Below are 103038 nucleotides of genomic sequence, written 5' to 3'. Positions count from 1 at the left end.
TATCTGCTCCGGGCTCCACCACCAGGCGAGTGTCAGCTCGACAAACTGGATGACATCGGCAGATAGCCGAGATTTGGCCGCACTGGCCCGTCGGTGGGTGGCGTGCTGATGCGCATTGTCTGGCTGGTAGCCCTGCGGCCCGGCGTTACGACGCAGCTCCCGGTAGAGGGTGGAGCGATGAACGCCAATGGCGCGTGCGGTGGCAAGGATGGACATCCCCTGTGCGCGAAGCACCGATAACTGGTATCGTTGCCCCTCGGTCAACTGCTGATAGCTCATGGTGATACTGCTTTTACTTTGGCGAGCAGAAGGGTACCACCAATCAGCAGTTGGTCACCTCTCGCCATTCATCCATGAGTGTCGCACTTATTATCTGAATTCCCGAAAGAGGGGCAAGACGATGATGGGCCCTTTTGCCAACCTTGTTTTGATGATGAGCATAAATTGATTCGTTTACAGGGGGGGGATAACGACTTGTGGAGTTGCAGAAAGTGCAAAAATAACTTCAAAGGACCAACTTATGTAGCTCCCAAGAGTAAAGTGAGAACTCGCTCTACTTGGGTGTTTGGAAAGTAATATTTAATGAAATGTGTGTGTGGTAATGTCAGTTAATACTATATTTTTTGACTTTAAATTTTGGCAGGGTATTAATATATGGCGAAAAACTGGAACTAGATTAATAAAAATGAAGTGAGGGGGTATAGAGGCCTGACACTTGAATACCATCTCCATACACTTAATATAAGACGCTCCATTTTGGCGGCTTTTATCCATCTGTAATCTAAGGCTTTCTTTTCCTACCAAGGCAGGTAAGCTGCGGGGCAAATAGCGTCAAGCAGGAGAAGGGACGATGACAGAGCAACATTTCGCCGGGACGATCGGCATTCTGGGGGCGGGTTGGCTCGGGCTGCCGCTGGCGCGGGTCCTGCTGGCGGCAGGCAAGCCGGTAGCGGTGACGGTCAGCAGCGCCGAGAAGGCGGCCCATCTGCGGGGGGAGGGGATCAACGCCCATCCGCTGACGATTTCTGCCCATATGTCGGATGCATGGCCCATCCCCAGCGAGAGTCTGGTGATCTGTGTGCCGCCCAGCAAGACCGATGACTACCCGCAGGCGGTGGCAAAGGCCTGCGCGTTGGCCAAAGCGAATGGCACCCGGCGGGTGCTGTTTGTCAGCGCCACCTCGGTATGGGGCGCGGGGCAGCAGGAGGGTGAACAACCCCAACCGCGCCATGCCCGTGGCGAGCGGATGCTGGCGGCGGAGCAGGCGGTGCTGGCGGCCGGTTTCGAGACGGTGATGATAGTGCGCCCCTCCGGCCTTTATGGTCCGGATCGCCATCCCGGCCGTTTCCTGGCGGGCAAGACGCTCGATGGCGGCGCCCAGTCGGTCAATCTGGTTCATCTGGACGATGTGGTGGCGGCTTGTATGTTGCTGCTGGAGCGGGGCAAGGACGGGGATGTGTTCAACCTGAGCGCGCCTGTGCATCCGCGCCGCGAGCAGTTTTACCCCTTTGCTGCGCGCCAGCAGGGGCTGCCTGTGCCGGTCTTTATCGAGCCTGCCGGTGAATTTCAGCCCATCGATGGTCAGCTGATTTGCCAGCAGATGGGATTCAACTATCGCTGGCCCGATCCGGCCCACTGGTTTGCCGAGCTCGCCGCCTCGGGTAATTGAGGTTTGCCAAGGGGGTGATCGCCCCCTATCATGCCGCCATCCATGAGAGAGAGGCGGTAATGATGGTAGATACAAAACGTCACCCCGATGGGGAGTTGTTGCTGAGAACCCTGGCAATGCCAGCCGATACCAACCCCAATGGCGACATCTTTGGTGGCTGGATCATGTCCCAGATGGATATAGGTGGGGGCATTATGGCCAAGGAGCTGGCAAAAGGACGTATTTGTACCGTATCCGTCGAAGGCATGACCTTTCACAGTCCGGTCAAGGTGGGCGATGTGGTCTGCTGCTACGGCCGCTGCATGAAGATCGGCCGCAGCTCCATGAAGCTCAAGCTGGAGGTGTGGGTCAAGCCGGTACTGCGGGAAAATGATGCCCAGCGTTACTGTGTGACCGAGGGGATCTTCACCTATGTCGCCATCGACGAGCAGGGCAAATCCCGCCCGGTTCCGGTGAGTGCCTGATTAAATCAGCCGGGCATTGATGATGGATATTTCCTGCTCAAGCCCGGTTTTTTGCCGTATCATGCGTTCCAGCATCTCTTCCGAGCCCACATATTGCAGGGTGTCAAACAGGCAGAGATCGCATTGAGGGTCCCGTCTTATCTGATAGACGGTGGCCAGCTCCACTTGATGACAATTTCCTTGTTGATCATAAAACGTCACGTTGTACCGAAGTTCTTTCGCCATGAGACAAGGTCCTTCTGGTTGGGTGGAACAGGGACTATCAGCTTAGTCGGCGTGGATGACGTTTGTGATGGTCGCAACAAAAAGCAAAGGCGGGCGGTTGTTAGCCAATGAAAAATAGTTATCGCATTCTTGGCACCTCCCTGCTGACCCTGGGGTTGGTAGGCTGTTTTGAGGTGCCGGATCAGAACCATCTGGTCACAGCTCAAGGGATTGTGCCGGGACTCGACTGCCAGCGTCCGCCGCTGGTAGCGTTGGCGACCACGGCGCTGCCCCGTGAATTCGGGGTGACGGTGTGGAATCTCTACAAGGGCCAGCGTAAGAACTGGCGTGAAGGGATGGACAGTTATGCCAAGGGGCAGGATCTGGTGCTGCTGCAAGAGTCGGCCACTCGTCCCGATATGCTCGACTGGCTGCGCGCCGGTGATTTCCAGTGGCAACAGCTGCAAGCCTTCACCCAGGGCGGCGTGTCGTTCGGGGTGATGACGGTGGCCAAGACTCCGCAGGCGTTCGTCTGTGGCGTGCGCTCCCCCGAGCCTTTGCTGCGCATTCCCAAATCCGGGCTGGTGAGCCTCTATCCGCTGCAGGGCGATCCTGACGGCGTCATGGTGATCAATATCCATGCGGTCAATTTCGAGCTGGGGATGGCGACCTTCCGCGAGCAGCTCAACGATTTGACTGCGCTGGTGCGCCGCCATCAGGGGCCGGTGATCCTGGCCGGTGATTTCAACACCTGGAGTGACAAGCGCCAGTTCTGGTTAAGCAAATTGGTGGACGAGCTGGGGCTGCAAGAGGCCGTGCCGGTGCCTGATTTGCGCCGCACTGCCTTCGGTCGCCCGCTGGATCACCTCTACTACCGCAATCTGGATTTGGTCGAGGTGAGCTCACCGGCCACCGACAGTTCGGATCACAACCCCATCATTGCGCGCTTTGCCGCCCAGTCTGTGACTCCCTGATCCCAGTCTGTGACTCCCTGATCGGGAATGATGTGTGCGTGTTGCCCATAAAAAAATCCGGCGCCTGATGGCGCCGGATTTTTTATACGATCTGACGGTCAACCCGCTCGGGATGACCCACAGGCATTACTGGTAGAGACCCAGATTCGCTTTGGCGTAGGCTTCGAAATCGGTGCAGCCACCGATGTGCTGCTCGTCCAGGAAGATCTGCGGCACGGTATTGACCGGCTTGCCGGCGCTCTTGGCCAGATCTTCTTTGGTGATCCCTTCGGCATGGATATCCACGTAGCGGAATTTGAAGTCATCGCGCTGTTCGGTCAGCTGCTCGGCGATCTGTACGGCACGGACACAGTAGGGGCAACCCGGGCGACCAAAAATCACTGCAAACATATTTTCTCTCCGTTTTTAAGCCGTTTTTGTATGGCCGTTGATATGAGGCAGGCAACAGCATAGCCCTGCCTCGTGGCGACTTGAAGCCGAAATTATCGATACCGTGATTCGAGCGGGCCTATTGGCTCAGCTCTCATCGGCGATCTGGATCGGCTGCTGCTGATAGATGCTCTCCAGCACCCCCTTCTCGAAGACAGTCCAGGGCCACGGCGCCTTGCTGGCACGGTAGCGCTCATGGGTGGCCGGATCTTGGGACAGGCCACGCTGGAACATTACGAACGCCTTGCGCTGGCCGCCTGCCGTGTCTATAAAGCCCACCAGATTGGAGGTGCCGGTGATGGTGCCGGTCTTGGCGTGCACCTTGTTCTTCATCATGGGGGCTGTGACGCTGCGGCGCCACGCCAGAGTGCCATCCACCTGGGAGCTTGGCAGCAGCTTGATCAGGCCAAGTTCGGCATCATTTTTCTGGATGAAGTTGAGCACCGACATCATCTGACGGGCGCTGATGAGATTGTGAGCGGAGAGACCGGAGCCGTCTGCCAGAGTGGCGTTGCCCAGATCGATGCCGTTCTTGGTCAGGATGGCGCGCACTGCCATGGTGCCACTGCGATAGCTGCCCGGCTTGTTGTAGTAGTGACGGCCCACGGTTTTGAGGAAGGTGTCGGCGTAGAGGTTGTCCGATTTCTTCAGCATCTTGGCGAGCATCACCGGCAGGGAGACCGAGTAGTGGGTGCCGAGGGTTTCAGCCCCCTCAGGGGCCTTGTGGGTGACCCGCAGCAGGCCGTCATGCTTGATACCGGCACGGTTCATCGCCCAGCGGATGTTGTCCCAACCCCAGGCTTCCACATCGTGAATGGCGAAACGCAGTCCCTGCGGCTCCTTGTTCGGAGTAATGCAGCCCTTGAGCTCGTAGAAGTTGCCCTTGGCCATGTCCACTTCCAGCGCGCAGAACTGGCGCGCCATATCGCCATAGCTCATCACTTCCACGTTGTCGGCACCGATGCCGATGGGGACGCCGGTAGCCACATTGCCCACCGCCGGTTTGCCAATCTGGGTGGCAGTGATGGTGCCGTAGGCGCAGTTCTTGTCGATGATGACCGAGGAGACAGGAGCGGCGAAGCAGAGGGTCTGATCCCCCCACGACCAGCCGTTGCCGCGCTCGTAGCCGTTGTAGGCGCCGGTGTTGACGTAGACATTGCCATTGATGCTGGTGACGCCGAGCTGTTTGAACAGGGCCAGCAGATCCATCCGGGAGAGGGTGGGGTCGCCGACGAAGTTGATCCAGATATCGCCGTTGATGGTGTCACCCTGTTTGGCACCGGGTTGGGCCTGAATGTCAGTGGCGAAGCGGAAGTCGGCACCCAGCTCGAGGCGGGCCGCCAGCGCGGTGAGCACCTTCATGGTGGAGGCGGGGACGATCATCTGATCGGCGTGGCGGGCGAACTCGACGCCGTTATTGCCCTGCACCATGATGGCGTACTGGCCACCCTGAGGGGGCGTCAGCGGGGCGGCATGAGCCGCCAGAGAAGAAAAGAGAGCACAAAAACCAATCAACAGCCGCTGCATAACATCCTCTAACGTGACGAAGGGCCCGGCAGTGGTGCCGACCCTGATAATTCAACCCGCCGATGCGGGATCGACGGGATAACGCAATTCATGCCATGTATGCCGGTCGCCATCATGTCATCGAGTTGGCGGTGCGATAGCGACCCTCATAATCAAAAATTTTCTCTTTTATCTGCCAGAAGCGACCCGATTTGCGGGCGATGACAAAATCCGGATGACGGAACTGGCTTTGCGCGGCCAGCACGCTCGCCAGGGTGGCAAATTCGGGCTCCAGCCCCGGGGCTGGCCAATGATGACGCACAAAGTGCTGTTGAAACAAGCGCCGTGCGCCCGGGGAGTGAAATCCGAAGTATTCACTGAGGGTCAGCCCATCCTCATCGTGGTAGGTCACCTCCAGCCGCTCACCCTGTTTGCCGCGCCCTGCTGTGAGGGTCAAACCGGCGCAGCGGATCACCATGCAATCCTTGAGATTGAGCGCCTCTTTGAGCTTGTCGTCAGGGTCGACCAACAGCTGATCGCAGCTCTGGCAGCGGCGGGCGGCGATGTCGTTCTCCGCACCGCAGCCGGGGCAGATCTTGGCGCGAAAGCGGAAATCACACTCCTCGCGGTTACCCTCATCATCTTCAAACAGCCCCTGACAGCGGCGGCCGTAGTGCTCGATCACCTTGCCATCCTCGTCGGTCTTGCCCCAGAAGGTGTTGGCAAAACCGCAGGCGGGGCAGGGCACCTGTACCGGCTCGGTACCGGCGTGGGGGCGGGGCTCCCCCACTTCGGGGGCAAACAGGTTGAAGTTGTTGCCCGCATAGTCGAGCACCAGACAATCCTCCTTGCCCGGCGAGAGGCGCAGGCCCCGCCCGACGATCTGCTGATAGAGCGAGACCGACTCGGTGGGGCGCAGCATCACGATAAGATCGACATGGGGGGCATCGAAGCCGGTGGTGAGCACCGCCACGTTGACCAGAAACTTGAGCTCCCGCGCCTTGAAGGCGTTGATGAGGGCATCGCGCTCCGGCCCCGGTGTCTCGCCGGTGATAAGGGCCGCCAGCTGGCCCCTGGCGCCAAGCAGACCGTGAATTTCGCGGGCGTGTTCGACGGTGGCGGCGAAGATCATCACCCCCTGCCGGTCGGCGGCATACTCCAGCACCTGACTCAGGATATGGGGGGTGACCCGCTGCTGGCGCTTGAGCTCGCCGTTGAGATCCGCCTCGCTAAAGAGGCCGTTCTCCCGCGCCACCAACTTGCTGAAGTCGTAGTGGACGATGGGGGCATCCACCATGCGCGGTGGGGTCAGGTAGCCGTTTTTGACCATAAAGCGCAGGGGCAGCTCGAACACGCAGTCGCCGAACAGCCGCTCGCCGTGGCTTTTGACCATGCCGTGGTAGTGGCGCCGGTAGATCCAGCCCAGCCCGAGCCGATAGGGGGTGGCGGTGAGGCCGAGGATCTTGAGGGCCGGATTGGCAGCCTTGAGATGGTCGATCACCTGATGGTACTGGCTGTCATCATCGAGCGAGACCCGATGGCACTCGTCGATGATGAGCAGCGAGAAGGCGCTGTCGAAGGCATCCAGATTGCGGGCGACCGACTGCACCGAGCCGAACACCACCTGGGCGCTCGCCTCCTTGCGATCCAGACCGGCGGCGAAGATGTCGGCCTTGAGCCCCCACGCCTCGTACTTGGCGTGGTTCTGCTCCACCAGCTCCTTGACGTGGGCCAGCACCAGTACCCGACCACGCGCCTTGCGGGCCAGCTCGGCGATCACCAGGCTCTTGCCAGCCCCGGTGGGCAGCACTACCACGGCGGGATCCGGGTGTTTGCGAAAGTGGCTGATCACGGCGTTGACGGCGTCGGTCTGATAGGGTCTGAGAACGAACATGGGGGCGTGGCATTTTGGCATGGTACGGCGCAGGGTGGCGCCATTATAGGGTGCTTGCCGCCACAAAAACAGCGGGCCGGCATGATGCCGGCCCGCAGGGTGCTTGGTTGCTGATCAATGGAACGGGAAGATGTAGTTCATCCAGCTTGCCATGCGCAGCAGCACTTTGCGCATCACAGATACATGGTGGAAGTACTGGGTGTAGACCGCAGCCTGCCCGCTGGCACCGGCAATCATCTGATACTTGGCCCACTCGGGGTCGGTAATGGAGATGACTACCGGCAGGCGACCCGGACGCACCGCCGTGGTCTGATCCAGCAGACCGGCGTTGGCCTGCACGTTACCGGCTGCAATGGCCGGAACCACGGCGGTCACCTTGCCTTTGAAGATTTTGCCGGGTACGCCATCGATCACCACTTCGGCCTCATCGCCCACCGCCAGTCGCTGCATGCTGTTCTGCCAGAACCAGCCGACGTAGGCGGTGTCATCCTTGTGGATGAAGGTCATCACCGGACGATACATGAAGGGGGTGGCGATCATGCCGGGGCGCAGGGCCAATTGCACCACATGGCCATCGCTCGGGGCATAGACCACGGTTTGTGACTGCTGGTACTTGGCTTCCATCAGCTGGGCCTGCAGATCGTTCAGGGTGGCTTTCTGCTGGTCAATCTGGGCCACAATGTCGTCCACGTTGGCCTGGGTGACGTCGAGGTCACGTTGCTTGCCCACGCCACGGCGCATCAGGTCGCTGGCGCGATCTCTGTCCAGCCTGGCGGAGCGCAGTCTCGCCTCGATCGATTTGAGGTGTTCGCGGTTTGACTCGAGTCGTGCGGTGAGGCTATCCACTTTCAGGCGAAACGGCTCGTCATCGAGGCGAAACAGCACATCCCCTTTTTTCACCGGCTGGTTGGCCTGCACCGGAACCTCAACGACCCGGCCCTTGACCAGCGGCACTATGGGGGTGGAGACGTAGTAGTTACGCGCCATCTCGGAGTAGGGGTGGTTGTAGTTCATCAGCATGATCAGGGTGCCGATGAGCAGCACGCCGCCCAGTGCTGCGGTGGGGACGGTCCACTTGTTGAGCGGGATGCGGAAAATTTTGAATATGGCGACACACAGCGCCGTGTAGGTCAGGATCAGTAGCAGGTCCATGGTTTATCCCTGTTGCTCACTCTCTTCGATAGTGTTGATACGGCTCTTCAGATCCGCCAACTCCTGCTTGAGGGCCGCCAGCTCCTCTTCATCTTTTTGCAGGCGCTGGCTAAAGCCCCAGCCGCGATCGGGGCGATAGATGGTTGCCCAGATCCAGAGGAAGGGCCACAGCACATGCAGGGTAAACAGGCTGACCCAACCTGCCACGTGAATGGCATCCTGATGAGGGTGATTCCGATGTTTGGCAATCTCGTAAGGAATATCGTGGATAACGATGACTCCATAAAAAATGACCAGCCCGACAAAGACGAGCAGACCAAGTGCAAAATAATCAAGGGCCATTTATAACCTCCACTGGCATGACGCACAGCTTAATCATTGGTTCCAACAAGCACTAAAGCAATTAAGAATCACACATTTATCGTCAGTTCGCCCGGAATCTTAAAGCTATTCGCTGTATTGAAGCTGAAGCCGTTCAATAGTTGCATTATTAGTCTTTTTGTCATTAAAAAAGGCGCCATCAGGCGCCTTTTTTGTGCTGCTTTCGCTGCATTTTTTGCTGTTTTTACCCTTCGCTGGTACTGCTGACCAGCGGCTGGCGGAACTTCATCAGGAAGGCCACGGTAATGGCAGCCGTTGCAGTCAAGCCGATGATGGTGGAGGTCCCCATCTCCAGCCCGAACCCGATGGGGGCGTTGGCCAGATAGGTAATCACGACAGCAGTCATGAACATGGCGGGAATGGTGCAGATCCAGTGCAGCTTGCCCTCTTTAATGAGGTAGGCGGCAGCGGCCCACAGCATGATGACGGCGGTGGTCTGGTTGGCCCAGCCGAAGTAGCGCCAGATCACCCCGAACTCAGCCTTGGAGATGATGAAACCAAGGATAAACATGGGGATGGCGATCAGCAGACGCTTGGCCAGCGGTTTCTGGGTCATCTTCAGGAAGTCCGCCACGATCAGGCGAGCACTGCGAAACGCGGTGTCACCGGAGGTGATGGGCAGGATCACCACGCCGAGGATGGCCAGAATGCCGCCGACTGTGCCGAGCAGGCTGGTGGAGACTTCGTGTACCACGGCTGCCGGGCCGCCGTTGGCCATGGTGGCGTTGAGCGCTTCGGTGCTGTCGTAGAAGGAGAGACCCAGGGTGCACCAGATAAGGGCGATGATCCCTTCACCGATCATTGCACCGTAGAAGATGAAGCGGCCGGATTTTTCGTTCTGCATGCAGCGCGCCATCAGCGGTGACTGGGTGGCGTGGAAGCCCGATACCGCGCCACAGGCGATGGTGATGAAGAGCAGCGGCCACAGCGGCAGTTCGGTCGGGTGCCGGTTGGAGAAGTCCATCCCGGTGTTGTAGAAGCCTTTGCCGGAGGCGATCAGGCCAACGATGAGGCCGACCGACATGAAGACCAGCAGGGCCCCGAAGATGGGGTAGAAGCGGCCGATGATCTTGTCGATGGGGACTATGGTCGCGAGGATGTAGTAGGCAAAAATTGCCACGATCCAGTAGACCAGATCGGTGGAGGTGAGGTTGGCGAGCAGCCCTGCCGGGCTCAGCACGAATACCACGCCCACCAGCATCAGCAGTACCACAGCAAACAGGTTCATGAAGTGCTTGGCGGCGGTGCCCAGATGCTCACCGACCACGGTTGGCACCGAGGCCCCCTTGGCGCGTACCGACAGCATGCCGGAGAAGTAGTCATGTACCGCACCGGCGAAGATGCAGCCAAAGACGATCCAGAGCATGGCGACCGGGCCATAGAGGGCACCCAGAATGGGGCCGAAGATGGGGCCAACGCCTGCGATGTTGAGCAGTTGAACCAGATAGACTTTCTTGTCCGACATCGGGACATAGTCCACCCCGTCAGCCATGGTGATGGCGGGGGTTTTTAGCTCGGGTTTCGGGCTGAATATCCGTTCGATGAATTTGCCGTATATGAAGTAGCCGGCCACAAGTAAGCCGACACAGAGGAAGAACCAGATCATTGCTACGCTCCTGCATTGTTATTTTTTAGTGTGCAGAGCGAGTCTAAAACGGTTGCGCCTGACTGGCAGGTGAAACTCCCCGAACGGCGCTTTGGCGCGCCGAGCGGTCGGCGGCTGTGATCAGGCGCACACTCCGCGGCTCAGTCCAGCCCCAGCTGATCTTTAAGCTCCTTGAGATAGCGACGACTGACCGGCACCCGGGCGCCGCTCGGGGTGACAATCTCTGCCAGCTGGTTATCCAGCAGCCGGATCTCGAAGATGGCGTTGGGGGAGACCAGATACTGGCGGTGACAGCGCAGCAGCGGGCTCTTTTCTTCCAGGGATTTGAGGGTGAGCTGGGTGTGGAACAGCTCGCCCTGACAGGCCACATGGACCCCGCCCAGATCGGAGAAGGCATACTCCACCTGCGCGATGGGCAGCAGCCTGACCCGATTGTGCAGATAGCCCGGAATATGTTCGATAGTCGGGGCCAGCCGCTCGATGGGCTGCGGGGAGATATCCTGCTTGAGGCGAGCGAGGGTCTTGGCGAGCCGGGCGGGCTCCACCGGTTTTAGCAGGTAGTCGAAGGCGTTCTCTTCAAATGCCTGGATGGCATATTCGTCAAAAGCGGTGACAAAGACGATGCGGGGCAGGGGGTCGAGCATGGCGACCAGCTCCATGCCGCTCAGCTTGGGCATCTGGATATCGAGGAACACCACATCAGGCTTGAGGCGCTGAATAAGCGGCAGCGCCTCGATGGCGTTGGCCGCTTCCCCCACGATCTCGATGGCAGGATCGCAGGCCAGCTGCTGCCTCAGCTCTTCGCGGGCATAGTGTTCGTCATCGACAATCAGGGTGCGGATCATGGTTGCTCCTTGGGGATGGTGAACGAGACCCGGGTCCATTGTTCAGGCTCGCAGGCAATAGTCACGCCATAGCGCTCGCCAAAGGCGCTTTTCAGTCGCCGATCGACAATGGTCATGCCCAAACCGTCGCCAGCGGGGTGTGCTTGCCAGGTGCCTGCATTATCTTCCACGTGGATAGTGACGCTGGTGGGATGCTCATCGGTCCAGAGGCGAATACGCCCCTGCTCCAGCAGAGTCGAGATGCCGTGCTTGATGGCATTCTCGATCAACGGTTGCAGGGTGAAGCTGGGCAGTCGCAGTGTGGCCAGATGGGGCGGGATCTCGTTTATCACCGTCAGCCGATCGCCAAAGCGGGCCAGCTCGATCTCCAGATAGGATTGGCAGTGCTCCTGCTCCTCCTGCAGGGTCGCAAGGCCGCTCTGTCGCTTGAGGTTCTTGCGAAAGAACAGCGAAAGATGCAGCAGAAGGTCTCGCGCCTTGTCCGGATCACGCCGGGTGATGGCACTGATGGTGTTGAGGGTGTTGAACAGAAAGTGGGGGTTGATCTGGGCCTGGATAAGTTTCAACTCGGACTGCACCAGCAGCCGCTGATGTTGCTCCAGCCGGCCGGCCAGCAACTGTTGTGACAGCAGGTTGGCAATCCCTTCCCCCAGGGTGTGGTTGATCTTGAGAAACAGCCGCTTCTTCGGCTCGTAGAGTTTGATGGTGCCGATCACTCCTTTGTCCCCCTGCAGCGGGATCACCAGCACCGAGCCCAGCTGGCATGCGGAGGAGAGGCTGCAGCGATAGGGCTGGCTGTTGCCATCGGCAAACAGCACCTTGTTCTGGGCGATGGCCTGCATGGTGATGGCTGACGCAATGGGGGTACCCGGCAGATGGTGATCTTCGCCGGTGCCGATAAAGGCGAGGATCTGCTCGGTGTCCGTGATGGCGACAGCCCCCACGCCGGTCTCTTCCTGAATGATGCGGGCAATCTTGTTGCTCGCCTCCGGGGTAAAGCCCTGACTCATGATCCCCACTGTGCGGTTGGCGATATTGAGCGCCTTGGCGGAGAAAACCCGGGAGAACTTCTCATACATCCGCTGCTGGTCGCGGATCATGCTGATGAAGAGCGCCGCGCCGCAGGAGTTGGCCAGAATCATCGGGGTGGCGATGGTGCGTACCAGCAGCAGGGATTTGTCGAACGGGGTCGCCACCAGCAGGATGATCACCATCTGCATGATCTCGGCGTAGAGGGTGGTAAAGAAGGCGATGCGTGGTTCAAACAGGGCATCCGTTCGCCCCGAGCGCATCAGTCGCCAGTGCGCTATGCCCCCGAGCAGCCCTTCACAGGTGGTGGAGATGGCGCAGGCGAGATCGGTAAATCCCCCCAGCGTATAGCGGTGCAGGCCGCCGGTCAGCCCCACCAGAAAGCCCACCAGCGGCCCCCCCAATAATCCCCCCAAGACGGCGCCGACCGCCCGGGTGTTGGCGATGGCATCGTCGATATCGAGGCCCACATAGGTGCCGAGGATACAAAAGCTGGAAAAGATGATGTATATCAGTATCTTGTGAGGTAGTCTCACGGAATAGTTGGCAAGCGGGCGCAGCAGCGGGCTTTTCGAGAAGAGATAGGCGATCACCAGGCTGACGCTCATCTGTTGCAGCAAGGAGAGGACCAACTGCATAAAAAACGCTCCTCATAAGCCAGCTGAAAAAATAGCCAGCCCGTGAATAAGTGTGATCAGGATCTTGTTCTGTTGGCCCAACTGGGCGCAACGGGACGCCAGTTTGCCAGAACAAGTGGATAAAACCATATTAAATCAGCATGTTAAATTGATATTTGTGTAAGCGGCAGCGGGTTGATATTGATGGATGGAGCATGAATGTATCCGCTGGATACGCCACACGGAGGTGGCATGCTCCGCCCAGCCCCTTGGCTGGGCGTTTTTTATACATGATCAGATGGCAACTTGTTGGTGGGGATTCGTGCAATTATTCCGGTTTGTCCAATGAGTTATCCCCAGCTTCTGGGGATAACTCAGAATGCAAAGTAGTAACAGAAGCGGCGGGTCAGATTGAAGAACTGCCGCTGTCCCTCATCCAGTTCCTCCTGTTTGATAAAGGCACTGATGGTGCGTTCATCTTCCCGCAGATCGATCATGGCGACCGCTTCCGGCCGCTGGGCCTTGATATAGGGCAGGATCTTCGGCTTGAGGGGCATGGTGGGTTCGGTAGAGAGCACCAGCGCAATGCTCTCGTCGGAGAGTTTCACCAGGGAGCCCGGTGGGTAGACCCCCAGCACCTTGACTAGCAACTTGACCAGATTCTGGTCGAACTTCTTCTGGGATAACTTGTAGAGCTGGCTGATGGCCTGACTCGGTGCCGCCGGCGTGCCACTGTTGCGGGGATGAAGCAGCTCGTCGTAGAAGTCGACCAGTCCGATCAGCCGCGCCAGCGGCGGGATCTCCCCCCCCTTGATCCCCAGCGGATAACCGCTGCCGTCGAGCCGTTCGTGGTGCAGATGGGCTACCTGACGAATTTTGGGCTCAAAGGCATTGAGTTGGTTCAGCATGTCAAATCCGTACTGGGGATGCATCTTGAGGAAGTTCTGCTCGGCCTTGTTTAGCTCACCACGCTTTTGGGTGATCTGGCTGGGAATTTTCAGTTCACCTATGTCGTGGATAAGTCCCGCAAGTCCCGTCTCCTCAATCTCGATGGGGTTCATGCCGAGTTCGCGGGCCATCAGCATGGCGATAAAGGCGACGTTGAGGCTGTGCTGCAGCAGGATATCGGTGTGGGGGCTGCGAATAAGGTGGAGCCCGAGAGGCCCTTCATGCTGACTGAGGGTGAAGGCGGCATTGCGGACGATCTGGGCGGTATTGGCCAGCCCTTCATCCGGTTTGAGGTTCAGCGCCCCGAGTGCATCGCGCAGCTCGCTCATGGATTGGCCAAAGGCTTTGTCAGCGGCGCGCATGGAGCGGCGAAAGGCCTTTTCGTCAAAGGGGGGCGGGCCCGAGGCAATCAGCTCTTCCAACTCATCAAGGTCAGGCCCGGCATCCGGGATATCGCCGCGCAGCAGCGGCTCGATGGGCAGATCGCTCTTGTCGGGGTCGACCATCAGCAGGGTGAGATCAAGATGACGGAGAATGTCGAGTTGCTGCTGGTCCTTGATCTTGAAGGTATTGAACATAAACGGGTGGTTAGTCCATCCCGTGGGGAGATGGATATAGTGGCCTACTCTCAATTGCTCTATCGAGGCTTGGATCAGTGCCATCGGTTAACCTGCATTTCGTGAATGCCTACTCAACAAGCTAGCAAAATCCGATGGATAGACAACTAAAAATCCATTTCGGGGCAGCGGAGCACCCCGTGCTGTGATGGGGCGCACGAGCGCCGTGCTTCTCCTCTTAATTCGCGCTTAAGTTTTACTTCCTACGCTGGCCCCGTCGTTTTTGTTGGCTTGGCCGGCCTGCTGCACTGCAGGCCGGTATGTAGGAGTTGTTTATGCGTGTAACTCTCGGTGTACTGCAGACCAATCTGTTGCTGGTACTCTTTTTCGCCCTGGTACTGAATTGGCCAATCTTTTTGCATTTCTATACGGTGCTCAGCGCCCTGACCCATGTCAAAGCCGGATTTGCCATCTCGATCCCGCTGGTGCTGATCGCGGCGCTCAATGCCGTGTTTATTCCCTTCACGTTCCGGTTTGTGCTCAAGCCCTTTTTTACCGTGCTCATTCTGACTGGCTCCATCGTCAGCTACGCCATGCTCAAATACGGCGTCATCTTTGATGCAGGCATGATCCAGAACATAGTGGAGACCAACAGTGGTGAGGCGGGGGCCTATTTGAATGGCTCAGTTGCACTCTGGTTTCTGCTGACCGGGCTGCTGCCTGTTCTGGTGCTCTGGTCGCTGCGGATCCGCTATCCGGCTCGCTGGTATCAGGGGTTGGCGTGGCGGGCTGGTGCACTGGCTATCTCTCTGCTGTTTATAGGGGGCGTCGCGTCACTTTACTATCAGGATTACGCCTCGGTCGGGCGCAACAACAAGTCGCTGGCCAAAGAGATTGTGCCCGCCAACTATGTGCACGGCCTCTACAAATATGGGCGGGATGTGCTGTTTGCCACGCCGATCCCTTACCAGCAGTTGGGGACCGATGCCAGGGTGGTGGCCCGGGGAAGCAAGCCGACTTTGATGTTCCTGGTGGTGGGGGAGACGGCGCGCAGCCAGAACTACTCCCTTAACGGGTATGGCAAGGCGACCAACAGCTTTACGGCAAAAGAGCAGGGAGTGGTGTCGTTCAGGGATGTGCGCTCCTGCGGTACAGCAACCGCCGTTTCGGTGCCCTGCATGTTCTCCAACCTCACGCGCCGTGGCTACGATGACCAGCTTGCCAGCTCCCGTGACGGCCTGCTCGATGTGCTGCAACATGCCGGGATCTCGGTGTTGTGGAAAGAGAACGATGGCGGCTGCAAAGGGGTGTGCCGCAATGTGCCGACCATCGAGATCCTTCCCAAATCCTATCCTGCGCTCTGTCAGGGGGAGTCTTGCTATGATGAGGTGTTGCTGGAGGGGCTGGATCAGCAGATTGCAGGCATGAAGGGCAACAAGTTGGTGGCTTTTCACCTGATGGGCAGCCATGGTCCGACCTATTTTCGTCGTTACCCTGCCAGCGAGCGCGTCTTTATGCCGGACTGCCCGCGTAGCGACATTGAAAACTGCAGCAACGAAGAGCTGGTCAACACCTATGACAACACCATCCGCTACACCGACAAGGTGGTGGGGCTACTGATCGACAAGCTCAAGTCGCTGGAGAGCCAGTACGATGTGGGGCTGGTCTATCTCTCCGATCATGGCGAATCCCTTGGGGCCATGGGGCTCTATCTGCACGGCACGCCCTACAAGTTTGCGCCGGATGATCAGACCCGGGTGCCGCTGCTGACTTGGTTCTCGCCTCAGTTACAGGCCGATCGCCAGCTGGATATGGGTTGCCTGGCGGCGGAGGCGAGCAGCCAGCGCTTCTCCCACGATAACCTGTTCCACTCCATACTGGGGATCATGGATGTGCAGACCCGTGTGTACGACAACAAGCTGGATCTGTTCAAGCCATGTCGGGCGGGCTAAACCGCCAGCAAGCACACAATAGAAAACGGCAGCCACTGGCTGCCGTTTTGTTATCTCGCAAGATCAGTGTCTTACTTCTGCTCCATGATGATCTGCAGCAGATCCCCTTCCAGCAGGGCGCGCTTGACCAGCGCAAAGCCGCCATAGGTCGGCTGGTTCTGGAAGCGGGCTTTCACGATGGGCAGGCCACGGTGGAAGCTCGGCAGGGATTGATGCTCGACACAGCGACGGATGGCCGGGAAGAGGATCTCTTCGGCGGCGGTGATTTCGCCGGCGATCAGTACCTTCTGCGGGTTGAACAGGTTGACCGTGATGGCCACCGCTCGTCCCAGATGCTCACCCACGTTCTCGATGACGCTGCGGGCCAGTTCATCGCCTGCCAGCGCCGCCTTGCACACCTCCTGAATGGTGATGTGCTTCTCTTGCAGCGCGCTCTGGTGGCCGCGGCTGATGAGCTCCTTCACCTTGTCGATGATCGCTTCGTTGGAGGCGATGGTCTCGAGGCAGCCGAAGTTGCCACAGTGGCAGCGCTTGCCGAGCGGCTCGACCTGAATATGGCCGATCTCGCCGACGTTGCGGTTCTGACCGAGGAACACCTGACCCTTGGTGATGATCCCGGAGCCCGTCCCTTGGTGAACACTCACCAGAATGGAGTCCATGCAGTCGCGGGACTCGCCGAAGAAGTGTTCGGCCAGTGCCAGAGAGCGAGTGTCGTTGCCCACGTAGCAGGGGAGGTTGAAGTGGTTCTCAAGCAGCTTCGCCAACCCCAGATTACGGATCTGGTACTTGGGGGTGTAGATGACCATGCCGGATTCCGGGTTGACCAGACCCGGCATGGTCAGCGCGATGCTGATGAGGTTGCGACAGCGTTCGCGGTTGGCATCGATAAAGGCGCCAATCTCCCGCAGCAGCATGTCGACCACGGGTTGCTGGTCGATCTCGGTCACCTGAATGACGTGCTGGTCGAGCTCCTTGCCATCGAGGTCATAGAGACTCAGTTGCAGGTAGCCGCGGCCCAGCTTGGCAGAGACAAACTGAAAGCGATGTTTGATGGTGGTCAGGGAGATGGCACGCCGCCCGCCGGTTGAGGCTTGCGGAGAGGTCTCCTTGATCAGGCCATGCTCGATCAGTTGCCGGGTTATTTTGGTCACGCTGGCCGGGGCCAGCTGACTCAACTCGGCAATCTTGACCCGGGAGATGGGGCCTTGCAGGTCGATGAGCCGATACACGGCTGCACTGTTGACCTGCTTGATAAGATCTACGTTTGCTATTTGTCCGCCAGTCATGATGTCACTGTTGTGTGTAGTGTCCGTTAACCACGGTCCCACGGACCGTGAAGTCCTGATCGAAGACAGTGAGGTTGGCTACTTTACCGACCTGGATACTACCGAGACGTGAGTCCCATCCAATGGCGCGAGCGGGGTAGAGGCTGGCCATTCTCAGTGCTTCATCGAGCGGTAATCCGACCTGCTTGACCAGATTTTCCACCCCCTCAATCATGGTGAGGGAGGAACCGCCGAGTGTACCATTCTCGTCGACACACTGACCATCGCGTAAAAAGACGGTGGTGCCACAAAAATCAAATTTCTCAAAGCCTTCCGGCGCTCCGGCTGCCGCGGTGGCATCGGTGACCAGCACCAGTCGCTCCCCCAGCGCCTTGTGAGCCAGACGCACGTTGGCCCAGTGCACATGGTGGCCATCGACGATGATGCCCGCGTAGACATCTTTGCGATCGTAGATGGCGCCCACGACGCCCGGCTCGCGACCGTTGAGGGTCGGAGTCATGGCGTTGTAGAGGTGGGTCGCAAAGCGAATACCGTTATCGAACCCGGCCATCGCCTGATCGTAACTGGCGGCAGTGTGACCGGCCGAGACCAGAATGCCCGCTTCCACCAGACGGCGGATATGGGCCGGCTCGTTGCGCTCCGGAGCCAGGGTGATTTTGGTGATGGCATCCGCGTTGGCGCAGAAGAAGTCGATCATCTCGTCCGCTGGCTGGCGAATTTGCGCGGCAGGGTGGATCCCCTTGCGCTTGAGGTTGGTGTAAGGCCCTTCCAGATGGACGCCCAGCACCTCGTTGGGGTGTGCAGCCATGTAGTCGCGGGTCACCGCAACGGCCTGCTTCATATCCGCATCCGGACTGGTGATCAGGGTCGGCAGGAAGCTGGTGGTACCGGATTTGAGGTTGGCCGCCTGCATGGTTGCCAGGGTCTCGACCGTGATCTCGGTGTTGAACATCACCCCGCCACAGCCGTTGAGCTGCACATCGATAAAACCGGCGGTCAGATTGGCGCCTTTGAGGTCAATCTGCTCGATGCCCGCAGGCAGTTCGGCCAGGTGAGAGATGGCGACAATCTTGTCGCCCTCGATAAGCACCCCGTAGCCGGTCAGCACGCAGCTGCCGGTGTAGAGGGTGCAGTTGGTCAATGCGTACATGGCGACTCCTTACAGACGGCCGATGTTGGCGGCTTCCAGCTGCTGGAAGTAGCGAACGGTCTTGACCTTGAGCTCCATGGTGGAGGGCTCGTCGCACACCATCATTCCCTTCGGATGCAGTTGCAGGGTGGAGATGGTCCACATGTGGTTGACGCTGCCTTCTACGGCGGCCTGCAGGGCCAGTGCCTTGCCGTGACCGGTGACCAGGATCATGATCTCTTCCGCATCCATCAGGGTGCCGACACCCACGGTCAGGGCCAGTTTGGGCACCTGCTCCATGTCGCCACCGAAGAAGCGGGAGTTGGCGATACGGGTGTCTTCGGTCAGGGTCTTGACCCGGGTGCGGGAGGAGAGGGAAGAGGCCGGCTCGTTGAATGCGATGTGGCCGTCGTTACCCACGCCACCCATGAACAGGTGGATCTTGCCGTAGGACTTGATTTTGTCTTCGTAGCGCTTGCACTCGGCCACCAGATCCTCGGCATTGCCGTTGAGGATGTTGATGTTTTCGGGACGAATGTCGATGTGGCTGAAGAAGTTGTTGTGCATGAAGCAGTGGTAGCTCTCCGGGTGATCTTCCGACAGGCCGACGTACTCGTCCATGTTGAAGGTGACCACATTCTGGAAGCTCACTTCACCGGCTTTGTGCAACTCGATCAGGCGCTTGTAGGTATTGAGCGGAGTGCCACCGGTGGGCAGGCCCAGTACGAAAGGGCGATCGCTGGTCGGCTTGAACGCGTTGATGCGGTCAACGATGTAACGAGCAGACCACAGGCCTACTTGGCTGGCAGATTTCAACGGGATCAGGCGCATATGGGATACCTCTGTGTCGGGTTGCGACCGGTTTGGCGGTGGCAATTGGCTAAGACGGATTCAAGTTGTTTTATAGCGTAAATAAAGATTGCGAACTAAGCCACATCTATCCACCACCTTTATCTTGTTTGGGTGATAACGATCACGATTATCGGTTTATTAATTTGCGCAGCGAAATAAAAGCCCTAGACTGCCAATCAAGCCTTGATGGCTTATGCGTCAAACGTGATAAGCACTTAATTTCTAGAAAAACATTAACTAAGGAGAGGAACCGTGAACATTCTCGGTTATTTGCAAAAGATCGGCCGTGCCCTGATGGTGCCGGTAGCGGTATTGCCTGCCGCCGCGATCCTGATGGGGGTTGGCTACTGGATTGACCCGAATGGTTGGGGTGGTGACAGTGCGCTGGCTGCCTTCCTGATTAAAGCGGGCGCAGCCATTATCGATAACATGTCCGTACTGTTCGCAGTCGGTGTCGCTTACGGTATGTCCAAGGATAAAGACGGTTCTGCTGCTCTGGCTGGTCTGGTCGGCTTCCTGGTCGTTACCACCCTGCTGAGCCCGGGCGCTGTGGCCCAGATCAAGAGCATCCCGGTGGAGCAGGTTCCTGCCGCGTTTGCCAAGATCAGCAACCAGTTCGTGGGTATCCTGTGTGGTGTTATCGCCGCTGAGCTGTACAACCGCTTCAGCAGCGTCGAGCTGCACAAGGCACTCTCCTTCTTCTCCGGTCGTCGTCTGGTACCGATCGTAACCTCCGTGGTGATGATCGTCGTATCCTTCATCCTGATGGCCGTATGGCCGGCAATCTACGGTGGTCTGGTCTCCTTCGGTGAGTCCATCGTGAGCCTGGGCTCTACCGGTGCCGGTATCTACGCCTTCTTCAACCGTCTGCTGATCCCGATCGGTCTGCACCACGCCCTGAACTCCGTGTTCTGGTTCAACGTGGCCGGTATCAACGACATCCCGAACTTCCTGGGTGGTCAGGCTACCATCGATGCCGCTCTGGCCGCTGGCAAGAGCCTGGAGCAGGTGAAAGGCGTGGTCGGTATGTACCAGGCTGGCTTCTTCCCCATCATGATGTTCGGTCTGCCGGGTGCTGCGCTGGCCATCTACCACTCCGCCAAGAAAGAGAACAAAGAGAAAGTTGCCTCCATCATGATCGCAGCTGCCTTTGCCTCCTTCTTCACCGGTGTCACCGAGCCGCTCGAGTTCTCCTTCATGTTCGTGGCGCCGGTACTGTATGTCATCCACGCCGTACTGACCGGTATCTCCGTGTTCATCGCTGCCTCCATGCAGTGGATGGCCGGTTTCGGTTTCAGTGCCGGTCTGGTGGATATGGTGCTCTCCAGCCGTAACCCGCTGGCGACCAACTGGTACATGCTGATCCCTCAGGGTCTGGTCTTCTTCGGCCTCTACTACACCGTGTTCCGCGTAGTGATTGCCAAGCTGAACCTGAAAACCCCGGGTCGTGAAGATGACGAAGATAGTGCTCCGGCTGCCGCTCAATCTACCAACCGTACCGAGCTGGCCAAGCAATACCTGGAAGTGCTGGGTGGTCAAGAGAACCTGGTCTCCATCGATGCCTGCATCACCCGTCTGCGTCTGACTCTGAAAGACCGCAGCATCGTCGATGAGCGCAAGCTGAAAGCCCTGGGTGCGGCCGGTGTGGTCAAACTCGGTGAGCAGAACCTGCAGGTGATTCTGGGCCCATTGGCCGAAATCATCGCCGGTGAGATGAAAGCCCTGCGTTAATCGAGCGACTCGCTCACCTCAAGTCTAAGTCCATTGTTGACATAACTAAGGGCCCCGCTCAGGGGCCCCATATAAAAAAGCCAAGAAAATCCAACCTTTACTTCAAATGAGAGCAGCAGTTATGAACTTGAAACATTCTCTGTTAGCCATTGCCATGTCTACCGTTTTCGTCAGCCAGGTCCAGGCAGCCGATGCCGCCAAGCAGGCCGTGGTCGACTCCCTCGCCAACAACCTGGTGGTCAAGTATGAAGTGGTCACCAACGACGGTGCCGGTGCCGGCCTCGATTGCCAGGCGCTCGGTTCCGAGTGGGCGAGCTGTGGCGTTGCCAAGTTGCACCTGACCAATACCGGTGCGGACGTCACCTCCAAAGACTGGAGCATCTACGTCTCCTCCATCCGTCGTATCCAGCGTGTGGATAACGACCAGTTCACCATCACTCACCTGACCGGCGATCTCTATCGTTTGACGCCAACCGAGAAGTTCCAGGGCTTTGCCAAGGATGCCACGGTCGAAGTGCCGCTGGTGGTGGAATACTGGGTACTGTTCGAATCTGACATCATGCCGAACTGGTATGTCGCCAGCGAAGGTGCCGAGCCGAAAGTACTGGCCAGCATGAGCAACATCAATGATGCCAGCACCTACGAGAAGCCGATGCCGGCTGATGGCTGGAAGCGTACCAAGGATGACAAGAACATCCTGATGAACAGCGAGACCCGCTTCGCGGCCAACCAGACCAGCACCCTGCTGCCGGCTGGCAAGATTGACAACCAGATCCTGCCGACCCCGATGAAGCAGGTGGTCAAAGCTGGTCCGCAGGTTGACTTCTCTACCATCAAACTCAATGCCCTGGACTTGCCGAGCGATCGCGCCGAGGCCCTGAAGGCTCAACTGACCAAGCTGGGTGTTACCCTCTCCGACACCGGCTACCCGGTGACCATCAAGCTCGGCAGCAAGCTCAAGCAGGCTGAAGGCTATGACATGACCATCGGTCAGAAGGGCACAGTGATCCAGGGTCGCGACATCGACGGGGCATTCTGGGGTGCACAATCCCTGATCTCCCTGCTGGGTGTTGATGACAAGCTGGTGAGCCCGATGACCGTCGAGGATGCGCCGCGCTTTGAATACCGTGGCATGCAGACCGACGTGGCCCGTCACTTCCGCAGTCTGGATACCATGAAGAAGCTGGTTGACCAGATGTCTGCCATGAAGCTCAACGTGCTGCACCTTGGTCTGACCAACGATGAAGGCTGGCGTCTGGAGATCCCGGGTCTGCCGGAGCTGACTCAGGTCGGTAGCCAGCGTTGCCACGACGAGTCCGAAACCAAGTGCCTGATGCCGCAACTGGGTTCCGGCCCGACCAGCGACAACCAGGGTTCCGGTTTCTACAGCAAGTCTGACTACGTGGATCTGGTGCGTTATGCCAAGGCCCGCGGTGTGACCGTGATCCCCGAGATCAACATGCCGGCCCACGCCCGTGCTGCCGTGGTCTCCATGGAAGCGCGCTACAAGCGTCTGATGGCGGAAGGCAAAGAAGCGGAAGCCAACCAGTTCCGTCTGACTGATCCGGCTGACACCTCCAACGTCACCTCGGTCCAGTTCTACGACAAGATGTCCTTCATCAACCCTTGCCAGCCGGGTGCTGCCACCTTCGTGGCCAAGGTAATGGATGAAGTTGCCCAGATGCACCAGGCCGCCGGTCAGCCGCTGACCGCATGGCACTACGGTGGTGATGAGGCGAAGAACATCATGCAGGGCGGTGGCTATCAGGATCCGGCCGTCACCAAGAAAGAAGAGCTGGTCGCCTGGAAAGGCAACGTCGACTCCAGCAAGCAGGACAAGCCGTTTGGCAAGTCTCCGATGTGCCAGAAGATGATCGACGAAGGCAAGATCAAGGAAGTGGGTGAGCTGCCGGTTTACTTCGCCAAAGAAGTGGGCCAGATGGTCAAAGACCGCGGTTTCTCTACCCTGCAGGCATGGGAAGATGGTCTGAAGTACGCCAGCGGTGCCAAGGACTTCGCCACCGACAACACCCGTGTCAACTTCTGGGAAACCCTCTACTGGGGTGGCTTCAACGAAGCGATGAAGTGGGCGCACAAGGGTTACCAAGTGGTGCTGTCCAACCCGGATTACCTCTACTTCGACTTCCCGAACGAGGTCCACCCGGCCGAGCGTGGCTACTACTGGGCTACCCGTTTCAACGACACTCGCAAGGTGTTCGCCTTCGCCCCGGAAAACCTGCCGCAGAACGCCGAGACTTCGGTTGACCGCGACGGCAACGCCTTCGTGGCCAAGGGTGACCAGGATCCGGTCAAGTTCAAGGGGATCTCCGGTCAGCAGTGGAGTGAAACCGTGCGTACTGATGCTCAGTACGAGTACATGGTCTACCCGCGTATCTTCTCCGTGGCCGAGCGTGCCTGGCACAAAGGTGGCTTCGAGCTGAACTATGTGAAGGGTCGTGAGTTCTCCGGCGAGACCAAGTTCGTCAACAAGGCCACCCTCAACAAAGAGTGGAACCAGTTTGCCAACGTACTGGGTCAGCGCGTGCTGCCGAAACTGGATCAGGCCGGTGTTGAATACCGCCTCTCCGTACCGGGTGCCAAGGTAGTGAACGGTGTGCTGGAAGCGAACGTGGATCTGCCGGGTCTGCCCATCCAGTACAGCTTGGACGGTACCAACTGGAGTGCCTATGACGCCGCGGCCAAGCCGAGCGTGAATGGCAAGGTCTACCTGCGTACCACCAGCTTCGATGGCAAGCGCACCAGCCGCGTCACCGAACTGAACTGATAGCAGTCAACCGTTAACATGAGGTGGGTCGCAAGACCCGCCTTTCCCAAGGGCGATGGCGCATCGGGTTTGGGAAAGGTTGACTGTGCGTGTGAGCCTTTGTTGTGTGTAATTGTCTGTTTTGTGTTTTTCATCACTTTCAGCCCCGCCTAGTGCGGGGCTTTTTTATGTATTTGGGGTGCAATGTGCCAAGCCACGCCGTTTTTAGCGGTGCAATGGCCGGGAAATGGCCCGGAAGTGCCAAATTCAGGTTGAGACAGCGCCCGTAATAAGGGATCATACCCGGCTTGACGGCGGGGGGATGAGGGTGCCAGCCGGCACAACTTCCGCCAGTGACGCTTTTTTGAGGTGAGCCATGAGTCAGGCGAACAGCCCAACTAACTTTATTCGTCAGATCATTGATGAAGATCTGGCCAGCGGTAAGCACAGCAGCGTGCATACCCGTTTTCCGCCCGAGCCGAACGGTTATCTCCATATCGGCCACGCCAAATCCATCTGCCTGAACTTCGGCATCGCCCGCGACTATCAGGGCCAGTGCAACCTGCGTTTCGATGACACCAACCCGGTGAAGGAAGATATCGAGTACGTAGAGTCCATCAAGCAGGACGTACAGTGGCTCGGCTTCCAGTGGAATGGCGAGATCTGCTACTCCTCCGACTATTTCGACAAGCTGCACGGCTACGCCATCGAGCTGATTGAAAAGGGTCTGGCCTATGTGGACGAGCTGACGCCCGAGCAGATGCGCGAGTACCGTGGCACCCTGACTGAAGCTGGCAAGAACAGCCCGTTCCGCGATCGCAGTGTGGAAGAGAACCTGGCGCTGTTTGCCAAGATGAAGAACGGCGAGTTCGCCGAAGGCACCGCCTGCCTGCGCGCCAAGATCGACATGGCATCTCCCTTCATGGTGATGCGTGATCCGGTTATCTACCGTATCAAGTTTGCCCACCATCACCAGACCGGTGACAAGTGGTGCATCTACCCGATGTATGACTTCACTCACTGCATCTCGGACGCGCTGGAAGGGATCACCCACTCCATCTGCACTCTGGAGTTCCAGGACAACCGTCGTCTGTACGACTGGGTGCTGGACAACATCACCATCGACTGCCACCCCCGTCAGTACGAGTTCTCTCGTCTGAACCTCGAATACACCGTCATGTCCAAGCGCAAGCTGAACCTGCTGGTGACCGAGAAGCACGTCGATGGTTGGGACGACCCGCGCATGCTGACCGTTTCCGGTCTGCGTCGTCGTGGTTACACCCCGGCCTCCATCCGCGAGTTCTGCAAGCGCATCGGCGTCACCAAGCAGGACAATATCGTCGAGATGAGCATGCTGGAAGCCTGCATCCGTGAAGACCTCAACGAGAATGCGCCGCGCGCCATGGCCGTGCTGCATCCGGTGAAAGTGGTTATCGAGAACCTGGCTGCCGACGAAGTGCTGACGGCCCCGGCCCACCCGAGCAATGCCGAGATGGGTACCCGCGAGCTGAACTTCACCCGTGAAATCTTCATCGACGAAGCGGACTTCAAAGAAGAGGCTAACAAGCAGTTCAAGCGTCTGGTGCTGGGCAAGGAAGTGCGTCTGCGCAATGCCTATGTGATCAAGGCCGAGCGCATCGAGAAAGATGCCGATGGCAAAGTCACCTGCATCTACTGCTCCTACGACCCCGAGACCTTGGGCAAGGATCCGGCCGATGGCCGCAAGGTGAAAGGGGTGATCCACTGGGTCAGCGCCACTCACTCCCTGCCAGCGGAAGTGCGTCTCTACGATCGTCTGTTCAAGGTGCCGAACCCGGGCGCCGAGGATGACTTCGAAGCCGCGCTGAATCCGGAATCCCTGGTGATTATCGAGGGGGCCCGTGTCGAGGCTTCCCTGAAGGACGCCAAGCCGGAGCAGGCTTACCAGTTCGAGCGTGAAGGTTACTTCTGCGCCGACAACAAGCTCTCCAGCCCGGAGCATCTGGTGTTCAACCGCACCGTTGCCCTGCGCGACTCCTGGGGCAAGGTAGAAGGCTAAGCCGATGGGGCAGGGGAGACCCTGCCCTGTGTGCTGCCAGCGGCCTGCGCCGGACAATAAAAAAGCCAGCTGATGCTGGCTTTTTTATTGTCCGTTATCTGCAAGTCGCGGGCGACTTATTCGTCGTGCTTGCACTCACCGGTAGCACAGTGACCGTAGAGGTAGAGGCTGTGGTTGGTGAGACGGATATTGAATTTCTTGGCGATCTCGCGCTGACGCTGTTCGATCACTTCGTCGGAGAACTCGATCACCTTGCCGCAGTCAAGGCAAACCAGGTGGTCGTGGTGCTCCTGAGTGGCCAGCTCGAATACCGACTTGCCACCTTCGAAGTGGTGACGGGTAACGATACCGGCATCATCAAACTGGTTGAGAACGCGATAGACGGTAGCGAGACCAATCTCTTCACCCAGGTCGATCAGTCGTTTATAGAGATCTTCGGCGCTGGTGTGCTGGCAATCCGGCTGTTGCAGGATTTCCAGGATTTTGACCCGGGGCAAGGTGATCTTGAGCCCGGCCTTTTTTAACGCTTGGTTGTTGTCTGCCATATTCTACTTATTCGCATTCTCGAAGGTGGGGTTATTCTGATGGACTGCCGCAGGAATGGCAACCTTGAACTCGCTTGGCCTGTCATTATAGGTCGTAGCCTCCCTAAAAATAAACCCAGCAATTCAAGGGGTTTAGCCATAAAGGGCCGGTTGGATTGAAATAATCAATCGTGTCGTCCGACTTGCTGGCATGGCAGATGTTGATAAGATGTAACTTTCATATTCTGGTCGGATGAGATCCATGGATTGGCTTTTTGACAATGCGGCCTGGGTGCGCCGCGCACTCAACGCCTGGCCCCCTTTCTGGGGCGCCGGTATCAAGATAGAGACCCTGAGCGATGACTTTCGCTACTGCCGGGTTACCCTGAAATCCCGCTGGTGGAACAAGAACGCCAACCGCACCCAGTTTGGCGGCAGCATGTTTGCCATGACGGACCCCATCTATCCGCTGATGCTGATGGGCTACTTCAAGAATCGCTACTACGTCTGGGACAAGGCGGGCAGTATCAACTACATCAAGCCGGGCAAGGGCAAGCTGGTGGCCGAGTTTAACCTGACCGAGGGCAAGCTGGCCGAAATCGTGGCGGCGACCGAAGGTGGCAACAAGCACTTCCCCGAATTCGAGGTGACGGTGCAGGACAAGAGCGGCGAACTGGTGGCGCAGGTCAAGCGCACCCTCTATGTGCGAGCCAAACCGGAGCACAGAGGTGAATAACAGGGGAGAATAAAGGCAAGCATCGCCACTTGCAGATACAACAAGGGCCCCGTCGGGGCCCTTGTTGTCAGAGGTATGAGAGGAGGCGGATTACTCCAGCTCGCCCAGGCACATCTCTTCGTGCAGCTGCTTGCACCAGCCCTTGACGCGCTCGGCGGTCAGCTCCGGCTGGCGATCTTCATCGATACCCAGACCGACAAAGTGCTTGTCATCGACCAGCGCCTTGGAGGCTTCGAACTCGTAGCCGGCAGTCGGCCAGTGACCGATGATGATGGCGCCTTTGGCTTCGACGATGTCACGCAGGGTACCCATGGCGTCGAGGAAGTACTCGGAATAGTCTTCCTGATCACCGCAACCGAAGATGGCGACCAGCTTGTTGGTGAAGTCGATTTCGCCCAGATCGGGGAAGAAGTCGTCCCAGTCGGCCTGGGCTTCGCCGTAGTACCAAGTCGGGATGCCGAACATCAGCAGATCAAAGCTCTCGATGTCGGCCTTGCTGCTCTTGGCGATGTCACGGACTTCAATCAGGTTTTTGCCCAGCTCTTTCTGGATCATCTTGGCGACAGCTTCGGTGTTACCGGTATCGCTGCCAAAAAACAGACCTACACTTGCCATAGTGTTTAGTTACCCGTATTTGGTGTTAATGCTCAACGCTCAGACTGCAATGTCCACCGCAAAGGCGGACTCAATCTGTTGTTTCAGGATAGATTGGATCAGCTCGGCTCGGCTGATGTTCTGTTGTAACGCAAGTTGGTTCAGGCGCTCCAGCAACTCGGCCTCCACCTTTAACTCTACCCGCTTCAGCCCATTTTCCCGATCGCGCTTAAGCTGGTTACGCTTGTTGATCTTGAGCTGGGTCTCGCGGGGGAGTGGATTGGTCTTTGGCCTGCCGGGGCGCTTCTCATTTGCGAACAGATCCAGTGTTGTTCGATCAGTTTGCTGTTTGGCCATACATCACAGATGAAAATAAGTTAGCCGAGTCCTGAGCCTTCCCAGCCCAGTTCGATCAGCCCCTTGGCGACAAAACCCGCACAACCCAGAAACAGTACCAACCAGACGATAAAACGACCGAAACGGGGCACGTTGCCGCGCTTGAGCACGTCCTGAATGGCCAGGCCAATCAATATGAAAATGGCCACAAAGAATAACTTGAGGCCCAAACTTTCGATCAGGTCGATATGTTCACTTAGCATGGATTGCGCACACTCCTTATGACGGGCGCACTATATCACAAAGGATTTGAAACTGTTAACCGCCTGTCGACAGGAAATCCACAACCAATTTGTTGAACAGAGCCGGTTTTTCCGCGTGCAACCAGTGGCCGGTACCCGCGATGACACGCACCTTTGCCGCCGGGAATTGGGCCAGTGCCGTCTCGCTGTATTGGGGCTGCATGTAATCGGAATCCCCCCCCTTGATAAAGAGCACTGGCCCCTCGAAGCGATGCTCATCCGCTGGCCAGCCCATGATGTTGGCGTAGTTCTCCTCAAGAGCAGGCACATTGAAGCGCCAACCCCAGCCATGCTCGCCTCTGGCGAAGGATTTGAGCAGAAACTGGCGCACTCCGGCGATCTCGATATGTTCGGCCAGAATGCGCTCTGCATCGCTGCGGCTCTGGGGCTGTGCCGCCAGAGTGGCGTTGAGTCCGGCGAACACATTCTGGTGGCGGGAGTGGGGATAGGCGACCGGCGCCATGTCGGCGACGACCAGACGGCTTACCCGCGCTGGCGCCAGCTTGGTGACCTGCATCCCTACCTTGCCCCCCATCGAGTGGCCTACTATCGCCGCCTGATCAAGCTCAAGGTGATCCATCAGCGCGAGAATGTCGGCCGCTTGCGCCGGATAGCTCATCTCGCTGCTATGAAAGGAGGCGCCGTGGTTGCGCAGATCGACGCTGATGACCCGGTACTGTTCGCAGAGGGCACGGGCCAGCAGGCCGAGGTTATCGAGGCTGCCAAACAGGCCGTGGATCAGAATGACCGCCGGGCCCTGACCCTGCTCCTTGAAGTTCAATATGCTGTTTTGTTGCAAAATGACACCTTGTCGGTCGTGGGTGCGTATCGCTGTTTTATTTAACGCACTGGAAAGAAAAGGATTTCGTCCAATGGATTGGGATTTTATGTGGTTTTTTTTCTAAAAAATCCCGTCTGGATCGGCTATCAGTGCGGCTGATCACACACTTGGCACGCTATTATGCCGTATTCTCGATGAGATTCATGTACATCTGCCAGCCCCTTGCTTGGGCTGTCGGGTTTGCCTATGTATAATCGCCGCATCCGAATTTCGACGAGTCCAGCGCATCCATATGAAAACCATCGAGCTTGATGACGATCTCTACTTCTATATCGCCAGCCAGACCCGGCACATTGGTGAAAGTGCCTCCGATATCCTGCGCCGTCTGCTGGAACAGCCTGCTCACCAAGGTATGCCGGTTGCCGAGCCCGTTGCCGTCGCGCAGCCCAGTACGGTAGCCACCCAACAAGGGCTGCAAGCCCTGCTCGATTCCGGTGAGCTGCAAAAAGAAGAGAAGTCCATCAACCGCTTTATGCTGGTGCTGAGTACCCTCTACCGGGATAACCCGGAAGGCTTTACCCAGGCCACCGAAATCAAGGGGCGCAAGCGCGTCTATTTCTCGCAGGATCCCGAGGCTCTGCGTGCCAGTGGCAGCACCACCAAGCCCAAGCCGGTACCGGAGACCCCGTTCTGGGTGATCACCAACACCAACACCAGCCGCAAGCAGAACATGGTGGCCCAGCTGATGGCCAGCATGGGCTATGGCGAAGAGGTGATCGCGCAGGTGTGTGGCGCAATTTAACGATTCTTCAAGACTCAGGCCTTGCCCGGCAAGGCCGCCATTACGCAAGGAAAACGCCATGGCTCAGCATTCCCACGCCGGTCAGCCGGCCCGTTTAAGCGACCTGACCAATATTCCCCGTCTGGTCAGCGCCTACTACCTTAACAAGCCGGACATGAGCCGCCCCGAGCAGCGGGTGGCCTTCGGTACCTCCGGCCACCGCGGCAGCGCCCTGCACAGTGCCTTTTCCGAATCCCATATTCTGGCGGTGACCCAGGCCCTGGTGGAGTATCGCCAGCAGGCCGGCATCACTGGCCCGCTGTTTGTCGGCATGGATACCCACGCCCTGTCCGAATCCGCTTTTGCCAGCGCCGTCGAAGTGCTGGCGGCCAACGGCGTTGAAACTCGCATTCAAGCCGGTATGGGCTTTACCCCGACCCCGGTCATCTCCCACGCCATCCTGCGCTACAACGCCAGCAAGCCTGCCGCGCTGGCAGACGGTGTGGTGATCACCCCGTCCCACAACCCGCCGGAAGATGGTGGCTTCAAATACAACCCGCCCCACGGTGGGCCTGCTGAAGGGGAGATCACCAAGTGGGTGGAGGACCGTGCCAACGCCATTCTGGAAGCGGGTCTGGCCGGCGTAAAGCGGATGCCGTTCGCCGAAGCGCTCAAGAGCCCGTTCGTGGTCGAGCACGACTATGTCACCCCTTATGTGGATGATCTGAAGAACGTGCTGGACATGGACGCCATCAAGAACGCGGGCATCAAGATCGGTGTCGATCCGCTGGGCGGCTCCGGCGTTGCCTACTGGGACGTTATCGCCAAGACCTACGGCCTGAACATCGAGGTGGTGAACTACAAGGTCGACCCGACCTTCTCCTTCATGACCCTGGATAAAGACGGCAAGATCCGGATGGACTGCTCCAGCCCGTTCGCCATGGCGAGCCTGATTGCCCTCAAAGACAAGTTCGACATCGCCCTTGGCAACGACCCTGACTACGACCGTCACGGTATCGTTACCAAGTCCGGCCTGATGAACCCGAACCACTACCTGGCAGTGGCAATCCAGTATCTGTTTACCCACCGCACCGGCTGGTCTGCCGATGCAGCCGTTGGCAAGACGCTGGTATCTTCTTCCATGATTGACCGGGTTGCCGGTGAGATTGGCCGCACCCTGAAAGAGGTGCCGGTCGGCTTCAAGTGGTTCGTGGATGGCCTCTACAGCGGTGAGTTCGGCTTTGGTGGCGAGGAGAGCGCGGGCGCCTCTTTCCTGCGCAAAGACGGCACCGTCTGGACCACCGACAAGGATGGTTTCATTCTGGCGCTGCTGGCGGCGGAAATTCTGGCGGTGACCGGCAAGGATCCGCAGGCCCACTACGACGCACTGGAAGCCAAGTTTGGCCGCTCCAGCTATCGCCGTATCGACGCCCCGGCCAACAGTGCCCAGAAAGCGGTGCTCTCCAAGCTGGATCCGGCGCTGGTAGAAGCCTCCACCCTGGCCGGTGAGCCCATCATCGCCAAGCTGACCAAGGCGCCGGGCAATGATGCCGCCATCGGCGGTCTCAAGGTAGTGACCGAGAACGGCTGGTTCGCGGCGCGCCCCTCCGGCACCGAGTCCATCTACAAGATCTACATGGAGAGCTTCAAGGGCGACGCGCACCTCGACCTCATCCAGCAGGAAGCCCAGCAGATCGTCTCTGCTGCGCTGGCCAAGGCTGGTGTTTAAGCCGCGCATCACGTCAGCGCCCGGGTCCCCGGGCTAAAGACAAGGTGAAGAGAGGAGCCAAATCGGCTCCTCTGTTTTTCTGTGGTGGCTACGAATTGTGCGAGGGGCTGCTGGTCTGTGGCTTAAAGCATGGCCTGTATCTGGGCCAACACTGCCTGTACCTTGGCGGCAGGTGGATGGGTGCGACCCAGTACGCGCATTCCCCACACCATGGTCATCAACAAAGCCGCGAGGGTGTCGATATCGCGCTCGGCGGCCAACTCTCCAGCTGCTTGTGCCTGGCGCAAGTTATTGGCCACCCGCTGTTCCACTTCGGCCAAGTGAACGCTGGCTTCATGCTGAATCGTTGGATTTTGGCGCCCCACTTCCAGCAGGGTATTGACCAGCAGGCAGCCACGATGTGCCTCGCTGGCTATGGCATCCCGAGCTACAGCATCGAGCAGGGCTCGCACACCGGCTAGGGGAGAATCTGCCGAGGCCAACAACAGTTCGATCTGCGCCAGACTCTGTGCTGAATAGCGCTGCAACACTTCGATAAACAATCCCTCTTTAGAGCTGAAGGCGCCGTACAGGCTGCTGGGCTTCAACCCCATTCTGTCAACGAGTGTGGCGATGCCAGTGTTGCTGAAGCCAGTTTCCCAGAAGCTGTTGAGGGCAACCTCCAGAACTTGTTCTCTGTCAAATGATGCCGGTCTTGCCATTTCGATTCCTGCTTGCGTTGTCTTTCTGTAGTGATCACTAAAAAATGTCTTGACCAGTGTTGGTGGCTTGCTTGATATTGTAGTGACCACTACAGAAAGGATGATAATGATGCCCACACTTGAGCAAAAAATCAAAGAGTACGATGCGATAAAGCGAACTAAAGTCCCTGGTGATGTACTGGCGGTGATGGAGGGGGCTACAGAAGCGCTACGGGCGAGCGGACTGGGACAAGGGGCATTTGTCACTGGCGATCAGTTTCCTGACTTTGCGTTGCCCGATCAGCACGGGGTGGTGCGCCCGCTCTCCCACTATCTGGCTGAGGGGCCTGTGGTGCTCAACATCTATCGAGGTGGTTGGTGTCCTTATTGCAATCTCGAGATGCAGGCACTCAATATCGCTTTGCCCGAGTTTGTGAAACGGGGAGTCACCCTCCTCGGTTTGACTCCCGAGATGCCAACAACCGCGCAGGACACTCTCACCGCCAACGAGCTGGCGATCACTGTGCTCAGCGATGAAGGCAACCGGGTGTCGGCTTTGCTGGGGTTGGTATTCGAGCTGCCCGAGGTGCTGCGCCCAATTTATGAGCGTTTTGGTATCGATATTCCGGCCAGCAACGGGGATGACAGTTTTACTTTGCCAGTCCCGGCGACGTATATCCTTGGCCAGGATCGGGTGGTGCGCTACCACTTCGTCAATGTGGACTACACCCAACGCGCAGAGCCGACCCAGCTGATCGCTGAGCTGGACAGACTGGCCGCGGCCGGGATGCTTTAAACCGACACTGTGCCAGTAGGCGCCGTGTGGAGTGCAGACGAGGCGGGCCTGGACAGGCCTGCCTCGCGTTTATAAGCAAATGATTCAGTAACCGCCTTTGGCCTCTTTCACCGCCAGCCCCAGCTGCCACACCGCCATGGCGTAGTGGGTGCTGTGGTTGTAACGGGTGATGGTGTAGAAGTTGGGTAGGCCGTACCAGTATTGGTAGCCGGTGCCGACATCGAGGCGCAGCAGGCTCGACTCGCTGTGGTTGCCGAGGGTGCTGGTGGGGGTCAGCCCTGCGCGGTGCAGGGTGGCGACCGGGTAGCGGGTCTGAAAGCCATGCTCATAGCCGGGCAGTTGGCCCTGACCGCGCACCGCCACCGGTTGGCCTTTCTCCCAGCCGTGGGCCTTGAAGTAGTTGGCGACGCTGCCGATGGAATCAACCGGATCCCACAGGTTGGTGTGGCCGTTGCCGTCAAAGTCCACCGCATAGCGCTGGAAGCTGGAGGGCATAAACTGGCCGTAGCCCATGGCGCCCGCATAGGAGCCCTTGGGTTCGGTGGGATCCATCCCCTCGTCGCGGGTCATCACCAGGAAGGCTTCCAATTCGCTCGTGAAGAACTCGGCGCGGCGCGGGTAATCAAACGCCAGGGTGGCCAGTGCATCCAGAATGCGGGTCTTGCCCATCACCCGGCCCCAGCGGGTCTCGACCCCGATAATGCCGACGATGATCTCCGGCGGCACCCCGTAAATCTGCTCCGCCCGGTTCAGCTCGCTTGCGTATTCACGCCAGAAGTTGACGCCGTTCTGTACGTTATCCGGGGTGATGAACTTGACGCGATAGCGGTTCCAGGCACCGGTCGGGCCGGTGGGCTTCGCGGTGGTCGGCGCCTGGGCATCCATCAGGCGGATGATCCAGTCGTAACGCTCTGCCTGTGCCAGCACCTGATGCAGCTGGGCGTTGTCAAAACCGTGCTTCTCGACCATTTTCTGGACAAATCTGTCCACGTTGGGGCGATTGGCGAAGTCCCCCTTGCTAACCCCTTGTGTATAAACGGGTTTGCTCGATGGCGCCTGATTGATAAAGGCGCTCTTGGGCTGGGGGACGACCACGGGTTTTGGTGCTGGGGCGCTGCTGCAGCCACCGAGCAGGGGGAATAACGACAGAGTGAGAAGAGAGGCAAGGCGACGCATAGGGTTCTCAAAGAGACTGATAAAAGTGCCGTCATGGTAAAACATTGTCATCCCCGTGCAAGCGTTCAGTGTGCCTTGCTTGCCGCCAATTCATCGTGCGATGGATTAGCCCTTCTGTGAGGGCTGTGCTGTTTAGGGCTGGGGGGGACGCAGGGTGTGGTAACCGCTCCAGAGCCGGGTCAGGGTGGTGATGGCGCAGAGCATTGCAAAGCCGTAGGCGAGCGGGGCGAAGGCGGTGGGCCACAGGCACATCAGCACAAAGAGGGCGATGGTTTCGCTCCCCTCGGTGAGGCCGCCCAGATAGTAGAGGGATTTGTGGTGGTAGACCGGATTGTCGATCCCCCGCTTGCCCGCCATGATGGCAAATGCCAGAAAGCTCGAGCCGGTGCCCATAAAGGCAAACAGCAGGGTGGCGGCGGGCAGCGCATTGGCAGGGGCGGCGAGGGCAAAGCCCAGCACCACGGCAGCGTAGAAGATAAAATCCAGCGTGATGTCGAGAAAGCCGCCGCAATCGGTGATGCCGGTTTCCCGCGCCACGGCGCCATCGAGCCCGTCCAGCAGCCGGTTGAGCAGGATGGCCGCGAGTGCCCATGAATAGCAGCCAAAGGCCAGCAGCGGTAGCGCCAGCATGCCGATGGCAAAGCCGGTGAGGCTCACTTGATTGGCACTGACCCCGGCGCGGCAGAGCGGTTTGGCAAGCTGAGTGAGAGGGCTGCGGATCACGGGGATCAGATGGCGATCAAACAAGGTGAACACTCCTCGGTTAACAGTGGCATTCGGTGAGGTTGAGTATGGTGCCCGGCGCGTCTTCCGCATCGTGGGTCACCAGAATAGCGGGGATGGCCAGCGCCTTGAGCTGCGCGAACACCAGCTCGCGAAAGGCAGCCCGCAGCGGCTTGTCGAGGCGGGAGAAGGGCTCGTCCAGCAGCAGGGCGTCGGGTTCCGCCAACAGCGCCCGCAGCAGACTGACCCGCGCCCGCTGACCCCCTGACAGCAACTGCGGCAGCTTGTCAGCCTGATCCGCCAGCGCGACTTGTGCCAATGCGGTCAGTGCCTTTTCCCGTCGTGCGTGTTTTCCCTTGATGGTCGCTGGCATGCCGAACATCAGGTTCTCCGCCACCGTCAGATGGTCGAACAGCAGGTCATCCTGAAACAGCATGCCGATGCGCCGCGCCTGCGGCGGTAGGGCGTTGAGTAGCCGCTCGCCGAGCCTTATCTCCCCCTCCAGCCGGATCGGGCCGCTATCTGTCTGCGCGCTCGGTAGTACTCCAGCCAGCCCCGCCAGCAGGGAGCTTTTACCGCAGCCGCTGGGGCCCATCAGGGTCAACACCTCGCCGGGGGCCACCTGCAGGGCAGGGAGCGAAAGCAGCAGATTTTCATCAAGGTAAAGTCGAAGAGGCGTGGTGCTCAGCATATGGTTGTTTCCATTATGAGAGTTCATCGTCAGCCGCCCCCCTTGAGCGCCGGATTGATCCGCGCTGGCAGCCAGAGTGCCAGCAGGTAGATAACGAGCGGCAGCAGCAGTTGCAGCAGGCCGTAGAGCCCCGCCAGCCGCCGGTTGAGGCCGCTGCCGATGGCCACCGCTTCGGTGGTGATGGTGACCACTCTGCCAGCGCCAAACAGCAGGGTCGGCAGGTATTGGGCCAAACTCACCGCCGCCCCGACGCCGAAGGCAAACAGCAGCGGGCGCGCCAGCAGCGGCGCTTTCACCTGCCACCAGGCTCGCCATGGCGTAGCCCCCAGCAGCAGAGCGCTTTGGGTGATCCGAGGATCGAACTGGCGATAGGGACCGTGCAGGCAGAGATAGACATAGGGAAAGACAAACAGCAGCTGGCTCCAGAGCACCCAGCCCCAGCCAATGCTGCTTATCGAGTCATGTGCAAGCCAGTCCAGCCCGAGCCGGATACCAAACAGCAGGCTCGCCTGTGGCAGCAACAGCGGCAGGCAGATAAGCCAGAGCGGCCAGGGGCGGCGGCCGGCTTGTGCCTCCAGACTGCACACCGCCATTCCCAGTGCCAGCAAGCCGCTCGCCAGCGCCAGCAGCGCGCTGGTTGTCAGCAGCGGCAGCAGGGTTGGCAGCAGATCCAGCCAGTAGTGACCGCTCCATTGGCTGGGCCAGAGGGCGGGAAAGGGCCATCGGCGCGCCAGTGACCAGAGTAGCAGGGCCGCCAGCACCACCAGATTGAGGGTGATCAGGGTCAATGCAAAGCCTGCTGCGAGCCGGTTGGCAAAGGAGTGGGGCGCCGCCCGTTTGCCATTGAGCCAGCAGCCTTTGCCCACCTCTTTATGAAGCCACTCCAGTAATCTGAGCAGGGCGATGAGCAGCGTCGTGATGGCGAGCAGCAGCAGGGCGCCGCTGGCGGTGGCGCCGCGCCAGAGCAGGTCCGGGTCCTGATACCAGAGCCACAACCGCACCGCCAGCGGGGCGGGGGCATCGGGCCCGAGCAGCTGGGCGAGATCCACCACCGCCACTCCATAGGCTGCCACCGCATAGATGGGCAGGCGCAGGGCAGGCCAGAGGGCGGGCAGCAGCAGGCGCCACCAGATCTGGGGGGCACTGAAACCGAGGCTTGCTCCCAGCCACTGCTGGCGTGCCAGCTGGATGGGTTGCTGTGCGGCCATCGCCATCAGCAGCAAAAAGGGGGTCTCCTTGAAAACGAGCAGTGCAATCAGCCCAAGCCCCAGAGGGTCGCGAATGGTCTGCCAGTCGGGGGGCAGTTCAAATCCGGTGAGGGTCGGCGAGAGCAGGCGCAGCAGCCAGCCGGAGGGGGCGAGCAGAAAGGCAAAACCGATGGCAAAGGCGACGTGGGGCATGGCCAGCATGGGCGAGAGCAGGCGGCGGAGCAGGCCGAAAGCGCGACTGTCGCTGTGGGCCAGCAGCAGGGCGGTCATCAGCAGGCTGCCGAGGGTCGAGGCGGTGCCAATCCACAGACTCAGCGCTGCTGAGTGCCATAGGCCAGGCTGGGCCAGCAGCAAGGCAAGATGAGAGGCGGTCATCCCCTCCGCCAGCAGTTGCCACAGTCCCGCCAGCAATGGGATGACGAAGATCGCCAGATAAATGACCGCCATCCCCACATTCATACTGGGGTGGCGTGTCAACCGGCGCCACGGTCGGGAGCGGGAAAGCGGGTGACCAGTGGCACTCATCAGTGGCCGTAACGCTCGGCCCAGGCCGCTTCCAGCTTGAGCTGCCAGCTGGGGTGAGGCTCGGCCACCGCTTTGAAGCGCAGTGCCGGTTGCCCCTTGGCGGAGTCAGGCAGGGCATCGGCCCGCAGCACGCTGGGATCACCCCAGAAGGCCGGATTGGCTTTTCGTGCCTGCGCCGCCGGGCTCAGCAGGAAGTTGGCCACCACCTTGGCACCCGCACGGGCACTGGCGTTGAAGGGGATGGCGAGAAAATGGCTGTTGGTGAGCGCCCCTTTCTCCATGGCGACCGCTTCCACACTGGGGGGCAGGGCGCCAATCTGGGCAGCGCTCTGCGCCTCCTGCGGATTGAAGCTGATAGCCATGGCCAGTTCGTCATCATCAAGCAGCTGGCGGGTTTCGGCGGCGCTGGTGGGGAACAGTTTGCCCTTGCGCCAGAGTGCCGGATGCAGCTCATCGAGCCAGGCCCAGAGCGGGGCGGTGAGTTGGGTAAACTCGCTCTCGGTCGCTTCCCGATAGAGGGGGGCCGGGTCTGGCGTCAACTCCAGCAGGATCTGCTTGAGAAAACTGGAGCCATGGAACTGGGGCGGCTTGGGATAGGTGAAGCGACCGGGATGGGCCTTGACCCACGCCAGCAGGGCTGTTGCCGAGGTGGGCGCTCTGGCGACCTCCTCGGTGTCGACCATCAGATTGAGCTGGCCAATGCCCCAGGGGGCTTCAAGCCCTTCCACCGGCAGGGTGAAGTCCTCACTCACCGGCAGAGTGCTATCTACATGCGCCATGTTGGGCAGCTCGGCGGTAAAGGGAGCGCCGAGCAGCCCCTGCTCCTTGAGCGCCTTGAAGTTCTCGCCGTTGACCCAGAGCAGGTCGATGGGGCCGCCAGCTTGCTTGCCCGCCTGCTTGTTGGCCAGCAACTGGCTGACGCTCTGGGCGATGTCATCCACCTTTACCTGTACCAGCTTGACCTGATAGTCGCGCGCCAGCTCCTGCCCGGCCCACACCAGATAGGCGTTGATCTCCGGGCTGCCGCCCCAGGCGTTGAAGTAGACGGTCTGCCCCTTCGCCTCCTCAAGGGTCTGTTGCCAGTTGTCATCAGAGCTGGCTAACAGCGGGCCGCTGGCCAGCAGTGGCAGGGCGCACAGCAGGGCATTTAGCCGCTGTTTGAGCTGTGAGTTGAGTTGTGAGAATGGCTTGAGCATAAACGTTTCCCTGATTGTCAGGCGCCACGGCGCCAGCGGTGATAACGGGCCAGCAACGCCAGCACCCGGGTGGGCTGGTGGGCCCGTTTCCATTCACCCGCCACGTATTTGTTCCCCTCCATCAGGGTGGGGTAGGCGTGAATGGTGCCGAGGATCTTGCCTAGGCCGAGGCGGTGACGCATGGCGAGCACGAACTCGGCAATCCGCTCACCGGCGTGAGTGCCCACTATGGTGGCGCCAAGGATAGTATCCTTGCCCGGCACGGTCAGCACCTCGACAAAACCGTGGCGCTCCCCATCGGCAATGGCTCTGTCCAGCTCGGCCAGCTCGAAGCGGGTCGCCTCGAAGGGAATTCCCTGCGCCTCGGCCTCCTTGCGATTGAGGCCAACCCGGGCAATCTCCGGCGTGGTGTAGGTGGCCGCCGGAATGACCCGATAGTCGGCCCGAAAGCGCTTGAACTGACCAAACAGGGCATTGACCGCCGCATACCAGGCCTGATGGGCGGCAAAGTGGGTGAACTGGTAAGGGCCCGCTACGTCTCCCACCGCCAGTATGCTGGGGAAGTTGGTGGCAAGAAAACCATCGACCGCTATGGTGCCGAGGGGGGCAAGCTCGACCCCCAACGCTTCGAGTCCGAAGCCGCTCACATTGGCGACCCGTCCCAGTGCCAGCAGCAGTTGATCCCCTTCCACCACCTGTGTCTCATCGCCCCGGCGCAGTTGCAGCCGGATGGGGAGATCCCCCTCGGCGGCGGGCAGATAGTCGGCTCGTTCGGCGCGCCAGCCGGTGAGTAGCTGCACGCCATCGCGGCTCATCTGCCCAGCTAGGGCGTCGGCTACCTCTCTATCTTCGCGGGGCAGCAGTTGCTCCGAGAGTTCCACCAAGGTCACGGGAATGCCGAGCAGGGCGAAGCTCTGGGCCAGCTCGCAGCCGATAGGACCACCGCCCAGCACCAGCAGGCGACGCGGCGGGGTGCGCAGCTGCCAGAGGCTATCCGAGGTGAGGTAAGGCACCTGTTCCAGCCCCGGCAGCTTGGGCACCAGCGGCCGGGCGCCGGTGGCGATAACGATATGGCGGCTGGCAAGGCGCTGGCCGTTCACTTCTACCTCCCAGGGGGAGACCAGCCGCGCCTCCCCTTCGATGCACTCCACTCCAAGCCCTTGATAGCGTTCGATGGAGTCGTGTGGCTCGACCTCCTTGATCACCTCAGCCACCCGCTCCATCACGGCGGCAAAATCGGCGCGGGAGTGGCTTGGGCTAAAGCCCAGCTCGTCGGCTTTACGCTGCTCTGCGGCAAAGCGGGCGCTTCGGATCAATGCCTTGGAGGGGACGCAGCCGCTGTTGAGGCAATCGCCCCCCATCTTGTGCTTCTCGATGAGCGCCACCTTGGCTTTCACCGCTGCGGCGATATAGCTGGTAACCAGCCCACCTGCACCGGCACCTATCACCAGCAGGTTGTAGTCGTAGCGAGCGGGTTTGCGGTAGGGGGTGAGCAGGCGCCGCTGGGCAAGGTGTGCGGTCAATTTCTTGACCAGCCATGGCATCAGCCCCAGCAGGGTCAGCGCGACCATCAGGCCGGGGGAGAGGATATTGCCGGTGCTGGTTAACTGGCCAAGCTCGCTGCCCGCCAGTACATAGACGAAGGTGCCAGGCAGCATGCCAAGCTGGCTGACCCAGTAGTAGGTGCTGACTCTGATGGGGGTGAGCCCCATCAGCAGATTGACCAGAAAGAAGGGGAAGATGGGGATGAGGCGCAGGCTGAGCAGATAGAAGGCCCCCTCCTTCGCCATGCCGGACTGAAAGGTGGCCAGCTTGTCGCCAAAGCGGGCGGTGACCCAGTCGCGCAGAAGAAAACGGGCGCTGAGAAAGGCCAGGGTTGCGCCTATGGTGCTGGCGAAGGAGACCAGCAGCAGCCCCCAGGCGACGCCGAACACAGCGCTGCCACCCAGGGTGAGCAAGCTGGCGCCGGGCAGGGAGAGGGCTGTGCTCAGCACATAGATAAGCACGAACAGCAGGCTGGCCGAGACAAAGTGGCTGTCGACCCATTGCGCCACTGCCGCCTGCTGGGCCTGCAAGGCGTCCAGAGTGAGGTAACGGCCGAGATCGAGGGCAAAAAAGGCGCCGATAAGGCCCCCCATCACCAGTGCAAGCAGCAGGCGGGTCCGGTTCATCAGGCGTCCTTGCTGTCGGGCTTGGCGGGGCGTTCCGGCTGCACCGGCAGCTGGCAGAAGCCCTGCGGCGCGATATCGAGGGCGGCGTTGAACTTGGCCGACATGTTCTGGAAGGCGATAAGGCCGGTCAGTTCCACCATGGCATCGTCATCGAACCAGGGCTTGAGGCGGGCTGCCTGTTCATCGCTCACCCCATCGAGGCCAGTCATCGCTTCGGTGTAGTCGAGCACTGCTTTCTCCCGCTCGTCGAACAAGGGGCTTTCGCGCCACTTGGCTAGCGCCTCCACCTTCTCGCTTGAACCTGCTCTCTTTACCAGGGTCATGGCGTTGATGTCGACGCAAAAACGACACCAGTTGAGCTGGGAGACCCGCACCGTCACCAGCGAGCGCAGCACGGGATCGATGGGGGAGCGCTTGCGGTTGATGACCCCGTAGAGGGTGGCGACGGCGGCAAAGAGGCGCGGCGAACGGCCCCAGCACTTGCCCGGAATAAGCACCTGACCATAGTTGCGCTTTTGCAGCCAGAAAAAGGGGCGGATAAACCAGGCATATTCCCGGTCGGGTTTGACCTCAACGCGCATCAGTTACCTTCTTGTTGTTTCACACTTACGGTTTCAAATTGGGTTTGTAGGCTTGGCCCAACCGCTCGTTCAGGCGGGTCAGGAAATCCTCGATCCGCGCCCGGTTGGTGCCCAGATCGCTTTGTCCCTGACGGGAGGCTGATCGCATATCGATGCGAGTCTCTTTGGGGCCGGCAAACACCCGCAGCGCCACATCATCCTGAAAGCCGAACCAGCCGGTGGTGACCACTGCATCCAGGCCATCCGGGCTGGGTCGTACCTGCCAGCCCAGCTCCTGCATCAGCTCCTCAGCCTCGATGACCACCTCTTCGGGGGCGGTATGGGTAAAGAGAGGACCGGGATTTCTTTCAAATGCTTTCAGCGGGGCGTTATTAATTGGCAGCTCCTGCGCTGTTCTGAGCTCTGCCGCCCAGCGTAGCTGGGGGGGATTGTAGGGATCTGTGCTCACATCGTTGATCAGCGGCATGCGCAGCGCCTGTGCCACAAATGTCAGCGGCAGCAGCAGTGGCAAGACGCCAAGGCCGCTGGCGAAGCGGTTGCGGCTCCAGGGCAGGCGCACCAGCAAGATCAGGGAGACAAGGGCTCCGACGAGACAGATCGCAAAACCGATCCACCAGGGCCAGAGATGAAAGCGGCTGCCGAGGGCGCCAGCGAGCGGGAGTAACCAGGCCAGCAGGGGCCACAAGCAAGAGCGGGGCATAGCACGGGATCCATCGTCGAATGTGGACAATGCCGAGAAGGATAAACTTAATTACCTGATAACGTTAGTAAATTGATGAGAGTTTGGCGTGGTTTTGGTCAGTTTTGCGAGGGAGATGCAGAGGTCGGTGAAGCCCGCCTGAGGTGAGCTTCACCGAGAAGATGGTCAGTTGCGATGACTTAGTTGCGATAGAGCACTTTGATCAGATGAAAGCCGAACTTGGTGCGCACCGGCCCCAGCACCTTGAGCAGTTCACCCTTGAAGACGGCATCGTCAAATGCTTTCACCATATCTCCCTTGGAAAATTCTCCCAAATCGCCAAAACGCTTGCCTGAGGGACAGGTAGAGAAGCGCTTGGCCATCTGGCCGAAGTCGGCTCCCTTCTCGATCTTCTCCTTGATCTCCAGACACTGTTTTTCGGTCTTGACCAGAATGTGCTGGGCACAGGCTTTTTTCATCGGGGCGCTCCAGGGAGTGATGGCGAAGGTTGTTAACGCCAAGGGTGGTAGCAAATCGGGGCGCAAGAGTACCCCAATTTGCCACCGGCGTCAGCCATCACAGCCCGCCATTTACCGGCGCTCGTCAGCCCTGTTATTGGCGAGCGCGGGTGGCCAGCATGGCGCGGAGGCGCGCTTGCCAGATGATCTCCAGCCCGAGCAGGGCGTAGAGGCTCCAGATGGCCAGCGGATTGAGCCATTCACCCCCCAGTTGCAGGGTCATCAGGGCGCAACCTGCCAGCAGCAAGGTGATGCCCGGCAGCCGCAAGTGGACGGGCAGGGGGGCCAGCAGCGCCATCGCCAGCAAAATGCCGAGGCCAAACGGCAGGTTCAGGGCGGTAAAGGCCAGCGCCTGCTGGCCACTCATGCCGGTCAGCAGGGCCAGCAGGGCGCTGCAACAGGCGAGGAAGGTGATGAACTCGAGACGATCGGCAATATAGTCAGCCATCTGTTCGCTACGTGCATGCATGATGTGTCTCCTTCAGTTGATGGTTCAAGTGTGAGGGAGGGACGTTCGCAAAGGCAGCGGGATAATTCGATTGTGCTGAACGAGCAATTCTTAATCATCCGCTACGGCGGGCTTTGGCGTGTGCCGGGCCTGTTAAACGGTGAGGGTGGGGCTATGCCGACAAACTCTGTCGTGGTGGGTTTCTGGTTGCAAAGAGAGGAGGAGAGGTGACAAATGGTGCCTGATGGTGGGGTGAGCCTTATTCAGGGCAGATCAATTCGCTTCCATCGGGAAAGCGGGCGGCGTCATTGCCAGCAAAATGTGTGATTTGTGGTCAACCTCTTAAAAGATATGGTGAATTTGCCAATGGCGCCGCGCTGTCGCTGGCCGATGCCTATGTTAGGATAAGGTTCGCCATTTTTCTGGCGCGCATTTTTGTGTCACGGCCATGCACGGCATGGCGTGCTGCGCCGCATTCGGGTTTGGCCCGAAAGGGCGCTGGTTTCCTTCACCACAGATTCAGGAATATTGACCTTTGACAGGATGCATTTCATCCCTGCTGGCAGGGCGTTCACTGTCTGGCTCTGCCTTTCGCCGCGGCCTGCGGGTACTGGGGGTGGGCCTGTTGCTGTCGCTGCTGGCTTCGCCCGCGTTTGCCGCCAAGCTCACCTATCAGGTCAAGGGGTTGAAAGGGGAGAACAAGGATAACGTCGAAGCCTACCTCAATGCCCTGCCAGTCTATCAGGAGCGGCAATACCGCCCGGCCCGCGCCAAAATCACCGAGAGCGTGCAAAAGGCGCTGCAGGTTTATGGCTACTACCAGCCGAAAATCACCCTGAGTCGCGATAAGAAAACCCCGTCCAAAGTGGTGATTGAGGTGGACAAGGGGGAGCCGGTCATCGTCTCCCGCCTCGATATTCTGCTGGAGGGGGATGCGGGTAGCGACGAGCTTTACAGCGCCCTGCTGGACAAGTTGCCCCTCAAAGAGGGGGAGCCCCTCAACCACGCCAAGTATGAATCCATCAAGGCGGATCTGGGCAGCCTCGGGCTGGCCCGCGGTTACTTTGATGCCAAGCTGAGCAAGAGTCAGGTCAAGGTGTTCCCGGACAAGGGGACGGCGGAGATCTTTATTCTGTTCGAATCGGGCCATCGCTACCGTTTTGGCGAGATCCGCTACGATGCCACCCCCGAAGCGCTTCACCTTATTCGCCCGCTTATCAACATCAAGAGCGGCGACCCCTATCTCGCCATCCGTCTGGCCGAGATGTCGCAGGATGTCTCCTCCACCAAGCTGTTCCGTCAGGTCGATATCAAGCCGGTATTGAGCGAGGCGAGCAACTATCGGGTGCCCATTGCGGTGACGCTGGATAACCGGGTCGATCACGAAATCGAGACCGGTATCGGTTACGCCACCGACGTAGGCCCGCGGATGAGTGCCACCTGGGAGAAGCCCTGGGTCAACCGCTACGGCCACCGCCTGTTTGCCACCGCCAAGGTGTCGGCGCCGGAGGCCGAGCTCAGCTTCGACTACCAGATCCCGGTGGGTAATCCGCTGCGGGACTACTACTCCATCCAGACCGGCTACCAGTACAAGGACAACAACGATACCCGCTCCGATCTCACTACCATCGGTGTGCACCGCTGGACGCGACGGCCGGAGAGCTGGGATCGGGACGTCTTTATCCGGCTGGAGAACGAGATCTATACCCAGGGCGCCGACGAGGGGAACAGCTTGCTGCTGATCCCCGGGGTCTCCTGGTCCCGACTGCGGGTGCGCGGCACCCTGGTGCCCGACTGGGGGGATCGCCAGCAGCTGACGCTGGAGTTCTCCGATCCCAGATGGGGCTCCGACATCAGCTTTATGCGGGTGTGGGGACGCAGCAAGTGGCTGCGAACTCTTGGCGATAACCACAGATTCCTGATGCGGGCCGAGCAGGGGGCCATCATAGGTGACAGCTTCTCGTTGGTGCCGCCGTCTTTGCGCTTCTTTACCGGTGGCGATCAGACGGTGCGCGGCTTTGGTTACGAGAGCATCTCCCCCACCGGACCGGATGGCAAGCTGACCGGTGGCCGCTACACCAGCGTGGCCAGTCTGGAATACAACTACCGCTTCAGCGAGAAGTGGCTGGGGGCCATGTTTGTGGATGGCGGCACCTCCACCACCGATTACAGTGAGCCCTGGAAAATAGGTACCGGCGTCGGTGTGCGCTGGGTCACCCCCATCGGTCAGGTCAGGTTGGATCTGGCGGTCGGGGTATCGGAAGAGGACAAGCCCTTGCGGCTGCATTTCGCATTGGGGCCTGAATTATGATGTTGTCTAAACGCTTTTTTCTTTGGCCGCTGCGGCTGTATCTTGCGCGGGGGTCTGCATTGTGATCTGGCTAAAACGCATTTTTCTCTGGCTGATGGGGCTGGTGTTCCTGCTGCTCATCGGCGTCAGCCTGCTGGGCTTTACCCATCAGGGCAACAAGTGGTTGTGGCAACAGGCCAAGGGGGCGCTTCCTTCTCTTAAGGGGGAGCTGGTGGCGGGTCAGCTTGGCTATGGCTGGACCCTGGAAGGGGTGGGCTGGCAGGATGAGCTGGTGGATGTCACGGTGGATCGCGCCGTGCTCGACTGGGATCTCGGCAAGTTGCTGCAGGGCAAACTCTGGATCAAATCGCTTGAAGTGACTCATCCGGTGGTGAAGGTGGCCGACTCGGAGCCTGCACCGGAAGAGCCTTCCGAACCCTTTGTCTGGCGCCCGCTGCCACTCAAAATTCAGGTCGACAGCCTCAAGGTGGCCGATCTCGATCTGGCAGTGCCCGGCGTGGCCGTGACCCTGGGGTCCCTCGATATCGGCGCCACCCTCAACCGCAAGGGGCTGATTGTACGCGGCCCGGTGCTCGATAACCTGACGGTGACGCTGGATGACGCGGCACCCGCCAGCACAGCCAAATCTGCCAAACAGCCGGCCGCTAACGAGAAGCAAGCCGGAACTGCGGTGGCGCGCAACGACAAGGCCAGCGCTGAGACAGCCAAACAGGGTAAAGGGACGCCTGCTGCGAACACGGCAAAGGCAGCCCCCATTCTCCTGCCCGCCATTTACCTTCCTTTCCCCATCCAGCTGGAAGGGGTCAGCGCGACTCGCGTGAAATATAAGCAGGGTGAGCTGATTGAAGGGCTCGACAAGCTGCTGCTGTCGGCCACTGCTGCCGATGATCGCATCGAGGTGCGCGAGCTCTCGCTGCGCCACGCCATGGCCGATCTGGCGCTCAAGGGCCATATCCAGCTAAGTGATGACTACCCGCTGGCGGTGACGCTGGATGCCAAGGCCCGCAAGGGGCTGCTGGATGGCGAGCTGCAGGGTGAGCAGGCCACGCTGGCGCTGAACGGTTCGGTCGGCAAGCTGGGGCTGGTGTTGTCGGCCAAGGGGCCGGTCGCCGCCAATCTCAAGGGTTCTCTGGCAACCCTCGACCCGGATCTCCCTTTTGATTTGGCCCTCGACTGGAAGATCCTCGGCTGGCCGTTGCACAAGCCTGCCAAAGATGAGCCGAGCTATCGGCTGGACAAGGGGAACCTGACTGCCAAGGGCAAGCTCTCCGGCTACCAGTTTGCCCTCAATACCTCCGGCAAGGGAACCGATGTCCCCCCCTTCAAGCTTGCGCTGGACGGCAAGGGGGACCTGGAGCGGCTCAGCAAGATCGCTTTGCAGCTCAACGCTCTCAAGGGGGAGCTGAAGCTCGATGGCAAGCTCGCCTGGAACAAGGGGATCGAGTGGCAGGGGACTACACTGTTCAAGGGGATCAATCCGGCCGAGCTGCTGCCCGAGCTGAAAGGGACGCTGGCCGGTGAGCTGGAGAGCCGTTTCGTGATGAACGAAGCGGGTCATTGGGAGCTGAAACTGCCCAAGCTCAAGGTGGATGGCAAGCTCAACCAGTACCCGCTGGCCCTCAAGGGGGAGCTTAGCGGCAACGACAAGATGGAGTGGCTGATCCCGGCGCTCTCGCTGCAAAGTGGCCCCAACCAGTTGCAGGCCAAGGGCAGTATCAGCAGCGCCCAGTGGAAGCTCGATGCCAACCTGCAGGCTCCCCAGCTGGGGGGCATCTATCCCGGCCTGAAAGGGGATATCAAGGGGCAGGTGAAGGTCAGTGGCAATCAGCAGACGCCAAAAATCGATGCGGATCTGGCCTCCGACCGGCTCTACTATGCCGGCACCGACCTGAAGGGCATTAGCCTCAAGGGTAATGCGGTGATCGGTGCCAAACCGGCCGGTGAGCTCGCGTTGTTGGTGGCGCAGCTGAAACAGGGCGAAACCAAGCTCAGCCAGCTGGCCCTGAACCTCAGCGGCGATATCAGTCAGCATCTGTTGACCCTGACCATGAAGGGTGACCCTGTTGCCGCCAACCTCAAACTGGGTGGCGGCGTGCGCGGGGATCACTGGCGCGGGGCGCTCTCCGAGTTGCAGCTGAAAACCCCGCTGCGCCGTTGGGACTTGAGCTCCCCCTGGGCACTGGATCTCGATCTGCCGCGTCAGCGGCTGGCGATGGGGGATCTCTGCCTCGGCTCCCAGGGGGCCAGCCTCTGCGTCAAGGGGAGTCAGGTCTCCGCTGCGCAGGGGACTCTGGAGTTTGCCCTGAGCGAGTTTGATCTCAAGCGGCTGCGCCCCTGGTTGCCGGACAACTTCCGCTGGCAGGCGATGCTCTCCGCCGATGGGCGTGCCAGCTGGCGTGGCAATCAGCCGACCCTGCATGCGGTGGTGCGCACCACGCCGGGCTCTTTTGTGGCCGATGGCCTCAAGACCGACTATCAGCAGCTGGCTTTGGCCCTGGATTTCGAGCGGCAGCAGGCGGCCATTCGCCTCGATTTTGCCTCCAAGCAGATCGGCAATATCGATACCGATTTGCTGATCAGGGAGCCCGCCGGTCGCGGTCTGCTCGGCGGTCAGCTCAAATTTGACGACCTCAAGCTCAATACCTTCGCGCCGCTCATCCCGGAGGTGCGCTCCCTGCAAGGGGTCATCTCCGCCGATGCCCGTTTCGACGGCACCCTGGCGGCGCCCCTGCTGTTTGGCCAGCTCAACCTGCGTGACGGTGAAGTGCAGACTCACTCCGACATGGTGACCCTGACCAAGCTGGTGACCCGCCTCAAGATCGAGGGCAACCGCGCCGAGCTCGATGGCTCCATGCTGGTGGGCAAGGGGCCGCTGGCGTTGGGCGGCTGGCTCAGCTGGGCCAAGATGCCGGTCAGCGGCAGCCTCACCATTCAGGGCAAGGATCTGGAGGCGCAATATCCGGGCATGGGCCGGGTCAGAGTCTCGCCCGATATCGCGGTGTCGCTGGGGGAGGAGACCCGGATTACCGGTCAGGTGGATATTCCCTGGGCACGTATTCTGGTCAAGAGCCTGCCGGATTCGGCGGTGGCGGTCTCCGACGATGTGACTGTGGTATATGACGATCTGCCCCCTGCTCCCAAGCAGGCTAGCCTGCCGCTGGCGATGAAGGTGGCGATCCGCCTTGGCAACGATGTGAAGCTCGATGCCATGGGGCTGAAGACCGATGTCTCCGGTGGCCTCAATATCCGTCAGGATCCCGAGAAACCGCTGGCTGGCAATGGCCAGCTGGTGCTGACCAACGGCCGCTTCAAGGCCTATGGTCAGAACCTCATCATCAAGGAGGGGCGGATCCTCTTCTCCGGTCCGCTGGATCGGCCCTTCCTTAACATTGAAGCCAACCGGGATCCCGATACCATCGAGGGTCAGGTGACGGTCGGGGTGCGGGTGACCGGCCCTGCCAGCAAGCCGGAGATCACCGTCTACTCCGAGCCGCAGATGGCGCAGTCAGAGCAGCTCTCCTATCTGCTGCGCGGCAAAGGGCTGCAAACCAACGGAGAAGATGGCGGTTTCAACGGCCTGCTGGTGGCTGGCGCGGTCAATCAGGCCAACGGTGTGGTGTCGAGTATCGGCGAGTCGCTCGGGATGAGCGATGTCTCCCTTGATACCGCGGGCAGTGGCGACAACACCCAGGTGACTCTGTCTGCCTATCTGCTGCCGGGCTTGCAGTTCCAGTACGGGGTCGGGGTTTTCAGCCCCATCGCCGAATTCAAGCTGCGCTACGAGGTATTGCCACGGCTCTATCTGCAGGCGATGAGCGGGGTGGCTCAGGCGGTTGATATCTTCTATCGCTTTACTCTGTAACGCTTCATCCCGTAACAGGGCTGATATGAACGTAAACGGGAGGCACAGGCCTTAATGCAAGTCAGTTAAGAGAATTTGAGTCCCAACCCGCGGGGTATAAGGGCTAACGAGTGAGGGAGGCATGATGCCGCCCTCTTTTTATTGCATGCCAGTCAGGGCAAGGGTTGGAGCCAAATTGACTCTTTAATCATGGAGCTACTTTTGATATTCAATATCTCGAATATTTAGTCATAAAAGTGCTTAAATAACTGGCATTAAGGCGCAGGCCTCCCGTTTTTTTATTGCGCGATCGGCTGCAGGTAAATGGCGATAAGGGACTGGAATGCAGAGTGAGAATGGATTGCGGCGGGCTATAAATGCGAAAACCCGGCGCTAGGCCGGGTTTTCTGAATGATGGTGGAGGGAGAAGGATTCGAACCTTCGAAGGCAGAGCCGTCAGATTTACAGTCTGATCCCTTTGGCCGCTCGGGAACCCCTCCACGGGATATTGCTTTCAAATTGTCGCACTTGAAATGGTGGAGGGAGAAGGATTCGAACCTTCGAAGGCAGAGCCGTCAGATTTACAGTCTGATCCCTTTGGCCACTCGGGAACCCCTCCACAAGTGCGAGGCGCATACTAACAGATCTTCCGGTTTTGTGAACCCCCAAGCAGGATTTTTCCATTAAAAGAATTGGATTTGTGGCCGATAACCAGTGAAATCGCCATTTTCGAGAGTTATCTCATGTTGCCCAGTTCAATCCGTAATCACCTGCTCGTTGATGAGGGCCAGTTGGGGCAGCGCCTCAACCGTGACCTGCAGCATGGCGATCGGGCAGATTTCCGGTTGCATCTGGCCCTGCTGACCGACGCGGTGGAGGAGCAGCCCTGGTTTGATGCCAAACCGGCGGCCACTCCCCAGAGCCGTGACTGGCGTCTGCACTTTGAGCTGAGACCGGTAGAGGTGCTGGTGGCTGAAGGGGCTGGGAGTGACTGCAGTGCCATCAATGAGCGGTTGCAGCAAGGGGGAAGCATGGTGGATGTGCGGCTCTGGCTGGTGCTGCAAACACCGCCGCTGGCGGTCAAACAGCCGCTGCTGGATGAGGCTGTCTACGACAACCTGTCACCGCTGGCGCGGGAGCGGTTGCAAGGAAAGCTGGCCGATATGCCACGCCAGGAGGACCCGCTGGTATTGCTGCCGATCCTCGATCGTTTGCAAGAGGGGGTGGATACCCGGTTGCACTGGCTCAGTTGATGGCGCCTGTTCACTGGTGTAACGCGATGTTTGTCGGCAAATCACAGGCAACAAAAAGGCGGGTGACCCCGCCTTTATGCTCTTTGGAATTTTTAGCCTTGCGGCATGCAATCAAGCGTCAGCTTCATCCGGTTGTGGCTGCTCTTTGAGCGCTGCATTGGCACGACGGGCAATCGGCTTTTCGGTGTGACGGTTGAGTTGGCGCTCCAGTTTTTGCCCCAGTTCGTTGATGGCGGCGTAGAGATCCTCATGCTCTGCCTGGGCAAACAGTTTGCCGTTGGGGATGCCAGCACTGGCTTCGACAGTGAACATCAGACGCTCTTTGGAAACAATCACATGGGGTGTGATGAGAGGCACCTGAAGACGCTCGAGCTTTTCAAAACGGGATTCGATGCGCTCGCGGATAGCCGGGGTGATGTCGATGATTTTGCTGGTAATTTCGATTTTCATATTGGCCCCCTTCGGGTCGTCTTGCTTGTGTCTTCACCTTCAGATTACTCATTGGTAAAGATTGAAATGTGATCTGAGTCACATAACCTTCCCTTGGCTATTCAGCAACTTATAAATTGTGATCTTTTCCGGTTTCGTGCCAAAAACAGCTTGAGCTCCATGAAACTGGCAGGCAGTATGACGGGAATAGGATCGTTTCTGTCCCTTCTTGGCAGCACTTCGTGTCGACCTCATGTCCGGTTTCCACTGCTTGATATCGCATGTTTGTACTCTTCCCTCGCAACCTCTGATCTCATGAGCGGATGCAGGGGGAGTTGCTATGCCTGATTGGACATCAAACGTGGTTGGTTGTTGTGTTGGAGTGGTAAATGAAGCAGCAGGCCACGCAAGTCATGTGGTTTTTCGATCGGCAACATGATCAGTGGAGTCTCTCTGATCAGGGGGCCTACCAGCAGTGGCAAGGGGAGGGCAATCATCCCTGGGCTGCTCGCCTGTTACCGGAAGATGAGGCAGGCTTTGCCGACTTTCTCGTCCGGCTTCATGAATCACATCTGCCTGAACAGTTCATCGGTCATCTGAAAGATGATCAGGGGCAGCTCAACCATGTGCTCTGGAGCGGCCAGTTTGTGCCTACCCAGCAGATCTGCTGTGGCTGGCTGGCCCCTCTTGATACCGCCAACAGTGCGGTCTCCTCTCTCAACCTCTCTTTGCCATTGCTGCAAACCACCCTGCTCACCCAGTTGGCGCAGGCGCTCTCTGCCCGCACCGGACTCGATTTCTTCAATACCCTGGTCAGCCAGCTGGCCCATATCCTCAAGGTGGATGCGGTCTGGGTGGGGGAGTTGTGCGGTGCCGACCGGGTCAAAGTGCTGGCCGCCGACGGGCTGGCGCAGAAGGACTATCCGCTGGCGGGCTCCCCCTGTCAGGAGCTCTACAAGCAAGGGGCCAGCTGTTTCGAGGTGATCGACGAGTCGCAGGAGTATCAACCCTGGCTGGCGGCCGGGCAGACTTATTATGGTCAGCCGCTGTTTGATGCCAGAGGCCAACTTCTGGGCCATCTGGCGCTGCTCTATTCGGCCCCGGCAGATACCAGCAACCTCACCTCGGTGCTCAATACCTTTTCGGTACGGATGGTGGCCGAGCTGGAGCGATTGCAATCAGATGCCCAGATGCGGCTCTCTGCCGTTGCATTCGAGACCCACGAAGGGATCATCATCACGGATCCGGGGTTCAAGATCCTGCGGGTCAACAACGCCTTCAGCCAGATTACCGGCTTTGACAGCCAATCGGTGCTGGGCCTGCATCTGGAAGAGGATCTCTGGCCAAATCTGGGTGGGCTCGGTTACGAGCTCAATACCCTCAGCCGCTGGCAGGGGGAGACCCAGCGTCGCCATGTCGATGGTCACACCTATCCCCAGTGGGAGATAGTGACGCCGGTGCAGGACGAGAAGGGGGTGATCAGCCACTTTGTCATCTGCTTCGAGGATATCTCCGAGCGCAAGGCGGCCGAGCGACGCATTCAGGATCTCGCCTATTACGACGAGCTGACCGGATTACCCAATCGCCGTCAGTTGCATGAGACCCTGGTGCAGACCTTCAACGAGGCGACCCGCGATGGCTTGATTGGCGCGCTGCTCTTTATCGATCTCGATCACTTCAAGACCATCAACGACTCCCTCGGCCACGCCACCGGTGACTGGCTGCTCAAGGAGGTCGCCGCCCGTCTCAAACGGTTGGTGAGACAGGGGGATTGTCTGGCCCGCCTCGGCGGTGACGAGTTTGTGTTGCTGCTGCCATCGCTCTCGGCGAGCCCGCCCCAGGCGGAGATGCAGGCCGATATCATTGCCGAACGGCTTATCACCGAGATTGCCGCTCCTTATACCTATGTGGGGCAGGTGCTGCACATCGGCGCCAGTGTCGGCATTACCCTGTTTCCGGATCGGGAGCAGGGGGTCGATGATCTGCTCAAGCAGGCAGATACCGCTATGTATCAGGCCAAGTCCGCTGGCCGCAAGACCCGTCGCTTCTTCGATGCCTCGATGCAGCAGCAGGCGGATCGCCGTCTGCTTATTCACAACGAATTGCGTAACGCCCTCAGCCAGCAAGAGCTGACCCTCTACTATCAGCCCCAGCATATGGTCGATGGCGGCGATATTATCGGTGTCGAGGCGCTCATTCGCTGGCAGCCGGCCCGTCGCTCGCTGGTCTCGCCGGCAGAATTTATCCCCATCGCCGAGGAGACCGATCTGATTGTCGATATCGGCAACTGGGTGCTGCACGAGGCGTGCGCCCAGTATGTGCTGTGGGAGGAGAACGGCATCCACATTCCGCAGATCTCGGTCAACGTCAGTGCCAAGCAGTTCCATGCCACCGATTTTGTCGAGCGGATCCACGATGTGTTGGCGCAAACCGGCATGGATCCGGCCTGCCTCAATCTGGAGATCACCGAGTCCGTGGTGCTGGGCCATGCCGAGGACACCATCAGCAAGATGACCGAGCTCAAGGAGCTCGGCATCAGCTTTGCCATCGACGATTTTGGCGCCGGTTACTCCTCCCTGAGCTACCTCAAGCGGCTACCTGCCGATGAGCTCAAGATCGACCGCTCCTTCATTCAGGACATCCCGAAAGATGGCGACAACATGGCCATCGTCGAGGCGGTGATCGCCATGGCCCGCCATATGGGCTTTAACGTCACGGCGGAAGGAGTGGAGTCCCGTCAGCAACTGGAGTTTCTCAAGGCGCAGGGGTGCAGTTTCTATCAGGGCTATCTCGCCTCCAAGCCGCTGCCGGTGCCCTATCTGGAGAAATATGTACAGCGGCTGACCAGACCGGAGCAACTGCGCGAAATACAGCTGAGTGAGGCAGAAAAATAGTCCCTACTCCCCGCTGTAGCGCTGCCCGGCAACGGGTAGAATGAGAGGCAGTAGACCCACCGCCACCGGGCGGTGTATTGCCCTCAATGGAGATGTTCAGTGAAAGCTGTATGGGGAATTGTTTTGTCGGCGCTGTTTGTGCCGACCCTGATGGCGCAGACTGCCGACCAGACGCTCTACCGTCAGGCGTATGACGCCGTACGGGCCAATGATCAGGCCCGTTTCCAGCAAATTCGTGCCCGTTTGACCCATTACCCCCTGCTCCCTTACCTCGATTACTATCAGCTCGCCTTTCGTCCGGGGGCGGCGGATTACAACGATGTGACCCGCTTTATCCGCCAGCATGGGGATACTCCCCAGTCCAACCGGCTGGAGCGCAGCTATCTGACCTATCTGGCCCAGAGCCAGCAATGGTCGCAGTTCCTGCGCTTCTATCCGGCCAAGCCGAGCTCCACCGATCTGCTCTGCATGCACTATCAGGCGCTCTATTACACCGGCAAGCCGAAAGAGGCGTTGCAGGGGGCGGGCAAGATCTGGATGAGTGGTCAATCGCGCCCCGATGCCTGCTCACCGCTGTTCCAGCTGTGGCAGGCATCCGGTCAGCGTACCCAGGAGAAGATCTGGCAGCGGATGACGCTGGCGTTCGAGGCGGAAAATCCCAATCTGATCCGCCACCTTGGCGCGACCCTGGGTAGCGGCTTGCAGAGCTATGGCGATCAGATGGTGACCCTGTTCGAGCAGCCAGCCAAGGCGATGAACCCGGCCTATTTCAGCAGCAATCCCTATTCCCGCAAGCTGCTCTCCCTCGGCTTGACCCGCTATGCCAATCAGGAGCCTGAGTCGGTGCTGCGCCAGCTTGCGCTGTTTCGCAGCCGTTTCGGCCTGACCCAGGCCGAGGTGAAACCGGTAGAGCGTGCCATTGCCCGCCGCCTGCTGCTGGATCGCTCAATAGCCCAGCGCAGTTGGGTCGACAGCACGGTGAAAAAGCTGGCGGACCCCGACATCACCGAGCTGCGGGCGCGACTGGCCATCTGGGAGCAGGATTGGCGTGGCCTCTCCGGCTGGGTGAAGATGATGCCGATGGCCCGTCAGAAAGAGGATCGCTGGCGCTACTGGATGGCGCGCTCCCTTGAAGTGCAGGGGCAGCAAAAACCGGCGCGGGATCTCTATCTGGAGACCGCCAACCTGCGCGGTTTCTACGGCTTTATGGCCGCCCAGCGCACCGGGGTGCCTTATCGCATCAAGAACCAGAGCGTCAAGCATGTACCGGACTGGCGCACGGCCAGTCAGCGCTGGCCCTTCCTGTTGCGGGTGCGCGAGCTGCTGTCGATGAACGAGATTGCGGCGGCCCGCTCGGAGTGGATCCACAACATGGATCGCAATCCGGTGGCCCAGCGCATCGAGTTTGGTCATATCGCCCTCAATCAGGGCTGGCACGAGCTGGCCATTCTCGCCAGCATTCGCGCCGAGGCGTGGGATGCCCTGGACCTGCGCTTCCCGCTGCCGCTCAAGCGCACCTTCTCCCAGATGGCGCAAGAGCGCACCATGAACACCAGTTTGCTCTATGCCATCTCCCGTCAGGAGAGTGCTCTCTATCCGCTGGCCCAGTCGCCGGTGGGGGCGCGCGGTCTGATGCAACTGATGCCTGCTACTGCCAAAGAGACTGCCGGCAAGCTGGGGGTGCCCTATCGCAACGAGCAGCAACTGTTTGATCCGACGATGAATATTCGTCTGGGAAGCGCCTATCTCAAACGCTTGCTGGATGTCTATGATGGCAACCGGATCCTGGCGGCGGCCGCCTACAACGCCGGGCCGGGACGGGTAAAACGCTGGCGAGAGCAGAGTGACAACAAGCCGATGGACGTGTGGGTCGAGAGCATCCCCTACAAGGAGACCCGCAACTACGTGCAAAACGTGTTGTCGTTCGATCTCATCTATCAGCACAAGCTGCAGCAGCCGCTGCGCTTCATGTCAGAGCGGGAGCTCAATCACGCCTATTGAGTCGGGGGCCGCCAGCCGGCCCCTGTTTTCAAATTTCCCTGCTGCCGGGTATCATCGGGTAAGGTTTTGTTACCAAAGGAAACATGCCTGGTGACCTGGCTCCGGGAATTGCATCAGGCCGCAGGGTATACTCGGGCGTCGGCACCGACAGGTTCCCCCACAATAAAGGAATGGATAGTGGCAACGATTAAAGACGTTTCTCAGCTGGCAAATGTGTCTATCTCCACCGTGTCGCGGGTTATCAACAACACGGCACAGGTAGCACCGGAAAAGCGTGAGGCCGTACTGGCGGCCATGAAGGAACTGAATTTTCGACCCAACAGTTTTGCCCAGGCACTGGTCAGCAAGCGTTCCAACTGCATTGGCGTGCTGGTTGGCGACCTCTGCGGCGGCCCCTTCTTTGCCCAGATGATGCGTGGCATCGAAACCATGGTCGATCAGGCCAACAAGTTCACCATCGTCATGTCTGGCAACCACGATATCGCGCGCGAGCGTCACGCCATTCAGGCGCTGCTGCAGCGCCAGTGCGATGCGCTGATCCTCCACAGCAAGGCGCTCCCGGACGAGGAGCTGAGCGAGCTGGCGGCAGGCTCTACCCCCATCGTGTTCATCAACCGTCAGGTGCCGGGCGCTGAAGATCGCTGCGTCTGGCTCGATAACCAGGCGGGGATCACCACCGCGTGCCAGCACTTGCTGGATGCCGGTCATCGCAACATCGCCTTTATCACCTCCGATGATGAAGAGTTTGTCGATGGTCAGCAGCGGATGGCCGGTTACACCCAAACTCTGGCGAGAGCCGGGATCGCCTTTGATCCTACTCTCGTTAGCCGCGCCTATGCCGACGAAAATGGCGGCTATGTGGCGATGAGTGAACTGCTGGCCCGTGGTGTCGAGTTCACTGCCGTGCTCGGTTTCAACGACGGCATGGTGGCCGGCGCCATCTCTTGCCTGCTGGAGCGGGGTTACAAGATCCCGCAGCAGGTGTCGGTGGTGGGGTTTGACGATATCCCTTACGCCCGCTACATCTATCCCAAGCTCACCACGGTGCGCTACCCCATCGAGGAGATGGGCAGCCGCGCAGCCGAGCTGGCGCTGCGTCTGCTCGATCACAAGCCGGTGGACGGCCTGGCGCTCAAGTTTGAAGCCCAGCTGGTGGAGCGTGAGTCAGTCGCCTGACGTGCGTCAGACAGCGAACAACAAGGTGGCCCCATCGGGGCCACACTCTTTTCTGCGTTATCTCTCTAATCCGCTATTTATCCCGCCAGGGCGATCCGCTGCTGGCGGCGTGCCTCCACCCCTTCTGCCACCATATCGAGCAGCTGCCTTGTCTGTTCCCAGCCGATGCAGCTATCGGTGATCGACTGGCCGTAGCGCAGCGGTTTGCTGCCAATCTCCTGACGCCCTTCGCAGATAGAACTTTCCACCATGATGGCGGCGATGGCATGGTTACCAGCACCCAGCTGGTCGGCAATATCTCGGGCAACCAGCAGCTGGCGGGCGTGCTGTTTCTGGCTGTTGCCGTGGCTGCAATCGATCATCAGCCGGGGTGACAGATGATGCTGGCGCAGCAGCTCGCCAGCCTCTGCCACATGACAGCTCTGATAGTTGGGCAGGCGGCCACTGCGCAGGATCAGGTGGCAGTCGGGGTTGCCATGGCTGCGCACCAGTGCCAGCTGGCCATCACCTGAAGGTTGGGTATAGAGGTGGGCCGCCCGGCTGGCGAGGATTGCCTCGACTGCGATCCGGATATTGCCGTCGGTGCCGTTTTTAAAACCGATGGGGCAGGGGAGGGCGGAGGCCAGTTGGCGGTGGAGCTGGGATTCGGTGGTGCGGGCACCGATGGCGCCCCAGCTGATGAGATCCCCCAGATAGAGCATGCTGGTGAGATCGAGAAATTCGGTGGCACAGGCGAGCCCTTCCTGTCCAAGGGCCAACAGTAACTCGCGGGCCTGGGTTAGTCCCTTTTCCAGTTGATCGCTGCCATCGAGGTCGGGATCGAAGATAAATCCTTTCCAGCCGAGCGTCGTGCGCGGCTTTTCGAAATAGGTGCGCATCACCAGTTGCAGCTGCTCCCCGTATTGGCCCTGCAGTTCAGCGAGCTGGCCACCATAGTCGCGGGCGGCTGCCGGATCGTGAATGGAGCAGGGGCCGATCACCAGCAGCAGGCGATCATCCTCTCCCTGCAGAATATGGCGGGCTTGCTGGCGGCTGCGTGCGATTTGGCGAGTAAGCCGTGCCGGACAGGGTCTGGCCTTTAACATCTCGTCAGGGGTGGGCAATGTGGCAAGGGGTGAAGCATTCAGAAGTGAGGTGAACATGAGCGATCCTGATGACAAATGGAAATCTGCATGCTCTTTGCTGTCCAGTGGGGATCTTCCCCTTATTCTCTTGGTTAACAGAGCGCGGGCATGGGCCCGCGCTCTGTTATATCGGCCTTGGCTACCTTAGAAGCGGGCTGAGCCGCTGACGTAGTAGCTGCGACCCGGTTCGACGTTCTGGAAGACGGTGTCTTTCTCTTGCAGGCGCACGTCGGTCAGGTTGTTGATCCCCAGTCGCAGGTCAAAGTTCTCGGTGACCTTGAAGCCGGTGCCGAGATCGAAGGTCTGATAGCTGGGCAGCTTGTGCAGTACGACAACCTTGTTGACGGTCTGCTCGGCAAACTGTGTGCCGGTGTAGGTGGTGCCGACAAAGGCATTGACCCGCTCGGTGGCCTGCCAGGTGATCTTGGCGTTGGCCTTGTGCTCCGGCCGCTCGGGCAGAGCCTGGCCCTGATCGCCTTCAGCCTTGAGGTAGGTGTAGTTGGCGCCGAGGTTGATATCGTCGGTCAGATCGAGCTTGCCGGTCAGTTCCAGCCCCTTGGTAGTGGCTTTCTCCAGGTTGTACCAGGTGCGGTCAGTGGAGTTCGGCAACTGCTTGAAGGTGAGCATGTCGTCGATGTCGGAGTAGAACAGGGTGGCGCTGGTCTCCCAGATCCCTTCTCCTGCGATGACCCCCAGCTCGTAGTTGGTGCTGGTTTCCGGCTTGACCTTGTCGCTGCCATAGATGCGGCAGCTGCCGCCGCAGCTCTCGATGCTGTAGCCGTTGGAGTACTGGTGCGGTGCCGGTGCCTTGAAGGCCTGGCTGACCCCGCCTTTCACGGTCACCACATCGTTCATCTCATAGACCAGATAGCCGCGCGGGGTGAAGTGGCTGCCGTAGATCTCGTGATGATCGTAACGGCCGCCCAGCGTGAAGGTCAGGCTGTCGGTCAGGCCGATCTCGTCCTGAGCGAACAGTGCCTCCTGAGAGTGGCTCTCTTTGCCGCCGATATCCTTGTAGCTCACCGCATCCACCAGCTCCCGATCCAGATATTCACCACCCAGGGTCAGGTAGTGGTTGGCCAGCGCCAGGTTGGTGTAGCCCTTGAGGGTCAAGGTGTTCTCTTCCAGCTCCCGTTGCTGCGGGGCAGAGTAGCTGGTGTTGAAGTCGTCGATCTGGGAGGTCTCGTAGTTGGCCATGACGGTGGTGTCACCCCAGCTCCAGTTCCCCTTGTGGGTCAGACCAAACAGGTTGCGATCGTTTTGCTGCTGGCGGCTGTGCACCTTGTTGCCGGTTTTGCGGAAGATATCGAGAGGCCGCTCATCCTGGTTGTAGAGGTAATCCAGCTCGAAGCGCTGCTGCTCATCCACCAGCCAGCTCAGGGTGGAGGCGAAGTTGCGGGTCTGTTTGGCTTCGATAAGGGGGATGCCGTCAGCAGCTTCGGTGGGGGTCCAGGCTTGACGGTCATACACCTCGCCGTTCATCCGGATCAGCAGGTTGTCGGTCAGCGGGCCGGTAAAGCCCAGGTTGGTTCTGTGCTGATCGCCGCCATCCTTGCCTTCGATGGCCTTGAAGTCGGCATCGGCCGCCCCTTGCCAGGTTTTGCCCGGCTGTTTGGTGATGATGTTGATGACACCCCCGATGGCATCGGAGCCGTAAAGTGCCGACATGGGGCCACGGATCACTTCGACCCGCTGGATCATGCCAAGGGGCACCGGAGTATTGTCGAAGTTGCCGCCGCGCCACAGGGCATTGGAGGAGGAGAGGCGTTTGCCATCCACCAGTACCAGGGTGTACTTGCCGGACATGCCGCGAATGCCGATATCGCTGCGGCCATTGGTGTCAGCTTCAGCCTGAATGCCCACTTCGTGGCGCAGCAGGTCGGCAAGGTCATTGACGGGCGCGGCGGCGATCTGTTCGGCCGTGATGACAGAGATAGAGGCCGGTGCCGAGCGGGTATTGTGCGCCGTGGTGGTGACGGTGATCACCTCATCGGCTTGAGGGGCGTTGCTGGCGGCGATCGCTTGCTGGGTCAGCAGAGTGGCGATGGTAGTGGCCAGCAGGCTGGGAGCAATAAAACGGGAGGTTGAGGATTTCATTATTTACATCTTCCATAATATTCAAATGATAAGCGTTATCATTATCAAGTTGAATTTGCTCCGATCGCAACTCTTTTTTATCGGCGAAGCTCAGTTTCGTTCGTCACCCTCTTTTGACTAAAAAGAAGTTAATGAAATTGATTCTCATTTGTATTGATCGTTTTTTCGCTCCTTGTTAGGATGCCGTTCACCCTGATATCTGGTGAGTCAAATGACTCACATTAAGTCGTATCAGGCAGTGATTCATTCCAAGGAGTAGCACCGTCATGTGTGACCATGCACTGGAAGGAGAGTGGCCCGCCACAGCGGTCGGGCTGGATAAAGTGTGCTGTTTTGCCAGCGGTGACAGGGTACTGGTCGCCTCCGGTATCCACGACAGTTTTACCGGCATCCCGCCGGAGAAGCTGCTCGCCCATCTGCGTCAGTTGCGCCAGCAGGGGATGGTCAATCCCATCGCCATCGGCGCCATCCCTTTTGATACCCAATCCCCCTGGCATCTGGTGATCCCGGCGCAATCGCAGTGGGTCGCAAGGGATGCTCTGTTGCCAGCCCGCTGTTGTCAGCTTCGTGGCGAGGTGAGTGAAGTGACCGGCTCTGCCCACTATCAGGGGGCTGTGCGGGCGGCACTGCAGCAGTTCAGTGAGGGGCAACTCGAGAAAGTGGTGTTGTCGCGCGCCATTGATGTGCAGAGCGCAGAGCAGACCTCCCCCGCACACGCCTATGGCTCTCTGCTGGCCCAGAATCCGGGGGCCTATGTGTTCCAGATCCCGCTGCCGGAGGGGGAGACCCTGCTTGGTGCGAGCCCCGAGCTGCTGGTATCGCGCAGCGAGATGGCGGTGGTGAGCAATCCGCTGGCGGGCTCCCGTCCGCGCCGCGCTTTTCCTGATCAACAGGCGGCCAGTGCCGAACTGCTGGGGGCGCAAAAAGATCGCTATGAACATGCGCTGGTGGCCGATGCGGTCGCCGCCGCCCTCGCTCCCTTCTGCCGTGAGCTGGATGTTCCCCCGGAGCCGCAGGTGATCGCCACTCCTACCATGTGGCACCTCTCGACCCGTATCGCCGGGCGGCTCCATGAACCCTCTCCCGTGCTGGCACTGGCGTTGGCGCTGCACCCGACACCGGCGGTATGCGGCACGCCGCTCTCGGCTGCGCGTCAGGCCATCTCCCGGCTTGAGGGGTACGATCGCCGCTTCTACTGCGGCGCCGTCGGCTGGATGGATGCCGACGGCAATGGCGAGTGGGTGGTTACCATCCGCTGTGGCGTGCTGGCCGGCAGGCAACTGCGGCTCTATGCCGGCGCCGGGGTGGTGGTGGGCTCTTCGCCGGAAGCGGAGTGGCAGGAGACCGCCGCCAAGCTCGGCACCATGCTGCGGGCGTTTGGCCTCGAAAGCCGGGAGCCGGAGGTGACAACATGAAGCCCCTGGTGCCCTTTACCCCCTGGCCCGCCGAGCTGGCAGCCCACTACCGGGCACGAGGATGGTGGCGCGGACAACCGCTCGCGGCCCTGCTCGATGACTCCGCCGAACGTTATCCCGAGCGCACGGCCCTGATTTGCGGCGAGCGAACCCTTAGTTATGGCCAGTTAAAGCGTGAGGTCGATGCGCTGGCGGCGCGGCTGGCCGCGCGCGGGCTGGGCCATGGTGATACCGCGCTGGTGCAGTTGCCCAACTGCGCCGAGTTCTATATCTGCTGGTTTGCCCTGATCCGCTGCGGCGTAGTGGCGGTGCATGCCCTCTACAGCCATCAGCGGCGCGAGCTGGTGGCCTTTGCCCGCCAGATTGAGCCCACCTTGCTGGTACTCAGCCCCTCCCATCCCGGCTTTGCCGGTGAAGCGGGGAGCTTGGCGGCCCTTGATGAGCTGATATCTCCCTCCTGCCAGACACTGCTGTTCGAGCAGGCAGAAGGCTCCGATCTTCAGTCAGGATTTGCATGGTGTCAGCCTGACCCGATAGCCCGTGCTGATGGTTCGCCGCTGACGGCTATCGCGCCAACTCCTACCCCGGCCGATCAAGTCGCTTTTTTCCAGCTCTCCGGCGGCAGCACCGGCACCCCCAAACTGATCCCCCGCACCCACGATGACTATGGCTACAGCGTGCGCCAGAGCGTAGAGGTGTGCGGCTGGGATGAGCGGGTGATCTATCTCTGCGCTCTGCCAGCGCCCCACAACTTTCCCCTGAGCTCCCCCGGGGCACTCGGGGTGTTTTATGCCGGTGGCTGCGTGGTGCTGGCAAAGGATCCCTCTGCAGCAACCTGTCTGCCGCTGGTGCAGCGCCATCAGGTCAACTGGGCAGCACTGGTGCCACCGGCTCTGGCGCTCTGGCTGGAGGCGGCCAGCCACTATCCGCAGACCTCTCTGGAGTGTGTGCAGGTGGGCGGTGCGCGCCTCAGCCCGGCTCATGCCGATGCGGTAGCGAGCCTCCTTGGCTGCCGCCTGCAGCAGGTGTTCGGCATGGCCGAGGGGCTGGTCAATTACACCCGCATCGAGGATGACCAGTGGCACATCGTCAATACCCAGGGCCGTCCGATGAGCCCGGGCGACGAGGTGGAGGTGCGGGATAGCGACGGGCGCCCCTTGCCGGATGGCGAGTGTGGAGAACTCTGGACGCGTGGCCCTTACACCTTTCGCGGCTACTTCAAGGCCGATGCCCACAATCAGCGCGCCTTCGACCGGGACGGTTTCTACTGCACCGGCGATCTGGTCTGCCGCTTGCCCAGCGGCCATCTGATGGTGGTGGGGCGTAACAAGGATCAGATCAACCGGGGCGGGGAGAAGATCGACGCCCTCGAGATTGAAGAGTTGCTGATTACCCATCCAGATGTGCGGCAGGCGGCGCTGGTTGCCATGCCCGATCCCATGCTCGGGGAGCGCAGCTGCGCCTTTCTGATGTGCCGCGAGCCCCTCAATCTGCCCCGTTTGCGCCGTTTCCTGCGCGAGCAGGGGGTGGCCGATTACAAACTGCCCGATCGCCTGGTGCTGGTGGAGCAACTGCCCCACACCCCGGTCGGCAAGATAGACAAACAGAGGCTGCGCGAGCAGCTCGCCAAGGAGTGTGCATGACCATTCAATCCCTCGCTGCCTACCCGCTGCCTACCGCCGAGGAGCTGCCAACCGGGCGGGTGAACTGGCCCTTCGAACCGAGCCGCGCCGCCTTGCTGGTCCACGATATGCAGCACTATTTCGTCGATTTCTACGGGCCAGACAATCCGCTGATCAATCAGGTCATCGACCATATCGCCACCCTGATCCGTCAGGCGCGAGCCCTCGGCATGCCGGTGGTCTATACCGCCCAGCCTGCCGAGCAGAGCCAGGCAGATCGGGCGCTGCTCAACGACATGTGGGGGCCCGGGTTGACCCGAACTCCGGAGCGTCAACCGATTGTTTCGGCGCTGGCGCCAGAGCCGCAGGATACGGTGCTGACCAAGTGGCGCTACAGCGCTTTTTGCCGCTCTCCACTGGCAGAGCTGATGGCCCAATGGGGGCGGGATCAGCTGGTGATCTGCGGCATCTACGGCCATATCGGGGTGATGCAGACGGCGGTCGATGCCTTTATGCGCGATATTCGCCCCTTCCTGGTGGCTGATGCCATCGCCGACTTCTCCCGCGAGGATCATCTGTTGGCGCTCTCCTACGTCAGCCGCAATGCCGGTCGGGTGATTACCGTGGCCGAGGTGATGGCGGCCAGCAAACGCCCTCTGACTCGCGAATCGCTATGGGTTCAGGTGCTGGCACGGCTGCCCGCCGAGATGCAGCAGGAGCAGCCCACCGAGGATGACAACTTGCTCGACTACGGTCTCGACTCGCTGGCTGTGATGGGGCTGGTGGAGGAGTGGCGCCAGCAGGGGCTGGTGGTGGAGCTGGCCGAGCTGGCCCGCACGCCGACTCTGGCTCACTGGTGGGGGCTCCTCTCCCGTCAGATTCACGTCAGTCAGCCCAATGTCAGCCAGCTCAATGTCAGTCAGGACAAGGCTTATCAGGTCAACGAAGAGCACGTCACCGAACCGGAGTGCACCCCATGAGCGAGTGGCAAGGCAGAACCGTCTGGGTAACCGGCGCGGCGCAGGGAATTGGCCATGCGGTGGCGCGCACCTTTGCCGAGGCGGGGGCCAGCGTGGTGGCGTTCGATCTGCAATTGGCCGGGGCCTTGCCCGGCAACGTGAAGGGCGTGGTGCTCGACGTGAGTGACAGCGAGGCCGTGACCCGCTGCTGCGAACAGCTGCTGGACGAGGGGCTGGGACCCGATGTGCTGGTCAATGTTGCCGGCGTACTGGCGACCGGCAGGCTCGATGAGGTGGATGACGCCCTCTTGCAGCGCACCTTCGCCATCAATACCTTCGCCCCCTTCTACCTGATGCGGGCCCTGACTCCCTGGTTTCAGGGGCGGCGCAGGGGCGCCATCGTCAATGTCTCCTCCAATGCCGGTCGGGTGCCGCGAGTGGGGATGGGCATCTATGGCGCCTCCAAGGCGGCACTGACCAGCCTGACCCGAACTGCTGGGTTGGAGCTTGCCCCCTATGGGGTGCGCTGCAATCTGGTGTCGCCGGGCTCGACCCGAACCCCGATGTTATGCGGCATGTGGCAGGAGGGGGAACAGCGCGAAGGGGAGCTTCGCACCATTGCGGGCCTGCCCGGGCAGTTCAAGCTGGGGATCCCCCTTGGCAAGCTCGGGACACCCGACGAGGTGGCTGCCTGCGTGCTGTTTCTCGCCTCCGATGCCGCCAGCCATATTACCCTGCAGGATCTGGTGGTCGATGGCGGTGCCACATTGGGGGGCTAGCCAGCGCACTGCCGATCTGGCAGGCGTGACACCTTCTTCATGGAGGAGGCCTTGCCTCCTCGCTTATCAGCCATGCGGGCAGGGGCAAGTCGCTGCCCGCTCGATGTTTGCGCAAGGATATTCCCATGGAACAGACAATGGCGATGCGCGCCACCCATCAGCGTGGTGAGCACCCGCGCTGGCCGCTTACCACAGCTCAGGCGGGCATCTGGTTTGCCCAGCAAAAATATTCGCAGAGTCCCGCCTGCAATACCGGCGAGTACTGGCTGCTGGAGGGGGCGCTGGCTCCCCATCACTTCACCCGTGCGGTGCGCCAGACCATCGACGAGATCCCCGGTCTGCACTGCGCTTTTGTTGCCACTGCCGATGGCCCGCAGATGGTGGCCAACCCCGCCTGCTGGCAGCTGAGCGAGCGGGATCTGCGCAGCGAAGCCGACCCGCTCGCAGCCGCGCAGGCCGAGATGCGTGCGCAGTTGGCCGTCCCCTTCAATCTGGCCGGGGGGCCGCTGTTTGCCACCAGCCTCTATCGCCTTGGCGAGGGGCGGTGGGCCTGGTTTATTGCCGTGCACCATATCGCCATCGACGGCTTTGGCCTGAGCCTGCTCTGCCAGAGGGTGGTGAGCTGGTATGAGGCGCTTTGCGCCGGTGAGCTGCCAGCCCCCTGCCGCCATGCATCCCAGCAGGAGTTGCTGGCTGAAGAGGCGGCCTATCAGGATTCGCTGCGCGCCGCGCGGGATCGCGATTTCTTCGTGCAGCAGCTGGCCGGGGTGGAGAACCCGGCGTCGCTCTCCCGCCGTCCGGCGCAAGGGCCGGGCCCCACCTATCGTCTTGAGCAGCGGCTTTCTGGCCGCCAGTGGCAGGCATTGGTAGAGCGGGCGAGTCGCTCGGCCTGTCACCCCTACAGCCTGCTGCTGGCGGCGGTGGCCAGCTATGTGCAGCGGATGAGCGGCGCTGGCGAGGTAGTGCTGGGTATTCCGCTGATGGGACGGCTGGGCTCAGTGGCGGCCGATACCCCCTGCATGAAGGTCAATGTGGTGCCCCTGCGCATAGAGCTGAGCGGCACCAGCCGGGTAGGGGAGTTGCTGGCACAGGTCGAGCGGCAATTTGCCGCCCTGCGCCGTCATCAGGGCTGCCGTCAGGAGTGGTTGCAACAGCGCCAACCAGGCCAGCCGCTGTTTGGCCCTCAGGTCAATTTGATGCCCTTTGCCCGCACCCTCTGCTTTGGTGAAGGACAAAACCAGGTTCGTGGCGAGGTGCAGGTGCTGGCGGCGGGGCCGGTGGAGGAGTGCGCCTTCTATTTTGCCGAGGAGGCGGGTGCTATGACCCTGACCCTCGAAGCACATCAGGGGCGCTTCAGCCATCAGGAGAGCGAACGTCATCTGGCCCGGCTGGTGGCCTATCTGGCGGCCTGGAGTGAGGCGGATGACGAGGCCCTGGCGGTGCGCTTGCCGCTGTTGCTGCCCTGCGAGCAGGCTGAGCTTGCGCACTGGAACCAGACCGACCATCCGTTGCCGACCACCACCCTGAGCTCACTGCTGGCCGAGGGGCTGGCGGCGGCAGATCAGAGCGCTATCGCGCTGGAGTGTGGCGCCGAGCGCTGGCGTGTTGCCGAGCTGCGCCAGCGCACCCGTCAGTTGGCCAGCTATCTGGCGGGGAGGGGAGTGGGCCCCGGTTGCCGGGTGGCGGTGGTGATCCCGCGCTCTCCCGAGCTTATTCTTGCCCAACAGGCCATCATGGCGGTGGGTGCCGTCTATGTACCCGTTGATCCGGACTATCCGGCGGAGCGGATCGGCTACATTCTCGCCAGCAGCGATCCTGCGCTGGTGCTGACCAGTCGTACCTTGCGGATGCCGCTCGACGTGGCGGCACCACTTGTCTGCCTCGATGCTCCCGGTGTGGCAGAGCAGCTGGCGACGATAGACGTGGCGGGGATAGCACCTTGTGATCTGCCAGCCCCCAAACCGGAAGATGCGGCCTACATCATCTACACTTCCGGCTCGACCGGTCGGCCCAAAGGGGTGGTGGTGAGCCATGGCGCCATCGTCAACCGGCTGCTCTGGATGCAGCACATGTATCCCATCGGCCCGGCGGATCGGGTGCTGCAAAAGACCCCGGCCGGTTTCGATGTCTCCATCTGGGAGTTTTTCTGGCCCTTTATGACCGGGGCGCGGCTGGTGCTCGCCAAACCGGGCGGCCACAAGGATCCCGCCTACCTTGCCGAACTGATTGAGCAGGCCGGGATCACCACCTTGCACTTTGTTCCCTCCATGCTGCAGATCTTTGTCACTCAGGCCGAGCCTGCGCGTTGCCGCGCCCTGCGGCAGGTATTTTGCTCCGGCGAGGCGCTGCCCGCGGATCTGGTGCAGCGCTGGTATGGGACATTCTCAGCCCCCCTGCACAACCTCTATGGCCCGACCGAGGCGGCGGTGGATGTCACCTGGTATCCCTGCCGGGCAGACGAAGTGGTGACCAGCGTGCCCATCGGCTATCCGGTCTGGAATACCAGCATCCACATTCTCGACCCCTGGTTGCAGCCGGTGCCGCCCGGTGTGGCAGGTGAGCTCTGGATCGGCGGCGTACAGGTGGCGGAGGGCTACTTTGGCCAGCCCGAGCTCACCGCCGAGCGCTTTATTGCCAACCCCTTCGGCGTGGGACGGCTCTATCGCAGCGGCGATCTGGCTGCCTGGCGCGAGGATGGCGCCATCGAGTATCTGGGGCGCCTCGATTTTCAGGTGAAGATCCGCGGCCAGCGCATCGAACTGGAGGAGATCGAGCAGGTGCTGCTGCGCCATCCCCGGGTGGCGCAGGCGGTGGTGCTGGCCCCCGAATTTGCCCCCGGCGATCGCCGTCTGGTGGCCTATGTGGTGGCCGCAGATAGCAGAGATCTGACGCTGGCCGAGCTTACACCTGCCCTTGGCGCTGTCTTGCCTGACTACATGGTGCCGGGGCTCCTGGTAAACCTGGCTGAGCTGCCGCTTACCCCCAATGGCAAGCTGGATCGCAAGGGGCTGCCGCTGCCCGATATGGCGTCGGCGGTGGGTCAGTCGCTGCCGAAAACCCTGCTGGAGGAGCGGCTCTGTCGCCTCTTCGCCGAGATACTGGGGCTGGCGCGGGTCGGCGCCGACGATAACTTCTTTGCCCTCGGCGGCCACTCCCTGCTGGCGGCGCAGCTGGTGGTGCGTATTGATGAATCAATAGGACAGGGTCTCACTCTGGCGAGCCTGTTCGAAGCACCGAGCCCTGCCCAGCTGGCGCGCCGTCTTGGCGGCGAGCGGGAGGCCATGCCCATGCTGTTGCCCTTGCGGGCGCCCGGTGCGCAGTCTGGCACATCGTGCCCCACCCTCTTTTGTGTCCACCCCGCAGGGGGGCTCGGCTGGTGTTATGCGCCACTGGTGCCCCATCTGCCGACCGACATGGCCGTCTATGCCCTGCAGGCGCGGGCGCTCTGTCAGCCGGATGCGCCACTGCCCGCCAGTTTCGACGAGCTGGCGCTCGATTATGTGACCGAGCTACGTCGTCAACAGAGCGAGGGGCCCTACTGGCTGCTCGGCTGGTCGCTCGGGGGCATGCTGGTGCACCGGATGGCCGCCATGCTGCAAGAGCAGGGACAAGAGGTGGCCATGGTGCTGCTGCTCGATGCCTACCCCTGTCAGCAGTGGCAGACCCAGCCGTTGCCCGACGAGCAGCGGATGCTCGATGCGCTGCTGCGGATGGGGGGGATTGCGGTTGCGGACGAGGCGCTGGATTCCCTCACCCGTGACGCGGTGGTGGCCCGACTGGGGGCAGAGGGGAGTGCGTTGGCCATGCTCGACGAGCAGGTGGTGAGCGCCATGATTGAGCTGGTGGGCCACAACAACCGGCTCATCCGTGAGCCGGTCGACTACTGCTACCACGGGGAGGTGATCTTTATCGAAGCATCAGCTTCCCGCCAGCCCTGGCTGGATGGACGTGGCTGGGAGCCGCTGACAAAAGGGGAAATCCGCTATGAGCGCTTCTCCTGCCTGCATCAGGAGATGGTGCATCCCGACTGGCTGGCGCAGGTCGGCGCCCTTATTGGTGAGCGGGTCGATAGGGTCGGGCAACAACCGCACATGCGGCTGGAGGGGGGCGCATGACCCCGGTTGCCGCCATCCGGGAAGCCTTGCTGGCGGGCAAGCTGGTGGGGCTGGGGGAGCCGCACTGGCACCCGGATTTTATCCGGCGCCAGCACGCCTGGCTGTGTGACCCGGCGCTCTGGGGAGTCATGACCGACTTGGTGCTGGAGTGCGGCAACCGCCGCCATCAAGGCTTGCTCGATGCCTGGTTGGCGGGGGAGGAGAGCTGGCAGGGTGAGCCGCTGACGCTGGCACGGCTCTATCCGGTCTGGCTCGACTCTTGTGCCTTTCCCGCCTGGATGGCCCCCGAGTTTCCGGCCTTCTTTGCCGCCCTGCGCCAGAGCAATCTGGCGCGCCCCGAACATGTGCGGCTGCGGGTGCATCTCTGCGAGCCCTTATTCGAGTGGCAGGAGATGAGCCCGGAGCGGTGGCAGCAACACAACAGGGGGCGGGATCTGGCGCTGGCCGACCATCTTCTTGCACTTCCCCCGCGCGGTGTGGTGGTGCTGGCGGGGGCGCGCCATCTGCTCAAAGCCGCAGGAGATCCCCACTTTGCGCAGCCGACGCTGGGCCAGTTGCTGGAGGCCGCAAGGCCGGGTTGGCTGCAGGTGCTTCACCCCTGGCCAATGGCTGATGAGAAGGGAGATGAGGAAGAGGAGTGGGTGTGCGAGTTGGCCGATATCACAACTGCTGACCTCTATCCCCACTGGCCGGCGCATCCGCCGCTGGAGACTCTTATCGACAGGTTGGTGAGCGTGACTGACCGGGGACGGGAGATGCGAATTTGCCCGACTTTGCTGGCCGAGCCCTGGCGCAGCCACTTGCTAAGTCGCGCTCACTTGCTGCCAGCTGGCATGGCCAGCCAGCTGCATCAGTGGCTGGCGTAACTGCTGGTTGGAGTAACCCCTGACAAGAAGTAACAGAAGGGGGAGCAAGGCTCCCCTTTTCAATATTTGGCATCCTGTCTTCAGCGCTGCAAAGTTGCACCATTTACGGCATACCTTGCCACTCATCGCCGAAAATTCAGCTCCTTCGCTACTTTAAAGAAGTTTCTACTGGTCTTACCTGAGTAAATCTCTTTGCTTTTTATTTAACAAGGTATTTACATCTAGGTGTCACCAGCATCGGTGACGCTCACAACGGCAAGGAGCCAGTTATGACCCATGTCGACATCCCTTTCCTTCGTTACCTCGATGCGGAAGGGTGCCCGGTCGCCACCTTACCGACCTGGCTGGACAAGGCGATACTGCACACTTTCTACCGCAATATGGTGATGGTGCGCAGCTATGACAAAAAAGCGATTGCGCTGCAACGAACCGGCAAACTCGGTACTTTTCCCTCCCATCTCGGCGCAGAAGCCGTGGGGATTGGCATTGGTCTGGCCATGCAGCCGCAGGATGTCTACGTCCCCTACTATCGGGACATGCCCACCCTCTATGTGCGGGGCGTACCGATGGAGAAAAACCTGCAATATTGGGGCGGGGACGAGCGGGGCAGTTATTTTCTCAAACCCGATGGGAATCCCTCTGAAGATCTCCCCATCTGCGTCCCCATCGCCACCCAGATCACCCACGCCTGCGGTATTGCCTCGGCTTTCAAACTGCGTAATCAACCGCGGGTTGCCGTAGTCACTATCGGCGACGGCGGCACCTCCAAGGGGGATTTTCTGGAGGGGCTCAACTGCGCCGGGGTCTGGCACCTGCCGATGGTCATCATCGTCAACAACAACCAGTGGGCTATCTCGGTGCCGCGCAAGCTGCAATCGAGCGCTCCTACGCTGGCCCAAAAGGGGATTGGCGCCGGGGTGCGCAGCCTGCAGGTGGATGGCAACGATGTGGTGGCGGTCTACGATGCCGCCCGCAGTGCCGTCGAACGGGCCCGCAGCGGCAAGGGGCCGACTTTGATCGAGGCGGTCAGTTATCGCCTCGGCGATCACACCACGGCCGACGATGCCACTCGCTATCGCGACGGGGCCGAGGTCGAGGCCGCCTGGGCGAAAGAGCCTGTCAAGCGGCTGCGCCAGTTTATGCATAGCCAGGGCTGGTGGGATGAAGAGCAGGAGCAGAGCCTGCTGGCGGAAGCCACCCGGGAGGTAGAGCAGGCGGTCGCCCGCTATGAGGCGATGGAGCCCCAGCCGCCGGAGGCGATGTTCGATTATCACTATGCCAGCCTGCCCGCCGAACTCTTGCCCCAGCGCGAGCGAGTGATTGCCAAGGGGATGAAGCAGGAGGTTGGCCATGAGTGAGATCAGTTTGCTGGAAGCGGTCAACATGGCCCTTCACTACGAGATGGAGCACGACCCGGATGTGGTGGTGCTCGGCGAGGACGTGGGGGTCAACGGCGGGGTGTTTCGCGCCACCGTGGGCTTGCGCGACAAGTTCGGTTTCAAGCGGGTGATCGACACGCCGTTGGCCGAGGGATTGATCGCCGGGGTGGCGGTCGGCATGGCGACCCAGGGGCTCAAGCCGGTGGCTGAGTTCCAGTTTCAGGGCTTCATCTTCCCCGGGATGGAGCAGATCATCTGTCAGGCGGCTCGGATGCGAAACCGTACCCGTGGCCGCCTCTCCTGTCCCCTCGTCTATCGCTCCCCGTATGGCGCGGGCATTCATTCGCCTGAACATCACAGCGAGAGCGTCGAGGCGCTGTTTGCCCATATCCCTGGGCTAAGGGTAGTGATCCCCTCCAGCCCGAGACGCGCCTATGGCCTGCTGCTCTCGGCCATCCGCGATCCGGATCCCGTGATGTTTTTCGAACCGGACCGCATCTATCGCTCGATGAAATCCGAGGTGGTGGATGACGGTGTCGGCCTGCCGCTGGATGTCTGCTTCACCCTGCGCCCGGGCCGGGATATCACGGTAGTGGCCTGGGGGGCCTGCATCCAGGAGGTGATGCGGGCGGCGAACCTGCTGGCCGAGCAGGATATCCAGTGCGAGGTGCTGGATCTGGCCACCATCAAGCCGCTGGATATGGAGACCATCCTCACCTCGGTACGCAAGACCGGCCGCTTGCTTGTGGTGCATGAGGCGTGTGGCAGCTTCGGGGTCGGGGCCGAAATCGTTGCGCGGGTGACCGAGCAGGCACTTCCCAGCCTCAAGGCGCCACCCAAACGGTTGACCGGGGTGGATGCCGCCGTCCCCTACTATCGCAACGAGGCGTATTACCTCATCACCGAGCAGGATATCGCCGATGCCGCTCACCAGCTGATGGAGAACCAGTGGCTATGAAATTTTTCAAATTACCGGATCTGGGTGAAGGGTTGGCCGAAGCCGAGATCGTCGAGTGGAAGGTGAGTGCCGGTGATACCGTCGCGGTCGATCAGGTGCTCTTGTCGGTGGAAACGGCCAAGGCGCTGGTGGATGTGCCCTCTCCGGTGGCCGGGGTGATTGCCCGTCTCTGCGGCGCCGAGGGGGATATCCTCCATATCGGTGCGCCGCTGGTGGAGTTCGAGGGGGGGGAGGATGATGGCACTGTGGTGGGCAAGGTGAGCGCCCATCAGCAACATATCGAGGATCACTTCGTGGTGGGGGCCATTGCCCCGGGTGGCGCGCTGGTGCAAGCCATGCCTGCCGTGCGCCTGCTGGCACAAAAACTGGGTCTGGATATAGACCGGATCAAGGGAAGTGGCAGCGGCGGCATGGTGACCGAGCTGGATGTGCAGCAGGCATTCGAGGCCCAGCAGAGCAGTGGCAACGAATTCCTCAAAGGGTCGCGCAGGGCCATGGCCAAGGCGATGGAGCTCTCTCATCAGACTGTGGTGCCGGTCAGCATCACCGACGAGGTGGATTTGCGTCATTGGCGCCCTGATGAAGATGTGACGGTGCGCCTTATCAAGGCCATTGGCGTGGCGTGCCGCGCCGAGCCCTCCATGAACGCCTGGTTTGATGGCGACACCCTGTCACGGCGGCTGTTCAAAGAGGTCAATGTGGCCATCGCGGTGGATTCAAAGCATGGCCTCTATGTGCCGGTGATGGAGAACGTGGCCGAGCGGGAGGGGGCAGATATCCGGCAGGGGCTGGATCGGATGATCGCCGATGTGAAGGCGCGCGCCGTGCCGCGCGAGATGTTGCAGGGGGCGACCATTACGCTCACCAACTTCGGTGCCATCGCAGGCCGTTATGCCAGCCCCATCGTCACGCCGCCGCAGGTGGCCATCATAGGGGCAGGCAAACTGTTCGAAAAAGTGGTGTTCATCCATGGGGAAGCGCGTCCCGTCAGGGCATTGCCGCTGTCGATGACATTTGACCATAGAGCCTGTACTGGCGGGGAGGCGGCTCGTTTTCTCAGAGCGCTGGTCGAAGCGTTGGAAGCGGCCACCTTATAACGGTTTGTGCCCTGCCGTTGGCAGGGCACAAATTTGTTTGCGTAATCTACAAAGCCACGTATAATCCAAACCAGCTTGAAAGGGCGATAGTTATGTCAATGAATACGATGTTTCACATCTTGTCCTGTTGTTCATAAGTTAATCCCGTTTTTTGAGCTTTACCCGCTGAAAAGCATAAGTAATTATTTTGAATACAGGTTTAAAAGATATGTCTAACATGATCACCGGTACCGTTAAGTTTTTCAACGAAACCAAAGGTTTTGGCTTCATCCAGCAAGAAAACGGCCCGGACGTTTTCGTTCACTTCAGCGCCATTCAAGGTAACGGTTTCCGTACCCTGGCTGAAGGTCAGCGCGTACAGTTCTCTGTGACCCAAGGTCAGAAAGGCCCGCAGGCTGAGAACGTAACCGCTCTGTAATTCTTACAGAATTTAAGAAAGCCGTGGTACCTCTGGTGCCACGGCTTTTTGTTTATCTGGCTTCTGCTACTGACTCCCATGTGCTGAATCATGCTGCTATCGCTCCTGCTTGCTGCCACCTTGACTCCGACGTCCGATGCGCCTGTACCGGTTCAATCCGCGATGGAAGCGCAGGTGATCTGCCAGCAATTTGTCCAGGTCCGGATGGGCACCGCACAGCAACCCGATGAGGTGAATGCGCGACTGGTGCCTGAAAGGGAGGGGGAGTGGCTGGTGGATGGCAAAGTAAAAGGACCCGAAGGTCCTTTGCTGTTTGCCTGTCATCTTCACCAAGGGGAGCGCTGGGAGCTACTCAACTTTTCACTCTGGGCACCACAGCCGGTCAAAGCGGTTTGAGTGCGACCAGCAGATGTTGCAGGTGTTCAACCATGGTCATGCCAAACGGGGTGAGATAGCCACCATCTTCTGCGCTGATGAGCCCCTGTTGATGCAGACGGGCTGCCGCCTGGCACAACTCTTCAGACATATCGCTGCGTAATTTAATCCCCAGGCTCATGTTGGCCGGATCAAAGCATGCCAGTATTTTCAAATCGTTCACGAATTCGTTAGAAACCTGGTCGATCCCAATCATGGATTTACTCCTTACGCTAAAGATGTATGCAAACTAGCATCCCCGGATCCACTTTAGTGGGCGCTGGCTCAAATTATTGATCTTTGGCTGGATGCTGCGTTTCAAATGCTGTTTTTTTCGGCGTAATCAGATGGTTGGCTGACAGCTTCGCCAAGGGCCGAGCCGGACCAAACGTGGTAGGATAGGGCACTTCTTTATATCGGACGGTCTATTGGTGGCTGTTCGCCCTGTTCAAGGTATCGCTCATGGTCAAGATCACTCTGGTATCCCTGCTGCATTCACTTTGTACCCGCTTTCCGGTTTACCCCGCAGCTTCGTTGACGTCCTTGCTGGATGCCCATCAGGGCGAGGTGTGGTTACCTGCACGTAAGGGTGCCGACATTGCACTGTTACGCAAGCATGCTAAGGGGGCTCATGAGCTGGCGTCACTCGATGCAGGCTGGTGCGATTTTGCCGCCAGCGATAGCGGTGATACACCCGAGCTGGATGCACTGGCCAACTACGACAGCGAGATGATGGATAACCTGCTGATGTACTGGCACAGCGCCGCCAAGATCAACAGCCCGATCACCGATAACCTGTTCGAGCTGCGTCGCGAAGTGGTGGATGAAGCCCACGGGGTGAAACTTGCTGCCGCCTGGGAGCAACAGCAACAGCAGCGTTTTGAGCAGCTGATGGCGATGGCGGCCAATGGCCAGGATCTGCTCTGCTTTGTCGAAGTGGAGTCCGCCTACTGGCTGCGGCAAAAGCTGAGCGAGCAGCCTGATGTGGAGCTGATCACCCCTGTGTTGTAAAAGGGGCAATATGATAGCTGGCGGTCTCGTTATCGAGGAGGCTGCTCTATCCTTATTTGCGTCATTGTCCTCCCCATCCGGTGCCAAGGGGCTGCAAGCTGGACAAGCTGACGACAAGATGTGAACATGGCGCCCTTTATCGAGAGAGAGACTTGGCCAATGAGCTATGAACTGAGCGACACCGAGCGCAATGCCGCGCTGCAACTGAACGCTGATTACCGTTACGATCACTTCATCAGCAAGCTGGTCGAGCATGAAGAGCTGTTCGTCCTGACTGACGAGCATGGCGTCATGATGCTGACCACCGACGATGAAGATTGCATCCCGGTATGGCCGCACCCGGAGTACGCCAAGGCGTGGGCCGAAGGCGAGTGGGCCGATTGCAAGCCACAGTCCATCACCCTGAAGGTATGGCTGGAGCGCTGGGTTGACGGTATGGAGCAGGACGAGCTGTGTGTTGCCGTGTTCCCGACCCCGGATCAGGAAGGCATCGTACTGGAGCCGGCTGACGTGGCTGACGCCATTGCCGAGAAGCAGGCCAAACGCGGCTGATCACCGAGCTATTCGCAACACCGGTTGCCAACAAAGACCCCGCTATCTGGCGGGGTCTTTTGTTTTAAGGACTTTTGCCGATGGGCTGATGCAATCAGGGCTGGCGATAAGTGGTGTCGATGATAGGCTCGGCCGGGAAAGTCTTGCCACTCTTGATGGCTGCCCTGGTCTCGGATTTTAGCTCTTCATCAATCCATAGCAGACCGCCATAGCTGTAACCGCTGTTGTCGCCCCCAAGGGGCCAGTAGAGCTGCTCACTCTTGGGGGTGGCAGGTACTTTTGGCAGTTTGATCCAGCGCCATGCCCCTTCCCGGGTGTAGGGCACCTGATAGGCGGGGACGAAGCTCGCCAGCTCATAGAGTCGCTGCTGGATCTGCCGTGACAGGGCCGCCTTTTTGGCAAAGTCGAACTCCTTGTCATACTGCTCCACCAAGGCCGTGATGGCGTCATCATCGATGTTCATGATGTTGTTGGTCTGGGGTTTGTTGGCGTTGACCTTGTGGAAGAACTCCCAATAGGCGGGATAGCGGCTGCCCGCCCAGGCCATCCAGGCGCTCTGGTGCTTTTTCTCCAGCATCGATTTGAAACCGGCCGAGGCATCCATCAGGTTGAGCTCCAGATTAAGTCCCGCCTTCTTGGCTTCTTCCCGTAGCAAGGTGAGCCGCTGGGCGTGCTCTGCGGTGGTGTAGGTGATGGCGAGGGTCAGTGACTGTCCCTTGTCGTTTTGCAAAATCCCCTGCGGCCCCACTTTGTTAAAGCCTGCCTTGGCAAAGTATTCCCGTGCCAGTTTGGGATCGAACGGACGGGCCTTGATCTCGCTGTTGGTAAACTCACCCTGACCTGAGCCATAACTGTTGAGTCGCTGGTAATCCCCCCGCAGCAGGGTGGTGAGCATCTTGTCGAGGTTGAGGGCATGCTGGATCCCGAGCCGCACATCTAGATTATTCAGCAGCGGATCGGCGGTGTTGAGATAGAGCCCCATTGGCGATTGCGGGGTCTGGTTGTAGAACCATGTACGCGCGATATACCCCTTCTCGAACTCTGCGGTTTTGGTCTTGTCGTGCCACCAGTTGGGCATCACCAGCGGGAAGGTGTCGAGATCGCCGCGCAGGAAGTGCTGCCAGGCGATGTTCAGATCCCTGAGCACCTTGATCTCGATCCGCGCAGGATTGAAGCGATGCTGGAAGTAGCGCTCGTCATCCCCCCACCAGTGTTCAATCCGTTTGAAGGTGACCGATTTGCCCTTTTTCACCTGATCGATCTGATAGGGGCCGGTGACTGGCAACACCTTCCAGTTGTACTCCTTGACCCAGTTGGCGGTGAGCTTGATGGCGTGGCTCGGCTCCGGGCTGATGGGCAGTGACTCGAGCAGATCCTGGCGGCTCTTTTCGGTGCCGCTGGTGATGGCCAGGGTGTGATCATCAAACTTGGTGATATCGGCTATCTGGGTGCTGTAGTAGTTGTTGTACCAGGGGTCGTTGATCTCTTTGCTGCGCATCATCTTGAGGGTAAAGAGCCAGTCATCGGCGGTGACCGGCTGGCCGTCTGACCAGCGCGCCTTGGGATTGATGCGAAAATAGAGGGTCTTGTTGTCGGCGCCGAAGGCCCACTCGTTTGCCAGCATCGGCATGGGGTTGCCGGTAACGGGATGAGTGCTCAGCAGTGGCAGGTTGGTTTCCCGCACGTAACCGGCAAAGCCGCCGTTGGAGTCGGGGCCATATTTGCGCAGGGTCAGGGGGAAGCTGGTCATAAAGGTGCGAAAGTTGCCGCCGCGTTTGGCGGCCGGATCGGCATAGAGAGGATCCTGGTTGTTGCTCTCCCACTTCAAGTCAGCGGGCAGCGTGGCACTCCAGCCAAACGGGCTCCAGCACAGGGTCAGGGTGATGGCGGTGGCGCGAATGATAGGGGGGAGGTGGCGCCCCCCGGCGGTGATGGTCGATGGCATGTCCTTGCTCTCCTGAAAGTCTGCTTCCTGCAGATCATGTTCTGATGATGTCAGTCCCGATGGGGACTGGCTCATCATGAAAATTTTATCCTGTCAGGTCAATGAAATAGCGTGAATTAGCGGGCGGCCTAGGCCGCAACGCAGTGCAGGGTGATCCCCTTGGCCGCGATGGCTGCACGCATGGGGGCGGGCAGGGCATCATCGGTAACCAGCACGTTGATCTGGCCCGGCGCGCCAAGCTGGCTCGGGTGGATGGCGCCAAATTTGCTGCTGTCGGTGATCACCACATTGGTCATCCCCTTGGCCAGCACGCTGTTGACCACGTCCGCCCGCATCATATCGCGGCCGGTGAAACCCATCTCGGGATGAAAGCCATCCACCCCGATGAAGGCCTTGGAGAAGTGCACCTGCTCGATGCAGAGGCGCGTGAGCGGCCCCACCACGCTCTCGCTCTGATGTTGGAACAGCCCGCCGAGCAGCACTACCTGAGCCGAGGTGTCTTTGAGCAGATGGGCGATATAGCTGCTGATGGTGATGATGATGACCCGTTTGTGCAGGGCCAGATGGCGCGCCAGCATGGCGTTGGCGCTGCCCCCCTCGATAAAGACTGTTTCGCCATCCTCTACCAGCTGGGCTGCACGCTCGGCGAGGCGCTCCTTGAGTAGGTAATTGATGTTCATCCGTGCATCCGGGTCATCGGTCTCCAGCGCCATAGCCGAGCCGTGTACCCGTCTGAGCAGTCCCTGTTTCTCCAGCGCGGTGAGGTCGTTGCGCACCGTCACCTCAGACACGCCTGTGTGTCTGGAGAGTTCACTCACGCTCATCTTGCGAGTCTGATGGACCAGAGTGAGGATCAGTTGGTGGCGTGGATTCATGGTGCGCTCACATGCAAGGTGGTGGATAGCGGCAAGCCACCCGTGGGGTGGCTTGCCAATCATATGACGTCACTGGCGCCATGGGTGCGCCCCGTCAGAGACTGTGCTCGGTGCGGGCGATGATATCATCTTGCGCATCCGGGGATAAGGCGGTGAAAAAGGCCGAATAGCCCGCCACCCGTACTACCAGATCCCGGTATTGATCCGGATTGGCCTTGGCTGCCAGTAGGGTTTCCCGCGAGACGATGTTGTACTGCACATGCCACCCCTTGTGCACCTCGAAGAAGGTGCGCAGCAGGCTCATCAGCTTGGCCTTGTCCCGCTCGTTCTCAAGGCTCGCCGGACTCAGCTTCTGGTTGAGCAGCACCCCGCCGAGAATGGCCGCCGTGGGCAGCTTGCCGATGGAGTTGAATACCGCCGTCGGGCCGAGACGATCCGAACCCGACGAGGGGCTGGCCCCTTCCGCCAGCGGCGTGCGGGCACGGCGACCATCCGGGGTGGCCATGGTGGCGGCACCGAATGGCACGTTGGCGGAGATGGAGGAGGTGCCGGCATAGTAGGTGCCGCCGATGGGGCCACGGCCGAAGCGGGTGTTGTGCAGCTCCTTGAGCTCGTCGATGTAGCTCTGGTAGGCCTGCACCAGTAGGAGGTCAACCTCGTCCAGATCGTTGCCATATTTGGGGGCGGCGTTGGTGAGGCGCTGGCGCAACTGCTCCCCCGCCAGTCCGGCAAAATCTTGCTCGAGTGCTTCGGCCAGCTCTTGCTGATCCACAATCCCTTGCTCGAACACCAGTTTCTTCAGGGCTGCCAGGCTGTTACCGAGGTTGGCGATCCCCACCTGCAGACCGGAGACCCAGTCATAGACGGCGCCGCCCTCCTTGATGGTTTTGCCGCGCTCGATGCAGTCATCCACCAAGGTGCTGCAGAGAATGTCATGGGCTTGAGCCTCCAGCACGCTGTCGACCACGCAGTCGATCTCGATGGATTTGCGGGTGAAGTAGCGCACCTGCTCATCCCAGCGGGCCATCACCTCGTCAAAGTTGCCAAAGCTCCCGTCTCGCAGCGACTGGGGCTGGGGCAGGAATACCTTGCCAGTGGTGGCATCGCGGCCGCCATCAAGGGAGGCCAGCAGGATGCGGGCGAAGTTGATAAAGCTCATGCCGGTGCAGCGATAGCCCCATTTGCCTGGCACGGCGGTCTCGATGCAGCCGATGGCGGCGTAGTGGTGGGCATCCTCCACGCTTACCCCGAGCTTGATGAACTCGGGGATCACCACCTCGTCGTTGTTGAAGGCGGGCATGCCGAAGCCGCAGCGGATCACCTGAATGCAGGCGTCGAGGAAATCCTCGCTCATCCCGGCGTGGTAGCGCACCGAGAGGTTGGGCTGGGTGGATCTCAGCTGGCCGCAGGACTCCAGAATCGCGTAGGAGAAGCCGTTGACAGCATCATGGGCACTGCCATCCCGCCAGTTCTGGCCACCGATAGTGACGTTCTGGTAGAGCGGGCTGCCGGCGGAGGCCTTGGAGTGGGTGCCGGAGCGGATCTTGTTTACTTCCAGCAACTTGAGCCAGCACCCTTGCAGTAGTTCGATGGCGCGCGTCCGTGGCAGGGATTCAGACAATTCCACCTCGCGGCGATACCAGGGGTAGAGGTACTGATCCATCCGGCCAAACGACACCGAGTGACCGTTGGATTCGATCTGCAGGATGAGCTGGATAAAGTAGCAGAGCTGCAGCGCCTGCCAGAAGGTCTCGGGGGGCTGGTGGGCGATGTGGGCACAGTTGAGTTCTATGGTCTCAAGTTCGCTTTGGCGCTCCGGGCGCGGCTCTTGCTTGGCCATGTCGCTGGCAAGGGTGGCGTAGCGCGAGATGTGAGCGCTGACCGCATCCAGAGTGATGGCGACGGCGTGCAGGAACTGCTCGCGCTGCAGATCGGCCCAATCCGCCAAATCCAGCCGACTGCGGCGCTCGGCCACCTTGGCCTTGAAGCCATCGAGACCCAGCGTGAGCAGCTCCTCATAGTTGACCGCGAGGTGGGCATCCCCCGAGGTCATGTTGCCCTCGGCCTTGATGATGCCGCTCTCCAGCAGCGCTTTCTGCTCATCGGTAAAGAGGCCGAAGCAGCGATCCTGCACCGTCTGGCCGCGCCAGAAGGGGGTGAGGGCGTGGATGATCTCCTTGTCGGTTTCGCTGACTGCAAAACCGGCGCCGGGTCTGTCCGCCAGCTCGTCGATCTCCTTCTCGATCCAGCTCACCGTGTATTCGGGAAACAGCGGCGCCGCCCGTACCTGACTGGCCTGATTGCCGACGATCAGCTCGTCGTGCTTGATCCAGATGGTGCGCTCCTTGAGGTGATGGGCCAACGCCAGCGCGCGGCGCACCGGCAGCGGCCGGGCGAGGTGAGCCTGATAAGCTTCGGTGTAGTGGCGGGCACGCTCGGTGCAGACCGGCGGCTGAACGATGTGGATCAGGCTCTCTTTGTGGGCGCGGATCCGCGGGCTGAGGGTATTGAGGTCGAGCTGGGTCATGATCTTATCCTCTGGTCACAGGGGTCAGTCCCTGACGTTGGGCGTATGCGTGGGCAAAGCTGAGTAAATCGGGGTCGTCGAGCGGTGTCTCTGGCGCCTGATAGGGCAGAGCCAGCAGGGCATATTTGCCCATCCCCAAGGTGTGGTAGGGGAGGAAATGGATCTCCTGCACGGTGCCGAGGCTGGCAGCGGTGTCGGTGATGGCTTCGATCGATGCGTGGTCGGCATTGAAGCCGGGAATGAGTGGCACCCGGATCTGCATCGGCACGCCGTGCTCGGCGAGGCGTTTGAGGTTTGCGATGGGCAGCTCCACTTTGCCGCGGGTCCAGTGGAAGAAACGTTCTTTATCAACGTGTTTGAGATCCGCCAGCACCAGATCCAGTGAGGGGAGACTTGGCTCAATCTGGTGCCAGGGCACATGGAGGCAGCTCTCGACCGCGGTGTGCAGCCCTTCGGCTTTGCAGCGGGCCAGCAAAGCGGCGGCAAAGTCGGGCTGCATAAAAGGCTCGCCACCGGAGAGGGTGACGCCACCGCCGCTGCGCTCGAAGAAGGGGCGATCCCGCAGGATGGTGTCCATCAGGGTGTCCAGGGTTTCATCGCGGCCGCACACCTGCAGCGCTTCGCTTGGGCAGAGGCCGCGCAGCCGTTCCATATCCTGACTGCCGAGGGCTGAGCGGACGAGCTGGACACCCTGGCTGTCACGCAAGATTGCCGGACAGGCCTGGCTGCAGAGCTGACATCCCTCGATGCACTGGCGCCGGTCGAGTAGTATGTCCGGCTTGGGAGAGCGGCTTTCCGGGTTTTGACACCAGCGACAGGCCAGCGAGCACCCCTTGAGAAACACCAGGGTGCGAATGCCGGGGCCATCGTGAGTTGAATATCGTTGCAGGTCGAAAATCATACCGCCTCCTTTTGTATTTGCATTCTATTTGCTTTCATTCGAAAGTTGGTTTGATTTCGATCAAGCTATTTGCAGATGTTTTATCGCTAGAATGGCGACATATTGAACATCCCGTTAAGGAGTTAGAGATGGAGCTGTATCTCGATACCGCCGATGTGGCGGCAGTGCGTCGCTGGTCACGGATCCTGCCGTTGGCCGGTGTCACCACCAATCCTTCCATTACTGCCGCCGGGGGATTGCCGCTCTGTGAGCTGCTGCCCGCCCTGCGCGACGTGCTGGGGCCCAAGGCGCGCCTGTTTGCCCAGGTGATGGCCAAAACTGAAACCGAGATGGTGCGCGAGGCATTCGCCCTGCGTGAACTGGACCCGGACCTAGTGATCAAGATCCCGGTGTGTGCAGAGGGGCTGGCTGCCATCAAGAGCCTGACAGCCAACGGTGTGCCGACTCTGGGCACCGCTGTCTATACCCCGCTGCAGGGCTGGCTGGCGGCGGTGGCGGGGGCGGAATATGTCGCGCCCTACGTTAACCGGCTGGATGCCCAGGGTGGCGATGGCATTGCCACCGTGCAGGAGCTGCAACAGCTGCTTGAGCTGCACGCCCCGAACAGCAAGGTGCTGGCGGCGTCATTTCGCACTCCCCGTCAGGCGCTCGACTGCCTGCTGGCGGGTTGCCAATCGATCACCTTGCCGCTCGACGTGGCCGAGCAGTTGCTGAACGTGCCGGCGGTGGATGCGGCGCTGGTGAAGTTCGATCAGGATTGGCAGCGCGCTTTCGGTCGCTGATCCCGGTGGCAAGCTGATTGCAGTGATTGAGGGGGGAGGGTGAAGAAGCGCGGGTGATGGGGATTGACCGACTAGACTGGAAAGAGGTGGCTACATTCGCTGGCCGCCTTGCAGTCTACCGGAGGTATCCCATGAGCGACCATCTGCTGCTCCCCCATGGTGAAGATTTGCGTCGTGCGGTGCTTTGGCTCAGTGAGCATCACCAGCACGATATCGCCGCCATTGAAGAGGCCTGCCTGCGTTTTGATCTCTCGCCGCTGGATGAGGAGTTTCTGATCCGGCACTGGCTCGACAGCCAGCGCCAATCATGAAGATCCGAGGTGAGGGATTAGAAGAAGTTGGCGAGGTTGATGCCAAACTCTTTGGGGTCGACCGTGTTTTCGATGCTCTCCTGCACCCCTGACTTGGCCAGATCCAGCCACTGTACGTCGAGGTAGTGACGCTGGGTGGCGTGATAGATCACCTTGACCACCGGCTTGAGCGGCTGCTGCTCGTTGCGCTGCATCACGATAGCCAGGCGCTGGTTTGAGAGCTGTACCAGAGTACCCACCGGATAGACTCCCATGCACTTGATGAACTTGGTAACCAGTTCGGCATCAAAGTGCTGATTGATCCCCTTGAGCAGAATGCGGAAGGCCTGGGTCGGCTGCATACCTGCTTTGTAGACTCGATCTGCAGTGATGGCGTCATAGACATCGACGATGCCGCTCATCCGGGTATAGAGGGAGAGCTGCTCCCCCTTCAGTCGCTGCGGGTAGCCGGAGCCATCGAGCCGCTCGTGGTGGTTGGCGGCCACCTCCAGCATGGTGGGGGTAATGCCAGGGGTATTGCTGAGGATCTCGTAACTGTGCACCACATGCTGGCGCATGATGGCGAACTCCTCATCGGTCAGCTTGCCCGGTTTGTGGAGCACCTCGTCCGGAGTCATGATCTTGCCCACGTCGTGCAGCAGGCCACCCAGGGTCAGCTCCTTGAGCACGCTGCGCTCAAGCCCCAGATAGCGGCCGAAGTTGGCCAGCAGAATGGCCACGTTCATGGAGTGTTCCATCAGGTAGGCATCCTTGGCGCGAATACGGGCCAGACAGAGCATGGCATCGCCGTGGGTGAACATGGTGTCCACCATCTCTTCGGCAACTTCGGCCAGCGGAGTGATGTCGATGGGCTCACCCGCTTTGAGGTGGCGAATGAACTTGCCTTGCAACTCGCGCGCTTCCTGATAGAGGCGTCGGATTTTAAGCTCCCGTCCTTCACCGTTTGCACTGGTCCGGCGTCCCACCTGGGCGCTGTTGGCATTGAGGTCGGGGGAGGTAACGGCGTCACTTTCGGCACTGCCCAGTTTGCTGCGGGCCAGATCGATGCGTACCGTGAGCACCCCCTGACGCACCAGATTGGCAATTTGCGCCACGCTGGTCACCAAGCCCATCTGGGCGATCTCCATCCCACCTGTCTGGCTGGCGATAGCAATCACATACATGCCGGGTTTCAGCTGGTTGACGGGAATGACGGGATAGGATGCTTGAGACTTCATGAGGGCTTCCTGACTCTTATTATTATGAGTATCGTTCGGATGGGTCACACCGGAGAAGTGTAACATCGGATGACCAGTTCGTCATAATTGGCAACCCCTTAACAGTGGCGTTGTCGCCCCCGCCCGATATAATGACGCCCCTTTACTTGTTGGACTCCGAGGTTGTGAATGCGGCTTGATAAATTTCTATGCGATTGTTCCGATTTGACCCGCTCGCTGGCAGGCAAACTGATCCGTCAGGGTGAGGTCATGGTGGATGGCATTGTGGTCAAGCAGCCCGCCTTTCATATCAATGAGCAGAGCCAGATCGAGTTTGACGGCGTGCTGCTGACGCTGGAGCAGCGCAACCGCTATTTCATGCTGCACAAGCCGGAAGGTTACGTCTGCTCCAACGAGGATCCGGATCACCCGACTGTCTTCTTCCTGATGGATGAGCCGGCGATGGGCAAGCTGCACGTAGTGGGTCGCCTCGACCTCGATACCACGGGTCTGGTGCTGGTGACCGACGACGGTCAATGGTCCCACCGCATCACCTCGCCGCGCCACGAGTGTGCCAAGACCTATCACGTCTGGCTAGCCGATCCGGTGAGCCCGGATGCAATCGAGCTGTTCGCCGAAGGGGTCTATCTGCGTAACGAGACCGATAAAACCCGTCCTGCCCAGCTGGAAATTATCGGCGAGTGCGAGGCTCGCTTGACCATTCACGAAGGCAAGTACCATCAGGTCAAGCGGATGTTTGCCTCCATCGGCAACAAGGTCGTTGGCTTGCATCGCGAGCGGGTGGGTGGCCTGACGCTGGATGAAGATCTGGCCCCCGGTGAATATCGTGAGCTGACCGCTGAGGAGATTGCCCTGTTCTGATCTGGGATGGTGCCGGGTGTCAGTGAGTGCTGAAACCCAGCACCAGCGCCGTGCCCAGGGTGGCAATCAGTGCACCCGCCCAAGCGGCAATGGATGGCCGCTCCCCCGAGTGCCACCACAACAGCGGCAGCAGCAGTACCGGTGTGGTGGAGGAGAGAATGGCCACCATGCCCACCTCTCCCTGCCGCAGCGCCATCAGGATCAGCGTCATCCCCAGCCCCATCGCCAGAAAACCGTTGGTGGCAATCATGGCGAGGATATGTCGATTGACCGGTTTGAGCGGCATGGCCAGCGGCAAGCGCCCCAGCCGCAGGACGCAGTGGGCCAGCAGGGCACTGCCCATCCGGATACCTGATGCACTCACCGCATCCACCTCACCACTCATCATCACCGGTTTGGCGATGATGGCTCCCACGCTCTGACACAGTGCCGCCGTCAGGCCAAGGCCAATTCCCAGCGCCAGATTGCCACGGATCTGCTCCCACTCGTTGCTGCTACTGCGTCTGCCAAACAGGATCGCCAGCATTACGCCGGCAAAGACCAGCATGGCCCCCAGCAGTCGCCAGCCCGTCAGCTGTTCATTAAAGAGCCAGAGCCCAAGCAGGGCGGAAAACAGCGCATGGCAGGAGAAGAGCAGGGCACTGCGTCTTGGCCCCAGCCGATTCATGCAGGCAAACAGCGCGGTATCGCCCACGAAGATGCCGACCAGCCCCGAGATGGCGAGCAGGGGCAGGGCGCTTGCGGTGAGGGTTTGCCAGCCACCGGTGAGCAGACTCATGGTGCCGAGCATCAGGCTGACCAGGAACATGCGCCAGCGGCTGTAGGCAAATGCGCCGAGATGACGGGCCGGTTTGACCGAAATTAGCGCTGCAATTGCCCATAAACTGGCCGATGCGAGGGCCAGCCACTCATAACCCATAAAAACTCCTGAAAAAATTAACCCGAAAGACTCCATCTCCCGGGCAAGCCCGATACAATACGGGGCGTTTTCGGGGATAACAAGAGCGGCATCAGGCATTCATCAGGCGCGCCGTCGGCCTTCCCCTCCAGCAGTGGTGTTATTCGAGGTTTTGTCATGAGGTATGGTTTCTTCCCCAAGCTGGCGCAACGCTGGCTCTCCCCGTTATTGCTTGCCGTGCTGGCAGGGCCTTTGGCACATGCCACCACCGTTGAGCAGCAGCCTCTGCTTGCCGATCGGCAAACCCTGGTAAAGGGCAACGGTGCCGAGCCGGAGTCGCTGGATCCGGCGCTGGTGCGCTCCGGTTTTCCGGGGGAGGCGGTACTGGTCGATCTGTTTGAAGGGCTGGTCAGTGATGATGGGCAGGGGAATATCGTTCCTGCTCAGGCACAGCGCTGGGAGGTGAGTGACGATGGGCTGGAGTGGCGATTCTTCCTGCGCCCTCAACTGAAATGGTCCAATGGCGAGCCGCTGGTGGCCGCTGATTTTGTCTATGCCTGGCGCCGTCTGCTCGATCCGGCCATCAACTCTCCTTCTGCCGGATTGCTGCTGGCCACGGGGATCAACAATGCGCAATCCATCTATGCCGGCGCGCTGGAGCTCGGCAATCTTGGCATTGAAGCGCAAAGCGATCAGATCCTGAAAATCACCCTGGAGCGGCCGGCGCCCTATTTTCTGCAGCTCATCAGTCAGCGCCCCTTTGTGCCAGTCAATCAGAAGGCGATAGCCAAATTTGGCAAACAGTGGACCGAGCCCGGCAAGCTGGTGAGCAATGGCGCTTATCGGCTGGCAAGCTGGACGCCTAACGAGCGGATAGAAGCCGAGCGCAATATCCACTACTGGGATGACCTTCACACCCGTATCGGACGGGTCACCTATTTGCCTATCACCTCGCAACATGCCGAACGGCTGCGCTATGAGGCTGGTGAAATCCAGCTCACCAACAAGGTCTCCCTCGGCTATTACCAGAAGATGAAGCGCGAATCTCCGGAGCGGCTCTGGGGCTTGCCGCTGTTTGGTACCTATCTCTATGCGTTCAATTTGAAGCGCCCCGAACTGCAGGATGTGCGGGTGCGTCAGGCGCTCTCCATGGCGGTTGATCGACAGTTGCTCATTGGATCGGTGAGCGGGCAGGATGAACAGGCAGCATGGTCGCTGTTGCCGGAGATGCCGGGTTACCCCCGGGTGATATTGCCTGTGGCGCTTGAAGATATGCCAACCCGCCAGGCCAAAGCGGCAGCGTTGTTGTCAGCTGCCGGGTATAACAGTGCCAATCCACTCAAGCTGAGCATTACCTACAACAGCGCAGAAACCCACAAGCAGATGGCGATGGCCATTGCCGCCATGTGGCAGAAGCTGGGGGTACAGGTCACCCTCAACAGTCTGGAGTGGGGTGCCTATCAGGTAGCCAAGGATAGCGGTGATTTCCAGGTGGCCAGAAGCTTCCTGTTTGGCGATTACGTGGAGCCGTCTGCCATGCTGGGCAGCTTCCGTTGTCAGGATCTGCGCAACGAGAGCGGCTACTGCAATCCCGACTTTGATCTGTTGCTGGAGCAGGCTGCCAATACGCTGGACAGCGCGAGCCGGGTTGAACTCTACCGGCATGCCGAACAGTTGCTGCTTGAGGAGGCGCCGATCCTCCCCGTGTATCATTACAATCAGATGAGACTGGTCGATCCCGCGCTGCGAGGGCTGCCCAGCCAGAATTTGAAAGGGACGATTGCTACCAAGGATCTCTATTTCAGCCCGCAGTGAGGAGCATTTCATGAAACTTGCCATCATTTCCGACATCCACGGCAGCATCATTGCGCTGGAGCGGGTGCTGACCCAACTTGAGCCCTGGCAGCCGGATCACTATCTGCTGCTCGGCGATCTGCTCAACCATGGCCCGCGCAATCCTCTGCCGGAAGGGTATAACCCGGCCGCTGTGGCCGATCGGCTCAACGAGTTGGCTCCGCAGATCATCGCGGTGCGGGGCAACTGTGATTCCGAAGTAGATCAGATGCTGTTGCGCTTTCCCATCACAGCCCCCTACAACCAGTTGCTGATCGATGAGCGGCGCTGGTTTGTTAGCCACGGCCATCTTTATCGATCAGACGAGGTTCAGCTCCCGCCAGGCAGTCTGTTCCTGAGCGGTCACACCCATGTACCGGTGCTGGAGTGGCAGGGGGAACGGATATTGATGAACCCGGGGTCAATCTGTTTCCCGCGCGGCGAGTTGCCTGCCAGTTACGGGTGCTATGAGGACGGGGTACTGCGCGTTAATGCGTGTGAGGACGGGCGGGAGTTGTTGCGACTGGTGCTTTAAAACCGAGAGCAAAAATGCAAGGCCTGATAAGAGATGTCAGGCCTTGATACCGTAGGAGCGGGTGCCAGAGCGAGTATTACCCTTGGCGTCATAGGTCAGGCTGTTGCGATCGCGCAGCTGACTCAGAAAGGTTGCCAGACGACGGTTTGAGACGATGCTCAGTTCAAGCAAGCGACCGTTGATATCATTTTGTGCCTGGCAGGCATCCAGTTTTGCACGAAGCTGCGCCATCTCGTCGGGATAGGCTGCCAGCTGCAGTGCCAGTTCCGGCATCTCTGCGAGGGTCTTGTCCAGCGTTTCTATCGCAGCAAGCAACTGCTGTTTGCGCTCGGTCAGTGCGGGCAGGGCCAGTGCCTGATGCTGTTCGAGCAAGCTGAACTCCTCTTCCAGAATGCCTTGCATCTGGCTGAGGTAATCATCTTGGGTGTGCAGTAACGAAGGTAAATCCATCATCCCAGAACTTTGTCCAGATTGGCCTCGAAACTGAACATCTTCTTGGCCACAGCGTCGCTGTTAACCTGATATTCGCCACTCGCGACGGCTTTTTTCAGCCGTTCGACCTTGCTCTCATTGCCGGTCGAGGCGGTATTGAGGTTTTGTTGCATCTTTTGCAATTGTTGCGCCTCACTGGTCAAGGAGACGGAGTCCAGCTTGACAGTAGCCGCTTTGTTTTCGGGCGATGAGGTGACTGACTTGCTGCCTGTCCCCTGGCTATTAGCGGTATTTTGCAACCGATTATTCGCCAAGTTGTTGATATTGTTGATGGCCATTTTAGTTACCTTCGTCTGCTTTAAGGTTTGCTTACCTGTTTATCGGTGCGGCAGATCAAAACTTTAGAAAAAAGTTGTTAAGGATCCGGATTTAAAAAGTGACTGATACGGCACCTACCGCACTGACTTTACCCTCAACGGTTTTGCCGGAGCGAATATTGACGAGTTTGATGATCTCTCCGAAGCTGCCATCTTGCAAGGCTCGGGCCATGGTTTTGATCTGGAAGTTGCTGTTTTCTGCCGTCAGGGTGACCTGATCCCCTTTGCACACGACACAAACCTGGCTCAAACGGATGGGTTGCCCAGGTTTTAGCTCCCGCTTGCTGCGTACTCCGATAAGAGGGGCGGTGTCAGTCAGGTAGTCGCCGCGGATCAGGGTCTGATCTTGATAGGCCAACACCAGCTGGCTTTCACTCAGTAGGTCCCCCTTGGCGATGGGGTTGGTCACAGTGACATAGGGCTTTTGAATACTGACACGCACCGGGAGATAGATGTCCCAAGGTTTGTCTTCCTCACATTTAAGGTAAACTGTTGTATTACGGCGAATTTCCATTTTTGCTGGTAAGCTGATAGTGAGCAGATCTTCGCAGCGGGTCAGTGGGAGCCGTTCATCCAGTGTGGCAGAGGTGACCTCGGCTCTGGCATCCAACGGAATATCCAGCTGGCTATAAACGAACTCTTGTGCCTTTTCTTGCAGATAAGTAGTGACGTCCGAGGCGTAGCTGGAAGATATGCTGCCAAAAAAGAGGCTGATGAGTAAAAGTCGGTTAATCATTTTCGCTCGTTGGTCGATAAGTTGTTCACGCATATCACCATATTTAACTATGATTGCTTCAGAATCTGTTCGTTGTCACATCGATAGTCTGACGCAATCCATCACGCATGCATGATTAATGCCAAGCGTTTTTAGGGAGTGTTTATGGCCAGTATCCTGGACTCGGTCAACCAACGTACCCAGCTAGTGGGGCAAAACCGGCTGGAGTTGTTGTTGTTTCGTCTCAATGGACGTCAAAGATTTGGCATCAACGTATTCAAAGTGCGTGAAGTGTTGCAGTGTCCCCCCTTGACCGTGATGCCAAAATTGAACTCCTGCATTCGCGGGGTGGCTCATATTCGTGGCCAGACTATCTCGGTCATCGACCTCAGCATGGCGGTTGGCAAACGCCCGATAGATGATCTGAGCAAATGCTTCATTATCATCTCCGAGTACAACCGCTCTATTCAGGGTTTTCTGGTGCATTCGGTCGAGCGCATCATCAATATGAACTGGGAATCCATCCTGCCTCCGCCCAAAGGTGCGGGTCGCATCAACTACATGACAGCAGTGACTGAAGTCGATGGCGAGTTGGTCGAAATCCTTGATGTTGAGCGGATATTGAACGAAATTTCTCCGGTTGCAACGGATGTGAGTGAGGAGTTGGTTCAGGCCAGCGTCGACCACCCGACTCTGGGGCGTCCTGTTCTTGTTGCGGATGACTCCTCAGTGGCACGCAAACAGGTACAACGTGCGCTTGAGGCTATCGGTGTCGAGTGTGTGTTGGCAAAAGATGGCCGCGAAGCATTGAACATGCTGCTGGAAATGACCAAAAATGGTCCTATCAAGGATCAGGTTGCGCTGGTTATTTCGGATATCGAAATGCCGGAAATGGATGGCTATACCTTCACTGCCGAGATCCGGAATAATCCCAATCTCAAGGATTTGCATGTTATTCTGCATACCTCGCTCAGTGGAGTATTCAACCAGGCAATGGTGCAGAAAGTTGGTGCGAACAATTTTATCGCCAAGTTCCAGCCTGATGAATTGGCCAAGGCCGTACAAAACGCACTCTAATAAAGAAGAACAGCTGCATGAAGACACTTTCGGACGACTTATACAAACAGTTCAGCAACTTTCTGGCGGTACAGAGCGGAATTGTGCTGGGGGATAACAAACAGTATCTGGTGAAGAGCCGTCTTTCACCTTTGATGGCTCAGTTTGGCATCGAGAGTCTGTCTGATCTGGTTACCCGTGCAATGAGTGTGCGAGAGCGTGACCTGAAAATGGCCGTGGTGGATGCTATGACGACCAACGAAACCCTCTGGTTTCGTGATACCTATCCGTTTCAGCTTCTTACCGACAAGATTTTCCCCGAGTTGGGGAAAAGTGGCCGCCCCATCAAGATCTGGTCTGCCGCATCCTCGTCAGGTCAGGAGCCCTATTCCATTGCCATGACGGCACTGGAGCAGCAGATGAAAAAGCCGGGTACCTTGCCTGGTGGCGTGCAGATTGTCGGGACGGATATTTCGACGACCATGCTCAATCAGTGTAAGGAAGGCGTTTACGATAGCCTTGCTCTGGCGCGCGGTTTGTCACCGGAGCGCAAGAAGATGTTTTTTGAGCCTTACGGTGACAACAAGATGCGGGTTGCCGAGCGAGTCAGAAAATTGACCACCTTCCGGCCACTCAACTTGCTGGAGAGTTATAGTTTGCTCGGCAAGTTTGACATTATCTTTTGCCGTAACGTGCTCATCTATTTTGCGCCGGAAGTGAAGTCGAAGATCCTCAACCAGTTTGCTGCCAGTCTCAACCCCGGTGGATATCTGATGTTGGGCGCGTCGGAGTCACTGGCCGGGTTGACCGACCGGTTCGAGATGATCCGCTGCAATCCGGGGATTGTCTACAAGGTCAAATAGGCCTGATGGCCTTGATATTCGGGGTCTGCCGAATATTGCCAGTTCATGCAAAGAGGGAAGCTACGAGCTTCCCTCTTTCTTAATCTACAGCTCAGTCTTTCTATTTACCTACCATATCTCGCCACTGCAAAAGTGGTTGCAACCTTAAGGTGGCCAAATGATGCCGTCTGACTCAATGCGCGAGATGCTCCTGCCGTTTTCGGTCTGAAATGTGCTCATACCCAAACCATCGAACTGAGTGATTTGCTTATGGCACATCTCTTGCAAACAAAATATACCAAGCAGGAGGTGTGCTATGGCTCTTTCATTTGACAAGGCATTTGGTGTGCATCAACACACCATAAGCGTTCGCGCCAAGCGTGCTGAGGTGCTTTCCAGCAATATTGCCAACGCAGATACCCCGGGCTTCAAAGCCAGGGATATCAATTTTGCTCAGGCATTGCAGGAGGCCCAGTCGCATCAGGGGTTTGGTTTGGCAACGACCAGCGAAAAGCACTTTGCCTTGAATATGGACGCCCCGGGTACCGTGCAATATCGCAACCCGCTGCAACCGGATACCGGTGACGGCAATACAGTCGATGTGCAGCAGGAGCGCAGCGAATTTCTGCGTAATAGCCTCGAGTATCAAACCTCCCTTGAATTTATGAATAGCAAGATCAGTGGCCTGCTCAAGGCCCTGAAAGGAGAGCAGTGATGAGTTTGTTCAAGGTCTTTGACATAGCAGGCTCGGCTATGAGCGCACAGTCAGTGCGCCTCAACACGGTTGCCAGCAACATGGCCAACGCGGACAGTGTCAGCTCCAGTGTGGAAAATACTTACCACGCTAGGCGGCCAGTCTTTGCCGCCCAGCTCGATCAGGCGATGTCTGACAAGCAGGGCTCAGTCGGGGTGGAGGTGAAGGGCATTGTCGAGAGCAAGGCGCCACTGCTTAAAGAGTACAACCCCAACCACCCGATGGCGGACAAAGACGGTTTTATCTTCAAGCCAAACGTCAACATGGTTGAAGAGATGGCCGACATGATCAACGCCTCGCGCAGCTACCAGACCAACGTACAGGTTGCTGATTCGGCCAAGAAGATGCTGCAGCAGACGCTCCAGCTTGGCAAAGGGTAAATAGAGGGCCTTTATTATGTCTGACATAAATAATCTTTATTGGAATCCCTCTCGTAATGCAGGCGGCTCAACCTCTAGTACCAATAATGCTTCAGCGCCCATCGGGAGTAATTCAAAAGCAACAGCGCCAAAGAAAGAGCTGGATCAGGCTTCATTTATGAAGCTGTTGACCATGCAGTTGTCATATCAGGATCCCTTCAAGCCGGTCGACAATGCCCAGATGCTTTCCCAGATGGCCTCAATGTCTACGTCGGAGGGGATCAGTAGTCTCTCTACCCAGATGGGCAAGCTTAATGACCAGATGAGATCCAGCCAGGCTCTCCAAGCGTCTTCTCTGGTGGGTCAAAATGTATTGCTACAGGGCAATACAGGATTTTTAGACAAGGATGGTTCGTTATCTGCGGTCGTTGCTGTAGGCACAACGAATAAATATGCGGGCGTCAAAATTACCGTTGAGGATGAAAAGGGACAGGTTATCAAGGAGTTTCCCCTCGAAGGCGACCCAAAAGGTAATGTGGAAATTGCTTGGGATGGTAAAGACAAGGCCGGTAACCGAGTTGCCGCAGGCAAGTATGTCATCAAAGCCAGCGGCACTCTCGATGGCAAGTCGGAAAGTATTGCCACATTTGCTTATGCCAAAGTGGACAGTGTTGCCTTGGGCAATGCCACCAACCCGACTCGCCTCAATTTGAGAGGACTGGGTAGCGAATATTTGAACAATATTCTGCAAATTTCAGGAACCAATTCAAATCCGACGGTTACACCGTCAAAAACCACGTCGACAGCATCGATCTAAGGAGCTGGATATGTCATTTAACAATGCCTTGAGCGGTGTCAACGCGGCACAAAAAGACTTGAACGTCACCGCCAACAACATTGCCAACGTTAATACCATGGGCTTTAAAGAGTCCCGTGCCGAGTTTGCGGATGTCTACGCCAACTCCATCTTTGTCAATGCCAAGACCCAGGTCGGTAACGGTGTGGCAACCGGTGCGGTTGCCCAGCAGTTTCATCAGGGGGCGCTGCAATTTACCAATAACGCACTGGATCTGGCGATTCAGGGTAACGGCTTCTTTGTGACCTCTGACGGTCTGACCAACCTGGATCGCACCTACACCCGTGCCGGTGCCTTCAAGCTCAATGAAAACAGCTATATGGTCAGCAACTCTGGCGGTTATCTGCAGGGGTACGAGATCAACCCTGACGGTACCCCCAAGGCGGTCAGCATCAACGCGACTAAGCCTATCCAGATCCCGGACAAGGCCGGCGAGCCGGCTAAAACCACTTTGGTGGAGGCGAGTTTTAACCTGCCATCGTCAGCTAAGCCGATCGATGTGACAGCAACGCCGCTTGATACCACCAACTCTAAGACTTATTCCTCTTCTACCTCAGTGGTCATATATGACTCACTTGGCGAGCCACATACCATCACTCAATATTTTGTGAAAAAAGGCGATAATCAAACACCTCCACAAGCATTGAATCCCCCTACTTGGGAGATGCATTTGTATGAGGGTACAACTTCTATTACCCCTGGCGGCGCACCAGCCACTCTGACGTTCGGCTCTGATGGTAAGTTAACCAGCACGTTGCCTAATCCCATTGTCACCGATACGTTGGGTACCCCTGGCGCAGGTATCATAACTAATGGTGCTGATCCGACTCAAAAGTTTGAGTATCGGTTGGGTACTGTCACTCAATATGCCTCACCATTTGAAGTCAACAAATTGACTCAGGATGGCTCCACCGTCGGCCGGTTGACCAAGGTCGAAATCACCGCGGACGGCATAGTATCGGCCACTTACAGCAATGCCACCACCGTCAAGGTGGCCATGGTGGCCATGGCCAAGTTCGCCAACTCCCAGGGGTTGACTCAGGTAGGGGATACCTCCTGGCGGCAATCTCTGCTCTCCGGTGATGCCCTGCCGGGAACCCCGAACTCGGGCACCTTCGGTGCCATCAAGTCGTCGGCGCTAGAGCAGTCCAACGTGGATTTGACTTCCGAACTGGTTGATCTGATCACTGCCCAGCGTAACTTCCAGGCCAACTCCCGTTCGCTGGAGGTCAACAGTTCGCTGCAGCAGACCATCCTGCAGATCCGTTAATTACACAATGCATGAAGATGAGAGGGGGCCTGGCCCCCTCTCTGTTTCTGTCTCATTCCCATCCTCCTCATCTCCCATATTTCTGCTGTTGGCACTCTAATTGCATTTCTCCTGTCAGAGTCATCTGTTTGACGGAGAATTTCATGGATCACCTGCTTTATATCGCCATGTCCGGGGCCAAAGAGACCATGAACAGCCTGGCTGTTCGGGGCAACAACCTCGCCAATGCCAATACCACCGGTTTCAAGTCCGATTTCGAGCAGGCCAGAAGCATGCAGGCGTTCGGTGAAGGCTTGCCAAGCCGGGTGTTTGCCATGGCAGAGCGTCCGGGTCAGAACCTGCAGCATGGCATGCTGATGACCACCGGACGGGATCTGGACGTGGCGGTGGATGGTCCGGGCTGGATTGCCGTGCAGGATCCCAAGGGCGGTGAAGCCTATACCCGCATGGGGAATTTGCAGGTCAATGCGACCGGCAACTTGCAAACCTCGACCGGTCTGAATGTGGTGGACGACGGGGGTCAGCCTATCGTGCTGCCGATGCCGATGGAGAAACTCGAGATCAATCGGGATGGCACCATCAGCGGTCGTCCTGAGGGGGCTGCCGCCAACTTGCCGGAAGATTTTCAGCGGATCAAGCTGGTCAATCCGGCCGCCGATGCGGTGGAGAAGGGGCAAGATGGTCTGTTTCGCCGCAAGGATGGCCAGAATGAACCCGCCTCAGCCAATGTCGGCCTGATTGCCGGCTCCCTTGAGGGGAGCAACGTCAATGTGGTGGACGAGATGACCAACCTGATCCGGCTGCAACGCCAGTTCGAAACTCAGGTCAAAATTATGAAGACGGCCGAAGAGAATGATGAAGCTCAAACCCAACTGCTGCGAATCAGCTAATCAAGGAGTTACACTATGAATCCTGCACTCTGGATCAGCAAGACCGGGTTGGATGCACAGCAGACCAATATTTCGGTCACCTCGAACAACCTGGCGAACGCCAGCACCGTGGGCTTCAAAAAGTCACGGGCCATCTTTGAAGATCTGCTTTATCAAAACATCAATCAGCCCGGTGGCCGCTCCTCTGCCGATACCGAGCTCCCCTCCGGCCTGATGCTGGGGGCGGGTGCCAAGGTGGTGGCGACCCAGAAAAACCACAGTCAGGGTAACGTACAAACCACTGACAACTCGCTGGACCTGATGATCAGTGGTCGTGGCTACTTTGAAATTCAGCTGCCGGATGGCAGTGCGGCCTATACCCGTAACGGTCAGTTCACCCTCAACGATGAAGGGACCATAGTGACCCCGGGTAATGGCTACCCGCTGCAACCGGAAATCCAGATCCCGGAAAACGCCCAGAGCGTTACGGTGGGTGAAGATGGCCAGGTCTCGGTGCAGCTCAAGGGCGATGGCGCTTCTCAGGTCGTCGGTCAGATCAACATCTCCGACTTCGTCAACGCCAGCGGCTTGCAGCCGATGGGGGAGAACATGTTCGTCGAGACCCAATCCAGTGGTGCTGCCGCTCAGGGGACTGCCGGTGCCGATGGCTTGGGGGTGATCAAGCAGGGGATGCTGGAGACTTCCAACGTCAACGTAACCGAAGAGCTGGTGAACCTCATTCAGGCTCAGCGGGTCTACGAGATGAACTCCAAGGTGCTCTCCGCTGTGGACGGCATGATGTCCTTCCTGATCCAGCGTACCTAATTAGGAGGCGCATGATGAAAGCCGTATGGATGCTGGGATTGCTGGTGCTGGGAGGGTGTAGCAGCACTCCCAATACACCCAAGCCTGATGATCCCGAGTTTTCCCCCGTCTACGGGGAGTCGGAGCCGGTGTCGGTGCGGCCGACAGGGGCTATTTTCCAGCCGGATCAGGTCAATGGCATCTATTCGGATATCAAGGCACACAAGGTAGGTGACATCATTACCATCGAGTTGTCGGAGTCGACCTCTGCCTCGAAAAAGGCCAATACCCAGAGTGGCAAGAATAACAAGTTCAATCTGGACCCGGTAAAGTTGGGTGGCGTGCCCGTGACCGCCAGCCCCTATGATCTCTCAGCCTCCATTGCTCAAGACAGCGCGTTCAAGGGCCAGGCCAAGGCGGATCAGAGCAACAGCCTGCAGGGCAATATTTCGGTCAGCGTGGCCAAGGTACTGCCCAACGGCAATCTGGTGGTGCGCGGCGAGAAGTGGATCATGCTTAATAATGGCAATGAATATATCCGGATCACCGGCCTTATTCGCCCGGAGGACGTGACGTCTGATAACAGCGTTTCGTCCCAGAAAGTGGCCAATGCCCGCATTTACTACGGTGGTACCGGCGATCTGGCCAATAGCCAGGAGCAAGGGTGGCTTACCAGCTTTTTCAATGGTCCCTGGTGGCCGCTTTAGGAGATGTTATGAAGTCACTCCGTCTTGTCACTCTGCTTTGCTGTCTGCTGCCCTTGGGTGTGGCCAATGCGGCCCGGATCAAGGACATCAGCTCGGTTGAAGGGGTGCGTAACAACCAGCTGATTGGTTACGGTCTGGTGGTGGGGTTGCCCGGCACTGGCGAGAAGAACAACGCCTTCACCGAGCAGACCTTCCGTACCATGCTCAACAATTTTGGCATCAAGGTGCCGGATAACATCAAACCCAAGATCAAGGATGTGGCGCCGGTGGCGATCCATGCCGACCTGCCCCCCTTCTCCAAGCCGGGCCAGACCATCGACGTGACGGTCTCTGCCATTGGCGAGGCCAAGAGCCTGCGGGGCGGCACCCTGTTGCAAAGCTTCCTGAAAGGGCTCGATGGGCGGGTCTATGCGGTCGCGCAGGGCAGTCTGGTGGTTGGTGGTCTGGGGGCCGAGGGGGCTGATGGTTCCAAGGTAGTGATCAATACCCCGACCGTCGGGCGGATTGCCAACGGCGCGACCGTGGAGCGGGAGGTGCCCAACTCCTTCAGTCAGGGGGATACCATCACCTTCAACCTTAACCGGCCCGACTTTACCACTGCGCGCCGTCTGGCCGATGTGGTCAACGATCTGGTGGGGCCCAATACCGCTCAGGCGCTCGATGCCACCTCGGTCAAGGTCTATGCCCCGCGGGATCCGGGTCAGCGCGTCTCCTATCTCGCGACTATCGAGAACCTGGAGGTTGATCCGGCCAACGAAGCGGCCAAGATCATCGTCAACTCCCGTACCGGCACCATAGTGATCGGCAGTCAGGTCCGGCTCAAGCCTGCGGCTGTCAGCCATGGTGGCTTGACGGTGACCATCGCCGAAAACCAGCAGGTCTCCCAACCCAATCCACTGGCAGGGGGCGAGACCACGGTCACCAACAACTCGACCATCAATGTCCAGCAGGAACCCGGACGGATGTTCAAGTTTGATACCGGTGCGACCCTGGACGATCTGGTCCGGGCGGTCAACCAGGTCGGGGTCGCTCCCGGTGATTTGATGGCTATCCTCGAGGCGTTGCAGCAGGCTGGCGCTATCGAGGGACAACTGGTCATATTGTAACTGGCGGCAAGTGATTGCCACGGGTGGCAATGAGGTAAGCACAATGGCGGAGTTTGACACCAACAGCGGCATGAATCTCGGGGTGGTGCAGGATATCAAAAACCTGGACCGTCTGCGTCAGATGAGCCAAAGCAAAGAGGGACAGGCCGAAGCGCTCAAGAGTGCGTCGCGCCAATTTGAGTCAATCTTTACCCAGATGCTGTTTCAGGGCATGCGTCAGGCCAACGGGGTGTTGACTCAGGACAACCCGATGAACAGCAGCTATACCCAGTTCTATGAGGGGATGCTGGATGAGCAGCGGGTTGCCGATATCTCCAGCAAGGGAGGGTTGGGATTGGCTGACATGGTGGTCAAGCAGCTCTCTCCCGAGACCTTTACTCATCAGGATGGTCGGGTGCTCAAGATGCCGCAGCGGACGGAACGGGTTTATAAACCCTACGAGCCACCCAAGGCGACAGCCAATGATTTGATCACCGCATCAAAAGTTGGCAAAGATTTTGCTGAAAAAGAGATGGAAAAGGGGCACTCCGGGCTCGTCATGCCCACTCGCCCCCACCGTAGTGTGCCGCCAATGGGGCCTGTCGCTCACCATCGCAGTAACGGGGTGGGGAGCAACCAGTTTGATAGTCCGGAAGCGTTTGTGCAGCACCTGATGCCCTTGGCCAAGAAAGCGGCCGACAAGCTGGGGTTAAGCCCGGCGGTACTGGTCGCCCAGGCGGCACTGGAGAGCGGTTGGGGCAAGCGGGTGATCAAGGATGGTGAAGGGCAGATGACCCATAACCTGTTCGGCATCAAGGCCGATCCTCGCTGGGAAGGGCCTAAAGCGGTAGTCAGCACCTTGGAATATGAAGAGGGAGTTGCGTCCCGCCAAAAAGCGGCATTTCGCTCCTATGAGTCGTTTGAAGAGAGCTTCAACGACTATGTGGACTTTCTCACTTCCGGCTCCCGCTACAAGGGGGCCCTGGCCAAGGTAGACAGTCCGGATCGCTACTTTGAAGCGCTGCAGCAGGCGGGTTATGCCACTGACCCGCACTACGCCAGAAAACTGAAACAGGTATTGCGCAGTGATGCCATTGCCCGATACAACGAGATGGAGCTGTAACATATGGCAAGCGACCTGCTTGGGATTGGTTCATCGGGCGTGCTGGCGCAGCAACGTCTGCTGCAGACCACCAGTAACAATATCGTGAACGTCAATAGCCAGGGCTATGTGCGTGAGCGTACGCTGGTGTTTACCAATTCCATCAGTCTGGGGACCGGTGACATCAAGACCCAGCGGGTAATCAACGACTATATGCAGGGGGAGGTGCGCCGTGATACCTCCGCCTATCACGCCTCCCTGACCCATTACGAACAGCTGGCGGGTGTTGACAGCTTGCTGGGGGATACCAGCAACAGTGTGGGGGCGGCTATTACCTCCTATTTCAAGTCATTCCATTCTGCGAATGAATCACCCGCCGAGATCGGTGGCCGCAAGGTGGCGATGACAGAGCTGAGCGGCATGGTGAACCGTTTCCATACCCTCTCGGCGCAGCTCGACAAGCAGAGTGATACCCTCAACACCCGTATCGAAGATGAAACCAAGCAGGTCAACAGCCTGCTCACCAGCATCAATGATCTCAACCAGGCCATCCTCCGCACCCAGGGGTCGCCTGAAGAGAACCTGATGCTGTTTGATCAGCGGGATGAAGCGATCCGCCAGCTGTCGGAGAAGATGGATATTCGCACCGTTGCCCAACCCAACGGCACCATGCTGGTCAATATGAGCACCGGCCATTCGCTGATCCTCGACGGGGGGGTTGCCCAGTTCAAGATGATTGCGGGGGATCCTGACTCCCGGGATCAGGAGTTGCAGCTGACCCTGGGGGATAATCAGGCAACCATAGATAACGCGACCTTTGGCGGTGCCATGGGGGGGCTGTTCAAGGCGCGTACCGATCTTGAGCCCACCAAACGTGAGCTGGGGCAGTTGGCCGTTGCGATGGCTGATGCCATGAACCAGCAGAATCGTCTCGGGATGGATCTGGATAACGAGATTGGCGGCGATATCTTCACCCTGCCTACCAGCAAGGGCTTGCCTTACGGTGGTAATACGGGGACCGCAGAGGCCACGATCAGTTTTTTACCTGGCAAGGGTACTCAAGTCACGCCGTTTGACTATGAAGTTAGATTTAGTGCGACAGGATATGAAGTATTTTCTTTGGACAAAGATGGAAATGGCACTTCTGTAACGACCGGTCCTTTACCTGCCTCTTCTATTGAGGTCCACGGCATAAAAATCGACTTGACTGGTGCGCCTGCTGCTGGTGACAAATTGTTGCTGCAACCGACCAAAAGCGCAGCGGCGGGCCTTGGCCAGCTGATCACCCGGCCGGAAGATCTTGCTCTGGCTTCTCCACTAAAAGCCGAGAAGACGACCGATAACATTGGCAGTGCCGATATCAAGCTGGGTGGGGTATTCAATACAGGGGCGGGATCTGGCTTTGGCACCAATACGCTTGATCCCGCAGCGCCTCAGGTGGTCAAGATTGACGCCAACGGCAACTATCAGGTTTTTCAAGCCGATGGTACCACACTGAAAGGTACGGCGCCTGCGAGCAGCAAGGGGCAAAACCTGATGTCGGCTATCGTCGACCACTTTCCCGGCGGGCTTCCCGTTTACGTAAATCCTAGAGATAAGCCCGGTTACGAATTCAGCATTACCGGCACAGTGCAAGCCAAGGACAGCTTCACGCTCAGTTACAACAGCAATGGCTTTGCCGATAACAGCAATGGTCTGGCATTGGCCGAGCTGCAAAACAAGGATCTGGTGCGCAAGAGCACCAATGGTGGTACCACCAATGACAAGATGACCTTTAATCAGGCTTATTCCGGATTGGTGATGGAGGTGGGCAACAATACCAGTCAGGCAAAAACCTTGCTCAAGGCCAATGAATCGAAGCTGATCCAGAGCACCGGCATTTTTGAAAGCGTGTCAGGGGTCAATCTGGAGGAGGAGGCAGCCAATCTGATCCGCTTCCAGCAATCCTATGCCGCTTCGGCGCAAATCGTCAGTACCGCCAAAACCATTTTCGATACACTGCTCTCGTCCGTGAGGTAACGTCATGCGCATCACCACCAACATGATCTACGACCGGAATATCTATTCCCTCAACAGTGCCAATGAGCGGTTGAATACCGCCTATCAACAGCTGCAAACCGGTAATAAATTTCAGACTGCCGGCGAAGATCCCGCGGGTATGAGCCAGAAGATGGCACTGACCAAGGAGATCGACCTGTTCAAGCAGTATGGGGTGAATGGCAGCTTGCTGGAAAACAGTCTGGGGCATGAGGAGACGGTATTAACGTCGATTAATAATGCGATGCTCAGTGCCCAGACCCTGATCCAGAAGTCAAATAACGGTTCTATCAGCATGGATGACCGTAAGGCTATTGCCAGCGAGCTGGAAGGGTTGCAGCAGCAGATGTTCGACCTGATGAATAGCAAGAATTCCTCGGGTGAATTTATCTTTGGTGGCAATCAGAGCAAGACCCAGCCGTATGTAAAAAATAGTAACGGGCAATATGCTTATAAGGGTGATCCTGGTCAGCGAAATATTCAGGTGTCACCCACAGTACAGATTGCTGCCAATGATTCCGGGCAGGATCTGTTTGAAATTGTGGCGACCAGAAGAACGGCTAGTGCGTTGACTACTGACATCAAGGTGGGTGTATCTGGTCAGGATCATTTCGATAACTTTTATAGAACAAATTACAATTCATCCTTGGCAATTAATTCATACACAGTGTCGACAACTGCTGGAACACCTGACACTTATGAGATTAAGGATGCTGCTGGTAATCCAGTCGCAAATGGTAACTATATGCCAGGTAATGCTATTCCGTTTAACGGACTGGAGTTAACTCTTAATGTACCTGTCGGAGGCACTCCACAGCAATTTGAGCTAAAAAAACCAGACAATGACAACATTCTCAACGGGATGTCGAAATTTATTACCGCTTTGCGTGCCCCCGGTATCACAGCTGATAACTTTGCGCTGGAAGTGGCCGACGCCACCGTCCATATGAAAAATGCTCGCCTGAATATCGATTATGGGTTGGGTGAACTGGGTGGCCGGATGAACAGTCTCGAGGCGGTCATGGGCTCTAATGAAGGGCTCAGCACCCTCAACTCAGAGGCGAGAGCCAAGGTGTCGGAAGCGGATCTCTATGAAGTGATTTCCGCGCTGTCAAAAGAGGATGCGGCATTGAGTGCCTCGCAACTCTCTTTCAGCAAAATAAGCCGTCTGACGC

General features: G+C 59.1%; 91 protein-coding genes and 2 tRNA genes (1 of these 93 cut by a window edge). 48 read left to right on the top strand and 45 right to left on the bottom strand.

Annotated features, from left to right (window positions below):
* On the bottom strand, positions 1–279 hold a 279-nt coding region (locus tag AB5Y97_RS08825; protein WP_368157254.1), incomplete at its 3' end, for a transposase.
* Between the two features lie 571 nt (positions 280–850).
* Here AB5Y97_RS08825 and AB5Y97_RS08820 point away from each other — a divergent pair.
* On the top strand, positions 851–1669 hold the full coding sequence (locus tag AB5Y97_RS08820; RefSeq protein ID WP_201945537.1) for an SDR family oxidoreductase: 819 nt from the start codon (positions 851–853) through the stop codon (positions 1667–1669).
* A 59-nt stretch (positions 1670–1728) separates the two neighbouring features.
* A complete protein-coding gene (gene yciA, locus AB5Y97_RS08815) occupies positions 1729–2133 on the top strand; it encodes an acyl-CoA thioester hydrolase YciA (RefSeq protein ID WP_005337875.1) in 405 nt (134 codons plus the stop codon).
* Here the strand turns inward: yciA and AB5Y97_RS08810 are convergent, their stop codons facing one another.
* On the bottom strand, positions 2134–2358 hold the full coding sequence (locus tag AB5Y97_RS08810) for a hypothetical protein (protein WP_005337874.1): 225 nt from the start codon (positions 2356–2358) through the stop codon (positions 2134–2136). It abuts the gene before it with no gap.
* A 107-nt stretch (positions 2359–2465) separates the two neighbouring features.
* On the opposite strand from AB5Y97_RS08810, the gene AB5Y97_RS08805 reads away from it, so the two are divergent.
* Positions 2466–3311 carry an endonuclease/exonuclease/phosphatase family protein gene (locus AB5Y97_RS08805; protein WP_005350508.1) on the top strand — a complete coding sequence of 282 codons (846 nt, stop codon included), beginning with the start codon at positions 2466–2468 and terminating at the stop codon, positions 3309–3311.
* Positions 3312–3437: 126 nt separating this feature from the next.
* Here AB5Y97_RS08805 and AB5Y97_RS08800 read toward each other — a convergent pair whose 3' ends face one another.
* The 9 genes from AB5Y97_RS08800 to AB5Y97_RS08760 form a co-directional block, all read right to left on the bottom strand.
* Positions 3438–3701, bottom strand: coding sequence for a GrxA family glutaredoxin (locus AB5Y97_RS08800; RefSeq protein WP_005337870.1), 264 nt, complete (start codon positions 3699–3701; stop codon positions 3438–3440).
* A 126-nt stretch (positions 3702–3827) separates the two neighbouring features.
* Positions 3828–5267, bottom strand: a complete 1440-nt coding sequence (dacB, locus tag AB5Y97_RS08795) for a D-alanyl-D-alanine carboxypeptidase/D-alanyl-D-alanine-endopeptidase (RefSeq protein ID WP_201945535.1) — start codon at positions 5265–5267, stop codon at positions 3828–3830.
* A gap of 112 nt (positions 5268–5379) precedes the next feature.
* Positions 5380–7140 carry a DEAD/DEAH box helicase gene (locus AB5Y97_RS08790; protein ID WP_201945534.1) on the bottom strand — a complete coding sequence of 587 codons (1761 nt, stop codon included), beginning with the start codon at positions 7138–7140 and terminating at the stop codon, positions 5380–5382.
* Between the two features lie 114 nt (positions 7141–7254).
* On the bottom strand, positions 7255–8292 hold the full coding sequence (locus AB5Y97_RS08785) for an HlyD family secretion protein (protein WP_201945532.1): 1038 nt from the start codon (positions 8290–8292) through the stop codon (positions 7255–7257).
* Between the two features lie 3 nt (positions 8293–8295).
* Positions 8296–8634, bottom strand: coding sequence for a DUF3302 domain-containing protein (locus AB5Y97_RS08780; protein ID WP_201945529.1), 339 nt, complete (start codon positions 8632–8634; stop codon positions 8296–8298).
* Positions 8635–8857: 223 nt separating this feature from the next.
* Positions 8858–10279, bottom strand: a complete 1422-nt coding sequence (locus tag AB5Y97_RS08775; protein ID WP_368157615.1) for a carbon starvation protein A — start codon at positions 10277–10279, stop codon at positions 8858–8860.
* 140 nt (positions 10280–10419) lie between these two features.
* A complete protein-coding gene (gene btsR, locus AB5Y97_RS08770) occupies positions 10420–11124 on the bottom strand; it encodes a two-component system response regulator BtsR (RefSeq protein ID WP_005350523.1) in 705 nt (234 codons plus the stop codon).
* Positions 11121–12791, bottom strand: coding sequence for a sensor histidine kinase (locus AB5Y97_RS08765; RefSeq protein ID WP_201945527.1), 1671 nt, complete (start codon positions 12789–12791; stop codon positions 11121–11123). The genes btsR and AB5Y97_RS08765 overlap by 4 nt, the downstream gene beginning before the upstream one ends.
* A gap of 353 nt (positions 12792–13144) precedes the next feature.
* The gene (locus AB5Y97_RS08760) at positions 13145–14380 is read right to left on the bottom strand and encodes an HD-GYP domain-containing protein (RefSeq protein WP_201945524.1); all 1236 of its coding nucleotides are present in this window, start codon (positions 14378–14380) and stop codon (positions 13145–13147) included.
* A 230-nt stretch (positions 14381–14610) separates the two neighbouring features.
* Here AB5Y97_RS08760 and AB5Y97_RS08755 point away from each other — a divergent pair, with 230 nt between their 5' ends.
* Positions 14611–16227 (top strand): phosphoethanolamine transferase, encoded by a 1617-nt coding sequence (locus AB5Y97_RS08755; protein WP_368157613.1) that lies wholly within the window; start codon positions 14611–14613, stop codon positions 16225–16227.
* Positions 16228–16298: 71 nt separating this feature from the next.
* On the opposite strand, the gene AB5Y97_RS08750 is transcribed toward AB5Y97_RS08755, so the two are convergent.
* Genes AB5Y97_RS08750 through nagB form a run of 3 tightly spaced genes read right to left on the bottom strand, consistent with a single transcriptional unit; the run spans position 16299 to position 19473 of the window.
* Complete coding sequence (locus AB5Y97_RS08750; RefSeq protein ID WP_005334312.1) at positions 16299–17513, bottom strand: ROK family protein; 1215 nt, start codon at positions 17511–17513, stop codon at positions 16299–16301.
* Positions 17514–17517: 4 nt separating this feature from the next.
* A complete protein-coding gene (nagA, locus tag AB5Y97_RS08745; protein ID WP_064336859.1) occupies positions 17518–18663 on the bottom strand; it encodes an N-acetylglucosamine-6-phosphate deacetylase in 1146 nt (381 codons plus the stop codon).
* A 9-nt stretch (positions 18664–18672) separates the two neighbouring features.
* Positions 18673–19473: a glucosamine-6-phosphate deaminase gene (gene nagB, locus AB5Y97_RS08740; RefSeq protein WP_368157611.1), complete on the bottom strand. Its 801-nt coding sequence runs from the start codon at positions 19471–19473 to the stop codon at positions 18673–18675.
* Between the two features lie 273 nt (positions 19474–19746).
* On the opposite strand from nagB, the gene nagE reads away from it, so the two are divergent.
* From nagE to glnS, 3 genes are all read left to right on the top strand, one after another.
* Entirely contained in the window at positions 19747–21225 is a 1479-nt protein-coding gene (gene nagE, locus AB5Y97_RS08735) for an N-acetylglucosamine-specific PTS transporter subunit IIBC (RefSeq protein ID WP_005359399.1), read from the top strand.
* A 121-nt stretch (positions 21226–21346) separates the two neighbouring features.
* Positions 21347–24010: a beta-N-acetylhexosaminidase gene (locus tag AB5Y97_RS08730; RefSeq protein ID WP_005334304.1), complete on the top strand. Its 2664-nt coding sequence runs from the start codon at positions 21347–21349 to the stop codon at positions 24008–24010.
* Between the two features lie 355 nt (positions 24011–24365).
* Positions 24366–26027, top strand: coding sequence for a glutamine--tRNA ligase (gene glnS / locus AB5Y97_RS08725; RefSeq protein ID WP_069554708.1), 1662 nt, complete (start codon positions 24366–24368; stop codon positions 26025–26027).
* Between the two features lie 116 nt (positions 26028–26143).
* Here glnS and fur read toward each other — a convergent pair whose 3' ends face one another.
* Complete coding sequence (fur, locus tag AB5Y97_RS08720; RefSeq protein WP_005334301.1) at positions 26144–26572, bottom strand: ferric iron uptake transcriptional regulator; 429 nt, start codon at positions 26570–26572, stop codon at positions 26144–26146.
* A 241-nt stretch (positions 26573–26813) separates the two neighbouring features.
* On the opposite strand from fur, the gene AB5Y97_RS08715 reads away from it, so the two are divergent.
* Positions 26814–27287: a DUF4442 domain-containing protein gene (locus tag AB5Y97_RS08715; RefSeq protein ID WP_005334300.1), complete on the top strand. Its 474-nt coding sequence runs from the start codon at positions 26814–26816 to the stop codon at positions 27285–27287.
* 90 nt (positions 27288–27377) lie between these two features.
* Here the strand turns inward: AB5Y97_RS08715 and fldA are convergent, their stop codons facing one another.
* From fldA to AB5Y97_RS08695, 4 genes are read right to left on the bottom strand one after another with little or no spacing between them, the layout of a single operon-like run.
* Complete coding sequence (fldA, locus tag AB5Y97_RS08710) at positions 27378–27902, bottom strand: flavodoxin FldA (protein WP_005334298.1); 525 nt, start codon at positions 27900–27902, stop codon at positions 27378–27380.
* Positions 27903–27941: 39 nt separating this feature from the next.
* Positions 27942–28238 carry a LexA regulated protein gene (gene ybfE, locus AB5Y97_RS08705; RefSeq protein WP_005334297.1) on the bottom strand — a complete coding sequence of 99 codons (297 nt, stop codon included), beginning with the start codon at positions 28236–28238 and terminating at the stop codon, positions 27942–27944.
* A gap of 20 nt (positions 28239–28258) precedes the next feature.
* Positions 28259–28480 (bottom strand): DUF2788 domain-containing protein, encoded by a 222-nt coding sequence (locus AB5Y97_RS08700; RefSeq protein WP_005334296.1) that lies wholly within the window; start codon positions 28478–28480, stop codon positions 28259–28261.
* Positions 28481–28535: 55 nt separating this feature from the next.
* Entirely contained in the window at positions 28536–29300 is a 765-nt protein-coding gene (locus tag AB5Y97_RS08695; RefSeq protein WP_201945671.1) for an alpha/beta fold hydrolase, read from the bottom strand.
* Between the two features lie 292 nt (positions 29301–29592).
* On the opposite strand from AB5Y97_RS08695, the gene seqA reads away from it, so the two are divergent.
* Together seqA and pgm are read left to right on the top strand one after the other, a co-directional pair.
* On the top strand, positions 29593–30102 hold the full coding sequence (gene seqA, locus AB5Y97_RS08690) for a replication initiation negative regulator SeqA (protein ID WP_368157608.1): 510 nt from the start codon (positions 29593–29595) through the stop codon (positions 30100–30102).
* Positions 30103–30160: 58 nt separating this feature from the next.
* On the top strand, positions 30161–31810 hold the full coding sequence (gene pgm / locus AB5Y97_RS08685; protein WP_368157606.1) for a phosphoglucomutase (alpha-D-glucose-1,6-bisphosphate-dependent): 1650 nt from the start codon (positions 30161–30163) through the stop codon (positions 31808–31810).
* 122 nt (positions 31811–31932) lie between these two features.
* On the opposite strand, the gene AB5Y97_RS08680 is transcribed toward pgm, so the two are convergent.
* On the bottom strand, positions 31933–32511 hold the full coding sequence (locus tag AB5Y97_RS08680; protein ID WP_322112435.1) for a TetR/AcrR family transcriptional regulator: 579 nt from the start codon (positions 32509–32511) through the stop codon (positions 31933–31935).
* 106 nt (positions 32512–32617) lie between these two features.
* Here AB5Y97_RS08680 and AB5Y97_RS08675 point away from each other — a divergent pair, with 106 nt between their 5' ends.
* A complete protein-coding gene (locus AB5Y97_RS08675; RefSeq protein WP_368157604.1) occupies positions 32618–33286 on the top strand; it encodes a peroxiredoxin-like family protein in 669 nt (222 codons plus the stop codon).
* Between the two features lie 84 nt (positions 33287–33370).
* On the opposite strand, the gene mltB is transcribed toward AB5Y97_RS08675, so the two are convergent.
* From mltB to AB5Y97_RS08625, 10 genes are all read right to left on the bottom strand, one after another.
* Positions 33371–34462 carry a lytic murein transglycosylase B gene (mltB, locus tag AB5Y97_RS08670; RefSeq protein ID WP_368157602.1) on the bottom strand — a complete coding sequence of 364 codons (1092 nt, stop codon included), beginning with the start codon at positions 34460–34462 and terminating at the stop codon, positions 33371–33373.
* 132 nt (positions 34463–34594) lie between these two features.
* Complete coding sequence (locus AB5Y97_RS08665) at positions 34595–35209, bottom strand: CDP-alcohol phosphatidyltransferase family protein (protein WP_100646320.1); 615 nt, start codon at positions 35207–35209, stop codon at positions 34595–34597.
* A 16-nt stretch (positions 35210–35225) separates the two neighbouring features.
* On the bottom strand, positions 35226–35876 hold the full coding sequence (locus AB5Y97_RS08660; RefSeq protein WP_368157600.1) for an ATP-binding cassette domain-containing protein: 651 nt from the start codon (positions 35874–35876) through the stop codon (positions 35226–35228).
* A 29-nt stretch (positions 35877–35905) separates the two neighbouring features.
* Positions 35906–37531: an ABC transporter permease gene (locus tag AB5Y97_RS08655; protein WP_368157598.1), complete on the bottom strand. Its 1626-nt coding sequence runs from the start codon at positions 37529–37531 to the stop codon at positions 35906–35908.
* 77 nt (positions 37532–37608) lie between these two features.
* Positions 37609–38805: an ABC transporter substrate-binding protein gene (locus AB5Y97_RS08650; protein ID WP_368157597.1), complete on the bottom strand. Its 1197-nt coding sequence runs from the start codon at positions 38803–38805 to the stop codon at positions 37609–37611.
* A 17-nt stretch (positions 38806–38822) separates the two neighbouring features.
* Positions 38823–40976, bottom strand: coding sequence for an FAD-dependent oxidoreductase (locus tag AB5Y97_RS08645; protein WP_368157596.1), 2154 nt, complete (start codon positions 40974–40976; stop codon positions 38823–38825).
* Positions 40976–41557, bottom strand: coding sequence for a carboxymuconolactone decarboxylase family protein (locus AB5Y97_RS08640; RefSeq protein ID WP_042052696.1), 582 nt, complete (start codon positions 41555–41557; stop codon positions 40976–40978). Before AB5Y97_RS08640 ends, AB5Y97_RS08645 begins: the two co-directional genes overlap by 1 nt.
* A 25-nt stretch (positions 41558–41582) precedes the next feature.
* On the bottom strand, positions 41583–42257 hold the full coding sequence (locus tag AB5Y97_RS08635) for a DUF1499 domain-containing protein (RefSeq protein ID WP_201945503.1): 675 nt from the start codon (positions 42255–42257) through the stop codon (positions 41583–41585).
* A 179-nt stretch (positions 42258–42436) separates the two neighbouring features.
* Positions 42437–42715, bottom strand: coding sequence for a peptidylprolyl isomerase (locus AB5Y97_RS08630; protein ID WP_040066119.1), 279 nt, complete (start codon positions 42713–42715; stop codon positions 42437–42439).
* Between the two features lie 133 nt (positions 42716–42848).
* Positions 42849–43223, bottom strand: a complete 375-nt coding sequence (locus AB5Y97_RS08625; RefSeq protein ID WP_201945501.1) for a hypothetical protein — start codon at positions 43221–43223, stop codon at positions 42849–42851.
* Positions 43224–43737: 514 nt separating this feature from the next.
* On the opposite strand from AB5Y97_RS08625, the gene AB5Y97_RS08620 reads away from it, so the two are divergent.
* Positions 43738–45513, top strand: a complete 1776-nt coding sequence (locus tag AB5Y97_RS08620) for an autotransporter assembly complex family protein (protein WP_100646312.1) — start codon at positions 43738–43740, stop codon at positions 45511–45513.
* Between the two features lie 61 nt (positions 45514–45574).
* Positions 45575–49375 (top strand): translocation/assembly module TamB domain-containing protein, encoded by a 3801-nt coding sequence (locus AB5Y97_RS08615; protein WP_368157593.1) that lies wholly within the window; start codon positions 45575–45577, stop codon positions 49373–49375.
* A gap of 394 nt (positions 49376–49769) precedes the next feature.
* On the opposite strand, the gene AB5Y97_RS08610 is transcribed toward AB5Y97_RS08615, so the two are convergent.
* Both AB5Y97_RS08610 and AB5Y97_RS08605 read right to left on the bottom strand, forming a co-directional pair.
* A tRNA-Tyr gene (locus AB5Y97_RS08610) sits at positions 49770–49854 on the bottom strand.
* Positions 49855–49888: 34 nt separating this feature from the next.
* Positions 49889–49973: transfer RNA gene (locus AB5Y97_RS08605), tRNA-Tyr, on the bottom strand.
* Between the two features lie 124 nt (positions 49974–50097).
* On the opposite strand from AB5Y97_RS08605, the gene AB5Y97_RS08600 reads away from it, so the two are divergent.
* The gene (locus AB5Y97_RS08600; RefSeq protein ID WP_368157591.1) at positions 50098–50607 is read left to right on the top strand and encodes a VC2046/SO_2500 family protein; all 510 of its coding nucleotides are present in this window, start codon (positions 50098–50100) and stop codon (positions 50605–50607) included.
* Between the two features lie 111 nt (positions 50608–50718).
* On the opposite strand, the gene raiA is transcribed toward AB5Y97_RS08600, so the two are convergent.
* Complete coding sequence (gene raiA, locus AB5Y97_RS08595; protein WP_005334257.1) at positions 50719–51057, bottom strand: ribosome-associated translation inhibitor RaiA; 339 nt, start codon at positions 51055–51057, stop codon at positions 50719–50721.
* Between the two features lie 368 nt (positions 51058–51425).
* Between raiA and AB5Y97_RS08590 the strand changes: the two genes are divergently transcribed.
* The 3 genes from AB5Y97_RS08590 to AB5Y97_RS08580 all read left to right on the top strand — a co-directional run bounded on the left by AB5Y97_RS08590 (position 51426) and on the right by AB5Y97_RS08580 (position 57107).
* Positions 51426–53930 carry a putative bifunctional diguanylate cyclase/phosphodiesterase gene (locus AB5Y97_RS08590; RefSeq protein WP_368157589.1) on the top strand — a complete coding sequence of 835 codons (2505 nt, stop codon included), beginning with the start codon at positions 51426–51428 and terminating at the stop codon, positions 53928–53930.
* Between the two features lie 99 nt (positions 53931–54029).
* Positions 54030–55931, top strand: a complete 1902-nt coding sequence (locus AB5Y97_RS08585) for a transglycosylase SLT domain-containing protein (RefSeq protein ID WP_040066126.1) — start codon at positions 54030–54032, stop codon at positions 55929–55931.
* 177 nt (positions 55932–56108) lie between these two features.
* Entirely contained in the window at positions 56109–57107 is a 999-nt protein-coding gene (locus AB5Y97_RS08580) for a LacI family DNA-binding transcriptional regulator (RefSeq protein WP_368157587.1), read from the top strand.
* 77 nt (positions 57108–57184) lie between these two features.
* Here AB5Y97_RS08580 and AB5Y97_RS08575 read toward each other — a convergent pair whose 3' ends face one another.
* The gene (locus AB5Y97_RS08575) at positions 57185–58249 is read right to left on the bottom strand and encodes a 3-deoxy-7-phosphoheptulonate synthase (RefSeq protein ID WP_368157586.1); all 1065 of its coding nucleotides are present in this window, start codon (positions 58247–58249) and stop codon (positions 57185–57187) included.
* Positions 58250–58375: 126 nt separating this feature from the next.
* Positions 58376–60328, bottom strand: a complete 1953-nt coding sequence (locus AB5Y97_RS08570) for a TonB-dependent receptor (protein WP_368157584.1) — start codon at positions 60326–60328, stop codon at positions 58376–58378.
* A gap of 266 nt (positions 60329–60594) precedes the next feature.
* Here AB5Y97_RS08570 and AB5Y97_RS08565 point away from each other — a divergent pair, with 266 nt between their 5' ends.
* The 11 genes from AB5Y97_RS08565 (at position 60595) to AB5Y97_RS08515 (ending at position 74332) form a co-directional block, all read left to right on the top strand.
* Positions 60595–61743: an isochorismate synthase MenF gene (locus AB5Y97_RS08565; protein WP_236302802.1), complete on the top strand. Its 1149-nt coding sequence runs from the start codon at positions 60595–60597 to the stop codon at positions 61741–61743.
* Positions 61740–63386: a (2,3-dihydroxybenzoyl)adenylate synthase gene (locus AB5Y97_RS08560; protein WP_236302801.1), complete on the top strand. Its 1647-nt coding sequence runs from the start codon at positions 61740–61742 to the stop codon at positions 63384–63386. Before AB5Y97_RS08565 ends, AB5Y97_RS08560 begins: the two co-directional genes overlap by 4 nt.
* Positions 63383–64345, top strand: coding sequence for an isochorismatase family protein (locus tag AB5Y97_RS08555; protein WP_236302800.1), 963 nt, complete (start codon positions 63383–63385; stop codon positions 64343–64345). The genes AB5Y97_RS08560 and AB5Y97_RS08555 overlap by 4 nt, the downstream gene beginning before the upstream one ends.
* Entirely contained in the window at positions 64342–65103 is a 762-nt protein-coding gene (dhbA, locus tag AB5Y97_RS08550) for a 2,3-dihydro-2,3-dihydroxybenzoate dehydrogenase (RefSeq protein WP_368157582.1), read from the top strand. The genes AB5Y97_RS08555 and dhbA overlap by 4 nt, the downstream gene beginning before the upstream one ends.
* 125 nt (positions 65104–65228) lie before the next feature.
* The gene (locus AB5Y97_RS08545) at positions 65229–69218 is read left to right on the top strand and encodes an amino acid adenylation domain-containing protein (protein WP_368157580.1); all 3990 of its coding nucleotides are present in this window, start codon (positions 65229–65231) and stop codon (positions 69216–69218) included.
* Entirely contained in the window at positions 69215–70084 is an 870-nt protein-coding gene (locus AB5Y97_RS08540) for a hypothetical protein (protein WP_368157578.1), read from the top strand. Before AB5Y97_RS08545 ends, AB5Y97_RS08540 begins: the two co-directional genes overlap by 4 nt.
* Before the next feature lie 269 nt (positions 70085–70353).
* The gene (gene pdhA / locus AB5Y97_RS08535; RefSeq protein ID WP_368157577.1) at positions 70354–71442 is read left to right on the top strand and encodes a pyruvate dehydrogenase (acetyl-transferring) E1 component subunit alpha; all 1089 of its coding nucleotides are present in this window, start codon (positions 70354–70356) and stop codon (positions 71440–71442) included.
* A complete protein-coding gene (locus AB5Y97_RS08530) occupies positions 71435–72421 on the top strand; it encodes an alpha-ketoacid dehydrogenase subunit beta (protein WP_021231077.1) in 987 nt (328 codons plus the stop codon). The genes pdhA and AB5Y97_RS08530 overlap by 8 nt, the downstream gene beginning before the upstream one ends.
* Complete coding sequence (locus AB5Y97_RS08525) at positions 72418–73518, top strand: dihydrolipoamide acetyltransferase family protein (protein ID WP_202001332.1); 1101 nt, start codon at positions 72418–72420, stop codon at positions 73516–73518. The genes AB5Y97_RS08530 and AB5Y97_RS08525 overlap by 4 nt, the downstream gene beginning before the upstream one ends.
* A gap of 208 nt (positions 73519–73726) precedes the next feature.
* Entirely contained in the window at positions 73727–73936 is a 210-nt protein-coding gene (locus tag AB5Y97_RS08520; RefSeq protein WP_005302803.1) for a cold-shock protein, read from the top strand.
* 90 nt (positions 73937–74026) lie between these two features.
* Positions 74027–74332 carry a hypothetical protein gene (locus tag AB5Y97_RS08515; protein WP_108540234.1) on the top strand — a complete coding sequence of 102 codons (306 nt, stop codon included), beginning with the start codon at positions 74027–74029 and terminating at the stop codon, positions 74330–74332.
* Here the strand turns inward: AB5Y97_RS08515 and AB5Y97_RS08510 are convergent.
* Positions 74319–74567, bottom strand: coding sequence for a TIGR02647 family protein (locus AB5Y97_RS08510; protein WP_005334209.1), 249 nt, complete (start codon positions 74565–74567; stop codon positions 74319–74321). The two genes, AB5Y97_RS08515 and AB5Y97_RS08510, sit on opposite strands and share 14 nt — an antisense overlap.
* A 245-nt stretch (positions 74568–74812) precedes the next feature.
* Between AB5Y97_RS08510 and AB5Y97_RS08505 the strand changes: the two genes are divergently transcribed.
* Positions 74813–75361 carry a hypothetical protein gene (locus AB5Y97_RS08505; RefSeq protein ID WP_257687369.1) on the top strand — a complete coding sequence of 183 codons (549 nt, stop codon included), beginning with the start codon at positions 74813–74815 and terminating at the stop codon, positions 75359–75361.
* A 159-nt stretch (positions 75362–75520) separates the two neighbouring features.
* Positions 75521–75913 carry a DUF2750 domain-containing protein gene (locus tag AB5Y97_RS08500; RefSeq protein WP_005334204.1) on the top strand — a complete coding sequence of 131 codons (393 nt, stop codon included), beginning with the start codon at positions 75521–75523 and terminating at the stop codon, positions 75911–75913.
* A gap of 94 nt (positions 75914–76007) precedes the next feature.
* Here AB5Y97_RS08500 and AB5Y97_RS08495 read toward each other — a convergent pair whose 3' ends face one another.
* The 4 genes from AB5Y97_RS08495 to AB5Y97_RS08480 all read right to left on the bottom strand — a co-directional run bounded on the left by AB5Y97_RS08495 (position 76008) and on the right by AB5Y97_RS08480 (position 82161).
* Positions 76008–77858, bottom strand: coding sequence for an extracellular solute-binding protein (locus AB5Y97_RS08495; RefSeq protein ID WP_368157574.1), 1851 nt, complete (start codon positions 77856–77858; stop codon positions 76008–76010).
* Between the two features lie 128 nt (positions 77859–77986).
* Complete coding sequence (locus tag AB5Y97_RS08490; protein WP_368157572.1) at positions 77987–78733, bottom strand: DNA-binding transcriptional regulator YciT; 747 nt, start codon at positions 78731–78733, stop codon at positions 77987–77989.
* 94 nt (positions 78734–78827) lie between these two features.
* Positions 78828–81260, bottom strand: coding sequence for a formate C-acetyltransferase/glycerol dehydratase family glycyl radical enzyme (locus tag AB5Y97_RS08485; RefSeq protein WP_368157570.1), 2433 nt, complete (start codon positions 81258–81260; stop codon positions 78828–78830).
* A 4-nt stretch (positions 81261–81264) separates the two neighbouring features.
* Positions 81265–82161, bottom strand: coding sequence for a glycyl-radical enzyme activating protein (locus tag AB5Y97_RS08480; RefSeq protein ID WP_368157568.1), 897 nt, complete (start codon positions 82159–82161; stop codon positions 81265–81267).
* A 128-nt stretch (positions 82162–82289) separates the two neighbouring features.
* Here AB5Y97_RS08480 and fsa point away from each other — a divergent pair, with 128 nt between their 5' ends.
* Both fsa and AB5Y97_RS08470 read left to right on the top strand, forming a co-directional pair.
* On the top strand, positions 82290–82943 hold the full coding sequence (gene fsa, locus AB5Y97_RS08475) for a fructose-6-phosphate aldolase (protein WP_201994331.1): 654 nt from the start codon (positions 82290–82292) through the stop codon (positions 82941–82943).
* Between the two features lie 131 nt (positions 82944–83074).
* Entirely contained in the window at positions 83075–83254 is a 180-nt protein-coding gene (locus AB5Y97_RS08470) for a hypothetical protein (RefSeq protein WP_368157566.1), read from the top strand.
* A gap of 17 nt (positions 83255–83271) precedes the next feature.
* Here AB5Y97_RS08470 and AB5Y97_RS08465 read toward each other — a convergent pair whose 3' ends face one another.
* On the bottom strand, positions 83272–84471 hold the full coding sequence (locus tag AB5Y97_RS08465; protein ID WP_342400830.1) for an HD-GYP domain-containing protein: 1200 nt from the start codon (positions 84469–84471) through the stop codon (positions 83272–83274).
* Between the two features lie 168 nt (positions 84472–84639).
* Here AB5Y97_RS08465 and rsuA point away from each other — a divergent pair, with 168 nt between their 5' ends.
* Positions 84640–85332, top strand: coding sequence for a 16S rRNA pseudouridine(516) synthase RsuA (gene rsuA / locus AB5Y97_RS08460; RefSeq protein ID WP_236271115.1), 693 nt, complete (start codon positions 84640–84642; stop codon positions 85330–85332).
* A 19-nt stretch (positions 85333–85351) separates the two neighbouring features.
* Here rsuA and AB5Y97_RS08455 read toward each other — a convergent pair whose 3' ends face one another.
* Positions 85352–86251 carry a DMT family transporter gene (locus tag AB5Y97_RS08455; protein ID WP_005350643.1) on the bottom strand — a complete coding sequence of 300 codons (900 nt, stop codon included), beginning with the start codon at positions 86249–86251 and terminating at the stop codon, positions 85352–85354.
* A gap of 156 nt (positions 86252–86407) precedes the next feature.
* On the opposite strand from AB5Y97_RS08455, the gene AB5Y97_RS08450 reads away from it, so the two are divergent.
* Positions 86408–88045, top strand: coding sequence for a peptide ABC transporter substrate-binding protein (locus AB5Y97_RS08450; RefSeq protein WP_179214427.1), 1638 nt, complete (start codon positions 86408–86410; stop codon positions 88043–88045).
* Between the two features lie 10 nt (positions 88046–88055).
* Complete coding sequence (gene yfcE, locus AB5Y97_RS08445; RefSeq protein ID WP_227273395.1) at positions 88056–88598, top strand: phosphodiesterase; 543 nt, start codon at positions 88056–88058, stop codon at positions 88596–88598.
* A gap of 36 nt (positions 88599–88634) precedes the next feature.
* Here yfcE and AB5Y97_RS08440 read toward each other — a convergent pair whose 3' ends face one another.
* The 3 genes from AB5Y97_RS08440 to flgA all read right to left on the bottom strand — a co-directional run bounded on the left by AB5Y97_RS08440 (position 88635) and on the right by flgA (position 90143).
* Positions 88635–89051 carry a flagella synthesis protein FlgN gene (locus AB5Y97_RS08440; protein ID WP_040066163.1) on the bottom strand — a complete coding sequence of 139 codons (417 nt, stop codon included), beginning with the start codon at positions 89049–89051 and terminating at the stop codon, positions 88635–88637.
* A complete protein-coding gene (flgM, locus tag AB5Y97_RS08435; RefSeq protein ID WP_005334177.1) occupies positions 89048–89368 on the bottom strand; it encodes a flagellar biosynthesis anti-sigma factor FlgM in 321 nt (106 codons plus the stop codon). The genes AB5Y97_RS08440 and flgM overlap by 4 nt, the downstream gene beginning before the upstream one ends.
* Positions 89369–89459: 91 nt before the next feature.
* On the bottom strand, positions 89460–90143 hold the full coding sequence (gene flgA, locus AB5Y97_RS08430; RefSeq protein WP_167572525.1) for a flagellar basal body P-ring formation chaperone FlgA: 684 nt from the start codon (positions 90141–90143) through the stop codon (positions 89460–89462).
* A gap of 144 nt (positions 90144–90287) precedes the next feature.
* Here flgA and AB5Y97_RS08425 point away from each other — a divergent pair, with 144 nt between their 5' ends.
* The 13 genes from AB5Y97_RS08425 to flgL form a co-directional block, all read left to right on the top strand.
* The gene (locus AB5Y97_RS08425) at positions 90288–91199 is read left to right on the top strand and encodes a chemotaxis protein CheV (protein ID WP_005334174.1); all 912 of its coding nucleotides are present in this window, start codon (positions 90288–90290) and stop codon (positions 91197–91199) included.
* Between the two features lie 17 nt (positions 91200–91216).
* The gene (locus AB5Y97_RS08420) at positions 91217–92041 is read left to right on the top strand and encodes a protein-glutamate O-methyltransferase CheR (RefSeq protein WP_005350656.1); all 825 of its coding nucleotides are present in this window, start codon (positions 91217–91219) and stop codon (positions 92039–92041) included.
* A 295-nt stretch (positions 92042–92336) separates the two neighbouring features.
* The gene (gene flgB / locus AB5Y97_RS08415; protein ID WP_005334169.1) at positions 92337–92735 is read left to right on the top strand and encodes a flagellar basal body rod protein FlgB; all 399 of its coding nucleotides are present in this window, start codon (positions 92337–92339) and stop codon (positions 92733–92735) included.
* Positions 92735–93154: a flagellar basal body rod protein FlgC gene (gene flgC, locus AB5Y97_RS08410; protein ID WP_005334167.1), complete on the top strand. Its 420-nt coding sequence runs from the start codon at positions 92735–92737 to the stop codon at positions 93152–93154. The genes flgB and flgC overlap by 1 nt, the downstream gene beginning before the upstream one ends.
* 16 nt (positions 93155–93170) lie before the next feature.
* Positions 93171–93950, top strand: a complete 780-nt coding sequence (locus tag AB5Y97_RS08405; protein WP_080764911.1) for a flagellar hook assembly protein FlgD — start codon at positions 93171–93173, stop codon at positions 93948–93950.
* A 10-nt stretch (positions 93951–93960) separates the two neighbouring features.
* On the top strand, positions 93961–95259 hold the full coding sequence (gene flgE / locus AB5Y97_RS08400; protein ID WP_368157562.1) for a flagellar hook protein FlgE: 1299 nt from the start codon (positions 93961–93963) through the stop codon (positions 95257–95259).
* A gap of 143 nt (positions 95260–95402) precedes the next feature.
* Positions 95403–96149, top strand: a complete 747-nt coding sequence (flgF, locus tag AB5Y97_RS08395) for a flagellar basal-body rod protein FlgF (RefSeq protein WP_005334159.1) — start codon at positions 95403–95405, stop codon at positions 96147–96149.
* A 15-nt stretch (positions 96150–96164) separates the two neighbouring features.
* The gene (gene flgG / locus AB5Y97_RS08390) at positions 96165–96953 is read left to right on the top strand and encodes a flagellar basal-body rod protein FlgG (RefSeq protein ID WP_005334158.1); all 789 of its coding nucleotides are present in this window, start codon (positions 96165–96167) and stop codon (positions 96951–96953) included.
* A 14-nt stretch (positions 96954–96967) separates the two neighbouring features.
* A complete protein-coding gene (gene flgH, locus AB5Y97_RS08385) occupies positions 96968–97639 on the top strand; it encodes a flagellar basal body L-ring protein FlgH (RefSeq protein WP_005350662.1) in 672 nt (223 codons plus the stop codon).
* 8 nt (positions 97640–97647) lie between these two features.
* Entirely contained in the window at positions 97648–98745 is a 1098-nt protein-coding gene (locus tag AB5Y97_RS08380; protein WP_368157560.1) for a flagellar basal body P-ring protein FlgI, read from the top strand.
* Between the two features lie 43 nt (positions 98746–98788).
* Positions 98789–99847 (top strand): flagellar assembly peptidoglycan hydrolase FlgJ, encoded by a 1059-nt coding sequence (flgJ, locus tag AB5Y97_RS08375; protein WP_368157559.1) that lies wholly within the window; start codon positions 98789–98791, stop codon positions 99845–99847.
* A 3-nt stretch (positions 99848–99850) separates the two neighbouring features.
* Entirely contained in the window at positions 99851–101845 is a 1995-nt protein-coding gene (locus AB5Y97_RS08370) for a flagellar basal body rod C-terminal domain-containing protein (RefSeq protein WP_368157558.1), read from the top strand.
* Positions 101846–101849: 4 nt separating this feature from the next.
* Positions 101850–103038, top strand: the 5' portion of a protein-coding gene (gene flgL / locus AB5Y97_RS08365) for a flagellar hook-associated protein FlgL (protein WP_368157556.1). Its footprint extends 20 nt past the window's final position; the window shows 1189 of its 1209 coding nt (coding positions 1–1189); it begins with the start codon at positions 101850–101852; its stop codon lies off the right edge, out of view.

This window comes from Aeromonas sp. R10-2, assembly GCF_040908445.1.
Classification (GTDB): Bacteria; Pseudomonadota; Gammaproteobacteria; order Enterobacterales; family Aeromonadaceae; genus Aeromonas; species Aeromonas veronii.
The sequence above is the reverse complement of the archived record's forward strand: the minus strand, read 5'-3'. Positions and strand labels throughout refer to the sequence as shown.

Coding starts and splice junctions, on each gene's coding strand:
- AB5Y97_RS08820 (WP_201945537.1), top strand. CDS start 851: ATGACAGAGCAACATTTCGCCGGGACGATCGGCATTCTGGGGGCGGGT.
- yciA (WP_005337875.1), top strand. CDS start 1,729: ATGATGGTAGATACAAAACGTCACCCCGATGGGGAGTTGTTGCTGAGA.
- AB5Y97_RS08810 (WP_005337874.1), bottom strand. CDS start 2,358: ATGGCGAAAGAACTTCGGTACAACGTGACGTTTTATGATCAACAAGGA.
- AB5Y97_RS08805 (WP_005350508.1), top strand. CDS start 2,466: ATGAAAAATAGTTATCGCATTCTTGGCACCTCCCTGCTGACCCTGGGG.
- AB5Y97_RS08800 (WP_005337870.1), bottom strand. CDS start 3,701: ATGTTTGCAGTGATTTTTGGTCGCCCGGGTTGCCCCTACTGTGTCCGT.
- dacB (WP_201945535.1), bottom strand. CDS start 5,267: ATGCAGCGGCTGTTGATTGGTTTTTGTGCTCTCTTTTCTTCTCTGGCG.
- AB5Y97_RS08790 (WP_201945534.1), bottom strand. CDS start 7,140: ATGTTCGTTCTCAGACCCTATCAGACCGACGCCGTCAACGCCGTGATC.
- AB5Y97_RS08785 (WP_201945532.1), bottom strand. CDS start 8,292: ATGGACCTGCTACTGATCCTGACCTACACGGCGCTGTGTGTCGCCATA.
- AB5Y97_RS08780 (WP_201945529.1), bottom strand. CDS start 8,634: ATGGCCCTTGATTATTTTGCACTTGGTCTGCTCGTCTTTGTCGGGCTG.
- AB5Y97_RS08775 (WP_368157615.1), bottom strand. CDS start 10,279: ATGATCTGGTTCTTCCTCTGTGTCGGCTTACTTGTGGCCGGCTACTTC.
- btsR (WP_005350523.1), bottom strand. CDS start 11,124: ATGATCCGCACCCTGATTGTCGATGACGAACACTATGCCCGCGAAGAG.
- AB5Y97_RS08765 (WP_201945527.1), bottom strand. CDS start 12,791: ATGCAGTTGGTCCTCTCCTTGCTGCAACAGATGAGCGTCAGCCTGGTG.
- AB5Y97_RS08760 (WP_201945524.1), bottom strand. CDS start 14,380: ATGGCACTGATCCAAGCCTCGATAGAGCAATTGAGAGTAGGCCACTAT.
- AB5Y97_RS08755 (WP_368157613.1), top strand. CDS start 14,611: ATGCGTGTAACTCTCGGTGTACTGCAGACCAATCTGTTGCTGGTACTC.
- AB5Y97_RS08750 (WP_005334312.1), bottom strand. CDS start 17,513: ATGACTGGCGGACAAATAGCAAACGTAGATCTTATCAAGCAGGTCAAC.
- nagA (WP_064336859.1), bottom strand. CDS start 18,663: ATGTACGCATTGACCAACTGCACCCTCTACACCGGCAGCTGCGTGCTG.
- nagB (WP_368157611.1), bottom strand. CDS start 19,473: ATGCGCCTGATCCCGTTGAAATCTGCCAGCCAAGTAGGCCTGTGGTCT.
- AB5Y97_RS08730 (WP_005334304.1), top strand. CDS start 21,347: ATGAACTTGAAACATTCTCTGTTAGCCATTGCCATGTCTACCGTTTTC.
- glnS (WP_069554708.1), top strand. CDS start 24,366: ATGAGTCAGGCGAACAGCCCAACTAACTTTATTCGTCAGATCATTGAT.
- fur (WP_005334301.1), bottom strand. CDS start 26,572: ATGGCAGACAACAACCAAGCGTTAAAAAAGGCCGGGCTCAAGATCACC.
- AB5Y97_RS08715 (WP_005334300.1), top strand. CDS start 26,814: ATGGATTGGCTTTTTGACAATGCGGCCTGGGTGCGCCGCGCACTCAAC.
- fldA (WP_005334298.1), bottom strand. CDS start 27,902: ATGGCAAGTGTAGGTCTGTTTTTTGGCAGCGATACCGGTAACACCGAA.
- ybfE (WP_005334297.1), bottom strand. CDS start 28,238: ATGGCCAAACAGCAAACTGATCGAACAACACTGGATCTGTTCGCAAAT.
- AB5Y97_RS08700 (WP_005334296.1), bottom strand. CDS start 28,480: ATGCTAAGTGAACATATCGACCTGATCGAAAGTTTGGGCCTCAAGTTA.
- seqA (WP_368157608.1), top strand. CDS start 29,593: ATGAAAACCATCGAGCTTGATGACGATCTCTACTTCTATATCGCCAGC.
- pgm (WP_368157606.1), top strand. CDS start 30,161: ATGGCTCAGCATTCCCACGCCGGTCAGCCGGCCCGTTTAAGCGACCTG.
- AB5Y97_RS08680 (WP_322112435.1), bottom strand. CDS start 32,511: ATGGCAAGACCGGCATCATTTGACAGAGAACAAGTTCTGGAGGTTGCC.
- AB5Y97_RS08675 (WP_368157604.1), top strand. CDS start 32,618: ATGATGCCCACACTTGAGCAAAAAATCAAAGAGTACGATGCGATAAAG.
- mltB (WP_368157602.1), bottom strand. CDS start 34,462: ATGCGTCGCCTTGCCTCTCTTCTCACTCTGTCGTTATTCCCCCTGCTC.
- AB5Y97_RS08660 (WP_368157600.1), bottom strand. CDS start 35,876: ATGCTGAGCACCACGCCTCTTCGACTTTACCTTGATGAAAATCTGCTG.
- AB5Y97_RS08655 (WP_368157598.1), bottom strand. CDS start 37,531: ATGGCGGTCATTTATCTGGCGATCTTCGTCATCCCATTGCTGGCGGGA.
- AB5Y97_RS08650 (WP_368157597.1), bottom strand. CDS start 38,805: ATGCTCAAGCCATTCTCACAACTCAACTCACAGCTCAAACAGCGGCTA.
- AB5Y97_RS08645 (WP_368157596.1), bottom strand. CDS start 40,976: ATGAACCGGACCCGCCTGCTGCTTGCACTGGTGATGGGGGGCCTTATC.
- AB5Y97_RS08640 (WP_042052696.1), bottom strand. CDS start 41,557: ATGCGCGTTGAGGTCAAACCCGACCGGGAATATGCCTGGTTTATCCGC.
- AB5Y97_RS08635 (WP_201945503.1), bottom strand. CDS start 42,257: ATGCCCCGCTCTTGCTTGTGGCCCCTGCTGGCCTGGTTACTCCCGCTC.
- AB5Y97_RS08630 (WP_040066119.1), bottom strand. CDS start 42,715: ATGAAAAAAGCCTGTGCCCAGCACATTCTGGTCAAGACCGAAAAACAG.
- AB5Y97_RS08625 (WP_201945501.1), bottom strand. CDS start 43,223: ATGCATGCACGTAGCGAACAGATGGCTGACTATATTGCCGATCGTCTC.
- AB5Y97_RS08600 (WP_368157591.1), top strand. CDS start 50,098: ATGTTGCCCAGTTCAATCCGTAATCACCTGCTCGTTGATGAGGGCCAG.
- raiA (WP_005334257.1), bottom strand. CDS start 51,057: ATGAAAATCGAAATTACCAGCAAAATCATCGACATCACCCCGGCTATC.
- AB5Y97_RS08590 (WP_368157589.1), top strand. CDS start 51,426: ATGAAGCAGCAGGCCACGCAAGTCATGTGGTTTTTCGATCGGCAACAT.
- AB5Y97_RS08575 (WP_368157586.1), bottom strand. CDS start 58,249: ATGTTCACCTCACTTCTGAATGCTTCACCCCTTGCCACATTGCCCACC.
- AB5Y97_RS08570 (WP_368157584.1), bottom strand. CDS start 60,328: ATGAAATCCTCAACCTCCCGTTTTATTGCTCCCAGCCTGCTGGCCACT.
- AB5Y97_RS08565 (WP_236302802.1), top strand. CDS start 60,595: ATGTGTGACCATGCACTGGAAGGAGAGTGGCCCGCCACAGCGGTCGGG.
- AB5Y97_RS08560 (WP_236302801.1), top strand. CDS start 61,740: ATGAAGCCCCTGGTGCCCTTTACCCCCTGGCCCGCCGAGCTGGCAGCC.
- AB5Y97_RS08555 (WP_236302800.1), top strand. CDS start 63,383: ATGACCATTCAATCCCTCGCTGCCTACCCGCTGCCTACCGCCGAGGAG.
- dhbA (WP_368157582.1), top strand. CDS start 64,342: ATGAGCGAGTGGCAAGGCAGAACCGTCTGGGTAACCGGCGCGGCGCAG.
- AB5Y97_RS08545 (WP_368157580.1), top strand. CDS start 65,229: ATGGAACAGACAATGGCGATGCGCGCCACCCATCAGCGTGGTGAGCAC.
- AB5Y97_RS08540 (WP_368157578.1), top strand. CDS start 69,215: ATGACCCCGGTTGCCGCCATCCGGGAAGCCTTGCTGGCGGGCAAGCTG.
- pdhA (WP_368157577.1), top strand. CDS start 70,354: ATGACCCATGTCGACATCCCTTTCCTTCGTTACCTCGATGCGGAAGGG.
- AB5Y97_RS08530 (WP_021231077.1), top strand. CDS start 71,435: ATGAGTGAGATCAGTTTGCTGGAAGCGGTCAACATGGCCCTTCACTAC.
- AB5Y97_RS08525 (WP_202001332.1), top strand. CDS start 72,418: ATGAAATTTTTCAAATTACCGGATCTGGGTGAAGGGTTGGCCGAAGCC.
- AB5Y97_RS08520 (WP_005302803.1), top strand. CDS start 73,727: ATGTCTAACATGATCACCGGTACCGTTAAGTTTTTCAACGAAACCAAA.
- AB5Y97_RS08515 (WP_108540234.1), top strand. CDS start 74,027: ATGCTGCTATCGCTCCTGCTTGCTGCCACCTTGACTCCGACGTCCGAT.
- AB5Y97_RS08510 (WP_005334209.1), bottom strand. CDS start 74,567: ATGATTGGGATCGACCAGGTTTCTAACGAATTCGTGAACGATTTGAAA.
- AB5Y97_RS08505 (WP_257687369.1), top strand. CDS start 74,813: ATGGTCAAGATCACTCTGGTATCCCTGCTGCATTCACTTTGTACCCGC.
- AB5Y97_RS08500 (WP_005334204.1), top strand. CDS start 75,521: ATGAGCTATGAACTGAGCGACACCGAGCGCAATGCCGCGCTGCAACTG.
- AB5Y97_RS08495 (WP_368157574.1), bottom strand. CDS start 77,858: ATGCCATCGACCATCACCGCCGGGGGGCGCCACCTCCCCCCTATCATT.
- AB5Y97_RS08490 (WP_368157572.1), bottom strand. CDS start 78,733: ATGAATCCACGCCACCAACTGATCCTCACTCTGGTCCATCAGACTCGC.
- AB5Y97_RS08485 (WP_368157570.1), bottom strand. CDS start 81,260: ATGACCCAGCTCGACCTCAATACCCTCAGCCCGCGGATCCGCGCCCAC.
- AB5Y97_RS08480 (WP_368157568.1), bottom strand. CDS start 82,161: ATGATTTTCGACCTGCAACGATATTCAACTCACGATGGCCCCGGCATT.
- fsa (WP_201994331.1), top strand. CDS start 82,290: ATGGAGCTGTATCTCGATACCGCCGATGTGGCGGCAGTGCGTCGCTGG.
- AB5Y97_RS08470 (WP_368157566.1), top strand. CDS start 83,075: ATGAGCGACCATCTGCTGCTCCCCCATGGTGAAGATTTGCGTCGTGCG.
- AB5Y97_RS08465 (WP_342400830.1), bottom strand. CDS start 84,471: ATGAAGTCTCAAGCATCCTATCCCGTCATTCCCGTCAACCAGCTGAAA.
- rsuA (WP_236271115.1), top strand. CDS start 84,640: ATGCGGCTTGATAAATTTCTATGCGATTGTTCCGATTTGACCCGCTCG.
- AB5Y97_RS08455 (WP_005350643.1), bottom strand. CDS start 86,251: ATGGGTTATGAGTGGCTGGCCCTCGCATCGGCCAGTTTATGGGCAATT.
- AB5Y97_RS08450 (WP_179214427.1), top strand. CDS start 86,408: ATGAGGTATGGTTTCTTCCCCAAGCTGGCGCAACGCTGGCTCTCCCCG.
- yfcE (WP_227273395.1), top strand. CDS start 88,056: ATGAAACTTGCCATCATTTCCGACATCCACGGCAGCATCATTGCGCTG.
- AB5Y97_RS08440 (WP_040066163.1), bottom strand. CDS start 89,051: ATGATGGATTTACCTTCGTTACTGCACACCCAAGATGATTACCTCAGC.
- flgM (WP_005334177.1), bottom strand. CDS start 89,368: ATGGCCATCAACAATATCAACAACTTGGCGAATAATCGGTTGCAAAAT.
- flgA (WP_167572525.1), bottom strand. CDS start 90,143: ATGATTAACCGACTTTTACTCATCAGCCTCTTTTTTGGCAGCATATCT.
- AB5Y97_RS08425 (WP_005334174.1), top strand. CDS start 90,288: ATGGCCAGTATCCTGGACTCGGTCAACCAACGTACCCAGCTAGTGGGG.
- AB5Y97_RS08420 (WP_005350656.1), top strand. CDS start 91,217: ATGAAGACACTTTCGGACGACTTATACAAACAGTTCAGCAACTTTCTG.
- flgB (WP_005334169.1), top strand. CDS start 92,337: ATGGCTCTTTCATTTGACAAGGCATTTGGTGTGCATCAACACACCATA.
- flgC (WP_005334167.1), top strand. CDS start 92,735: ATGAGTTTGTTCAAGGTCTTTGACATAGCAGGCTCGGCTATGAGCGCA.
- AB5Y97_RS08405 (WP_080764911.1), top strand. CDS start 93,171: ATGTCTGACATAAATAATCTTTATTGGAATCCCTCTCGTAATGCAGGC.
- flgE (WP_368157562.1), top strand. CDS start 93,961: ATGTCATTTAACAATGCCTTGAGCGGTGTCAACGCGGCACAAAAAGAC.
- flgF (WP_005334159.1), top strand. CDS start 95,403: ATGGATCACCTGCTTTATATCGCCATGTCCGGGGCCAAAGAGACCATG.
- flgG (WP_005334158.1), top strand. CDS start 96,165: ATGAATCCTGCACTCTGGATCAGCAAGACCGGGTTGGATGCACAGCAG.
- flgH (WP_005350662.1), top strand. CDS start 96,968: ATGAAAGCCGTATGGATGCTGGGATTGCTGGTGCTGGGAGGGTGTAGC.
- AB5Y97_RS08380 (WP_368157560.1), top strand. CDS start 97,648: ATGAAGTCACTCCGTCTTGTCACTCTGCTTTGCTGTCTGCTGCCCTTG.
- flgJ (WP_368157559.1), top strand. CDS start 98,789: ATGGCGGAGTTTGACACCAACAGCGGCATGAATCTCGGGGTGGTGCAG.
- AB5Y97_RS08370 (WP_368157558.1), top strand. CDS start 99,851: ATGGCAAGCGACCTGCTTGGGATTGGTTCATCGGGCGTGCTGGCGCAG.